Here is a 115343-nt window from a genome sequence, read left to right as displayed (position 1 = left end):
CGTCCGAGAAAGGCTGCGCAAAGGCTTGACCGCCCACCACGACGACCTGCCCGTTCGGCAACACAACGCTGCTGCTGAATGCCCGCGTATAGCTCATCGGAGGCAGCGCGGTGGCAACCGCTGTGCCGGTGCTGATATCGATGAGCGTCGCATTCGACGTCGCATTCGACTGCTCATAACTTGGCGCGCCACCAACTGCGAGAATCTTGCCGATGTCGTACATGACCGCGTTGCCATTCATCGCATCGGTATCGTTCGCGCGCTTGCCGGCATCGGTCACGTTGCCGTTACCCGCCGTGTCGAACCAGTGCATGGCCTGGCTCGGTCCGGCGTGGAAAACCCGTCCATTGGACACCGCGAACAACCACGCGTGATTATCGGCGCGGAATATGCCCGCCGCGTCCTGGGTCAATATGTAGTCGGCGAGTATCGCGCCGTTGATTTGCCAACCCGAACCGGACGTCCATGTTTCGCCGTTTTTGCCGCCCTCGCCGCCATTCCATGAGCCACCAAGCGTGAATACGCTCCCATTGCTCAACGTAACGGTCCCCTGATAGCCGCGTGGGATCTTCATCAGGTTGCTCGACGACCATTGACCTGTCGAAGGCGTGTAGATGCTCGTCTTCGAGCTGCTCGATCCCCCGTTCACCAGCAGGCGGCCGTCCGGCAGATTCGCAATGCCGGGGCAGAACATATCGTGCCCGGTGTTGCTGACCAGCACCTCCTTGTTGGTTCCCGTAGTTGGGTTAAAGACCGCGGTGTAGGTCTTTCCCGGCGTGATTTCCCCGGACGTAAAGTCGAGAAGCATATCCGACGACCACACCAGCACATTGCCGTCGGGAAGATTGGCGGCCGCCGCGGGAACCATCGGCACCCCGACAGGCGCCGACCACTTCGACGGCAATGTCTTCACGTTCAGGCCACTCAACTGCCACGTCTGTAGAGCACTCCCATTGCATACCTGCTGTCGCACTTGCTGACCCCATCCAGTCAGACTCTGCGCCGCCAGACACATGCCGCTGTGCGCAGCGACGATCGCGTAGCCGTTGCCTTGCGGCTTCGCAGTAAACGTCTGGTTCGTCTGACCGTTGCATGCCCACTGGATAATGGCGGCACCAGCATTCAAGCTCTCACCTGTCACGTCCATGCACAGGCCGCTGTTCTGATTTACGAAGTGAAACTGAGATCCGGTGGGTACGGGCCGCCATTGCTGATTTGCACCGCCCGAACAGCCCCAGGAAATGACCGAGGCGCCACCCGTTGTCGATGCAGAGTCAACGTCCGCGCACAGATTCATACCGCTGAGCGTGATCGGACCTACCGTTTGCGCCTCTACGCGGGTCGCAAACGTGGTAAGCGCGAACGCTATAGCGGCGACGCAAAGTGCATTCACGCATCTGCCTGCATAGAGCCAGATGAATCTGACAAACGGAATTGGCGCCATGATCGCTGCTCCAGTTAACGTTGAACTACGCGCGCCCCAATGCGCCCAGCGCATTGCAAATTTCGTCTACACGTGGAAGATCCGCGCTGCGCCAGCGCAACCGCGCGCTTGCATCGAAGCAGTAGATCTGGGTTGCATGATCCGCAATGTTGCCGAGCGGCAAGCGGCTACCTGCAAGTGCCATCCGCACTCCGTCGACGTCTCGCAGTGTCGGAGTCGCAGCAGTCCATGCTGGCCCGGCCTGAAAACGCTTGAGCCACTCATGCAGCGCGGACGGTGAGTCGGAAAGCGGATCGATTCCGATCGAGAGCAATCGAACCGGATAACGTCCACGAGTTTGTTGCAACCGTTGCTGCACCGCGCTGAACAGCGCTCCTTGCAGAGGACATACGGAGCTACATCCGGTATAGATGGTCTGAACTGCTGTCACGCCATCTAGCAGCATGCTGTTCAGCGATCGCTCTGTACCGGTCTGATCGACCAGCCGCGTGTCTTCCAGATGAACTGGCGGAGTGACGAGCCCCGACGTCCCATGCTGGGCGTACGACGACAAAGGCGCCGCCGCGAGTGCAAGCATTGCGGCATCACGCAGGAAGACGCGGCGCGACGATCTTTCAACCGGCGTGGACTCGCCAGGTTCAGCGCGCATGAGAGCTTTCGGATCAAACAAGGCGTCGTCCTTCGCAAAAGCTCACAGAACTGCACACTCGCCTTCGCAAACAGCGTTTGGCGCGGCAGCCGATGAACACGTCGGGTGAGTCGGCGATCGCTACGTTGCTTCGGTTCCGGAGGCGGCGAACCGGTTACGTGTTCGGAGGCAGCGATTAACGTCGACGGCATTCGATCGTATGCGAAGGCGGCGACGACGGTTTGTTTAGTACCCCACACTTCCTGGTGCTTCGTGACGTGAAACTTGTCCACACGCGGCGGCTCGGAACGTGGACCTAATGAAACAATCCGGCAATGCGATGCGTTGCCGTGATCTTTATTGATTCGCGCGCCGCGATGTTATTTTCTCAACCCGCACTGGCGTTGCTTGCGAGGAGCATGCCGGCACCGCGTGCCTGCGAATAACTCGTGCCACAGCTCATTGCACTGTTTCCCGTCACCGACATGGCAGTGCAGCCGTTCAGATTCATGCCCGTCTCGCAACGGCGAACGAGATTGGCCGACACAACACCGCCAACGCGATTTGCCGCCGCAATTCCACTTCCTCCAGGCCCGCTAAAACCCTCGACCACATTACCCACTACCACGGCCCCCGTCGCGCTCGACTCCAGATAGATGCCGTGTTTCGGGCTCTCTTGACCAAGCACGGTATTGCCGTTGATTACTGGGTCTGACACGTCCAGACAATGAATTCCGTGCGCGCCCATGTAGCGCAGGTTATTGCCTAGAATCGACGGCGAATCCTGGTAGAGCGCGAGAATGCCAATTGCACCATCCGCAGCATTACAAAGCACACTGTTATTGGTGACAGCTGTGCCTTGTCCGCGCTCGTGCCATATGAAAGTCAATAGCGGCGAGCCGGCGCGTATCGGGTTGCTCGCAACCAGCGCGGTTTCAGCAACACTCACGACAAAGGTTGCTGACGGCACGCCAGGCCCAGTAATAAGTTGGCCGAGTTGAACCGCAGCATTTGCGGATGTCAGCGTCACACGAGCCGTGCCGTTTGCCGTCGCCCGCTGCTCCACTGAGACCGCGTTATCGGTGTCCGAGCCTATCAAGCAAATTGCGGCTCTCGCGTGACCGCGCGTGAGGTCGACCGTGTTGCCCGATATGACGCACTGCACGGCTCCGCCATACACTGCAATGCCTGCGTGAATTGGGTCCCACGCAGAGCCGGTGCCGTCGGTTGCGGCGCGGTCGAATATCACCGTGTTACCCGTGACCGAGCACGCCAGCGATCGGACGATCGCTATGCCCCACCACTTCGCGCCCTCGCAGGTGTTGCCCGTAATGGTCGAGTTATTGACGTTCTCCGTCACGATGCTGCGTCGGAACGAACCTCGCACGACGTTGCCCACCACCGTGCACATGTTGTCCTGCAGCGGGAAAGAGTCGGCATGGTAGTTCGCCAGCCCTTCCATGTGTATTCCGATGCGGCAGTCCTGACCGGCTCTGGCTGTCACGAGATTGCCGGTGATCGTCGCTGCGCAACCCCAGACCGTGATACCGTCGCCGCGATCCTCGCCATAAGTGGACTTTTGCGTCGGGCCGCCGCCAGCGCCGATACAGTCAATAACCCTGTTATTGGCGATGATGAAGTCGTGGTACTCGCCCGTCGACTCGACCTGAACGCCGTTCTGAAAATAGCGAATGGTCGAGCGCGTCACGGAGCCGAGACTCGCGCGAAACATGATGCCGACGTTGCGTTCGCCGCTATTCGACTGAAGCATGTTCGGGTTCGTGAGATAGACTCCGTCGAATTCACAGCCTTGAGCAGTCACCGTGATCGCCGCTGCATTGGCGATGCCGGCTGTAAATCGCAACTCGCCGCCGCCGACTACACGAATTACCTTCTCAATCCTGAGGGGCTTGGTCACCTTGAACACGTGCCCACCAGGGACATTCACGACTGCGGCGCCGCTGCTAAAGGCCGCTTGTATCGCAGCGCTGTGATCGACGGACGGCGCGCCAGATCGTGCCTCGGCGCGTGCTTCGGGCGACATGAAGTCCAGCACGCTTGCTTCGCCACTGGGCCCGCGTGTATTTGTTGCATTCGACGCAGTTGCCGGTTTAGCCGAAAAGTATCCCGCCACTGCCGCGCCTGCGGTCGTGGTTAACTTCGTCAGGAAGTTGCGCCTCTGTTCGCTCAAAATTTTTCCCGCAGGTTCGAGTACAAATGGTTTGCCGTCGAAAAGACCTCAGCATCTGCCGCGATGCGATGGCGACATCACCCACTGCACCCTACCGATCAATTAACCGGCATTCGTCTGCGGCTTGCCGATACGAGCGAAGTGAAACGTCCTGACCAATATCGACTTCACCGCGCCCAAAGGGAGCCTTCGCCACGCGAGCGGCACTCCGGTCATTTGCGCGGCAAACCATGGCAATGACGAATCGTCTTCGATATCGAATGCGCTCAGACGAAACGGATCACTTTTTTCGTCGTTCCAGCCGACTGCTGTAGTGCGTCCACTCTTGTATCCGGTCGCCTTTAGCATCGCCACTTCGCGCGACCCATATCGGCCATAGGGATATGCGAAGTGTTCGCAGGGTGCCCCGGTAAGCTCTTCAACCTCACGCTTCGATTGCGCGAGTTCCTCGATGCACTCCTGATCGTCGAGGCGTGTGAGCGTCGGGTGAAAACGCGTGTGGGATTGAAAATCCACGTACGGCAGCATCGCTTCTATCTGGTCTTCGCTGAGTCCGCTGACCGGAGCTTCGTCGCTGCGTGCATTTTGCTGAAACCCGTACCGCGCCAACTCTTCGAGCCTTTGCGCGTTGGGAAGCTTGATCAGACGCTTGACGCCCGCATGCTGGGCGCCCGGCGTGAGCCACCAGTGAGTGCGCTCATGTGCCACGATGCTGCTGCAAATATAAATGGTAGGACGAACGCCATGCTTGATGAAAATCGGCAACAGCGCAGCGTTTCCAACATGGCCATCATCGAATGTGAGCGCCGCGCGCCGGCGACCTTTTCCAGGCCTGTTCACTTCGGACATCGGAACAAAGTCGCAATACTGCTTCAAATACGCAAGGTGTGAATCAAGCGTGGTTGGATCGGGATCGTGATAAAGAAGTACCGCAACCCGGTCTCGCCACAGTAGAAAGCGTGTGAGCGCTGGTAAGCCGCTGAGAAGAATGGCGTGCGTAAAAATCGTGCGCATTAGTCGCTTCGGTTTCATGTCGCCTCTTCAGGTCACGAAATACAGCACGGGTTGAGCGCTTCCTTATACCGTTCCCAATAAGGCCCGAACGTGCGGTTAACCACAAAGACGCTGCTTGCCTGCATTTGCCTCTAACGGTTTCACTTTTCGCGAATACCGTCACCGACAAAGTGCATATTCATATCTTATGCACAGTGGTGCTGCGCCTATGCAGCGCAAATGATCCCGCTCAGGTTGTGCGCTCGCGAACATACGCGTCGAAAATGGCACCTCAGACTTTGGCAGTGCTGACTGGTGCGCATCACGCGCTAGTCCACCTTCACACCGTTCTACACGCGACCCGGTTTCATTCAGGCACGATCCGCGTCTGACGAGTCGCAGCATTCCGACAATGTATGAGCCTTGTTTGCCGCCCTCTTCCATCGAAGCGATGGAAAGACTTTCGTCGGCATATTCAGGGGTTCGAACGACGCTCGCAACTCGGGCGGAAAGTAATGGGCCGCGACGCTTGACGCCGATACGCAGACGAATAGCGTGCGGCAACGTAACTTTGCTGGCATCAGCACTCGCACATCCATGTGTGCGGGTGGTCGGTTAAACCTCTTCGATGATGGGCTCCTTATGAACGAGTTTTCTCCAAAGTCGCAGGCTGCCGGCTCCCGCCAGAATGACGTTGATCTGGTCCGTTACCTCGACGTAGTCCTGGCGAACCGGTGGCTCGTTCTGGCAATCGCGAGCATGGTGCTTGCAATGGGCGTGGCCTACAGTCTTCTCGCACCGCCCGTTTACCAGTCCGATATCCTCCTGCAGGTAGAACAGGAGAGCCCCACCAATACCAAGAGTCTGCTTGGCGACGTATCAAGCCTTTTCGACGTCAAAACAGAAACTACCGCTCAGATCGAGGTACTGCGCTCGCGCATGGTGGTAGGAAATGCGGTCGACAATCTCAAACTCTACATAAGCGCGGAGCCGAAGCGCTTTCCACTGATCGGCAATTGGATTGCGCGTTGGAACAAAGGCCTGTCGCAGCCCGGCTTGCTCGGAGCTGGCGGCTATGCGTGGGGCAGCGAATCGATCAACGTAGGGACGTTCGATGTTCCAGAAGATCTCGAAGGCAACGACTTCAAGCTGACCTCGCTCGGCGGAGGCCGCTATGTTGTCGAACAGAAGCAGCTTGACGCGCCGATCTACGGACGTGTCGGCGAGACGATCGTTTCCAACGAGAGCACGGGAAAGATAACGCTGCGCGTGCAGGCACTCAATGCGAATCCCGGCACGGAATTCCTGCTGGTGAGGAACTCGCGACTGAAGACGCTGGAGAACCTGCAAGACAAGCTGTTCATCGTTGAAAAAGGCAAGCAGAGCGGCATTATTGGCGCGTCGCTGACAGGCACCGATCGGCAACTGACCGCGAAGATCCTGAACAACATTGGCGACGAGTACGTTGCGGCAAACATCGCGCGTAAGGCAGCCGAGGCCGAAAAGTCGCTGGCGTTTCTCAGCGATTTACTCCCCCAACTGAAAAGCGAACTTGAAGATTCCGAGCGCAGCTACAACGCGTTGCGGATGAAGCGCGGCACATTCGACATCAGCGAGGAAGGCAAGACCTATCTACGCGAAAGCGTCGAGTTACAGGCTAGTGCACTGGCACTGAAGCAGAAACGCTCCGAACTTACCGCACTTTTCACGAGTGAGCACCCGTCGGTTCGTGCCGTCGATCAGCAGCTTGCCGCCTTGAGCGCTAAAGAGGCCGCTGTTTCGCAGCGAATGACGTCGCTGCCTGAACTGGAACAGGAGTCGTTGCGCCTGATGCGTGACGTGCGCGTTAATAACGATCTCTACGTCGGCATGCTCAACAACATGCAGCAGTTGAAACTCGTGCGGGCAGGCAAAGTCGGCACCGTGCGACTGCTCGACCGATCCGTCGTACCGAAGGAGCCGATCAAGCCTAATAAGCCACTGCTGATCGCGGGTTCCGCAGCACTCGGCCTCGTCCTGGGAATAGTGGTGACCTTCATGCGCCACATACTGCGCGGCGGTGTGACAAATCCTCAGGACATCGAGCAGGAAACTGGTTTGACTGTCTATGCGACCGTGCCGGTTTCGCGCACGCAAGCAGCGCTCGAGCATGAATCGCCAAAACGGAACGAGGGCTTGCTGTTGCTCGCCACGCATTCTCCGGGAGATCCGTCTGTCGAGAGTCTACGCAGTCTGCGCATCGTGCTGCAGCTTTCAATGCTGGAAGCGGGAAACAATCGCGTGCTGCTCACCGGTCCGAGCGAACAGATCGGCAAATCATTTCTGTCCGCCAACCTGGCAGCCGTGATGACCGGATCGGGCAAGCGTGTGCTGCTGATCGACGCTGACTTGCGCAGGGGCCATCTGAACGAGTATTTCAGCAAGGAATCGCAACCAGGGCTCGCGGACGTTCTGACGCAGAGTGCCACGTTAGACGACGCCCTGCAGCGTAACGTAGCGCCCGGACTCGACTTCCTCCCCAACGGTACTACACCGTCCGACCCCGCGGAGCTTCTGATGGGCGATGCAATGTCCTGCCTCCTGGAGTCGGTAGGCGACAGATACGACATGGTGTTGATCGATACTCCGCCCGTCCTCGCGGTATCCGATGCCGCCGTATTGGCGCACCGCTGCGGCACTGTGTTCCTTGCAACACGCTTTGGCACGACGTCGGTCGAAGAAGTACGCGAGTCCGTCAAGCAACTCAGGCATGCGAACGTGGAAGTCAAAGGCGTGATCTTCAACGCCTTCCATCCCGCCGCCTATCGCTACAGCTTGGGTTCGCATGCAGGCCGCAACCGATATCTGTCGTATCAGTACGCGACCGCCTCGGGCGACTCCAAATCCGGCAGTTGACCCGTGCGTGAGCGCATGCCGCGGAAAGCCTATGTGGCCGATGCGGCATAACCGGTACGGCTTTGTCAAACCGAACTCCGAATAGAAGATGATCGTTAATGTAAAGCATTCGGTCGTTAGCATCGCGGGCGTTGTGCTCAGTCAGGCCGCGAACTTCATTGCGGTCATACTGATTGGCAAGTTCTGCGGGCCGAGCGAGCTCGGTTACTTCAGCCAGTTGAATGCGATTGGCCTTTTCGCCGGTTCGGTTCTGGGCTTGCGGCTCGAAGTGGCCTGTATGGCCGCGGATAAAACGCTTGCCGTTCGCGCGCTGGTGAGTTCGAGTTGCGTCGCCATGGCGATCGCACTGCTGCTCGCCGCCGTCGCGGTGGTCAGTGGCGAGCAGAAGTATTTGACCGTAGTGGTGCTGGCGAGCGGTGTATTCCTCCAGCAGGCACTGTCATCTGCACTGGCAAGCGAGCGCAAGTACGTGAGCATCGCCGTGCAACGCGCATTTCCGAATGTCGCTTTTGCAGTGGCATTCGTTGCGCTGATGATGTTGGCCAGACACCCGTGGAGCGGGCCGGATATTTTCGCGGTGTACAGCTTCGTGTTTTTTGCTTCAGCCGCCGTCCCGCTGGCTGGCTATCTTTTCACCTCCCGATCGATGCTTTCGCCGGAGTGCCTGAAGTTCTCCCGGCTGCAACTCGATTACGCCAAATTCTCGCTGCCGACAACGTCGCTCAATTCGGTCGTAATCTATTCAATCGCGATCCTCATGCCACTTGCTTTCGCACCCCACGACGCGGGCGTGTTTGCTCTTGCCTACCGCGTCGGCTATTTCCCTGCGTCTCTCCTGTCGCAGAGCCTCGGCGCGGTGTTCCGACGGGATCTCATCGATTTGGTGGAAAGAGGAACGGATGTGCGCGTCGCAAGGAATCCGGCAACATCGTTCTCACTGGTTCTAATGCCACTGAGCGTGGTGCTTATTGCAGCTGGCTACCTCGGTCTTGCGCTCATCATCAACTTCAAGATGGGAGACCTCTGGCAGCAGTCGATGCACGTTTACATGCTGTTTTCGCCGTACTTCCTGACGATGGCCGTGTTCGGTTCGCTTGCGCAGGTATTTATCGTCTTCAAGCAGCAGAAGTTCGATCTGGTGATTCAACTGATGAGCGCTGTCAGCATATTTATCATTTTCGCCTTCACGAGCGTCTTCAAGCTGGACTTCATGTCGGTTGTTCTGCTTCTCAGCCTATCGGGAACGCTTGTGGCATGCGTCGGCATCTATTATTCGGTGAACGTGGCGAGAGGCGGCATGAGCATCAAGCCGCGGGATTCGGTTGCAATCTAAGGGGGTGAACGTGCGTATTGTCAAAGTACCCGGGCTGATCGGGCGAAGCGCGAGTCCCGGTGTGTCGGCGACAATCTGGCTGCTTCTACTCGCCCTTCTTTGCTTCGTTTCCATCGCCCATGAAACGGTGCTGCCGGCCAAGTTCCTGCTCGACGAGCAAGTTATCCTCGAACGAATGCTGACGGTTAGCCGCTTCGAGGCCTTTGGCGACTCCTTCGACAACCTTGCGTGGACGTTCCGGTCCCTCGGCATTAGCACGCCGGGAATATCGTTGATCGGATTTTTCGCTTCAACAGTCGGACTCGTGCTTGCGATCTGGCGCTCAGGAGTGACGTCGCTAACGTACATGGAATTCCTGCTGGCCTGCTTCTGGCTCTTTGCGCAGACGGTCTACATTGGTATGCCTTCGAAGGAGATCGTTATATCGCTAGCGGTTCTCTTCATCCTGCAGTGCAAGGACTCGCGGTTCATCGTTGTCGTATTCACAGTCTGCGTCGCGCTCATTGCGATCTTCTTTCGCACCTACTGGGCCATCACGTTAGCGCCAGCGCTGTTTCTGTACTTCGGGCCCGCTGTTCTGCGCAGGCCGCCTTTTCTAGCATTGCTGGCTGTCATTCTGTTCGCGTGCGTAGCCGCGAACTTCCGTATGCAATATGGCGAAACGCTGGACTTCGCACGGCAGATGGTCAACGAGTCGAGAGATCCGAGCGAGGTCGGCTCGCTTATCGTGCAGATCATTCCCGGCGGCAATATGGTCTCGGACGTGACCAATGCCATGCTTATTCTGGGCACCTTTCTGCTGCCTTTGCCGCTGGTTCTCTCGGGGGTGGCGACACAGACCATCGGTGGAATATGCACGTTCTTTACTCTCGCCTCGATGTTCTCGCGGTATCAGAAAAGAGGTGCGGTCGCAGCGCCTGCTCGCTTTGAGAAGCTGTGCTTCTGCTTCATCGTCAGCTTTCTTGCAACTCAGGCGATCTTCGAACCCGACTATGGGTCGTTTCTCCGTCACCTGTCGCCGATTTCGCCGCTCTTAATGTATCTGCTGCTTTCATCGCGATTGGAGCGCGAGCCGGACGCGCCTCATGTCGCCACGATCCGGGGCGTCCGCTTCCATTTCGGCCAGCCAGAGCGCAGATGGCTCAGGTCCCACGATGGTCAATGAACGCGCAGCGCGGCGTTCAGGCATCGGTCGATTCCCGATGACGCAATGACGTTATTCCACCGAAGATGTTCGAGACTGGAAGGGTCGTTGGCCGGCACTGTCTCATCCGACAGCTGACCTATTCCTGCAAAGATGTCGGGCCCCGTTACCTTGCAGAGAATGCCGAATGCGGCCGCCGCAGTGAGGTTTGACGGTGAGTCGTTACAAATAATCCTTTTGCCCAACGCTGCATATTCGAGCAGCTTTGTCGGAGTCTGGACGTTATAGGGGCGTGAGTACGGAATCGTCGATATGGCGTACTCGCAGTTCTTTACTACATCGAGAGCATCCCGTTGCGGTAGTTTTCCAGTGAATATCAGGCCAGGCGCTCCTTGATAGGCGTCGGCAATCTCCTTTTCCACGGCACCGACAAGTACCAGGGTTTCGGAACCGCGCCGCGCGGACGCGAAACCTGCAAGAAAATCATCGACGCCCCTCTCACGGGTGATCTCGCCCATATAGCAAAACGTTCCCGTCGGCAGCGCCCCGTTACGCGAGCCCTTGCAGGAGAAGATCCAGTCGGGCACGCCCATGGGCAACAGAATGGTTTCGACGCTGTCGTCGAAATCCATTAGCTTCTGCATGGATTCGTTCTGGAAGATTCTTAGATTCGGACGAGGCTGAAGCAACTTTTTCGCCGCGTCTTTCAGTGTGATATAGCTGCCCACCGACAACGAGCGGTAGTCGTGAATCACGTAGCGCGAGGGCAGTCTCTTTGGGTAGAAGCCCATGATGCACCAAAGCACATAGTTGTGCGGGTCCGCAACTTTCCGGTAGTCAGCCATCGTGCCTGAGTTGACGAAATAGCCGTTCTTTTCGAAATACTCCGTGTACGCGGCCACCTCTGGATAGTTCGCCTTGCCCGTATGCAAAATAAACAGTTTCACTTTTTCCTACCTCCGTTGCTCACACTCGGCACCCACGTCGTCGACGAACTCTTTGCTTGCGAAGGCGTTGCGTCCTACTGGCTAAAGTTTATTTTTTGCGAGATATAGCTATTGATGTTCGATTTCTCGATAACGTTGTCCCACGCGAGCTGCGTGAAATTCGCCCTTTGATTTGGCTTCGCCGTCTCGATGGTGGCGGCGGTCATACCGGTGAAAATGGAGGAGCTGGTGATGATGCTGTTGATGTGCAAATCCTCGCAGCACGCGACGTTCGACGGAGAGTCATTGCACAGAATTTTCTTTCCAAGCGCAGCGTATTCGAGAAGTTTGGTCGGCGTCTGGTAGCAATGCGGACGGTGGTACGGGAAATACGACACCGCAATCGACGACCTTGCAACCAGGCCAAGTGCCTCGCGCTGTGGCAACGCGCCAGCGAACACCAATCCACGCTTACCGGCGTACCGCTCGTAAAGACGTGGCTCTGGCTTGCCGACGAGCAGCAGCGAAGCATCCACCTCGCGGAAGTTCTCAAGAAATGCCTCAATGACGAGATGAAAGCCCCGCTCGAAGCTCATGTCGCCGATATAGCAAAAGTCGGCGATATCCTCGGCATCAGGCGGTTGTTGCGGCACCTCGAAGATCCATTTCGGAACACCCATTGGGAGGATCACCGAGGGCACGTCGTCATTGAACTTCATGATGTTTTGCTGGCGCGTATTCTGGAAGATCCGCAAGTTGGGCCGCGCGTTCAGATATCGCTTTGCGATGTCTTTCAGGCCAGCAGAGCCGCCCACAGAGAGCGACCTGTAGTCGTGAATGACGAAATCCGACGCCAGCTGCTTCGGATAGAAGCCCATGATCGCCCACACGAGAAAATCTGCCTTATCCGCAAGCGCTTTGTAGTCACTCAATGTGCCGGCGACCACATCGACACCGCGTGCGGCGTAGTAGTCCTGATATGCCACGAGTTCGGGGTAATTAGCCCGGCCGGGATGTAGCAAGAAGATTTTGTACACGGTTGGTCCCCGTAAATCGTTGGTGCGTTCAACTAGTCGTTCAGATCGTGCGCCGGAACTACAGTGACTTGTCCGGGTTGGGCTGGATATCGCAAGGGACAATTGAATGGGTGTCCAGTACTTCCTTGACGTGTTTTTCTCCGCTGGACTCATAGGTGTTCAGCCATCTGTGAAAGATGGTGTCCATCGAGAACTTCGCCACCGCGAGTTCTCGTGCGGCCGCACCCATCTGTTCCCTCAGCTTCCGGTCGCCACGGAGCTGCTTCAGGTAACCCGGCATCTCCTCATCCGACCCAACGAACCCCGTGACGCCGTGAACCACCACGTCGCGGTTGCCGACCACGTCGGTCACGACCGCTGGAATGCCAGCTACCTGCGCTTCGATCAGCGCTACAGGCATGCCTTCCCAGCGTGAAGTCTGCACGTAGACGTCGAGCTCAGACATCAACGAAAGCGCGCGCGAACGCGTTAGCCAGCCGCTGCACGTGAGCGCCGACGCCTGACTCGCGTCGGGCAGTTCTTCGCTATTGCCGCCAATCCAGACAAACCTGGTGGTTGCGTCGTGCAACGTGTTCGCGAGAGAGATAAAGAGCTCGTGGTGTTTCTGAAACGACGCACGGCCATTCATTCCGACGACGACATTTTCGTCCTCGCGAGTCTTGCGCAGCGGAATACTGCTGATGTCTACACCGTTCTCTATCAGCGTTGCGTCCTTCACTCGAACCTTCTCTTCAATTTCGCGCAACTCTCCGGGTGAGCACGCAACGACAGTCCCTCCCATCATGTCGGCCATGCGCTCGAACATCAGATACGCCAGCTGCTTCGCGCGAGAGACATCGCGACGTAAAAAAGCAAGGCCGTGCGGCGAGTACAGAACCTTCGCGTTTTGCGTCGCAATTCTGGCGGCCGCTCGCCCCAATACACCGGCCTTCGACGAGTGCAGGTGGATCACGGTCGGATCGCAGCGCCGCATATGTCTGGCGAGTTCCCAAACGCTCGACCAGTCCTTGCGGACATGGACGTCCCTGCACATGGACACGTGCACCAGGTCGACCTTGGGGTGGAACAGTTCGATGAAGTTCTTCGGAGTTTCCGGCCGTGTCGAATAAAGGACCGTGACATGTGCGCCGATTGCCGCTGCGCGGTTGCAAAGCTCCGTGAGCATCGACAGAACGCCTCCTCCGAATGCCTCGGTAACGTGAACGATTCTCATGGGGCTCCCGCGCCAATTAACGATTTGCCAAGTTATCCACCGTGCTCGCCGCCCAGGTACGCGCCAAATTTATCCAATGACCTGGAGCCTGCGTTCGTTTTAAAACGCAAAATGCGAAAATTAATCTGCATAACTTATAAATCATGCGAAGCGTCGTGAAAGCGCCGATTTCACGACGCCGCGTTTATTTCATGCCGACGCCAAACTGCGTTGGAGCCGCAAAACGCGAAGCAAAGCAAAGCAAAGCAAGGGATTGGTACCACTTAACGCGAACACGCAAACTCAGGCTCGCGAATTAGCGCGAGACTTTCAACTTTTTCGGATTCGTGCTTGTCGACAAACAAGCAACCAGGGATGGCTTACTGTTATGGCAAGCAGCGTATTGCGCAAAACGGGATGGAGCACAGCGGGCAAGCAGGTTTGCCTGATTCTTTCGAGTAGCAAACAGTAGAATGCGGAAACCTTGCGTGACGATAAGAGCCTAAAATGTCCCGCTCCGTGCGGAAGGACACATCGCGCGGTAAGTATTGCAAACACCAGTAACAAGTACCGTCAAATAATATTATTACTTTAAGGCGACGTTTCGTTTTATCCTTGGTCCGCGCCTTGCTGGGGAGTACGGTGCCATGGCAATGGGGCGCGCGTTCAGATGACGCCGCGGTCGTTGGATTGATCTAGACAACGGCAGGCCACGGCTAGAACGGCAACGTATGCTTAGGCGAAAAGACAGGCAGACCACGCTGCTGGATGGCCGCCTCGCTCTAACCGTTTCGAGGCAAGCGGGAATAGCTAGCCGCACTGAATGGTTTGCTCATCTCAGCGTCAGGAGGCGACTTACTTATAACAAGGTGCCGCAACCAGGCCGGAAGGTTCTACGCGAAGGTGACGCGTTGACGGCTTGTTTGCCATTTTTCTTGAGTTCGCCTGGCTTAATCTCTGTGGAGTACGGCATTGACGACGATTCCGATGACCCTGAAGATCAAGCGCGCGTTCTCTGTCGCACGGGTGCTATGCATCTTTCTCGCACTCAGCGTGTCCATGCAAGCATTCCAGACAATAGAACGTTTGGCCGGCCGGCGAAGAGCGCGCCGACATAACAAATAGGCTCAGCATCGTCACACCCATGCTGGCGCTGATGTGCTTGCCGGCCTGCCGTCGGTAGAAAGAGACGAGCGTTACATTCAGTACTTTTCGCAGATCGCTGTGATCCCACCAAATGCAGATCGACGCGCCACCATGTTCAATGGCGCGCGTCGAACCTAACTCAGTGCATTTATTTAGGTGTGGTTACTGGCCCGTATAACCGAGTGGGACCGTCGAATTGTTTTTCGCCACCGTCGCGTTATTCGATACGATGTACTGCGGCATTTCAGTAAGTGTCAATGTCACTGCACCGTTGCTATAAGGAAGCGTGCTGACATTGCCGTACCCATCGATCTTCGTCACATTGCCCGACGTGCCCGCATTGTCGACCTGCAACCTATAACTGCTTGAGTAGGTCTGGCTGTACACGCCGTTGCTTGCCGGCCATTGCGCGTTGCTATGCGCCCATGCGGCGGTCACCACTTTGCCGTTGCCGAGTTGCTGGAACGCGTACACAAATGCGCCCGACGGCGTGCCCTTTACGCGACCGAGCGTATTAGTGCCGTCGAGTACGCGGGTCATCGTGGCGAATGCCATTGCCTCCGGTTTTGGCGACAGATTAGTCGCGCCAAATGCACCTTGCGCGTTGTTCAGATCGAAGAACGAGCCGTAGCCCACTTCGCCCGGATAGTCGGGGCCGTAGAACAGTGTGGTGACCTGCGCGCCGCCGCCGAGCACGATGATGTGTGCGCGCACGCCGACTGCCGCGTGAGCGAACAACTGGTTCTGCGACGGCACCGTCGGACCATAACTGAGGCCCGGATCGTAGCTGGTACCCGCTTCGGTGAAAAAGAGCTTCATGTTCGGCTTGCCCGCTTGCATCACCGAACGCAATTGCGTCATCTGGTTGTCGAGCGCGTTGGCCCGGTTCGCCGGGTCCGGGTCGGAGTCCTGCAATTCCGGCGGATGTGCCGGATAAGTGCCGGCGTTCCAGTAACCATGCGTCGACACGGCGTCGATGTAATTCCACAGACCCAGCGCACCGAACTTTTTCAGATATCCGGTCGTGCAGGTGTCGCAATTCGCGGCGAATGGATTACCCGTACCCATCACGATCGCGTTCGGATCTGTCGAGTGAATACCTTCGTATGCGGCCTTGTACATGGCAACGAAATTCGCGTCGCTGTCTGCCCAGCCGAGGCTCGGTTCCCACGTTACCTGATAGTAGTTCTTCTGCTGGTTCGGATAGTTTGCGGCGCGAATTGCGCTCGTATCGGTGCCGACTCTTGCCATGAAGTTCTGGAATTCCGGCATGTTCGACGGCGCGTAATAGCTGTCGTTGAACTGCCCCGTCTTCGAGTCCCACGCAGGCGAACCGTCGAGACGCACAATGCGCATCTGATCGGGATTGGCCTTATAGAACGGATCCAGGTCGTTCACGCTCGGCGTGTAGGTGTTTGGACCGTTGGGTTCCATCGCCGACACTTGCCGATCGTCGATCGTCCACGAGATGCCGAGCGCATGCAGCGCCGCGATATTGCCGTTGAAGCCCTGCATACCGAAGCGGTGCTGGTCCTGATGCGCATAGGCGACGGTTCCGATCGCGGAACTCAGGTCGGGCAATACACCGAACGTTGCGATGCCCATCGGTCGCGTTCCGCTCCTGGGCAGTGTGCCGCCGCCGGAGCGCAACGTAGCAGTCAGTGCGCCGTAGCCGGCCCACGTCGACTGGCATGACAGCGTGTTGGTCTGCACGCCCGAACTCACGGCGAAACTGCCCTGCGTCTTGATTGCGCCATTCGAGTCCGCCACTGACCAGACGACGGTGTCGGCGTTCGGTGCGTTCGTCGTAATGGCGATCTTGAACGCGGCGTTGTTCGGAAACACGCGCAGACCGTCGGTGGTCGGCGTGTCGGCGCTGATCACGCCGTTAGCAGTTCCGCCCGCCGTTTGCGTCGGGTTGCCGCATGAGATGGCGGCGCTCGTAGACGCCGCTGCGGACGAAGACGGCGTAGTGCTTGGTGTCGGTGTCGGTGTCGGTGTCGGTGTTGGCGCGGGAGTGGGCGTTGGTGCAGGCGCAGGCGTTGGTGCAGGCGCAGGTGCAGGCGCGGGTGCAGGCGCAGGTGCAGGCGCAGGTGCGGGCGCGGGCGCAGGTGACGGCGTAGCTGCCGCGGCTCTCATCCAGCACGCCTTGTTGTATCCGAACGCGGGATCGGCCTGCGAAACGGAGCCGACATAACACCCGACGCCGTTACTGAACGTACGGGGACTCGTCAGCATTGTCGACGGTGCATCGGGCGGGACCGCGCCGAACACCACCGAAGCCGTGCCGAGAAACGAGCACTTGCCGTTCTCTTGTGCGCACAGCTTGAATTGTTGACCCGCAACCGTAATCGTACTTGCTTGCGCTTGCGCGCTTTGAGCACCCAGGGATGTCAGCGCCGTCGCCGCCGCGATTCCTACCAACCTCGAATATCTAACCATGTCCCTGTCTTTGTGAAGAGAAGTTATCCCCGAAAAAGTAGGCAGGATCGGCAGAGCCGTCACGCCTTTGTCTTATTGGATGTGAGAGAAAAGGTGTCCCCCGGACGCAATGTGGTCCGTCTTACAGCATCAAACGCGGGACGATGGAAGGCCGGCGCGGCTGTGCCCTATGCGCGCGGTGCGAAACAAAAATCACGGCTGTGCGAACAGCCGCCGTTCCTAACATTCAATGATTAGGATGGCTAACCTACTACTTCAGCCAGATGGCTTTTCATCAACGATCAATCTGTTCGTTGGTGTAACGTGCGCCACATGAATCACAGACTGGCCGCAGAAACGAAGCAAGCGACAAACGCCTTGAGAATCTGCGCCATTAGCGCGGCCCCGCGGCGAATGCTCGGCGCAAAAAGGCCAATAAGAAAAAGTTACTCAGAGCCGGTGTCTAACGAGAACACTGCAGTATTAGTTACTGAGCGTCTCGGCGGGAGAATTATAAACGTTTCAAAACTGCAACCAAGGGGGGCGCGCTTCAATAAGTAGCAATTGAAACCGTACTTGCCCTGAAGAGCCGGTGCATTCCGCGATTGCCCTCTGTACGAAAAGCTCGCCTCCGCATTGCGCGGAAAACGTAAGAGCTCTATTCGTCGGCGGATAAGGCCATAACCGTTGCGTGTAGAATTATTTGATCGCCGTTTTCAGCCGCATCCCTAGAAGCAACTTAGCAATTTTCGAAGAATGCGTGACACAGGTACGCGTATTGCGTAGTGTTTAACCTAGGCTAATGACCATTGCCGACTGTCCTGATTCGACTGCACCATGGCGTTTTCGTGTGTTACGCAACGCACTGATATTACGCACCAGAGTGGTACGCTGAAGAAAGCAGCCTTCGCGGGCAGTGAGCCGCCGCATTGCGGCGACAATCGAGCGACTAGAACGCACCGCGAAGCGCAATTGCCGGCTAACGGCTCAACATCGCTGCGGGAGCCACTGCGATGGGATACAAAACCTATACCTTGATGACCTTACTGGCGGTTAGCAACGCAGCCCAAGCGTGGCAGCCGCTCATCTACCCCATTCGAAGTCAAACCGCGTATCAGCGCAGCGTCGACAGTGCGTTGTGCTACGCGTCTGCGAATAAGGAAACCAAAGTCAACACCGTGCGCGAGGCGCAAATGCCGCCGCCAAAGCCAACGGCAACCAAGACGTCTTCTACTGGCGCACCATCGCGTCCGCCGCTACCGCCGAGCACGTTCTCATCCGCGCCTGCTGGTCCCGCGCTGCCTGATGGCACAGCGCCGGCCGCGTCCAACGCCGCTTCGGCGCCGAAACCCGGTGCCGCCACAGCCAGCAATGGCGCGTCTGCGACTCGTGCGACACCCGCCAGTGGAGTTCCAGTGGCACCCAAAACCGCAGATGCGGGGCACGCTGCATCTGCCGCATTGCCGCCTTCCGCGGCAATCGTGCAGCAGCCCGCCTCTGAGCCAGCGACCACGGCAAGCGCTGCGGGCGCGTCGCAACCGGGCACCGCCGCCCTGCCGCCACTACCGGCGCCTGAGCCACCCATGACCCGCTACTGGGCCGCCTACGGCTCATGCATGCAGGCACGAGGCTATGTCGTTGCGCAGTGAGCCTTCGCCGCAAGCATGCTTGCGGCGTCCATTACGCCGGCTACAGGGAGCGCGCCGCACGCCTCCGGCAACATCGCGGATATAACGACATGAATAGAGACCAAAACTATTATTCGGAATGCGAACAATGTGGCGCACCGCTCGTGAGCCGCGACGTTCCCTGCCCCTCATGTCATGCGCGCAGCGTCCCTGCGTACGCCGCGATGGTGCCCACGCTGACCGTGCGACTCACCGACGCGCGGCCGCCGAAAGCGCGGCGTCTACCGGCGCGAAGAGTCTGGAACCCGACACGTGCGCTCGCCAATCCATACGCTGCGGTGGAAGATGCAGCCATCGTGCAGAGCACCTATCAACGGATGCGCGAGCCGCTGGCTCTGGCCGCCTCCGCTCTGATCGTGGCTTCGGCGGTCTACGTCGGCTTCATACACAACCAGGACAGCGATGCAGACGGCGACCCCATAACGGTGTCGGGTGCGATCAGCAGACCGAAGGGCGCGCCGCCGGTCCTGGCGGTGCAGCGTCCTGAAACTGCTGCGCCTGCGCGCGCGACAGCGGTCACTGCCGCTCCGCGCGTCGACACGGCGCCCAGGTTGCCAGCGGCAACGACCGCGGAGTCAGCCCCGTTCGCGTCGTTGCCCGCACGCCGCACTGCGCCGGCCGCTTCGGCTGCCGCGACCGTGTCCGCTGCGCCGGCCACCGCCGCTATCACGACTGCATCCGCGCAAGCAAAACGCAATCCGGGCGCCGCACCGCCGCTCACCCCGGAAGAAAAAGCGCGCGCCGAACTGGCGCGGCATCTGCGTGCCGCGCGTGCAAGCCTTCAGAACAATAATCTATCTGCGACGAAGGCGCGCGTCGCCACGGCGATCGCGGTACAACCTCAAAGCCGCGACGCCCAGAACCTGCGCGCGGCCGTCAATACACGCGAACAGCAGCGCGACGCATTGTTGAGTCTTGCGCGAGGCTGCGGCCACATCGGCCGGTGGGATTGCGTGTCGCTCAATGCCGGCAGCGCACTCGGTATCGATTCGAGCAGCAAGGAAGCGCGGCATCTGATGACACTTGCGGCACAGGAGTCGGCGCTAGATAGTGCGCGGACGATCGAGCCGGCAACCGACACTGCGCCCGATACACGCGACATCAACTTGCATCATTAAAGCGCGCCCGGCTCGGCGTTTAACGCGCCGACACTGCCGGGCACACTTGTCGCGCGATCGCGCGATATCGCTCAGCCGTGTCTCTAAGCGTGAGCCCTGCAAGCGATCTTTGCACGCGCTTCTCGCTCAACGCCTTTACGATGGCGTCGGCGTAACCGCTCACGTTGTCGGTATCGACCAGTTGCACGCCGGGGAAACCATTGGCGAATGCGAACGCCGGTATCCTGCTCGCGACGATCGGCACGCCCGAAGCCAACGCCTCCAGAAACGCGACGCTGTGCCCTTCCGAACGCGAAGGCATGACGAAAACGTTCGACTCGGAGAGCACGGTCGCCACATCGCTGCGCGGCCCGGCGACCACGACACGCTCTGCGATGCCCAGTTCTGTTGCGAGCGCAACGACCGCGCGCTGATAGTCGGGGTCCTCGACTACACCGTACAGCACGAGCCGTGCGTCGTCGATCTGCTTGAGCACTTCCCCGAAAGCGCGCACCGTGAGCAGCTGATTTTTGACAGACGCGTATCGACCGATCTGAACGATCTGCGGAACACTTGCAGCTCGCTGCGCACCGTCGGTAAATGCAAAGCGGGCAAGATCGACGCCGTTCGGCACCACCGTCATCGACGGATGCACGCCGATTGCCTGGATGTAGTCCGTGACGCCTTGCTGCGATACGCCGATCACGACGCTCGCGCGCCCCGACAGAAGATGTTCGATGCGCCGGAACAACGGGCGCTCGAAATCGTTGGTCGCGGAATGCATGACGTAGACGACAGGCACGCCCAGCGGCAACGCACGCGCGTAGAACGACGGAATAGTCGCATGCGCGAAGATCACGTCTGGGCGGAACCGCCGCACCGCGACGAACAGATTCCACAGTTTGCGTGCCGCGTGGTGCCGTTTCTGTGGAAACCAGCATTGCACGCCGTGCGCCTGCAACTCGCTCGCCAGCGAAGCGAAGTCGTCATGCGCAGGCAGTAGCGACCCCACGCATACCGCCATGCCGCCGGCGCACTGATCGAGCGCGAGGTCTTTCGCGAGCACTTCAGCGCCGGACAAGCGCGGCGCCAGTACGAGATGGAAGACGCGCATCATGCAGTCCTTGCTCTCAAGGTTCTATAAAGCATCCACGCCGCGGCGCAGCCGAGGCCCAGTGTCATCGACCATGCGATACCTGTCACGCCCCACCAGCGAACCCCGAGCGGCGCGCTGATCAGCAGCACCACGACCTGAATCGCCGACGCATGCACAGTCGCTTTGGCATCGCCGATTGCCCGCAAATACGAAACGAGCACCGCAATCAAAGCGCCGATTGCCATGTTGATGACAAGTATTCTGAAGAGCGGCACCGCGGGCAGCCAGGCCGCGCCGAGAATCAGCGAGAACATTGGCTCCGCGATCAGCCGCAGTAACTCGACAAACGCGGCGAGCCCGATCGCGGCCGCCAGCAGATAAACCCTGATGAGGCGCGACGCCGCCTTGGGATCGCGGCGATGATGCGCGGCAAAAGTCGGAAACAGGTATTGCGACATCGCGATCGCCGCATCGGCCAGCAGCATCTGCGCGAGACGCGACGACATCTGATAGCCGCCGAGTTGCGCGGGTCCGAGCAGCTTGCCGACCACCACCTTGTCGAACTGGTTGAGCAGCAGGTTGATCACACTGCTCGCCCAGATCCACCGACTGAAGCCGACATACTGGCCAATGCCGGACCACACCGGGCGCACCGGCGGCCTGGGTGTCATGGTGGCCCACGTCAGCACGCTTTTGAGCGATTCGCCGGCGACGAGGCCGATCAGTACCGAAGCGGCGCCCGCGCCGAAGTAAGCGAGTGCAAGGCCGACCGAACAGTCGACAAACGCCGCGGCCACCTCAACGCCCGCAATATGCTGAAAGCGCCGCTCGCGCTGGACCACGTAATAGGTCGGCGACGCGAGCCCGCGCAACAGCGGCAGCAACGCGGCAAGCTGGATCAGCACGAGCGATCCGTCGAGATGAAACTGACTGCTCAGTAACGGCGCGAGCGCCACCAGTAACAGCGAAATCAATAAGCCACGCGCCGTTAGTGTGGTCCATACCGCGCCGAGCTGCGAGCGCGTCGGTGCGTGCTCGCCTTGAATGACTGCCTGCGCGAGTCCCGTGTCGGATAGCGCCTCGGCAATCGCGACCGCGAGCAAAGCCACGCTCACACTGCCGATCGCCGCCGGCCCGAGCATCCGGCCGATCGCAAGAAATTTGATGGCCACCAGTCCACGCACCGCGAACTGTTGCAATAACACCCATGTCGCCGCGCTCGCGCCGAAACTGCTGGCTATCGAGAGCGCGGGAAGCCTGATCGCCCGCAAGCTGGTTCTCCGTCTAATTGCAGCGCTTTGCAGCGGTTTAACCAGCGTGTCGTGACTCGCTGTGAACGCCGCGGCGCCTGATTGGAATTGGTCCCGCCAGCAAGCTGGCGACGGTTCATGTATCACCGTAAGCAGGACCATACCGCGAGACATTCGCCGTCAACCGCCATCAACCAGGCGGCTTCGGCCCAAGCCTTTGTCTGGTAGTACGTTTACCCACACAACGCGAGAGATAGGTGTTTTTCATGCGGTGGCGAGTGCTACCGTTATTCATCTGACGCCACGGCAGAGCCCGCGGCTCGGGCCATTTCCGCTCGCTGCGGAGAACCCGCTGACGCAATTCGTCCACCCATGCACGCCTATTTTCACTATGCCTACCGACGTGATCGAACCTGACTTTGTCCTGATCGTGGAGCCCAATCTCACCGGCCACCGGTGGCGGTATGCCGAGTGGACGATGCAAGCCTGCGCAGAGGCCGGCTATCCGTGCATTCTCGTCACTGAATGCGCCAACGAAGATCACCGGCTCGCCAAACAGATCACCGCAGCCAACCGCCCCGATCAGCAGATTGCCTTTGTCGATCCGGACGAAAGCCGCACTCACCGTTTGCGCGAGCGCAATCAGTACTGGCGCTTTCACAACTATTTCCAGCGTGCATATCGCATTCTCAGCCGCACTCAGTCGATCCGGCTGGTCGTCGTGCCCTATGCCGATTATTTCTTCAATGGACTGCCGTTTCTCGGGTCGCCGTTCGGCAAGACGCCATGGGTCGGCATTACGATGCGCTCGACGTTTCATCATCACAAGGTCGGCATCAAGGCGCCCGATCGTCCGCTCGTCAACGCCATCAAGGCACAGTTGTTCAAACGCGCGGTTCGCACGCCGGGACTGCGCACGTTGCTGAGCATCGATCCCACCTTGCCGGAATGGGCGGCGCTCAATACGTCGAAAGACAGTGCAAAGGTCGAGTATGTGGCCGACCCTTTCCCGGATGAACGCGCGGAAGATCCTGCACTCGCGCGCGAGCGGCTCGGGCTCGATCCCGCGCAACGCTACCTGCTCGTGTACGGTGCGATTACTGAGCGCAAAGGCATCTACGAACTCGTTCATGCGATGACGCGTCTCGAGAGCGCCCCCACGCTGATCGTTGCAGGCGAACAGGATCCAGGTACGCGGCACTTCATGCGCAATCACGTTCGCAGTCTGACGCCCGCGCCGCTCGTGCTGGATTCGTTTATCTCCATCGACATGGAGCGCGATCTGTTCTCCGCGTGCGACGCGGTATGGCTCGGCTACAAAGGCCATTACGGCATGAGCGGCGTGCTCGTGCAGGCTTACCGATTCGGCAAGCCGGTAATCGCAACAGAAGACGGGCTGATTGGCTGGTTTAGCAGGCGCTGCGAACTGGGACCGATACTGAGCGACCTGAGCTCCGCGTCGATCGGCAAGGCCATTGCCGAAACAATGACTTCGTGGCCGCACGAACATGCAACGGCATCGTCGCGCGACAATCTACTGTCGCGGAATACGCTCGGCGAATTCAAGCAAACCTTGCTGCAACAGATGGCGTGATTTAACCGCCATCCGCATGATGTGCGCCGCCGGTCCCGCCGGCGCACATCATGCGTTTACTCATGACAACTGCCCGCTGGCCACAGGCACTTCCTCGCGCACCGAGCTGCTGCGCTTTTCCGGAAACAACGCGTTGCGCATCAGCAGGAACGGATATTCGATTGCGCGCGTAGTCACATAACCGATCACGATTGCGATGACGAACTGCGCCGTGAGCGCAACGATCCAGATGACGCTGGGCGCGAAGCCAAGCGCGGTGGCCTTGCGAATCACCATGTCGCCGGGAGCGAGCGCGAGAGAGTGCCACAAGTAGATTCCGTACGAATACAGACCCACCCAGGCCACGCCGCGATAAATCCATGTCGTGCGCAGCGACCCCGAGTACTCCAGAACCAGCACGATCAGCGCCGCAAAACCGAGTGCCTGGATCGTGTATCCAATGCTTTCGTCGAGTGCGATGTTGCTCGTCGCCAATACGAGCCATGCACATAGCAGCGCGACGCTCCCGATCAGCAGCCATTTGCGCTTAGCGATCTGGTGATAGATGCCCGGCTTCATCCAGTAGATCGCGGACAGGATCACGCCAATCAGCAAGCTGTCGATGCGGTACTGGGTATAAGCAAACGCCCCTTGCAGATCGCCGCCCGCCACCGCAAAGCAGCGCGCTGTGAGCGTTACCGCACAGATTGCCGACAGTACGCCGATGATCGTCCACGCGCCGAGTCGCAAGCGTGAGAAAAGCAGAAGCAGCGCCGGCAGCACGAGATAAAAATGTTCTTCCACCGCGAGACTCCATGTCTGCGTGATCGAAGTGCCGAGGTAATTCTGCAGATGCGTCATGTTCTGGAAAAGAAATGTATTCCACGGATGCCGGCCGGCCAGCACATGGAAAACAATCAGAACGTAATACGCGGGCCAGATACGGAACATCCGCCGCACGATAAAGCGGCGCGCGTCGACATGACCCGTTTCAGCGTATTGCCGAAGCAGCAGGCCTCCGACGAGAAAGCCGCTCAATGTGAAGAAGAGATTGACGCCCTCTCGTCCAAAGTTCTTGAGTGGATACTCGATAATCTGAAGGAGTACATTGTCGGTATGAACAGCGTGAAAGTGAAAGCCCATCACCGCAATGATTGCGATGCCACGAACGAAGTCCAGTTCGATCGCACGTCCGGCTTTCGCGGGTCCCGTCCCGCCAAATAGCTTCATTTTGTTTTCCCCTTTCCGTTTTTTCGGTCGCATCCCCCGTCTTTGCATCTTCGGTGTCGGCAGGTACAAGCGACCGCCAAGATCAAGGCATTCACCGACAATAACGGAGAGCTTGCGTGCGTCTCGCAGGCATAGCCCTTTCCACTGTCGCCAGAATCCAGGCAGGCGGAGACGAACAGCAATTTGCGATATCCGCAAGCACAAAGTTGCGCTCACAATGACCCGACGCGAGACCGTCCGCTTAGACGACGGCAAACGGCGACGGGGAGGAAAAAAGAATGCGCCATCAGTATGCAGCACCTTGGATATGGATTTTTCTGTTACCGCTTGCGCTGGACTACAAGGCCACCAACGCGACCACGGGCCATTTCGCCCAATTCATATTCGTCGCTCCAGCAGTGGCAGCGGGGCTCGCCCTCCTGCTCATCGCACCGCGCTTTCACGAGCGCTCCCGGCTTCGCACGATCGTCACCACGAGCCTGCTGTTGTGCGTATTCGGTAGTGTCGTTGCGCAACTCATCCAGGATAACGACGGCGGCAACTATTTACGCGTGCTGCTGCCGTTCATGCTTTTCCTGCTCGGCTATCTTGTCGCGTGCAGACCGTGGAGCGAGCAAAGAATCGCGCAGTTTGAAAAAGCGCTCTTCGCGGCGAACGTAGTCAGTCTCGTGTTCACCTTCGTCTATGGTCTCGCGACGAGCGGCGGCCTGGACGACGCGCGCTTTCGCATCATCTCCGTAACTTTGCTCGGACTGCAAGGCGTGCTGCTTCACGAATTCGTGGTCGCCAAACGCTATTCGCCGTTCACCATCGCCGTGTTTGCCGGCACCGTGATTGTCGAACTGCTGAGCGTGACTCGCAGCCTGCTGGTCGGTACGGTGCTTCTGTTCGTGATAGCAATGGCACTGAGCGCGCCGTCGATGCGGCAGATCTGGCGTGCCGTCGCTCGCGGCCTCATGGTTGTCGTGGTGTTGGCAGGCGTGGCGGGTATCGCGGTATTGGCGGTTCCCAATGTCGCGGAGCACTGGACGCAGCGCATTTTCGTGGCGGAAGCAACCATCTCCGGCAAGGATCCGACCACCATCACGCGTCTGGCTGAAATGCGTGACCAGTATGACCAGGTCACCGCCTCGCCGGAAACGCTGCTGTTCGGTGCGGGCTACGGGCACTACTACCGTTATTCGCCGGATTACCTGCCGGACCTTGCAGGCCAGTTCAGCAAGCAGGATTTCTACGCGATCAACGAATGGGCTGCGGGCCACAACTTCTGGGTCTACCAGCTGTTCGCGGGCGGGCTCGTGTTCGGTATCGCGATGCCTCTCGCCACACTCGGCGCGCTCGCGCTCTGTTTCTTCGCCTATCGCTACTGGCGCTCGGTAGTACCCGATGCACCCATGCTGCCGATACTCGGCCGCGCGATCATGCTGTTCGCCGCGTTGCCGGCCACCTCTATTGGCGGCAATCCACTTGGGCCTCGCTTTTCGGGGCTCGTATTCGGCATTGGACTCGGTTTGATGATTGCCACTTACACGCGTTTGCAGCGCGCGCTGCCGGCACGCGCGAATCGCATGAACGCCGCGCGCCGCATGCGGGCCGCCGCCTCGCCTGACCTGCCGCGCCGCATGCAACCAGGCATGGGCCGCACAGATGTTGCCAGTACGCTGGGCATGTCGCAGACGGCACGGCTGCCGCGTTCCAACCGACCGGATATCGCGCGATGAAAATCCTACACGTGCTTGCAAGCGTCGATCCGCGCGCCGGCGGTCCAGTTGAAGGCGTTCGCCGTAGCGGCGTGGCCATGCAGGATGCCGGTCATGAAGTCGAAGTTGCCACCTGCGATGCCCCGGACGACCCATACCTCGCGGCTTTTCCGTTCCCGGTTCATGCGTTCGGTCCCACGACCAACCGCTACAGCTATAGCGCCTATCTCGCGCCGTGGCTCGCGAATCATGGGAAGCACTTCGACGCCGTCGTCGTGCACGGCCTGTGGCAATACCATGGCTTTGCGACATGGAAAGCGCTGCATGACAGCGGCGTGCCGTACTACGTGTACACGCACGGCATGCTGGACCCGTGGTTCAAAGAGGCGTATCCGCTCAAGCATCTGAAGAAGTGGCTTTACTGGCCGTGGGCTGAGTATCGTGTGCTGCGCGACGCGCGCGCTGTGATCTTCACCACCGAAGAAGAACGCACCAGGGCCCGCCAATCGTTCTGGCTCTATCGCGCTCGCGAGCGCATCGTGCCGTTCGGAACAACGGTGCCCAAGGTCGACGCAGCGTCGGTACGTGAAGCGTTTTTGCAGGCAGTACCCAGCGCACGCGGCAAACGCGTCGTGCTGTTTCTCGGCAGAGTGCACGCGAAAAAAGGCTGTGATCTGCTGATCGACGCATTCGCTCGCGTGGCCAAACGTGACGAGAGGCTACATCTCGTGATCGCCGGCCCGGATGAAACCGGCTGGGCCGCGAGTCTGCGCGCTCAGGCGCAGGCTGCCGGGATCGCGCATCGCATGAGCTTGCCGGGTATGCTGCAGGGCGATCTGAAGTGGGGAGCCTTTCACGCAAGCGACGTATTCGCGCTGCCGTCACATCAGGAGAACTTTGGCGTCGCGGTAGCCGAGGCGCTCGGCTGCGGCCTGCCCGCGTTGATCTCCGATAAGGTCAACGTGTGGCGCGAAATCGAAGAAGACGGCGCGGGGCTGATCGGCCCCGACACCGTCGAGGGCACCGAAAACAGCCTGGTTCGCTGGCTGGAACTGGACGACGTTGCTCGTGAAGCGATGCGTGTGCAAGCCGCGCGCACATTCAACGCCCGCTTCAGGATCGAAACCATGGTGAGCGCGTTGACCACCTTGCTTGAAACGAGAGGCGGTCACCACGACGAAGCAGAGAAGGCCACGCTCCCCGCTTTTCGCAAAGCCACTCAGCAGGCTCGCTGACATCCATAAAAAAGGCGGCGCTTATATAAGCGCCGCCTTTTTTAATTCCAGGCGACGCCGCGTTCACCGCGCCGTCGCCTTTTCATTGCACTGCCGGTTCACTGCTCCTTCATCAACGGCGTCAACGTCGAGGCCGCGATCGGCAGCGTCTCTACCGGCGACTGCGCCGGCGTAACACCGCTATTGGCCGCTTCCGCGCGCGTATTGCCGACGATGTTCGGAACGTCGAGCTGCCGGGCCAGGTGGCCGGCGAGCCGCAACGACAACGCGGCGATCGTAATGGTCGGGAAGTTCGCGCCGACAGTCGGGAACACCGAACTGCCGCCAATGTAAAGATTGCTGATGCCGTGTACCTTGCAATCGCGATCGACCACGCCCTCGCGCGGCGAATCATGCATGCGCGTCGTGCCCATGTGATGCCACGTCCCTTCCAGTTTTTGCGGCCAGGCCCTGCCTTCGAGCGGCGCATCGAGCTGGACTTCGGCGACGCGTGCGAGCCGCAGTTCCTTCGCGAGCGCGTCGAACGTTTTGTCGAAGGTACGCTTCACCTGGTCGCCGAGGCGCCAGTCGACCTTCACGCGCGGCATGCCGAACTGATCGCGCTTATCGGCGCTCAGTGTGACGCGGCTATCCGGATCGGGTACTGCCTCGACGATTGCCTGCAGCGTGACGTCGGTGATCAGCGCCGGCCACTGTAGCAGCCGCGTCAAGCCATATCCCACCGTATGCAGAGGATGCGCCGCCATCGTCGCAATGTCCGCCTTCAGGCTGCGCCCCGGCTGGTCCTTGTGCATCAGCGCTTCCTTGCAGCGGATCAGCGCCTCGGAGCCCGCACTGCCTTCGCCGTACCACCGCGAATAAAGCCACACGCGAGAATTGAGCAGTTTTTCGCGCTCCATCATCTCCGGTCTCGGCGCGAACTGAGAAGAGATCTTCGTTCCGTGTGCCGAGACAGCCGGGTTCTGGTAGTGGTACTTGATGTCATACAGCTTGTTGCGCGCAACGCCCGGCAGGAAACGCACTTTCCCCGACATCATGCGCGGGTGATCCATGAAGTAGCGTCCCACCAGATCGTTCGCGTTGCCGAGTCCCGCCGCCTGCACGTTGTTCGAAGCAAGCAGCAGGCGCGCGTTCTCGATTCCGCCCGTGGCCAGCACGAAGATGCGCGCCTTCACGGTCATCCTGCGGCCGCTGAGCGTGCCGACCTGCACTCGGGTGATCGTCGTGCCTTGAGCATCCGCGTCGATGTTCAGAACGTTCGCGTACAGAAACACGCGCACGCGCGTAGAGCGCGCCAGTTCCTCGCGATACACCTTGCCGAAGCGCACCGGAGGGCTGAACTGGGCGACGGTGTCGCGCATATCGCCGGTGCCTAGCGGAATGCGGCGCACGTCCGGGCGGCCGATCTCGCGCTCCCAGTAGGCGGGGTCGAAGGTTTGAGGGCCGAGCTTCAGCAGATCGTGCGTGCGCGCATAGTATGGCGCGAGCTCGTCCAGACCGAACGGCCAGCCGCTATGCGGAATCCAGTCGCGCTTCTCGAAGTCCCACGGATCGAGCGGGCGGCACCAGCCGCCCCAGCAGTTGCTGCTGCCGCCAAGGTAGCGGCTGCGCGAGCCGTCCGCGAACCGGTACGGCAGCCCGGCGTTCTCGCCGCGATAGAGGTCGCGTGTCTCCTCGTCGGGAACGAGGCCGCCGCTTTCAAGCATGCAGGTATCCACGCCAATCCGCGACATTTCACGAGCGAGCGTAATGCCCGCGACCCCTCCCCCGATGATGCAAACCGTCGTTTCAATGACCGTGTTTTGCTCGACATTGCGAGTATCGATGAACATCCGCAGCTCCCGTATTCTTCATAATGTTTGTGGGGCGTCGCTGGCTCGCAAGCGAGCGGCTTGCGAGCAACGCGCCCATATGCCGTGACCGGATGTGCCATTTCTCCGGTTGCCACCACGTCGGTCTCCTCAGCGTATAAACGCTGCGGCTTTACTTCTGTGCTTCAGGTCACGAAAGAAACCTCTTCCGTAAAAAACGGCACGGATTTCCGCCATACACGCCCTCGGCTTCAAGCGAACGATGTACGACCGACAGCGGCGTGACGACTGCCGAGCGGCCGATCGTCACGCCCATTTGCACGACGCATTTCGACGTGATCCACACGCCGTCCTCGATCACAATAGGCGCTACCCGCAGGTCCATCGTCGTGCTCATGTCATGCGAGCCGGCCGTGAGGAACGTCCCTTGAGAGATGCACACATTCGAGCCGATGCGAATCGGTGCCTGGTTGTAGATCCATACGTCGACGCCAAACCAGCACTTGTCACCGACCTCGAGATTCCATGGCGCCTTCACGCGCAATGGATGCACGAAACGGCACCCTGTACCGATCTTTGCACCGAAGAGGCGCAGCAAAGCCACTCGCACGAATGAGAACGGCAGTAGCTTGTTGTTGATCACGCACGCTTCCACGAAGAACCAGATGAGCTCTACGAGCGCACTGCGCCCCGCGCGGTAATTCCCCTTGCCGGCGAGACTCAGGTCGATGACGCGGCGCCCTGCGGCGCCGCTTTCTGCTTGCGGCGCACATGCGAGCCGCGGATCGTCAGCAATGTTGCCCATCATCTTCCTCCATACCTTGCTTTCCTGCGTATATACACAGGGATACTGATTAGTTTGCTGAGAGTGGCATTGGCCGCCAAGGTACGTTCAAACGTGTCGGTCCAGGCAAGCGTTTTGGCGGCTACGTGCATGGATTCTGGCGCACGATATCTTCACCACAACTGTATTAACCCGGGGACCACAATGACCACTTCGCTTCAACGTACTGCCACCTGCATGCTCGTCCTTGCCGCCGCGTGCGCAGGACCCGCGCTCGCCCAGAACGCCGCGCCCGCGCGAGCACCGGCAATGACCGCCACCGCGCCGACCGGCTATGGCGCGCCCCAGCAAGCTCCCATCGATCGCCGCGCCGTGCAGCGCAAGCGGGAGCAGAAGCTGCTCGGCGCGCCCGACGGATACGGCGCCGCCGATGCACGAGGTGGCAACATCGACGACGCACGCCGCGCGGCGTTGATGGACGAGCAACGCATGACTGTTATCGGAGGCGAGCAAGCCGGTCAGCAGGGCGCCGCGGGTAAGCGCAAGGCGCCTGCCGCAGCCAACGGCCAGTTGCGCGTGGCCGACGCGGCCCCCGGCCAACGCGCGGCGGACAAGCTGCTGCCCGAAGGCGCGGCCAAGGCCGCCTACACCGACCCGTACGCAACGGGTAAGCGCTCCGTCTACCGGTCGCCGTGGTGATTGCGCATTCATGAGAAGGCCGCGTGCCGGTTCAGTCCGGCGCGGCATCCTCCGTAGTAGCCGGCTTTGCGTGCGGCACCGCCACCGCTGAAGGCCTTGCGTCGAAATACGTCTTGCTCGCTTTCGCACGCCTTCTTCCTGCCGCGCGGCACAGCATTCCAACGCGTTCTTCAAACGTACTGATCGTCGAATCCGGCGACAGCGTGCTCTCCGCATAGTCACGCCCGGCGCGGCCGAGTGCTGCCCGCCGCTGCGAGTCGTTCGCGAGTGCAGTGATAGCGCCGACCAGCGCCTTCACGTTATCCGGCGGCACAACTACGCCACGCGAATGCACCGCCTCGTGAAGCGCCGTGCCGCGCCGTGCCATCGCAATCGTCGCGCGACCGCTCGCGAGCATGCCGGTCAGCTTCGACGGCATCACCAGATCGGCCGCATCGGCGCGTTGCGGCAGCACGTGAATGTCCGCGAGATTGAGCAATTCGTTCAGGCGCTCCACCGGCTGCAGCGGAAGAAAGATGCAGTTCGGCAACGCGGCGCAGCGCTTGACGAGGTTCTCTCTCGCGGCGCCGCTACCGCAGAACACGAACGTGACGTCGGGGCGAAACGCGAGCGAGGCCGCCGCTTCCGCAAGCGTCTCGATACCCTGCTTCGCGCCCATGTTGCCCGAGTACAGAACGACCTTCTGCTCGTCGGATATGTTGAGCAGGCTTCGATACTCGCTCGGCCGCGACAGCGGGAACACCGCTGACACGTCGACCCAGTTGGGCAGGCACACCACCTTCGAAGGCTCGACGCCCTTTGTCGACGCACGCGCGCTCATTTGCCGCGTGATGGACGACACTGCATCGAAGCGGCGCAATAACTGGCTCTCGATCCAGCGCGCGATCCGCGCGGCACGCGAGCCTTTGAGCAGGCCGAGTTCAAAGGCGGCGTCGACCTCATAGTCCTGAATGTGCAGCCACGCGCTCGCGCGGGCGACCTTAGCGAGCGCGATCGTCGCGGGGGCGCACATCAAGGTCGGTGCGATCAACAGTACTGCATCGGGTCGCCAGAAGGCCTGCAACGCGAGCAACGGCAAAGAGGTTGCCGCGAAGCTGGCCAGATGAATCATCCGCTTCACGCCGCTCGGGCGTGAAGGCACCCATAGCGGCGCGCGCCATACCGTGACACCGTCGCGCTCTTCCCGACGATAGCGCCACGATGTGTACCCCGAGGAAACTCGCCAATCCGGGTAGTAAGGCGGAGCGCATACCACGCGGACGTCATGCCCCCGGCTCGCAAGCAGCGCGGCCATTTCTGCCGTGTACTTGCCAGTCCCCGTGAGTTCGGGCGCGTAATTGAGGCCGTAGATCAGGATCTTCATTGTGCGTGTCTGAACGTGTTTAAGGCTGCTATGCCCGACCTCGCGGCGACGCCGCGACGCCCGTCAATCGCTCAGCATCAGCGCACAGCCCCGGGCAATATTGGCGGCTGCAGAAGGCGGATCGAAACGACGAATTACATCCATGCACCGGTGAGCGGTGCCGCTCGCATCGGCGAAAGCCTCCATCGCCTTCAGGAGCGTGCGCTGCAATCCGGCAACGTCGCCGGCGGTAAACGAATAGCCGCTCACTCCATCGACGACGAGTTCCGGCACGCAGCCGCAGCTTTCGCTGACCACTGCCGGACAACCGTGCGCGAGCGCCTCGTTCACCACGAGGCCCCACGGCTCGCTATAGCTCGGCAACACCATGCACGTCGCGCCGTAGTACTCCCGCGTGAGCGGCTCGTCCTGCAGACTGCCGGCGAAAGTCACCGCACCGGTCAGTTGCAGTTCCGCGACCTTCGCGTGCAATGCGTCGGCCATCGGCCCCGTGCCGACAATGCGCAACTGTGCTGCAGGAATACGCTTGCGCAGGCCGGCGAACGCTTCGATCAGCGTGCCGATGCCCTTCTCTTCCGACAGACGTCCCACGTACAGAAAAACCGGGGGATTGCCGGCGCGCGCGGCGACGCGCTCCACTAACGCGCGTTCCGGAGAAAACGAGCCCGGCAACGCGGCCGCCTGGCACGGCACGAAGATCTTCTCCTGCTTCGCGCCGAGCGACAGCAGATAATCGCGGCTGCGTTCGCCGAACCCGAAATAGCCGTCGCACAGCGAAAAGAACACGCGCTTTGGAATCGACGTAATGAGCTTCTTCGGCCGATCCCGCGCTGTCGAATCGCAAAACACCGCGCGCCGCTTGCCCGTCACGATGCACGCCGCAAGCATCGCCCAATATTCCGGACGATGATAGCCGGGAAGCACGATCAGATCGGACTTGGCCTTCAGCACCTCCCATGTGAGCCGGGCGATCATCTTGATTGTCGGCACGTCTTCGTAGCAGCCGTCGAACAGCTTCTGCATCGGATACCGATGGTACGAATAATCGACATCGGAGAAGCCAATGCGGTCGTGCTCGGTATCGGCGATCTGGACCATCGAATACCGAATTGCTCCGGATGCCGAAATATTATGCAGCGCAGAAAAGACGACACCTTTGTGACGCGACCATACGACGTTGTGGAAGATGGTGACTGATGCAGACATTTTTATGCAGCTCCTCGACAAGGCGTCATTGCATGGCAGCCGTAGTCGCCGACCCGGTATACGATTCGACGAAATCCCGATACGTCGACGCGATTCCCTGCTCGAGTCCGATCGTCGAGCGCCAGCCCATCTTCCCAAGACGCGAGACGTCGAGCAGCTTGCGCGGCGTGCCATCCGGCTTCGACGCATCGAACACCAGTTCGCCTTCGAAACCCACCACCTTGCAAATGCACTCCGCCAGTTCGCGAATCGACAGATCTTCGCCGACGCCCACGTTGAAGAGACCTTCGGTCACGTTGTTTTCAAGCACAAACAACGTGGCCGCTGCCAGATCGTCGACATGCAGGAACTCGCGGCGCGGAGTACCGGAGCCCCACACCGTCAACGTGTCCGCTCCGTTCAGCTTCGCTTCATGCGCCTTGCGCAACAGCGCTGGCAACACGTGACTGCTGTTCAGGTCGTAGTTGTCGTTCGGGCCATACAGATTGGTCGGCATCAACGACACATATTGCGTGTTGTATTCGCAGTTGTACGCCTCGCACAACTTCACGCCCGCGATCTTCGCAATCGCGTACGCGTCGTTGGTGGGCTCGAGCGAGGAGGTCAACAGATATTCCTCGCGAATCGGCTGCGGACACTGCTTCGGATAAATGCACGACGATCCGAAGAAGACAAGCCGTTCCACCTGTGCGCGATACGCCGCGTGAATCACGTTGGTTTCGATCACCAGGTTTTCATAGATGAACTCGCCCGGCCGCGACGCGTTGGCAAGAATGCCGCCCACGCGCGCCGCGGCCAGCAGCACGACATCGATCTTCTCCGCCTGAAAGAAGCGGTTCACGGCTGCCTGATCCGTGAGATCGAGTTCGACGCGCGACCGGGTAATCACGTTGGTATAGCCCGCGGCAGCGAGCCGTCTGACCAGCGCAGAGCCGACCATGCCGCGGTGCCCCGCGACGAAAATGCGTGAATGTTTGTTCATCGCAGTCACTCGTGATGTTCGAGCGCCGTGAAACCGGCGAGCGTGACGAGCGCGTCACGACGTGCAATCTGAAAGTCGGAGCGAACCATCTCCTTGACGAGCGAAGCGAACGACGTGGTCGGCTGCCATCCGAGCTGCGCATGCGCCTTGGACGGATCGCCGAGCAGCGTCTCGACTTCCGCCGGGCGGAAGTAGCGCGGATCGACGCGCACGATCACGTCGCCCGGCGACATTCTGGTTTCGCGCCCTTCCACCTTCTCGACAATGCCGATTTCCTCGACACCTGTGCCCTCGAAACGCACGGTAACGCCCAGTTCGGCGGCAGCGTGCTGAACGAACTGACGCACGCTGTACTGCACACCAGTGGCGATGACATAATCCTCCGGCCGCTCCTGTTGGAGCATGCGCCATTGCATCTCGACGTAGTCGCGCGCATGGCCCCAGTCGCGCAACGCGGAAAGATTGCCGAGATACAGCGTTTTCTGCATGCCGACCGCGATACGTGCAATGGCACGCGTGATCTTGCGCGTCACGAAGGTCTCGCCGCGTACGGGGGATTCGTGATTGAACAGGATCCCGTTGCATGCATAAAGGCCATAGGCTTCGCGATAGTTGACGGTCGTCCAGTACGCGAACATCTTCGCCACCGCATATGGGCTGCGCGGATAGAACGGCGTGGTCTCCGATTGCGGCACCTGCTGGACGAGGCCATACAGTTCCGAAGTTGACGCCTGATAAAAGCGCGTCTTGTTCTGGAGTCCCAGGATGCGGATAGCCTCGAGAATGCGCAGCGTGCCGAGACCGTCCGCGTTAGCCGTGTATTCCGGCTCTTCAAACGATACTGCAACGTGACTTTGCGCCGCCAGGTTGTAAATCTCGTCCGGCTCCACGCGTTGAATCACGCGCAGAATACTGGTGGAATCCGTCAAATCCGCATGATGCAGAAAGAGCCGCTGTTCCGGATCGTGTGGATCGCGATACAGGTGATCGATTCGATCTGTGTTGAATAGCGACGAGCGGCGTTTGATGCCGTGAACTTCGTAATCCTTAGCGAGTAACAGCTCGGCAAGATACGACCCGTCCTGCCCCGTGATCCCCGTGATCAGCGCGACCTTGCGTTTCATGAAGCTTCCCCTTTTGAACTTTTTAGTACTTGTGGCGAGAAAACTCAGCCCCGATTTTCAACCTGTAATACTGTCTTTCAACCCGCGATACTGTCTTTTCAACCCCGATACTGTCTTTTCAACCCGCGATACTGTCGTATCCGTAATAGCCGCCCTGATAACCCGAACCGAGGAATGCTCCTTCCTGCGGCACATCAGTGAGCAATACACCTCTGAGTCCGACGCCTCCATTACGAAGACGCTTGGCGGTCTCCGCAATTTCATTCACCGGATGACGGCCATGGCGCACCACCAGCAGTGTCGTACCCGCATGCTTGCCGATCAGCGTCGAATCGGTCACCGCAAGAACCGGCGGCGTGTCGATGATCACCAGGTCGTAACGCGCCTTCAGTTCTTCGAGCATCGACTCGAAGCGCGAACTCATCAGCAGTTCGGACGGATGCGACGGCAGCGTGCCCTTCGCCAGCACGTCCAGACCCGGCAGCACGTCCCGCTGGATCATCGACGCGAGATCGCCGCCGCTCAGTACATCCGACAAACCGGGTTGATGCGCGATGCCGAAATGCGAGTGCACGTCACCGCGCCGCATATCGCCGTCGATAACCAGCACTCGTTTGTTCGCCGACGCCACCAGTGCCGCCAGATTCACCGACAGGAACGACTTGCCCGCGTCGGGCCGCGAACCCGTGATCATCACCACATTATTCGGTGCGTGGTCGAGTGAAAGCTGCAGCGAGGTACGCAGATTCCGCACGCCTTCGACGGCGATATCTTCCGGTGCCTGCTGCGCGAGAACATGCAAGCCGCGACGACGCAACATGACGTTTTCCTGCAACCGCAACTGCGTCTGGCTGCGCGGCACCACGGCGAACACCGGGACGCCCAGCACCGCTTCGAGCTCGTCAGGACGCTCCACGCCGCCGTACATCGCGCGCTTGAAGAAGGTCAGCATGATGCCGAGCACGAGGCCGCCGCCAAGCGCGATCAGGATTGCGATCACGCGCTTCGGACGGACCGGCTCATCCGGCGCCTCGGCGAAATCGACCACCCGCACGTTGCCCACCTGACCAGCCTTCGCCACGCGCAGTTGTTGCGCGCTATTGAGCAGGTTCGTGTAGAGCTCGGTATTGACATGCACATCGCGCAACAGACGCAACGCGGTCTGCTCCGTGTCTGGCATTACCGATACGCTGCGGTTCATATTGGTCTGCGCGCCTTGCAGTGCTGCGATTTGCGCATCCAGCGATGCAACCGCCGGGTGGTTCGCAGTGAAGCGTTGCGACATCTCCGCACGCTGCGTTTGCAGGTCCAGCAGCTTGGTCTTGTTGTCGACGATCTGCTGGAGCAGCAAGCGGCTCTCTTCGCCAAGATCCACCGTACCGTGCGTATTGCGGAACTTGTTGTAGCGCTGTTCGGCGTCGTCCAGCTCCTTGCGCAAGCCCGGCAATTGCTGATCGAGGAATGCGAGCATGTGCTCGGCTTCCGTCGAACGGCTCGCAACGTCCTGGCGCACAAATTCACGCGCCATGCTGTTGACGATCGCCGCGGTCAACGCGCTGTCGCCGCCTTCGAGACTCGCGCGGATCACGCCGGACTGCAGCGTGGTTTCCTGCACGACGAGCGCTTTCTGCAAACGATCAACCGTGCTCAACGTCGATGCACGCGACAACTCGAACTGCGAGCCCGGCGCGCCGGTCAGCGAATCGACACGCAGGGCGATCGGACCGTCCGCCGTGTCGGTTTCCACCGTTTCGCCAACGTGGCCAGACAGAATCGCAATGCCGTTCTTGTCGCGCAGCACATACGAACGGTCGTTGCCGGCGATCAGCGTGAACGTCGTGTCGTACATCTCTTTCGACGTGTCGAAACGCGACACTGCGATACTTTCATTGCCCCACGCGTAGCCGGACAGATTGACGAACTGCGGCAGTTTGAAGCCCCACTGCCCGTTCACGAGCCCGGCAATCAGGCTGCCGATAACCGGCATATAGCGCGGCGTAGCGGTGATGTCGAGATGCAGTTTCTTAACGGTCTCCTCGGTCACGAGACGCGATTTGAGCAGCTCGATTTCGGCCGCGGTCGACGGCTTCGTATCGAACATCCCCGTGAGCGGCGGCAAGGAGTCCTTGCCGTTCGCGTTGGCATTCGCCGTCTTGTCCTCGACGTGAAACAACACATCCGCTCGATACGTTGGCGGGGCCAGGAAAGCGTACGCGCACCCCAGCGCGAGCGCGATCAGCGTCACCATAGCAATGGTGCGCCAGCCCCGCACGATCGTGCGGAGATAGTCCGACAGATGAAGCTCGTCCGGTCCGGACACGTCGGTGTAGCGGTTTTCGAAATTGATTGCCATTTTGGTCACCCAGCGGAACCCGGCGGTTCTGATTTACGTTATAGGGTCGTTATTTCGCGAGCACGGCACCAGTCACAGCCGCATTGATTGCCGGCAGCAGCAGGTTCAACACACGGTTAAAGCGAACCAGTCCGCCCTGACCGACATACACCACGTCCTTCGGTTGCAGCTCGAACTGGTTGGCGAGAATCATCGAAACCGGCGAGGTTGCGTCGAGGTGATAGACCTGTGGCGAATCGCTCGTCGAGTTGCGGATCACGAACAGTTGCCGCGTGGCGGCTGTGTTCGAATCGAAGCTGCCGCTATCCGAAATGGCTTGCGAAAGCGTCAGCGAACCGTTGCGCATCGGTGTGATCGTCGCAGGCTTGTTCACTTCGCCCATCACATAGACACCGCTGTCTTCGCGCGAAGCCACGCGGATCGCGTCGCCCGGTTGCAGATAGATGTTCGACGGGTTGTGTCCGCGCTTGAGCAGCTCGTCCATGTTCAGCTGATACGTGACGCCATTACGAACCAGCTCGACGCGGCTGCGATCGGCATTCGGGCTGAAGCCACCGCCCTGGTTGATCGCGCTCGTGAGCGACATCGAAATGTCGTTGATCGACTGCGTGCCGGGCGTGCGCACTTCACCGTCTACGTAAATCTGCGCAGCGCGGAAAGACGCTACACGCACGGTCACTTCCGGCTTCTGATAGACCTTGCTCAGGCGGCTATACAGTTCCTTCTGGATCGTGCCGACGTCTTTGCCTGCCACGTGCACCGTGCCCGCGTACGGGAACTGCACATCGCCCTTTTCGTCGATAAGAAAGCCCGATGCCGCGTCGGTCGTCTTGCCGTTCTGCGCCGGCTGGCCCAAAGCTGCCGCGAGTTCCGGGTGATCCCACACGACGATTTGCAGCACGTCGCCGGGGCCCACGCGATAGGGGGTCGGCTTGCCGAAAAGCGCCAGTGTTTCGGGCGGCAATGCGGCAGTGGTTTGCTCGGTGCGCATCTTGCGCACCAGCGACAGATTGATATCGGTAATCGGTATCGTCTGTTGCTGCGCGGGTTCGGTGCTGAAATCGCCACCTGTTTCCTGAAGCATGGCCGGTGTGTCCATCCGCTGACCAGGCGCGGCGGCGCAGCCCGCGAGCAATGCAGCGATGGCGAAAACCGTAAGACTTCCCGTGCGTGTACCAAGCGAGCTCATAACATTTCCTCCTTGCGCGGGAGCGGCGTTCCCCAGATAAGGCGACGCCCCGCGTGCTTTGTTAACAACTAGTAAGCGTTTCGATGCACCAGTCCGGCAACAATCGTCGCGCCGATGATCCGCATGTCGAGTGCGAACGACCAATGCCCCAGGTAGTAGAGGTCATGTTCGACGCGACGTTCCATTTTTTCTATGCGGTCGGTCTCGCCACGAAAGCCGTTGATTTGCGCCCAACCTGTAATGCCCGGCTTGATCCGATAGCGATTGATGTAGCCCGCGACCACTTTCTGATAGAGGTCGTCGTGCTCGAGCGCATGAGGACGCGGTCCAACGACCGACATGTCGCCACGCAATACGTTAAAAAACTGCGGCAGTTCGTCGAGGCTCGTGCGGCGCAGGAACGCACCCACCTTCGTCACGCGCGGATCGTTGCGCGTGGCCTGTTTGACGGTGCCTTTTTCTTCGGTGTGCAGGCGCATCGAACGGAACTTGTAGATGGTGAATACGCGTCCGTCCGCACCCTTGCGCTTCTGCCTGAAAAACACCGGCCCACGCGAAGACAGCTTCACCGCAATGGCGATCGCAACCAGAACCGGAGCAAGGCAAAGGAGCGCGGCGGCCGCGAAGAGGCGGTCGAAGATCTCCTTCTTCAGCATCGAGTTCGCCGAAAGCGGCGACGCAACCAGGTTGATCGCCGGCACGCCGAGAAGGTCGATCACGCCGCTGCCTTCGAAGAGTGCCAGGCTGCGCACGTCGGGCATGAAACGGATGTTCACCAGATCGTCGCGGAACTCGCTGACGAGCGAACAGATCAACGGCTCTTCGGAGAGCGACAACATCAGCCACAACTCGTGAACATCGTTCGTGCGGATGTATTCAGCGAGCGCATCCACACTGTCGAACACCGGCACCCGCGTACTCGTGACCGGCGACTTCTCCGGGCTCGTGTTGTAGACCGCCGTCGCGCGAAAGCCCGTGGTGGGTGCGGATTCGATACGGCGAATGATCGCGTCGCATTGCGAGCCGCTCCCTACTATCGCCACCTGATGCAGATTCATGCCCGCACTGCGTGCTCGCGCAAGCACCGCATGCGTGATGAGCCGGTACGAGATCAGCAAGCCACCTGTTACGGCAGTCCAGTACGAGAACCACAAACGCGACACGAAGTCGATCCGATGCAGCGAATACATGAGCACGAGCGCACTGCCCTGCACGATCAGCCATGCAAGCGACACCTGACCGGCCAGCATCAGCTTCGAGCGGCCGCGCCACGATTCATACACGCCGAACGCGGGAAAGATCGCCAGCGCGAAGGCAGCGGCAAACATCACCAGCGCCCAATAGAAACCAGATTGAGCGAGGTAATCGAAGCGGATCTGCGACGCTACCGCCGCACCCGCCAGCACCAACGCGACATCGAACATTCGCGCGAGCAAATCCTGAAACTTGCGCATTTTGCTTACCTCGTACTGGCCGTTCCTGTTCGCAACCCGTCCGGCCCGCTGCCTATGAGCAACGGCCGTAGTTGTCGTTGAATCGCACGATGTCGTCTTCGCCCAGATAAGTACCCGACTGGATTTCAATAATTTCGAGCGGCACCTTGCCCGGGTTTTCGAGCCGGTGGCGCGTGCCGAGCGGGATGTAAGTCGACTCGTTCTCGCTCAGCAGGAATTGCTCTTCGCCTCGCGTGACGAGCGCCGTGCCGCGCACCACGACCCAATGTTCTGCGCGGTGATGATGCAGCTGGAGCGAAAGCTGTGCGCCGGGCGACACGACGATGCGCTTCACCTGAAAGCGCTCGCCGTGATCGATCGAATCGTAAAAACCCCACGGGCGATGCACCTTGCGATGCGCATCGGCTTCCGGTGCGTGCTGCGCCTTGATGCGCGACACGAGACCCTTGACGTCCTGCACATGCGAGCGGTCCACCACGAGCACCGCGTCGGCGGTTTCGACGACCACGACATTCGTCGTGCCGACGCACGCAACAAGGCGTCCTTCGGAATGCGCGTAGCTCGACACCGCTCCTTCGAACGTCACGCGGCCACGCCCTGCGTTGCCGTTGGCGTCTTTCTCCATCGCGGCCCACACCGCATCCCACGAACCCAGATCCGACCAACCGGCCTCCAGCCTGACGACCACACCCGCCGGCGATGCGCCGTCTGCGTGAGCAGGCTCGGTCGCATTTGCGTCCGGTGTATCGGTCAGGCGCTCCATCACGGCGTAGTCGATCGAATCGGCAGGCGCGCTAAGGAACGCGTCGACGAGCGGCCGGAAATACGCGCCTTCGCTGCGCCCGTCACGGAACGCGCGCTCGCACGCAGCGTGCATCTCGGGCTGGAGGCGCGCGAGGGTGTCGAGCCACACGCTCGCACGCACGATGAAGATGCCGCTATTCCACCAGTACGTTCCCGCGGCAACGTACTTCGCAGCGAGTTCCTCCGCTGGCTTCTCCACGAAGCCGTCGATCGCATGCCCACCGTCGGGCAGCGCGGCACCGATGCGGATATAGCCGAAGCCAGTATCCGGCCGCGTGGGCGGCACGCCCAGCGTCGCGATCGCGCCTCGTTCCGCGTAAAGCGCTGCGCTTTCCAGCGCGGCCTGCAATGCGCCGAGATCCGCGATCGAATGATCGGCCGGCATCACGACGAGAATGCCGTCCTTACCGTCCGCACACGCAAGCGATGCCGCGAGCGTAAGCGCGGGCGCCGTATCGCGACGAGCGGGCTCGACGATCAGGCGCGCCTCGACACCGTTCTCATGCAACTGCTCGGCAATCACGAAGCGGTGCTCTTCTCCGCAAACGATGATGGGCGAAGCGTCGACCTGCCAGTTCGACGGGAATCCGTTCATGCGCCGCGCAGTGGCTTGCAGCAGAGAATCCGAACCCACCACGTCGATAAGCTGCTTCGGATAGTTCTCGCGCGACACCGGCCACAGCCGCGTGCCCGATCCGCCCGCAAGGATGACGGGGACGATGCGCGTGCAACGCGCGCCGGTTGCCTCGCCACTCGCATTGGAAGACGCGCCGTTTTCGGTTCCCTGAGTCAACATATTCGTAATCCTTATGATTCTTCAATAACGCCAGAGCAGACGTGGCGACTGCGTGTATCAGGCGGGCCCGGTTCGCGCCGTCGAGGCTATTGGCCCACCATGCGGCGGCTTTGAATCCGGAACTCCGTAGGCGAAATTCTCATTCGCTTGCGAAACACCTTCGCGAGCCTGTCACCGTTGCCCATGCCGGTGCGTCGCGCGATTTTGTCGACCGGCAGTTCGGACTCGGTCAACAGACTGCACGTCACCGCGAGACGCTCGTGCAGCAGAAAACTGGAGGGCGTAATGCCCATTTCCATCTTGAAGCGGCGCAGGAAGTTGCGCTCGCTCATCGCCGCGAACTGCGCAGCGTCGGCAATCGAAATCGACTGCTGACAGTTTTCCTGCAGCCAGCGCGCCGCCGCGCGGACCTTGTCACCCGGCGTGAGCGCGCCGTCTTCGCTCAGCAGCGGACCGAGGTTCGAGCACGAATCGGCCAGCAAACGCTCCGCAACGGTGCGCGCGGTCGCGGCGCCCAGATCGCGCTTGATCATTGCGAGCGCACTGCGCATGGACTCGAGACGATCGCCTGCGTCGGCGGTCTGCTCGGTCTGGCGCGGCAGTGTCGACGGCTCGCGCAACTCGCTGCCGCCGGTTGCGTCGGGCACATACGCCGCGTCGAGCAGTGCGCGCCCTTCCGCGATCGGCCGGATCATCCCTGTGTTGTGACGCACGCGGCGCAACCAGGCAATCAGGCGTTCGTCCTTCGCAGCGGCCAAGGCACCCTTGCCGCCGGCCACGTACAACGCGTCGAAGCCGCTGTAATGTCTCGCGTCGAGTCCATCCGTCCACACTCGCAGAGCCGACGATGAAGTCACCATGCCGCCGTCTGCCGACAGGAAACACACGTCATAAGAACAGCCGCCGGAGCCCGTGGACGCGAGATCGTTCGCCGCCTGAAACACTTCGGCTACGACGCCGGCGCCTTGCAGCGAGCAGTCGTTGAACATCAATATCGCGATGCGACGCATCCCTTTGTTCGGTGCGTGCACCCAGCGCAGCATTGCTGACTCGAGACTCGCGCAGGTCATAGCTATCCTCACCAGAAAACGGCTTCCTTCACCGTCACGGCCACTACGGGCCGACTCCGAGCAGTGCATCATAGCCACCCTAAATCAAGTATTTAGCCGCCATGACCGATAGTGTTGACATGTTGGCGCATTGACAGGGGTGGCTCGCCGGTGATTTTCGGCAATATTCTGCCGACACCGAATTGCACCGAATTAATTGCCGATTCCGCATATCATTGAATTGGCGTTGTGCGAATGTTAGTGCAAACCAGGAGCGCATTTCGTTCGCCACCGCACACTGGATCACGACTCAAAAAAGGACGGTTACAATCCGATCCGCGCGCGCCGGTCGCTGTTATAAAGCTGTTTTTGCCGGTTTCTGCGCGATGTGCAGATGTTTTCTCCTCCACGCCAGGGCTCGCCGCCCAACTTGCTGCGCAACTTCGCGAGTTCGATGGACACCACGCACTTCAATAGCGCAAAGAAGTGTCTAATATAGGCGCGTTACTGCTCACTTAAATTATTTAATTTGTTCTTATTGGGCGACTTGAATATAAAGATGCCGATTAATGTTTCAGACCTGAAACATCGAAATAACATCGGATAACGGGGCAGCGCAAATGGCGGACCAGAAGCGTAAGGCGCGAGACCGCAAACCGGCGGAAACCGCCACGAAATTGCGGAATTGCACTATGCGCTTTCCGCAACACGCCGAAACGGACGCTACACCGAGGCGGCTCTGACCTGGTGAATTAGCAGTTTGACGACGTTCGCGCGTCCACATACGCCGCGAACCGCACGGGGGGAATCTATGTCGAATCGAAGCAAATACGGCGCAACGCGGAGCTTGAGCGATCCATCCGGAGCGCGCGCTCCAACGCGGCCCGCCGCCCTCTTTTTCGCCGTCGTCACCTTACTGTGGTGCGTCCCGGCTCAATGCAATGCAGCCGCTGCGGCCGCGGCCGCATCCGCAGCGCCAGTCGATGTCAAAACGCCGTCAGGCCAAGGTCTGCGCTGCTCGGCGCCGTCATCGCAGACGCGCGCGGCATCCAACGGCGATCTCATCGAAGCCGACACGCCCAGCGACGGCACACGCCTCTTCGCCGCGTCCAAACCATTCACGCTCGTCATCACCACGCGCGCACCGCAAAACGACACGCTCAACTGGCAGATACGCGACACGTGGAACATTGTGCGTGCAAGTGGGAGCTTCGGCGTCGCGGCGGGCACGACGTCGGCGACGCTAAGTTGCTCATCTACAGTGGCGGGCTACTTTGCCGTGTCGGCCTCGCTCGAACGTGCGCGAGGCCAGCTCGAATCGCGCGGCACACGTCCCGCAGGAATCGCGACCTTCGGCGTACTGCCCGATACCGCGCCGGCCTTGCCCCCGGTGCGGTTTCCCTACGACGACCTGCACCGCTTCGGCGGCCAGGGCACCGCTTATCTCGCGCCCGGCCAGCATTGCTGCGACGGCGACGGCTACCGTCCGGTCTATACCGCGCTCGGCCTGACGTGGGCCAACGACAATCGCAACTGGTATATGGAGGAGCCCGATAAGCCGGGCACCTTCAATCCCGCGACGAAGCAGCTCACGCCGTACTTTCAGCGCGGCGACATCATGCGTCTGATCCAGCTCGACGGCATCCCGAAGTGGGCAAGCCCCACGGGCAAGGAGACTCATAGCTACGCACCTACTTCACTCGCGCAGATGAAGGACTACATGGCAAAGGTCGGCGCGGAATCGAACCGGGTCCGCACCACGTATTTTCCGAAGCAGCGTGACAACTACTATCAGGTGACGTGGGAGCCCGACGCGGATGGCGGATTGCCCTGGCGCGATAGCGACGCAAATTTCGTCGCGATGTACAAGGCAGTGTGGGAAGGCATCCATCAGACAGACCCGCATGCGGTGGTCATGGGGCTCACGTATTCATCGGTGCAGGGCAACGTGACGTGGATGCGCCGTCTGGGTCCGCTAGGCATCGGCCGCTATATGGACGGCATGACCGTTCACGGTTATTACGACATCGGCACCACGCCATCGCATCCGCCGGAGCGTGTCGCCGACACACGCAATGAGGGCACCGTGTCCGGAGCACTGGCTGCTTCGATGCGTGCGCTGCGCCACGAAATGCGTCAATACCTGAAGCCGGGCGCGCCGCTCTTCGTTACCGAAACGGGCATCAGTTACGACATCGGCGAATCGTACGGCAAGAACTATCCAGGCGCGGACGTGCTGTACGCACAAGCCGCGGTTGTCGCCCGCACGCATTTGATCCTGCTCGGCGAGGGCGCCGACATGACCTACGTGTTCTATCTCGCGGACATGCCGGATGCCGCGCCGGGCTACGGCATCTTCTTCGAGCTCGAACACGCGAAAGGCGCATATGGTCCCTCGCGGATCAGCCCAAAACCCGCGGCGCTCGCGGTTGCGGCAATGACACGCATCATCGACGGAACCAATACGCTTGGGCCTTTGAAGGGCCTGCCAGCAGGTGTCCATGCATATGCGTTCAGACGGCTTGGCGGCGGCAAGATCGTGACTGCGCTGTGGACTCACGACAACGGCCGATGGAGCGCGAAAACGGGTTTCAACGCGGGACAAAGCGTCGACTACCGCTTGCGTGTCGACGCACCCGGCACGAGCGGCGAAGTCACTGCGCTCGACATGATGGGCAACGCAACGGCCGTACCGTATCGCGACGGCGTGGCGAACCTGAAACTGTCGCCCGCGCCTCTCTATGTGCTGTCCAGGAACGCCGACGTGTTCAAGGACGCGGTGACTGCGCCGGAAGGCTACGTTGCCCGATAGGGTCCGGACGCATGACGCGATCGGTACGCGACATCGCGCGGCGAAACCGCCGCGATAGCTAGGTAGCGCACAAAAACTCCGCGCCGGTAAAGCTAGCATTCTTATCGACGCGCTGGAGCCGCCCAATGAACGGCGTTGCATGGATCAAGCTGTTACTCGCGGCGGTGGCCGGCGCGTTTGTGCTTGCGGCGGCGGGCACACTCGTGCTCCTGTTGCTGTTCGCCTATGTAGCCGAGAAGCTGACCCGCGACGATGACAGCCGCGGCGATTACTAGCGATCATTAGCCATCCGGGCGCTTGCAACTGAAGAGTCGCGCCGGACATAGCACCTTCGCTTAAGGAACTGAAATGCTGACGGAGATCGACTTTCTCGACGTTGTTCGTCTAACGCCACTCGTCGCGATCGATCTGATCGTGAGGGACGCGGACGGACGAATCCTGATCGGCCATCGCCGGAACCGGCCCGCGCGCGGCACGTGGTTTGTGCCCGGCGGCCGCATTCTGAAAGATGAAACGCTCGACGCCGCGTTCGCGCGCATTGCGGACGCCGAACTAGGTATCGCAAAGCTTGCGCGTTCGTCCGCGCGCTTCGAAGGCGTATTCGAACATCATTACAGCGACAATTTCGCGGCAGAGCCCGGCGTGTCGACTCACTACATCGTGCTCGCCTATGCGCTGTCGCCCGGCAACACGCAGCAGATCGGGCGGCCCGATCAGCACAGCGACTATCTGTGGCTCACGCCCGCCGAGCTGCTCGCTCACCCGGACGTCCACGAAAACACCAAGGCGTACTTCCGCTAGTCGCGCCGATATTGCTGACCGGCGAAGCGCGGGCGTCATGTCGCGCGCAGTGTTATCCCGGCAACGTGGAACGTCAGACCATTGCAGTATGATCGAGCCCACTTTTAACGGCTCGAATCGACATGCGATCAGCAGTAGCCAGTTCTGTTCGGGAATCATGCATTGCGCTTGTCGCGGTGCTCGCAGTGCTCGTGTGCGCCATGTTCCCAGCGACAGCGCGCGCAGCCGCCTGCAAGGCGGGCACACTCGTCACGGTCGTCGCGCATCTCGACGACGATCTGCTGTTTGTCGATCCCGCGATCAGCGAGCGTCTGGATGCCGGATGGTGCATCACTACGGTGCATCTGATCGGCGGCGCAAACGGTGCGAACTTCTCCTACGTGCTCACGCGCGAACGGGCCTCCCGGCTCGCGTATTCGCGCATGGCGGGGGTGCCTGACGCGTGGAGCGAATCGAACGTCGAGATTGCCGGCAAGCTCGTGCATCAAATGGTGTTGAAAGCAAAGCCCCAGGTTCGCCTGCTCGAATTGCGGCTGCCCGGCGGAGGCGTGCGCGGCGGACGCCAGCCGCTCGGCTTGCTGTGGGAGCAGCGCGCAACGCTTTTCTCGTATCCGATGAGTACGGACGGCTCGGGGCGCATGAAATACGACCGCGATACGCTGTCGGCCACATTGAAGGCAATTCTCGCTCAGGCTACGCTGATCTACACGCTTAATCCGGACACCGTACCATTTGTCGAACATCCGGATCACATCGTTGCCGCACGCATTGCGCGTCATGTTGCGCAGTCTCTCGCGAAGAGCGTGCCGATCGTCTATCACGTGACATACCCGACGGGCGGCTGGCCGGCCAATGTTCCCGCGACCGAAGTGCAGCGCAAGCGCGACATTGTCGCGAGCTATTTTTCGATCGACGGAAGCGAGTCGTCGCATGTATTCGGCGAGTTTCAGTGGGACGGCAACTGGATCGCGCGGCGCTATGCATTCGCGGATCGCAGCGATCGCCGCGTGCCGGACTTCCAGGCGCGTCCCATACAGCTATTCAATGTCGCGACGAATCGCTGCGTAACCGCAAGCGGGCCCGGCCGTGCACCCACGCTCGCCGCATGCAATGGATCCGCCGCGCAGCAATGGCGATGGGAGCCGGTACCGGTCTATCCCGGCAACGCGCGCAATGCGGCGCTTGTCAGCGTGGCGACGTCGCAATGCATCGCCGAGCGCGACGGTTATCTGCGCTCGGAAAGCTGCGATCAGTGGGACCTTGCGCAACGCTGGACGCCATGGGACTTCGGCCTCGTCTATACGCCTATGCGCCATTGCCTCGGTGAAAACGACGGCAAGCTGACAATGCGCGGGTGCACCGCGCTCACCACGCGTTACCGTTGGGCCACGACGCAACGCATCCAGGCAAACGATCCCCGGCTTGCCACCGCAATGTACGCAGACGTGACGGGCACGGGAGCACAATCCGCAATCTATGTGCAGCGGCAGCACGATGGTCCCGGCTTTAACGTCTACGCAGCGTCGCTCGAAAAAACCGCGCCCCCGTCGCTCTGGTATGCAGCCGCAGTGCCGTTCGACCCGGACGCCACCGCGGCGAGCTGCTCGGGCGACAAACTGTGCTTCGACAGCGCGCGTTTCCTGCTCGGCGACTTCGACGGCGACGGCAAAACTGACCTGATGGTTGTTACTGCGCGAGAGAACGGCACGGCCTTCTGGCTACTGCGCAGTCTGGGCGATCGTTTCGATGCACCCCGCCTCTGGTTGCAAACGGACGCGGCATTCAAACCCGAATTTGCTCAGCAATACGTGGCTGCGGATTTCACCGGCACGCGTAGAGCCAGTGTGCTCATTGCACAAAAGCGCGCAGACAGCGGCCTTGACTTGTGGATCGCGTCATCTGCCGGCGCTGCAGATCGTGGCACCGCCCCTGTGCTCGTCGCGCAAGCTCGAGGCCTCGCACAGAACGCTGCGTTGCTGCCGTTCGGCAACGCGGGCTCGCGCTCGTCGCTCGTCGCCATGGAGACGGCGCAAGGACGCATGTCGCTCACGGTCATCTCGAACGTCGGGGCGCGGATGAGCATCGGCGAACGCAGAATGTTGCCGGCTAACTTCGTGCCGGGCTTCGTGAAGACGACGGTCGCGTCGTCGCGCGGCGACGATCGCGACACGCTAATGCTGGTCACGCCGCGTGTAAATGGCACCGACGCTGACACGCTGATCGACATCGCCACACTCGACCTCGCTGCATCCGCAGCGACGCCGGTGCACGTAGCTTCGTTGCGCGGCATGTCGTGGTCGGATGTATTCCCTGGCTATGTGCGCGACACGCATGGCGCTGCACTCGTGCTTTATCGCAGAACCGACGCGACGCTCGGCGACTTTTACTTTACTGGCGGCGCACCGGCGCTATCGCGCTATCCGCTGGAGAACGGCTTCGCCCTGGGCGCGCCGCACGATCTCGGCGAGCTACCAGGGCTGTTTTCGGAGACGGTGAGAATAGACCGGCTCGCGCAATAACGCGTGGCGCGCCGGTCCTTAAGCTCAGAATAAACTCAGGGGCAACTCAGGCCGATACCTGCATCGGCTGAGCGAACTTGCGCACGATCGACATGTAGCGGTCCGCGGTGTCGTGCAGCGTATAACCGGCCAGTTGCCGGTGCGCGCGCGGCGTTTCCAATGCCTTGACGAGCGCGTGGGCATAGGCGTCGACGTCCGTCGTGTCGACGAGATTCACGCCGGCCAGATTGCTCGCGAAACCGAATGAAGGAATGCGGTTCGCCACGACCGGAATTCCCGACGCGAGCGCCTCCAGAAATCCTATGCTCTGGGCTTCGAAGCGCGATGGCATCGCGAACACGCGCGAGGAGCGCAGCACCGCGGCAACGTCCGAGCGCGGTCCGCATACGCTGACCTTGCTCTCCAGACCAAGTTGCCTCACGAGCGACACCACTGCGCGGTGATAATCGAGTTCCTCGACCACGCCGCACAGCAGCAAACGCGCTTCGGGTTCGACCTGAAGTACACGCTCGAATGCGCGAACCGTGTCCAGCTGACTCTTTCCTTCTATGTATCGGCCGAGCTGAACGATCTGCTTCGAAGGCACCGCGCTGTCGGGTGCGGGCGAACTGTCGTGTCCGGCGAATAGCGACGCGTCGACGCCATTGGGAATGACCACCATCGAAGGATGCCGGCCGATCTCGCGCATGTAGTCGTCGATATTCTGCTGCGAGACGCCGATGATGGCTCTCGCCCGGCGCGATAGCAGGCGTTCGGCGCGCTTGAGCGCACCGTTTTCGAAGTCGTTGACGCCCGAGTGCATCACCCATGCGATAGGGGTGTGCACTGGCAACAGACGCACGTACAGCGCAGCAAGCGTCGCATGCGCAATGATGAAATCCGGGCGAAACTCGCGCACCACGCGATACAGGTGCAGCAGTTTGCCGATCCTACCGTGCCGCACATCGGGAAAACGGCACATGACACCCGCCGCCGCGAGCTCGGCTCGAATAGCGACGAAGTCGTCCTGCTGCGGCAACAGCGAAGTCATGCAAACTTCGTGTCCGGCACGCTGATGGTGAATCGCAAGACCTTTTACGAGTACTTCTGCCCCGGACAATCGTGGTGCGTGAACCAGTTGAAGAATCCTCACGATTTATCTCTCTGATGACCGCCCATTTTGCAGCGGATAGATGAGTCGGCCCAGCGAACAACGCCACACTGGGCGCTCTCATCCGATAGTTTGTATGTGGCGCACGCCTTTGCAACGCGCGCCCTTTCCGCAACACGCGACCGGCCAATGCACCGGTTCTCGTCGCGAGAAAACGTTACACCCAAGATCCTGCAAGTTTGCGCCAAGTCCAAGACTTCTTCGGCTTCGAAATGAGCGGTATCGCCCACTTGGGCGGTGAATTTCTTCTGGAGACCGAATGGGCCGGCCGATCCATTACACCATTTCGCCAAATGTCTGACGAGCGTTAATGAGCGCTACCGCACATTGGCGAAACGGGCGATGAAAGCGGCGGCATCTGACGGTCTATACGCGAGGCAGGAACCAAAGAAAGACCCTACTTCGAGATGTCCTCCAAGGCGACATCGCGCGTCTTCGGGCCCAGCGTGCCGATAGCGAGCATCACAATTGCCATCGCACCGGATATGAACACGAACACGCCATTTACGCCGAAGCGGCTCAGGCAACCAGCAATCACGAATGCGGAGAACATTGCCGACAGCCGGCTCCACGAATAGACGAAGCCCACTGCGCGTGCCCGGATACTCGTCGGAAAGAGTTCTGCCTGATACGCGTGATAGCTATAGGAAATGATGTTGCCCGCGAGCACGAGACACACGCCGAGGCTGACCAGCAGCACCGTCTCGCGAACCTGGCTAAACAGCAGGCCGCACACCACGTTCACGGCTGCCATGAAGATGATCACCGTCTTGCGCTCGAAACGGTCGGCAATCAGCAAGCCGAGCAACGGTCCGAGCGGCGCCGCCACCGCAATGATGCTTGCGTACATCAGGCTCGTCGTCACCGTAATGCCCTGCTTGATCAGCAGCGTCGGGATCCAGTTGGCGAAGCCGTAGTAGCCCATCGTCTGGAATACATGAAAGATGATGAGCATCAGCGTGCGCTTGCGGTACGGCGGCACCAACAGATCGCGGAATGCTGCGCGGGCCCGAACCGGCTCCGGCAATGCGGGTTCCGGCAGCGCTCGTCCGTATTCGCGTTCGACTCGCGCTTCGAGCCGCGTCATGATCGCGTCCGCTTCGTCGATCCGGCCTTTTTGTGCGAGCCACCGCGGGCTCTCCGGCAAACCGAGCCGGATCCACCACACGACGATCGCGCCCACCACGCCGGTCAACACGACAAGACGCCAGCCGTCCAGACCAAAGAACTGATGAGGCACCAGCAGATACGAGAGAAATGCGACGATCGGCACTGCGCAAAAACCGACTGCCTGCGAGCACGCAGACGCTCGGCCGCGCACGTGCTTGGGCACGAGTTCGGAGATGTACGTGCCGATCGTCACGATCTCCACGCCTATGCCGATGCCCGCGATGAAACGCCACAGATTGAGCCCGAGCGCCGTGTCCTGAAACGCCATGATGACGTTCGCCGCCGTGTACCAAAGCAGCGACCACGTGAAAATTGCGCGGCGCCCGAAGCGGTCGGCGAGAAAGCCACAAGCCGCGGTTCCAATGAAGAGTCCCGCAAACAACGCGGCGATGAAGCTCGCCACGCCGCTCGTGCCGAACAGGCCGTGCGTCGTCGCGGTCAGAATGCCGCTGCGCACGAGCCCTGGCGCGATATAGCCCGAGAACATGAGGTCGTACAGTTCGAAGAAGAGCCCGAGGCTCAACAACATCACCAGCTTCCAGATGGAACGCGTGGCCGGCAAGCGGTCGAGCCGCGCCGAAATGCGCGCGCCGCCCAGCGCTATTTCTTCTGCACGGCTGCCCGCCGATGCACCTGCGCCCGAGGGCAAGCCGAGGGCGCCGGCATCGCCGACCGCTGTCGCATACACCGTCTGATTCGACGACTTCATCGTCTGTCTCCTTGAATGCCGGTCTGCGCCGGATAAGCTTGATTGACTGTGCGCGCTGCGGATCACGCAGCCTCGCGTGGCGCCCGATTCGAGTCGTTGTTCAACAGCGCGATTTGCGCCTCGTCATAACCGAGCTCGCGCAATACCGCCACCGTGTGCTCGCCGATCTTCGCGATGGGCTGACGCGGCTGCAAACGCGCGCCGTCGATCGAAATAGGCAGCAACGGCATGGCGGTTTCGCTGCCGTCGTCTAGCGTGAGGCGAGCAAGGCCGCCGCTTTCTTTCAGGTGCGGGTCGTCGAACAGTTCTTCGGGCTTCGCAATCGACGCGAACGGAATGTGGTCGCGCTCGAACAGCGGCACGAGCGCCGCGCCTTCGAAACGGCTCAAGGTGTCGCCCAACGTTTGCAGCAGCCATGAGCGCGCGAGCACGCGGTCGTTGTTGGTTGCGAGGCGCGGGTCGGCGAGCAGATCGCCGCGGCCGAGAATCGCGCACAATGCGCGCCATTGGCCGTCGCCGGTCGCGGCAATGAACATCTGCTCGTTGTTCGCGAGCGCGAAGACGTCGTAGACGGCCCATGCACTGATGCGCTCCGGCATCGGCGCCGGCGGCACACCGGTCGCGGCGTACTGCTGCATGTGCTGCGCGGACAGCAGCACACAGTTTTCGAAGAGCGCGCTTTGCACTTCCTTGCCGCGCCCGCTCGCATGCCGTTCGTGCAGTGCCGCGAGCACGCCGATCGCGCCGAACATGCCGCCCATGATGTCGTTGACCGAACTGCCCGCGCGCAGCGGGCGGCCCACCGGACCGGTCATATACGCGAGGCCCGCCATCATCTGCACGACTTCGTCGAGCGCGAGGCGGTGTTCATACGGGCCATTGAGAAAGCCCTTATGCGATACGTAGATCAGCTTCGGGTTGCGCTCGCGCAGCGACGCATAGCCGAGACCGAGCGTCGCCATGCGGCCCGGCTTGAAGTTTTCGACGAACACGTCGGCAGTATCGACAAGCTTGTGAAGTGCAGCCAATCCCGCTTCGCTATCCAGATCGAGCGCGACGCTCTTCTTGTTGCGATTAAAGGTGCGGAAAAAACCGGCGCCGGTGCCGAGCAAGCGGCGCGTGCCGTCGCCGCGCGGCGGCTCGACCTTGACGACTTCTGCGCCGAGGTCGCCGAGAATCATCCCGCAGGTCGGGCCCATCACCATATGCGACAACTCGATCACGCGAATGCCGGCAAGCGGCAATGCGCTCTGCTGCGGCGCTTCAGTGGCGGAACTGGCGGTAGCGGAATGGGCGTTCATTGCAGCACCTGTGAGCACGAAGAGGGTAAAGATTCGATCTGTCTCGAAGCGGCGAACTGCGTGGGCAAGCCGGCACGCGCGAGATAACCGTAAAGCGGCTCGCCGGGCAATGCATCGGCGAGCACTGCACGCGACGCGATCAGACGCGTGAGGTCAATGCCGGTTTCATAGCCCATGCTTTCGAGCATGAAGACGAGATCTTCGGTGTTGACGTTGCCGGTCGCGCCAGGCGCGTGCGGGCAACCGCCAAGCCCGGCGAGCGACGCGTCGAATTCGCGAATGCCGTGTTGCAGTCCGACCAACGTGTTGGCGAGCGCAAGGCCGCGCGTGTCGTGCAGATGCAGCGAGCGCAGTTTGTCGCCCGCCACGCCGCGCACGATTTCGATAATTTCGCCGACCTGGCGCGGCGTCGCTTCGCCGGTCGTATCGCCGAGTGCGATCACATCGGCGCCTGCGCGCACCGCGTCGCCTGCAATCGCGGCGATGTCTTCATAGGGCACCGCGCCTTGCAGCGTGCAGCCGAATACAGTCGACAAACCGGCAATGAGCTCCACACGCCGCGTGCCTGCACCCGGCGCGCTGTCGATCGCCTCGCGCATTGCCGCGAACACGTCGATCATTTCGGCCGGCGTCTTGCGCACGTTCGCGAGGCTGTGCGCGGCGCTCACCGAGATCGGTGCGACGATCCGATGCACGCCCGCTTCGAGCGCACGTTGCGCGCCTTTCAGGTTCGGCACGAGTGCGGTCACGATCAGATCGCCATAACCCAGCGCGTGTGCAATGACCTCATCGGCGTCGGCCATTTGCGGCAGCAGTTTCGCCGGCACAAAGGAAGCCACTTCCATGTGCCGCACGCCGGCGGCATAGGCGGCGTCGATCCAGCGGCGTTTGGATTCGGTGGGCATCGTTTGGGCGATGCTTTGCAGACCGTCGCGCATGCCGACCTCGGTCACGACGACGCGCTCCCTGATATCACTCATGTTTTGAATCCTGCGGAAAATGCGGGGAAATGAAGCACGGATCACAGCGTGCCTGCGCGATGCCGCGTCGCAAAGTCTGCGTTGACGAAGCACTCCATCGCCGTTGACGATGGCCGGCGACTCAAGCGGGACGGGCATGCGCCGTCGCAAAGGGGAAACCCTTAAGGGCTTTTCAGAGGATGCGAAGCGCGGACCTGCGCGACCATGCGCGTCGCTTGAATCGCATATTGATGAGCGGTTAAGCCGCCTGGTTCCGCAGCGGACCGGAAGCCGGGACGCTACCTCTGCGCATGCCTCAAACCGTGCGCAGCAAATGCTCCAGCAGATGCGACGCGGCGAGCGTCAACGCGTTGCGGTCGCGCACGCAGATCACGAAGCGCCGCTCGGCCCACGCTTCGCGCAACGGCACGGCGACGATCCCGTATTCGTCGGCGGCATGACGGGGCAGCGCCTCGCCCGGCAGAATGGCTACCGCGAGGCCGGCCTGGATAAAACGATAGGCGGCGTCGAAGGTCGACACGTAGGTGCGATAGTTGAGTTCGCGTCCTTTCTCAGCCGCGATCCGCTGCATCAGCGCATTGACCGACGCATTCGACGAGAGCCCGAGGTGATCGAACGCAAGCGTCTGCTCGAAGCCGATGGCCGCCTCGCCGGCAAGTGGATGGCCACGCGGCACGATTAGCGCGAGGTGATCGGCTCGATACGGCAGCGCGTCGAGACTTCCCATCGGCACTACGTCGCGGCAGATGCCGAGATCGGCCACGCCTTCTTCGAGGCCCCGAACGATTTCCGTGCTCACGCGCTCTTCGACATCCACGCGTATCTGCGGGTTCGCCTTTAGAAATTCGGACAACGCCTCGGGCAAAAACTCGACCATCGACGACACGTTCGCCAGCACGCGAACATGGCCGCGCGCGCCGGCTGCATATTGGCTCAGCTCGGCCTGCATGCGTTCATGGCTGCGCATGATGAGCCGTGCATGCCGCAACAATGCCTCGCCGGCGGCAGTGGCGCGCACACCGCGCTGACTGCGCGAAAGCAGCGCGACGTCGACGAGCGCCTCGAGATCGGCGAGCCGCTTGCTGACCGCAGACGGCGCGATGAACTCGCGTTCCGCGGCGCGCGCGATCGTGCCTTCCTCGCAAACGGCAATGAACAAGCGCAACGTCACCTGATCGATCTGCCACATGCGGGACGGCTCCAAAGTTAGAGTGGGGAAAATTATGCCCGAGTAAAGCGGTGCCCGACCTGATGCCAGGGTATCCACGGTCGATTCATGCGCAGCGCTTGTGCGCCGGCTCTGCTCTTGGACCGCTGGCCGCTTGCTCGCGGCTTGCGCGCTCGCTATGCTGAGCGATGCTCGCGGATGCCGACGCATTATCTAAATGTTTCGCGATGCATGCGGCCCGCCCGGTGACTTATCGCAACCGACCATGACCACTTCACGGAAATAGCCATGTCCATGACCAGCCTCTTCATTACCGCTGCCGGCGTCGGCCTTGCGATTGCCGCGCCGGTCGGGCCCATGGGTATGCTTTGCATCCGCCGCACGCTGACGGGCGGCCCGCGCGCCGGACTCGCGATCGGCCTGGGCATTGCGAGCGGCGACGCGTTCTATGGTCTGATCGCGGCGCTCGGACTCGTCGGCATTTCGCAGTTCATGCTGGCATATGACCGGCCGTTGCATCTGCTTGCCGGATTGTTTTTGCTGTACCTCGGCGTGCGCACGCTGCTGCAAAAGCCCCCGGTCGACGCGGCCAACGGCGAAGCGAACGGGAACGGCAAGCTCGCGCAAGTGGGCCGTGCGGGGGCGCTGCGCGCTTACGCGAGTTCCTTGCTGCTCACGCTGACCAACCCGCAGACGGTCATCATGTTCGCCGCGTTGTTCACGACGCTGGCGCCGCGCGGCGCGTTTTCGTCGACGATTGCGCTTACGACGGTCGGCGGCGTTTTCTGCGGCTCGATCGCGTGGTGGTGCTTTCTGGTGACGGTGGTCTCGCTCGCGCGGCACGCTATCGGCAGCAAATTGCGGCTCGCGATCGACCGGCTCGTCGGGATCATGCTCGCGGCCTTCGGCGTCGTCGAAATTCGTCGCGCGCTGTGAGCGCTGAGCAGCGCGTTAAGCCTCGCGCGGACGGCCCCGGCGCGCGCGTTCCGCGCCGTTCGTACGCTCGCGCGTCAGTTTTGCGACAATAGCGGCTTTCGCTGCGCCGAGCGTTGCCTGATGCCCGATCTGCCGACCTGCGTCGGCGGTGGGGAACACGCGCGCCGCCCGTGCCCTAACTGTCAATCCACGGTCAATCCACCGACCGCCAGCGGTCTCATCAATGGCTCTTCCCCATATCGATTTGCTGTACTCCGCCTCCGGCCTGTTCGTCGGCTTTTTGGTCGGGCTGACGGGCGTTGGCGGCGGCTCGCTGATGACGCCGATCCTGGTCCTCCTGTTCAACGTACACCCGGCGACCGCAGTCGGCACTGACCTTTTGTACGCGGCTGCCACCAAGGCGACCGGAACGCTGGTGCACGGCCTGAAAGGCTCCGTGGACTGGCAGGTGACGCTGCGACTCGCCGCCGGTAGCGTGCCGGCCGCGACGGTCACGCTGGTGCTGTTGCACCGCTACGGGATGGACACGCCGGGCGCGAGCCGACTGATCCAGATCGTGCTTGGGATCGCGCTTCTGGTGACGGCAGTCGCGCTCGTGTTCCGCCCGCAACTCGCGGCGCTGGGCGCGCACCGTCAACGCACGCCCAGCCAGGGACGCACGCTCGGACTCACCATGCTGACGGGCGCGGTGCTCGGTGTGCTCGTATCGCTGACTTCGGTGGGCGCGGGCGCAATCGGCGTGACCGTTTTGCTGCTGCTTTATCCGATGCTGCCGACAACCCGCATCGTCGGCTCCGACATTGCGCATGCGGTACCGCTTACGCTGCTGGCAGGCGCGGGCCATTGGCTGCTCGGTTCGGTCGACTGGTCGATGCTGCTGTCGCTGCTCGTGGGGTCGCTGCCTGGCATCGCGGTGGGCAGCATGCTCTCCGCGCGCGCGCCGGATGCGCTGCTGCGCAATCTGCTCGCGGCGACGCTCACGCTGGTAGGCGTGCGTCTGGTGCTGGCGTGAAGCCGCGAGATGCTGGCGTCAGGCCGGTCTGATTTTCGCCTTGTCTCAGACTGATGACGCAACCCCGATGCCGGGCTCCCGCCGTCGCCGTCACCTGAAAAAGCGGCAGGTCAGATCGGCCTCGAACTGTCTGACCCATTGACCCTGGCGGTCGTAATACGATTGAGCCCAGCCGCCACGTCGCACGGTGACGAGGCGCTCGTGAGCAGCATCGGCGGGATCGGCGCAAATGCTGACGTCGAAATGCGAGGGCGCAAAGCCGTGCCGCGCGCACACCAGTTCGAATGCGGCCCGGTCGGTGATGGGCAGATCGGTATAGCGCAGGAGCGTAGTTTGCATGGCGTTGACTCCGGTTCTTCATGCATACGGTACGCTTGGCGCGGCGTCGCCAATGTGTCATCCCACACATTGGGCGACGGCGCGTGGCTTGCAGTGCAGCGTCTGATGAAACCGTCGTTGCCGCTTTGTCGTCACCCTTTTGCCGCTGCCGTTTCTTCAACGAATTCGCACAAAACAAAAAAGCTCCGGCATGGCTGCCGGAGCTTTTTCGTTCGTGCACATCGAAGTGGTGCGTTGCGTCGGAAAACGCCCGACGCGGCACCGCCACCTCACAAGCCGCGCCCTGTGAGGCGCGCTGATTGCCGCGCCGCTAGCCGCCTGATCAGTGCGCCGTCACAGCGGGCTTACCGATGCGCCCGCTCGCCGCACTTACTGCTGCATCACGTTCAGCTTGTTCGACACCGACGTCACGCCGGCAACACCCTTCGCTGCCTCGCCGGCCGCGTCGATCTGACCTTGATCGGGCACCGAGCCCGTGAGCGTCACGGCGCCGCCGCGGGCGCGCACCGCGATGTTGGACACGTCGATGCCTTGCGTCTTGGCGAGTGCGGCGCGCACCTTGCGACCCAGCTGGCTATTGGCCTTCTTGCTCGCCTTCGCGGTGGCGGCGGGAGCGGCTGTCGTGCCCGTTGCCGTTGCATCGCTTGCCTGAGCATAGACGTTGCATGCCACCACCATTGCCACCACCGAGCCCAGCGTCTTCAGAAAACCGACCGATTTCATATTGCTTCTCTCCTTAGCTTCACATTGGACCGCTTGAATAAGCGGCTTCGTTACGACTACCTGCGGCCATGCCCGAGGCGCGACGAGGCGCGCGGCGAGGCAATAGCCGGCTGTGGCTGCGACACGAGATGCGAGAGGCGAAGGGAGGCCGGCTGCCATGTGCCGCACGCGATGGCGAAGACGCTCATGCGATGCGGTCCGCAGACCGGCAAGCCGCGATATTCGCAGACGCGCCCGGTTCTTGTGTGTCGTGCCGGGTCGCGCCGCGCGAAACGTGTGTTCGCGGCAGCGATGCACAATTTAATCTAGCCGCGCCAGAAGCGCAAAGGGTTTAGTTGTGCTCGATGCGAGGGGGCTGAGTTAAATACGGATGTTTGCAGGCGTTCATATGCTGTTCACGTGCTTCTTATATGTGCTTAACCTGCTGAAGCACTTGTCGCCGCGGCGCTTTTTAATGGCCGCCTGCGCTCTGCTTGCCGGCGAAGCTCTCGCCGGTCACCGAGCCTTCATTGCGCGCTCCTCGCCCCGCGCTCGCCGCTTGGCCGCTACCCGGTAGTCACTTTTTGTTACGGGTTTCTCCGCGCCCTGCCTAGTCGTCCATTCCGCCGCCGCAGCAATCTCAGGTACCATCGGCGCCACGCGCAGCGCCCCATCCAGTTCACTCCGGACCGTAGCCGTCCTGTCATCCGATGAAGCCAGCCACCGGCCGCAAACACCCTACCCACCTCGTTGCCCGTTTCGTCGCGATCTCGTGGCGCGATCTGGCCGTGTCGTTCGGGCCGATCGTGCTGATCGCTGTCGTCGCGATCTGGCTCGCGGTGCGTCTGATCCAGCCCGCGCCGCCCAGCACGCTCACCATTAGCGCCGGTCCGCAAGGCAGCAGCTTCTGGACGGCGGCTCAAAAGTACAAGGAGATTCTCGCGCGCAACCGCATCACGTTGAATGTTCTGCCGTCGGAAGGCTCGCTGCAAAATCTCAAACGGCTGTCAGACCCGAACTCGAACGTCGACGTGGGCTTCGTGCAGGATGGCGTCGCGCCCGGCGCAGCAAGCAACGGCCTGATGTCGCTCGGCAGCGTGTCGTATGTGCCGCTCGCGATCTTCTATCACGGGCCGACGGTCGCGCGGCTTTCCGAATTCAAGGGCCAGCGGCTCGCAGTCGGCGCCGAAGGCAGCGGCACCCGGGAACTGGCGCTCGCGCTCCTGAAGGCCAACGGCATCGAGCCGGGCGGCGCGACCAAACTGCTGCCGCTATCCGGCGAAGACGCGGCGCAGGCCCTCATCTCCGGAAAGGTCGACGCGGCTTTCCTCGCCGGCGATTCCGCGCAACCCGCGGTCATGGGCAAGCTTTACCGCACGCCAAACGTGCAGTTCTACGATTTCACGCAGGCCGACGCATACACCCGCCGCTTTCCGTACCTGACGCAACTCGAATTGCCGATGGGCGCGTTCGATCTCGGTAAGAACCTGCCGTCCGCGCCGATCCATATGGTCGCGCCGACCGCCGAACTGGTGGCGCGCGACTCGCTGCACCCGGCGCTGTCGGACCTGCTGATCGAAGCCGCGCGCGAAGTGCACGGCAGGGCCAACATCATGCAGCGCGCGGGTGAATTCCCTGCCCCGCTGGCCCATGACTTCACGATTAGCGACGACGCCGCGCGCTACTACAAGTCGGGCAAGGGCTTCCTTTACCGTCTGTTGCCGTTCTGGCTCGCGAGCCTTGCCGACCGGCTGCTCGTGGTGGTCGTGCCGCTCGTGGTGCTGCTGATCCCGGCGCTGCGGCTCGTGCCGTCGCTGTATGCATGGCGGGTGAAGTCACGCATCTATCGCTGGTATGGCGCACTGATCGCTATCGAGCGCAGCGCGCTTAGCGACCATTCGCCGGCCGAGCGCGCGTCGCTTCTGCGACGGCTCGACGCGATCGAAGACTCGGTGAATGGTCTGAAGATGCCGCTCGCCTATGCCGATCAGTTCTATGTGCTGCGCGAGCACATCGGTTTCGTGCGGGCAAGGCTCATGCAAAGCCGCGAAGCGCAGCGCGAGATGTCCGAGGAAGAGCCGGACGAAGGCGCCGGCCAGGACTTCGACGCGGTGACCGAAGCCGGCGACGCGGCCGCCGCGCCTGGCGCGCCGGACGAAGCCGCAGAGATCGGCGAGACACGCGCCGACGAGCGCCGCAAACCAGATTGACGGTGCAAGCCGCCGCCGCACCGCGTAAGATCATTACAATTCCGACGATCTGGCAGACGCAACCGCCGATCTGTCGGACAGGCAATCCGGGAGACACATATGACCGTTGGCATCGACGCCGCGCAGCCCCTGTGGTTTTACGATTTCGTCTCGCCGTTCACGTATCTGCTGCTCGAACAACACGACAAATGGCCGGGCTTCGACTTCGCATTCACGCCAGTGGTGCTGAACGACCTGTATCGTCACTGGGGGCAACGGCCGGCTTACAGCGTGCCGGCCAAACGCACCTTCCTGTACCGGCACGCGCTCTTTCGCGCGGAGCAACTCGGCATACCGTACAAGATGCCGCCGGCTCATCCTTTCGACTCCATGAAGCCGCTGCTGCTCGCCACTGCCGCTCAGGCCGACGTGGTCTGTGTGCGCGAAATCTTCCGCTTCATCTGGCGTGAAGGCCGCGATCCGTCGAGCGACGCGGCATTCGCCGAATTGTGCGAACGGGTGGGCATACCGGACGGCCCCGAACTCATCAAGAGCGAAGAAGTGAAGGCGCAGTTGCAGCGCAATACCGCCGACGCCATCGGCCTCGGCGTGTACGGCGTGCCGACCTTCCGGCTGAACGACCAGTTGTTCTGGGGCGAAGATGCGTTGCCGATGGTGTTGTACTGCGCACGCACGCCCAACTGGCTGGAATCGAGCGAAGTGAAGCGGATCAGTGCGCTGCCGTCGGGTTTGCCCAACATCTGAGCGTTCGGTTCGATGCAGTGGAGTGCGTGGGGCGCGCGTGTGGACCGGGCGCTGCTGATGCCGGACATACCGCGCCCGCTATGGCGGCCGCAGTGCAATCGGGCCTAAGGTTATAACCTTTGCGCCACGCATAGACCGCGTGCTGATCGCCTCTCGTGCGGATTCTTGTGACGCCCGCTCGACTTCGCCTCCCTCTTTTCCATGGACGACACCGCCGCCTCCCTCGATATCTGGCTCGTGCGTGTGCTGCGCACGTTGCTGGTCGAGCGCAGCGTCACGCAAACCGCGCTGCGCCTGAACCAGACGCAGCCCGCAATCAGCACTGCGCTGCGTAAGCTTCGAGAGACGCTGAACGACCCCATCCTCGTACGCGGCAAGTCGGGCATGGTGCCGACCGAATATGGCGAGTCGCTGCTTGCATCCGCGCAACGGGTGTTGCGTGAGGTCGATTTCGTGGCCACGCCGCACGGCGACTTCGACCCCGGCCGTTCGCGCCGCACCTTTCGGGTAGCCGCGCCGGATTATCTGAACGACTTCTTCATGCCGACCGTGATCGCGCAGTTCCGCGAGGCGGCGCCGCACGCCCGGCTCGAAATCGATTCGCTGAGCCCGATGCTCGACCACACTGCCTCGCTCGATGCGGGCGAACTCGACCTGGTAATCGGCAACTGGCCGAAGCCCGATCCGCGTTTCGAGCGCAGCGACCTGTTTTCGGACACAGTTGTGTGTCTGATGCGGGCGGATCATCCGTTGGCGCGCGCGCCGCTCACGCGCGACGCGTATCTCGCGGCGCCGCATCTTGCACCGACTCCTTATAGCGGCGCGCGCGGTGGCGCCATCGACATCGGATTTGCGAGAGCGCGCGCCGAGCGGCGCATCGTCGCCACGCTGCCGTACTTCGGCCTCGTACCGCAGACGCTGCTGCAATCCGATCTGATCTTCACGACGACGCGGCGCTTCGCGACGCACTACGCGAGCATTCTGCCGCTCGCGGTTGTCGAGGCGCCCATCCCCTTTCCGCGTATCAAGTGCTATCAGATGTGGCATCCGCAGCCGGATCGCCCGAGCGATCTCGGCTGGCTGCGCGCATTGATGTCACAGGTGTCGGACGGGCTGGTCGCGCAGAAGGTTCGGCGCGCGAAGCAGCCGCGGTAAGGGTCCACCTGAGGGCGAGGCGAACGCGCTAATGGAGCGATGAGGCGTCCATGCGATTGAGACGGTTAACGAGTGATCGGCGGCTGATGTTGTCGTGCGGATGACTTAATCGATCAGGTCGCTTCGGCTAATGGTACTAACGGCGCTAAACGCAGCCAATCCATTTCAGACGTTTGCCGCCACAGGTTGAAGCGCCGCTTGCGTTCCGTTTGCCGTTGCGGGCTGAACCGCGGCTCGCCGCCCGCGAACCTGCAGCAACTCCGCGCATACCGCCACCGCGATCATGGCCGGCGCCTTGTCGACGATACCTGGCACGCCGATCGGACATGTCATCTGCTGCAACCGTTCAAGTTCCACGCCACGCGCGAGCAGGCGCCGCTCGAACTTCACGCGTTTTGTCTTCGAACCGATCATGCCGAAGTAGCTGAAATCGCGTCGCCGCATGATGCGTTCAGCGAGCGAGAAATCGAGCGCATGGTTATGCGTCATCACCAGAAACCAGGCGCCGGGCGGTGCCGTATCGACGATCGCGTCTGGCGTGTCGGTGGCTTCGATCTGCACATTCGCGGGCGTTTCGTCGGGGAACAGTTCATCGCGCTCGTCCACCCACTGAACCACGCACGGCAGGTTGCCGAGCAATTGAATGAGCGCATGACCCACATGGCCCGCGCCGAACAGCACGATGTGCATGGGCGCGGGACGGGACTCGTCGACCTCGCTGCGCCGGCCGATGCGAATCGAAGAACAGTGGTTGATCGCGTTCATCTTCAATCACCTTGCGGCCGACGCGGCAGCCCGCACCGCGCCGATCGCCCTGAGGATTTCCTCGCTCGTGGCAGGTGCATTGAGCGGCGGATTCACCCGATGACCGCCGACTGCCGACACCGCGTCGCGAATCGCAAAGAATACCGAGAACGGCAACAGCAGCGGCGGCTCACCAGTCGCTTTCGAGCGGTGAATGCTGTCCTCTGCATTGCGGTTCTTGAACAGACGCACGTTGAAAACCGGCGGCGTATCGTTGACAGTCGGAATCTTGTACGTGGACGGCGCGTGCGTCATGAGCTTGCCGCCGGCGTTCCACCACAACTCCTCGGTGGTGAGCCAGCCCATGCCCTGAATGAACGCGCCTTCCACCTGGCCGATGTCGAGCGCCGGATTCAGCGACGCGCCTACGTCATGCAGCGCGTCCGCGCGCAGCACGCGCATTTCGCCGGTCAGCGTGTCGATCACCACTTCGGACACGGCCGCGCCATACGAGTAGTAATAGAACGGCCGGCCTTGCAGCTTCGCCTGATCCCAGTAGAGCTTCGGTGTCGCGTAAAAACCATCGGACCACAGCTGGATTCGCGCGAGATAAGCCTTTGCGACGACTTCTTCGAACGGCACCACTGCCTCGCCGACAATCACGCGGTCATGCGCGAAGCGCACGTCGGAAGCATTCACCTCGCCGGCACCAAAACGCTCGGCGGCAAACGCGGCGAGCCGTTCGCGTAGCTGGCGCGCCGCGTCCTGTGCAGCCTTGCCGTTCACATCCGAACCCGTCGAAGCCGCCGTCGCCGAGGTATTCGCGACCTTGCTGGTATCCGTTGCCGTCACGCGAATCCGGTTGAAGCCGACGCCCAGTTCATGTGCGACGACCTGTGCGACTTTCGTGTTCAAGCCCTGGCCCATTTCGGTGCCGCCGTGATTCACGAGCACCGAACCGTCGGTGTAGATATGCACCAGCGCGCCGGCCTGATTGAAGTGCGTGACGTTGAACGCAATGCCGAACTTGACCGGCGTCAGTGCGAGGCCTTTTTTCAGCACCTCGTTGTTGGCGTTGAATTCGTTGATCGCTGCGCGGCGCGCGCGATATTCGCTAGTCGCTTCCAGTTCGTCGATCAGTTCGTGAATCACGTTGTCTTCGACGATCTGGCCATACGGCGTCTGATTACGCTCGGTCTTGCCATACAGATTGCGGCGGCGCACGTCGAGCGAATCCTCGCCGATCGAGCGCGCCACGTTGTCCATGATGTATTCGATCGCAAACGCACCTTGCGGACCGCCGAAGCCGCGAAACGCGGTGTTCGATTGCGTGTTGGTCTTGCCGCAAAAGCCGTCGATGGTCACATCGGACAGCCAGTACGCGTTGTCGAAGTGGCACAGCGCGCGCGTCATCACCGGGCCGGACAGGTCGGCCGAAAAACCGCAGCGCGAGGTCATGTCGACGGCCACGCCTTCGATCACGCCCTTGTCGTCGTAGCCGACTTCATACGTGTAGTGGAAGTCGTGCCGCTTGCCCGTCACCATCATGTCGTCGTCGCGATCCGGGCGAAGCTTGACGGGGCACAGCAGCTTCCACGCGGCGAGCGCTGCGCAGCACGCGAAGAGACCCGACTGCGATTCCTTGCCGCCGAAGCCGCCACCCATTCGGCGACATTCGATCAGCACGTTATGGGACGCAATGCCCAACGCGTGAGCGACAAGATGCTGCATTTCAGTCGGATGCTGCGTTGAGCAATAGACGTGCATGCCGTCGTCGTCCTTCGGCACGGCATACGAAATCTGCCCTTCCAGATAGAACTGCTCCTGGCCGCCGAGCAGCATTTCGCCAGCCTCACGATGCGACGCGCGTGCGATCTTCGTGCCGGCCTCGCCGCGCGCGAGTTTCATCGGCGGCAGCACGTGCTGATTGGCGGCACGCGCCTGCTGCGCGGTCAGGATGGCAGGCAATTCCTCATAGACGATCTCCGCGCGGCGCGCGGCGAGCCGCGCGGTTTCGTGCGACGTCGCGACCACGATGAACACCGGCTGACCGACGTACTGAACGATGCCTTCGGCGAGAATCGGATCGTCGCCGTGGACGATCGGCGCGACGTCGTTGGCGCCGGGAATATCGTCCGCGGTAAAGATAGCGACCACACCGGGCGTCGCGCGCACCTTGTCGAGCGACACCGACACGATTTTCGCGTGTGCTTTGCTCGACAGCCCGAGCGCGGCGTGCAGCGTGCCTGCGACCGTCGGGATGTCGTCGGTATAAGTCGCGCGGCCGCTCACGTGCAGATGCGCCGATTCATGCGGGCGCGACACATGAACCTGCGTGAAGTCGTCGAGCGCCTGAGTGTCCTTCAGGAAGGGTTCAGCATGCTGATTCATTGTTGTGTTCTCCGTATTCTTCGTGCGCTTCAGGCATTTGCCACGACATTGCCGGCGACACCGGCGTCCGCAGTCGAGCACGCCGCAACCACCGCGCGCACATCGAGCGAGCTTTTCGGCAACGGATTGTTGGGGCGCGTTTCGAGCCAGAAGCGATACAGCGTGTTCTTTGCAGCTTCGAGACGGTAATTGCTGGTCGCGCGCATATCGGAAAGCGGTGCGTAGTCATTGCCGAGCGCGAGCATCGCGGCTTGCGCGGTGGATTCATGCCATTCGGCGTCGCGCAGCACGGCTTCTGCGTGCGTTGCGCGCTTCGGCGTCGCTGCCATGCCGCCGAACGCGATGCGCGGCTCGCGAATCAACTCGCCGTCCGCGATAAACGAGAATGCGGCACACACAGCGGAGATGTCCGAGTCGAAGCGCTTCGACAGCTTATAGGTGCGAAATTGCAGCTTTGCACGCGTGCCCGTGCGAGTCGGCACTTTGAGGCCGACGACGAACTCGTGCTCGGCCATATTCTTCTTCTGGTACGCGACGTACAGGTCTTCGAGCGGCATTTCGCGTTCGACGTCGCCACCTCGGACAATCACGCGCGCGCCGAGCGCGATGAGACCGGGCATCGAATCACCGATCGGCGAGCCGTTCGCGATGTTGCCGCCGAGTGTGCCCGCGTTGCGAATGGGTAGCGAAGCGAAGCGTAGCCACATTTCCGTAAGCTCGGGATACTGCTTTGCGATCTCCGCGTAGGCGTTTTCTACCGTCACGCCCGCGCCAATTTCGATCCAGTCGGCACGCGTTTCGAGCTTCTGCAATTCGGCGATCTGTCCAACGTACACGACATTGCCGAGTTCGCGCATCTGCTTGGTGACCCACAGGCCAATGTCGGTGCTGCCCGCGAGAATGCGCGCGGCCGGCTCGGCCTGCTTGATCTGTGCGAGCGCTTCGACCGTGCGCGGCGCGTCGAAGCGCTGGCCGGCGTGCTCGTAATGGAACGTGTCGTCGCGTTGCAGCGTCGCGAGCGCGCCTGCGAGCGCCTCCACATTCACCGGTGCCTTGGGCGCGGGGACTTCGAACATGCGCACGGCCGCATCCACGATCGGACGATAGCCGGTGCAGCGGCACAGATTGCCTGTGAGCGCGTTGCTGATTGCTTCCCGCGAGGGCACCGTCCTGTTTGCGCAGCCATGCTCGTGGCCGTGCTTTTCGTAGAGCGACCACATCGACATGACGAAGCCCGGCGTGCAGAAACCGCACTGCGAGCCGTGGCATTCGACCATCGCCTGCTGTACCGGATGCAGCGAGCCGTCGGGCTGACGCAGATCTTCGACGGTGAAGAGCGCCTTGCCGTCGAGCGTCGGCATGAACTGGATGCAGGCATTGACCGCCTTGAAGTCGACGCCGCCCTTTTCGTTGCGCTCGCCGACCACGACCGTGCACGCGCCGCAATCGCCTTCGGCGCAGCCTTCCTTGGTGCCGGTGCAGTGCGCATCTTCACGCAGATACTGCAGGACCGTGCGGGTGACAGGCGCGTCCTTGAATTCGCGGATCGCGTTGCGATGGTAAAAGCGGATTGGCTCAGTCATGTCTTATCGCTCTCGAATGTTCTTTGTCCAGCAGGGATGGTTCGAAAACTATCACCGTCAATAAATACAACCCATAGCCCGGGTCGCATGCGGGACATATGCGCAATGCGATATCGAGATGGAATTGGCGCGCTATGGGCTTATATTGGGTTGGCTGGTTTTAGATGTTTGTTGGTGCAACGCTTGATTTCAGCCATTTTGTAAGGGCGCGCGGTGAGCATTTCGCCCTTCGCCGAGGGCAAATTGAGCGTCCGACGCCCCACTATCTGGGCTTCGCACCGGCTTACGTCTGACCAATTATTAAGCAAACGCTGCAAGAGAATCGGTTCCATGGGAAAATCACGCCTTCCCGCCGTTTTCAAGTCTGGTTTTCCCCATGTCCACCGACACAGCGACACCCCGCAGCGAATTCGCCACGACCATGCAGATCATTCCGGTCGTCTTTTTCACGTTTCTTTGCTATCTGACGATCGGCATTCCGCTGGCGGTGCTGCCAGGCTACGTGCATGACGACCTCGGCTACAGCGCGGTGCTCGCGGGCGCGGCGATCAGCGTGCAGTATCTGGCGACTCTGGCGTCGCGGCCGCTGGCAGGACGTTCGGCAGACACGTTGGGACCAAAGCGCACGGTGACGATCGGCTTGCTCGGATGCGGCGCGAGCGGCGTTCTTTTGCTGCTGGCGGTTTTGTGCGGACGCTGGCCCGTGCTGAGCCTTGGCCTGCTCGTGTGCAGCCGGCTCGTGCTCGGATTCGGCGAGAGTCTGTGCGGCACCGGCGCCATTCTGTGGGGGATCGGCCGAGTGGGCACGAGCAACAACGCGCGAGTGATCTCGTGGAACGGCATCGCCACGTATGGCGCACTGGCGGTCGGCGCGCCGCTCGGCGTTGCGATCGAGCGGACGGTCGGATTTGCGGCGCTCGGCATTCTAGTGATTCTGCTGGCGGCGCTCGGCTTCTACCTCGCGCGGCCGATGGCATCCGTGCCAATCGTGCACGGCGAACGGATGTCGTACCGAAGCGTGTTCACGCGCGTCCTGCCGCACGGCATCGGCCTCGCGCTCGGCTCGGCCGGTTTTGGATCGATTGCGACGTTCATCACATTGTTCTATGCGGCGAAGCAGTGGCCGAACGCGGCGTTGTCGCTGACGGTGTTCGGCACGCTGTTCATCGGCGCGCGGCTGCTGTTCGCCAACACGATCAAGACCTACGGAGGTTTCCGGGTCGCGATTGTTTCGTTTTCGTTTGAATGTGTCGGCTTGCTGATGCTGTGGCTTGCGCCTGAGCCGCATATTGCGCTCGTAGGGGCGGCGTTGACCGGATTCGGGTTTGCGTTGGTATTTCCGGCGCTCGGCGTCGAGGCAGTCGGACTCGTACCGCCCGCGAGCCGAGGTGCGGCGTTGTCGGCCTACTCGGTGTTTCTGGATCTGTCGCTGGGAATTACGGGGCCGTTGGCGGGGTATATTGCCGGCGAGTTTGGATATGGGTCAGTGTTTCTGTTTGCAGCAATTGCCGCTGCAGCGGCTGTGGGGCTTTCCAGTTTTCTTTATCTTCGGGATGTGAAGGTTGGGAAGATGCCTGCGGCGCTTTGAGGGCTTTTCGGCTCAACGCACCAACTCACACTTGAGTTCCGTGGCTCCGGGCAGGCAGCGGTGTAATCAGGACCAGCGCCGTGGAACGCCTGGCCTTGGTGAGCAGGTAGTCGTACGTTCAGCTGGTACTCGTGGGAACGCTCGGCCTCGAGTCGCCCCAAGTTGCGTTTGTCGAGCGGCTAAAGCGATCATCGTTGCGACAGGCTGGAAATCAATCGGCAACCACATGTCGCACGATGTCCATGATGAGCAACAGGAAGGCTGTCGTCCATCATCGACTCATCACCCGCAACAATTAGGTTCGGTCTAATTTCCGGATGCCGCGGGCAGAAGACTTCGTCGCCCATACGGGCGACCGGACGACCATCGAAGATCATCGTTGGTGCTGGGAACAGCTACATCCGGAGGTACGCGCGTGGCGTTCAACTTCGGCGGGCGCAAAGCGATATTCAACATTGTGCGGGCGGGCAGCGTTGCCAATCCACTGACGAGCGATGTGCTGAAGACGTTCCACTGTCCGAGTTCCATGTCGGCGTTCAGTTTGACCGACAGTGGTCCGCCGTCAAGACTACCTCCGGCAGGCGGACTTTCGAGCGTGTCGCATTAGCGGAGTGGTTCCCAGCCCTCTACTTCCCTTCCGACAATCCCCGCTCCAACGCCGCGACCCCGGCGGGCAAATCGACCTTCACCCCGAGATCGACCATCGTCCGGCCCAGCGCGTGCAGAGTGCGAAACAGATTGTGCTCGCGGCATTGCTCGCCCATTTGCCCGATCCGGACAATCGGCAATCCGAACGACCCCGAAATTTCGACCTGATGCTGCCGCGAAATATGCGCGCATACGTCACCTGGACTCAGCCCCGCGGGCACTTCGATGCCCACCACCGAATTCAGCCGGCAAGCGACCGGCGCATATAGCTGCAAGCCGAGCGCGGTCACGCCTTCCTGCAACGCCACCGAACACTTGAGGTGCCGCGCAAAACGCTTTTCAAGCGTCTCCGCGCACACGAGCCGCAGTGCCTCATGTAAAGCCAGCACGCCCGACACGGGCGCCGTGTAGTGATATCCCGCGTTATGCCAGAAGTTCTCGGCGAGCGACGCGTCGAGACACCAGTGCGCATTCGGCGCGGTACGTCCTTTCACGCGCTCCCAGGCTGCATCGGAAAACGCAATCAGCGAGACTCCCGGAATAGACGACAAGCCCTTCTGCCCGCCCGTGATCACCGCGTCGATACCCCACGCGTCCATGGCGAGCGGCATGGTGCTCAATGTGCACACCGCGTCGACGATCACCAGCGCGCCTGCCGCCTTCGCCAATGCGGCGATGTCCTTCAGCTGGCAATTCCAGACCGTATTCGAAGTCTCGCCCTGCACCACCGTGACGATCTCCGGTCGCTCACGGCGGATTGCCTCGGCGATCTCGTCGAGACTCGCCACCGTGCGGTCGGCCACTTCCAGTTCCGTCACTCGCGCGCCGACGCGGCGGCCCATCTCCGCCATGCGCCCGCTGAAAAAGCCGTTTTTGATGCTCAGCACGCGCGTACCTTCCCACGCGAGATTCGAGATTGCCATTTCCATCGCGGCCGAACCGGGTCCCGCCACGCCCAGCACCCATTTCGAATTGGTCTGGAACACGTAGCGCGCCATCGTCTTCACCTGACCGATCACCTTCACCATGGTTGCGCCCAAATGGTTGATGACGATCGTATTGGCCTTGGCGACCGCTGCGGGAATCGGTACGGGGCCGGCGCCCATCATCAGTAACGGCTCTTCGGGAAGAATGGCGTCGAGCGATTCGACAACCGGACACGGCACAGCAGTAGACGCAACGTTAGATGATGAAGTCGGCATGATCGGTACTTGAAGGAAAGCGCAAAGATGGAATGCACAGGAGCCAACGGCCTCGCCAGCTATGACACTGGCGAGGCCGTCGTCCGATCATTCACCGATCCGAGCAATTGCGCAAGTTTTTTGACCGTGCTTTACCGGCGGGCGCCGCAAACGCGCGTAGGCGACGCGCCTGGCCGCACCGCGGCAAAACCTCACTTCACCTTGGTCTTATCGAGCTTCTTGCCGGTTTCCGCATTGAAACGCTCGACGTATTCTTCGATCAGCCGCCGCACCGCGCGTCCGATCTGCCGGTAGTCCGACTCGTTGAGGTTGGCCAGCGACACACGCCCCGACGCATGCTGCGTGCCGAAGCCGAGCCCCGGCAACAGCACCACCCGAGCCTCGCGCGCGAGCCGGAACAGCAATTCGGTAGGCTGCGTGCTCTTCAACTGCCAATCGACGAACTCGCGCCCGAACATCCGTTCGCCAAGGTACTCGGCGTCGAGAATCGTGTAGTAGTCGACCTGGTTCGGGTCGCTGTCGTCGAATGCAATGCCGACCTCCTCATAAAGCGCCTGCTTGCGCTTGCGGATCAGGCGCTTCAGCGCGTTCTTGTATGCGTCGGGCGTATCCATCAGCGAGAACAGCGAGAACAACACCATCTGCACCTGCTGCGGCGTCGACAGCCCCGCCGTGTGATTCAGCGCGACGGTGCGGCTGTCGGCCACCAGACGGTCGATGAATTTAAGCTTTTCAGGCTCTGTGGTGATCGACTCATAACGTTCGTGCAACTGCTTCTTCACGTCTTTCGGCAGTTCCGAAATCAGCCTGTCGAGCACGTTGTCGCGATGCGTCGCAATGGTTCCGAGACGCCAGCCGGTCGCACCGAAATATTTGGAGTACGAGTACACGAGAATCGTGTTCTTCGGCGCAAGCGCGAACAGCGACACGAAATCGTCGGCGAATGTTCCGTACACGTCGTCGGTGAGCAGAATCAGATCGGGCCGTTCCTTGACGATGTCGGCAATGTACTGCAGGCTCTCGTCGTCCATTTTCACCGAAGGCGGATTGCTCGGATTCACGAGAAAGAAGGCCTTCACTTTCGGATCGCGCAGCTTGTCGAGTTCTTCTTTGGTGTACTGCCAGCCATTCTCAACACCGGCGTTCAGATTCACCACATTCAACTGGTAGTCGTTCAGCCGCGGAATCTCGATGTACGGTGTGAAGATCGGCATGCCGAGCGCGATGGTGTCCCCCGGCTTGATCAGGTGATTCTCGCGCATCGTGTTGAAGATGTACGTCATGGCCGCCGTGCCGCCCTCCACCGCGAACACGTCGAATTCGCCGACGAACGGATGCCGGCCGATCATCTCCCGGCGCAGATATTGTCCGACGATAACTTCGGATAGCTTGAGCATCCGGTCGGGCACCGGATAGTTCGATCCGAGAATCCCCTCGCACATTTCATAAAGGAAGTCGCCGGCGGAAAGCCCCAGCTGATCGCGCACGTACGATACCGCGCCGCGCAAGAAGTCGATCCCCGCGACGCCTTTGTTTTCGCGCAGGAACAGGTCAAAGCGCTCTTCGAGGCCTTCGCGCCGCGGAAATCCGCCGACGCCTTCAGGCATATAAGCGAACGAGCGCTCCGACTCGCGCATGGCGAAGAGCCCGAGCTGCCAGAAGCCGTGGCGCGGTATCGTTGCGAGAAAATTCGGGTTGCCCCGACCGGCGTTCAGCATCGACGCATTGGCTGGCCGCTCGACTGCGCCCCCGCCCGCAGCCTTGATGAGTTCGTCCTTCAGCTCGAACGGGCTGAGCGCGGCAAGACCCGGCTGTGCCATGTCGCCATGTTTCTTGTCGTCCTTCTCTTTTGCCATGATGTGTTCTCCTGAGCCAGATGAAAGACGCCGCCGGGCATTGATTAGCGCGATGCCGCGGCCGGCGCGAAGAGATCGATACAACGCGTTTGCTACACGAGTCCCACCACGAGCGGGCCGAGCAACGTCAACGCGACGTTCGCGATTGCATAGGTAATGGCGAACGGCACGGTCGGCACCGCGCTTTCCGCCTTGTCCAGCACGCCGCCAAAAGCCGGATTCGCACTACGTGAGCCCGACAGCGCACCTGCCAGAATGGCCGCGTTGTTGTAGCGAAGCACGTAGCGGCCGAACAGCATCGTGAGCAGAAGCGGGAACAGCGTGACGAACACGCCGAGCAGGAAGATCGTCATGCCGCTTTGCTTGACCGTGACCACGGCCTGCAGGCCGGAATTCAGACCGACCACGGCGACGAAGGCCGCGAGCCCGAAGTCCTTCAGCAGTTGCGAGGCTGCCGTGGGCATCACGCCGTACATGGGATGCTTGCCGCGCATCCAGCCGAACAGCAGGCCGGCGAGCAGACAGCCGCCGCCTGAACCGAGCGTGAGCGGAATTCCACCCACGTTGATAACGATGAGCCCGATCAGCAAGCCGAGTACGAGACCGACGCCCATGTAGATGAAATCGGTCTTGTTGCTGTACGGCAGTTCGTAACCCGCGGCTTCCACGGCGCGCTTGGTGTCTTTCGGCGAGCCATAAAACGTCAGCACGTCGCCATGTTCCAGATGGGTCTCCGGCAGCAGCGGCAGCGGCTGCCCGGCGCGCGTCACGCCTTGCAGATAGACGCCATGGCGCATGTCGCGATCCACCATTTCCCGCGCGGCCGCAATCGTCGTGTGGTTCATGCCTTTGCGGGTGAACACGCCTTCGCGCGTTTGCATGACGACGCCGACATCGCCAATGTCTGCAACTTCGCTGCCGTTCGAGCCGAACTCGACGACGGCTTCGCGACGGCCCACGACGAGCACGACATCGTCGTGATCCAATACCAGGTCGGGCGTAGGGTCGAGCGTATGGCCGCCTCGCTTGACGCGCTCGATTGTCAGCATGTCGCGATGCAGCGTCTCGACCTGCTTCACCGTCTTGCCCGCGCTGACGTCGATCCGGTACGCGCGCCCTACCAGTTCCGGCAACGCCAGAAGTTGTCCCGGCCCGCGAGCCGGCGCGCCCGCGGTGAGCTCGCGTTCTGCTTCGATGGAGGCATCGCGCAGACTCTGCCCCGTGAACTTCGGCAAGATATTCACGCATACGATGATCGCGCCGAGCGAGCCGAACACGTACGTCACCGCATAGGCGATCGCAACGTCGGATTGCAGCGATTGCACCTCGTCGGCCGGCAGCCCGAGGCGCGCGATCGCGTCGCCCGCAGTGCCGATGATCGCCGACTGCGTCAGCGCGCCGCCAGCGAGCCCGGCGGCGAGCCCCTTGTTCAGGTGGAACAGCTTTGCGCAGACCACCACAGTGATCAGCGCCGTGACCGCGAGGAAAACTGCCATCGCAATTTCGCGCAGCGTCTTGCGGTTCAGCGAATTGAAGAAACCCGGACCGGAGTCGTAGCCGACCGCGTAGATGAATACGGCGAACATCACCGACTTCACGCCGTTGTCGATCGTCACGCCTGCCTGACTGATCACCACCGCCGCCAGCAGCGATCCGCCGACGCCGCCCAGCTGGAACTTGCCGAAGTTGATCTGGCCAATGAAGTAGCCAGCCGCGAGCGACAAAAACAGCGCGATCTCAGGTGATTTCTGGAATATGTGATGTAGCCAGTCCATCATGTCCTCGCTGAATAGTTTGTGATGCTAATTACCCGACACTGCCCGCCGCGGGTGTTCGACCCCCGCGCGGTGAATCCGACCGGCTAGCTGAGCTTGCCGGCCAGGCCGACCACGACCGGTCCCATCAACGGCAGAAAGATGTTGGAAAGCGCGTAGGTGATTGTGTAGCCGATCACCGGCGTGGAGTTGCCGGTCACACCGACGAGCGCGCTTATTGCCGGCGTGCTGCACTGCTGACCGGCGATGGCGCCAAGCAGCATCGGCGTTTCGAGCTTGAGGAACATGCGGCCAATCCACAACGACAGCAGCCCCGGCACGAGCACCATCAGAATGCCGGCTACGGGCAGCGCGAGGCCGTATTCGCGCACCAGCTTGATGGCGTCCGGTCCCGCCGACAATCCCACCGCGGCAATGAAAGTGGCGAGCCCGAAGTCCTTGAGAATCTGCGCGGCCGCCGGAGGCAGCGAGCCGACGAGCGGATGGCGCGAGCGGATCCAGCCGAACAGCAGCCCGGACAGCAAACAGCCGCCGCCGGTGCCCAATGCGAGCGACACGCCGCCGATGCGCCCGCCCAGGTGGGCAATCGCCATGCCGACCAGCACGCCGAGGCCCAGATAGACGAAGTCGGTCTTCTGCGTTGCGACGAGCACATAGCCGAGACGCCGCGCGCCGCGCTCGACATCGGCCTTGGCGCCGACCAGCGTCAGCACGTCGCCGCGATTCAGTTCGGTGCCGGGCAACGCGGGTATCGTCGTCTCCAGCCGCGTGACGGCCGCGATGTAGACGCCACGCGCCTCGTCCGGCGGTGCCCGCTCACGCATCTGGGCAACCGTGAGACCGTGCGCGTCGCGCCGTGTCAACACGACGTCGAGTTTCTCGGCGAGCACCTGGCCGAAGCCGGCGCCGTCGACTTCATCGCCGAGATCCGGCGCCGCGGCGACGATCGCTTCGCGGCGGCCCGCGACGAGCACAATGTCGCCCGAGGCCAGCGCGAGGTGCGGATCTACCGGCACATTCGCGCCGTTGCGCCGCACCTGCTCGATGGTGAGATTGAAGCCGTGCTGCTGTTCGATGGTGAGAACTGTTGCACCATGCGCCGCGCCGATGCGAAAAACGCGGCCGACCAGCGCCGGTGCGGCGGCATGCTGGCCCTCGCCCAACGCTCCGTCGCCGCCGAGCTTGCGCCACACGCGCGCCGCCTCCTCGCGCAGATCGATGCGCAACAGCAAAGGTGCAAACTGGCTCGTAAAGAGGACGATAGTGATCAGCCCGAACAGGTAACTCACGCTGTACGCGGTCACGATGTTGGCTTGCAGACGCAGCGTCTGCGCTTCGTCGAAGCCGAGCCTGGCAATCGCCTCGGAGGCCGTGCCGATCACGGCCGACTCCGTCGCCGCGCCGGCCAGCAGACCAGCCGCAGTGCCGGCATCGAGCCGCATGACGGTCACCGCGATCATGATCAGCACGAGCACCGACACGATCTCGACCACTGACAGCAGCCCATAGCGCCACCCCCGACCGATATTGGCGAAGAACTGCGGCCCACCGGTGAAGCCCAGCGCAAAGATGAACAATGCGAAGGCGATGTTCTTCAGATCGGGCGCGAGGCGCGCGCCTGTCTGGCCAAGTAACAACGCAACGATCAATGTGCCGCAAACACCGCCCAGCTGGATAGGACCAATACGGAAAGAGCCAATCAAATAGCCGATTGCGAGGCTCGTGAACAGAGCGATCTCCGGTTGAGTCCTCAGCAATTCACCGATCATGTTGAATAGCCGATTTTTGAAATTATTCGCAAATTGCTAAGTATCTACGTAAGAGAAATTAAGCTTGTTGCCGTGGTCGATAGTGGACTTAAATCAGCTATCCCACGGAAAAGATGGAATGGCGTCATATGGCGCAAAGATAGCGCGCAGCAAATCACGAATGCCGCGCTAACTACTGCGTCATTAAACGGAAAACATTGCTGACCGGACTTCGCTTGATGCGCCCGGCAGGGTGAAGCGCCGCAAATGCGGTTTGCACGAAATGCCTTTACTCATGAATGGAGCGGTGATTCACGAGCTTTTTTAAATTATGAAAGTTTAGTATCCCTGTCAATGCTATTTTTTTGCCATGAACACTTGACTTCACAGAGCGCGGACCTAAACAAACTCCATCCGCATTCGCTTTAGCGCATTGCTTATTGCGATAGCTCCCTTATACTCATTCGCTCCAGGCAGACTTGACTCGTCGGCATTAGCCGGGAATTCGCGAGCGCCGCGAAACGTTCATGGGGATACGCGATGCGCATCATTCTCTTCAGCAGCCGCCAATACGACATCGAAACTTTCACTGGAGCGAACAGCCGCCATGGCTATGAGCTGCATTTCCAGGAATCGCATCTGGACAGCGAAACTGCTGTTCTGGCGCAGGGCTACGAGGTGGTGTGCCCGTTCGTCAACGACCGGGTCGACGCGGCCGTGCTGGAGCGGCTATATGCAGGCGGCACGCGGATGATTGCCTTACGGTCCGCCGGCTTCAACCACGTGGACCTCGCAACGGCCGAACGTCTCGGCATCGCGGTCGCCCGGGTGCCTGCCTATTCGCCGCACGCGGTGGCCGAGCACGCAGTGGGCCTGATCCTCGCGCTGAACCGGCGCATTCCGCGCGCCGTCGCCCGTACACGGGAAGGCGATTTCTCGCTGCATGGACTGCTCGGTTTCGATTTACACGGCAAGACGGTGGGAGTGATAGGCACCGGCATGATTGGCCGCGTGTTCGGCCGCATCATGGCGGGCTTCGGCATGCGTGTTCTCGCGCACGATCCCGGCACGCCCGCGAGCGACCTGCTCGCGCTCGGCGCGCGCTATGTCGCGCTCGACACGCTTCTGGCGGAATCAGACATCGTGAGTTTGCACTGTCCGTTGGTGCCGTCGACCTACCATCTGATCGACGCCGCCGCGCTGGCCAAAATGAAGCGCGGCGCGATGCTGATCAACACGGGGCGCGGCGGACTCGTCGAAAGCAATGCGCTGGTCGGTGCCTTGAAGGACGGCCAGCTTGGCCATCTGGGGCTCGACGTCTACGAGGAAGAAGGCGGACTCTTCTTCGAAGACCATTCGAATCTCCCGCTGCAAGACGACGTGCTCGCGCGTCTGCTGATGTTCCCGAACGTCATCGTGACCGCGCACCAGGCGTTTTTCACACGCGAGGCGATGAACGAGATCGCGCAGACTACGCTCGATAACGTCGCCGCCTGGCAAACGGGTGTGCCTCGCAACGCGGTCCCTGCAACGAGCGCAGCGGGCACAGCAGGCTAGACGCCGCCGACCTTCAGCGAAACGGGGCGGATCGCGGTGCGGGCGTCGTCCGGTGCGCCGCACATCTCACGCAGCAAGGCCGCCTCGCGCTCGTGCACTTCCACCGGAAACCAGCGTGCGCCGGCGTCGGCAAGATAACGCGCGCGATGCTGGCCATTGCGAAACGCCACCACACCCTCGCGCTCGAAACCGAACCAACCCAGTAGACCCGGCGCGCGGCGCGTGCAAATCGTCACGTAGGGCATCTGCGGAATACGAGGATTGTCCGGATCGAGAAATTCGCGAATGCCGCGCACCTTGCCCGCATGCCATTCGGCGATAGGCTTCAGAACGTAGTCGGTGTTGTCGCGATCGGCGCAGGCGAGCAGTTTGCGCACGTCGACCAGCACGACCTGATGCCGGGTGCCGTCGGCGACGAACACGCGTTTCAGGCGCACATGGTCGTACCATGAATGTTGATGCAGCGGCACGATCCAGACCGTCTCAGCGCAGGCCGGCGCAGTTCCGGACGATGAATTGATTAGAGGCAAAGGCAGGCTCGAAGAGCCGGCGAAGATTCGCCAGCGCGTTAAGAGAGCGCTAACGCTACGAGTCGATTGTGAAAGAAGCATGTCAAGCCACGGTATTAACTGCTCTGCATGAGTGCCGACGAGCGCGGCACAAACGCCCGAACTGACGGGCGAACGCGGACCTTCAAGGACACAACGATGAAAGACACCCTGAATTTCAATCGATATGTGCGCATAGAGGCTAACCAGGATAACGGCGTAGCAACGGTCGTGCTTGAGCGCCCCGAGCGCCGAAATGCCGTCGACCGCGCTGTCGCCGACGCTTTGAGCGCCGCGTTCCAATGCTTCGAGGCGGAACCGGCGTGGCGCGCCGCAGTGCTGTTCGGGGCGGGCGGCACCTTTTGCGCGGGCGCGGATCTGAGCGCGCTGGCCAACGAAAACCTCCGCAACGAAATACACGCAGACGGCAGCGGACCTGGGCCAATGGGACCGACGCGCACGAGCTTCACGAAGCCGGTCATCGCGGCCATCGCGGGATATGCGGTGGCGGGCGGCCTGGAACTGGGTGCGATGTGCGACCTGCGTGTCGCGGAGGACGATGCGGTGCTCGGCGTGTTCTGCCGGCGCGTCGGCATTCCGTTGATCGACGGCGGCACGATCCGCTTGCCGCGGCTGATCGGCATGTCGCGCGCGCTCGATCTGATTCTGACGGGACGTGCGGTGAGCGCCCAGGAAGCGCTCGGTTTCGGCCTCGTCAACCGTGTGGTTGCAAGGGGCGAGGCGCGCGTCGCGGCAGAGCAACTGGCCGCGGATCTCGCAGCATTCCCGCAGGCGGCGCTGCTAGCGGACCGCCGCTCGGTGCTCGAAAACAGCATGCTCGGCGACCTGGCGGAGGCGCTCCAGCGCGAAGGCGCCGGCGGATATCGGGCTGTATTCGACGAAGGCATCGCCGGTGCCGCGCGTTTTGCAAAAGGCGCTGGACGTCACGGCGAGACGCCTGACTCGCACGAAGGAAGCAGCTAGCCGGGCGCTGAAAAGGAGCAACCGTAGCTGTCGGCACCACGGGTCGCACACACTCAAGCGCCGTGACGTCGCGCGGTGTTCAGCGAAAAACAACGTTCGCATCGGCGCTCAGCACTATCGTTTTGACTTAGGTAGAATCCCTGAATGTTTTGCATCCCCCTCGGCGCATGCGCTCTCGTCCCGAAAACGCGCGCCGGCCGCGCGACGCTTCGCGCCGCGCCGATCCACAGTCTGCTGCCATGCCTTTGCCCCTGCTTGCTCTCGCCGTTGCCGCCTTTGGCATAGGCACCACCGAATTTGTCATCATGGGGCTGTTGCCCAACGTCGCCCGCGACCTGTCTGTCTCGATCCCGGCAGCGGGCATGCTGGTCTCGGCATACGCGCTTGGCGTGACCATCGGCGCGCCGATCGTGGCAATCGCGGTCGCCAACATGCCGCGCAAGAAAGCGCTGATGAGCCTGATCGGCGTATTCATCGTCGGCAATCTGCTGTGCGCGTTGGCGCCGGGCTATGCGGTGTTGATGGCCGCGCGGATCGTCACGGCGTTCTGCCATGGCGCGTTCTTCGGCATCGGCTCGGTGGTCGCCGCGGGTCTCGTCGCGCCGAACCGCCGCGCGCAGGCCATCGCGCTAATGTTCACCGGCCTCACGCTCGCGAATGTGCTCGGCGTGCCGCTCGGTACCGCGCTCGGCCAGGCTGTCGGCTGGCGCGCGACCTTCTGGGCCGTGACGGCCATCGGCATTGCCGCAGCTGCCGCGCTCGCCGTGTGTCTGCCGGCGCAGATCGAGATGCAGAAGGCGAGCCTCGTGCGCGAATTCAGCGTGCTGAAAAATCCGCAGGTGTTGATGGTGCTCGGCATCAGCGTGCTCGCTTCAGCGAGCCTCTTCTCCACTTTCACGTACATCACGCCGATTCTCGAAGACGTGACCGGCTTCACGCCGCACGCCGTCACACTCGTGCTGCTGCTGTTCGGGCTCGGCCTGACGGTCGGCAGCACGCTTGGCGGCAAGCTCGCCGACTGGCGCCTGATGCCGTCGCTGGTCGCCTTTCTGCTCGCCATCGTCGTGATTCTCGCGGTCTTTGCCGGCACCATGCATGCCGAAGTTCCGGCAATGATCACCGTTTTCGTTTGGGGTGTTCTGGCATTTGCAATCGTGCCGCCATTGCAGATGCTGATCGTCAATCGCGCGAGCGACGCGCCGAATCTTGCGTCGACGTTGAACCAGGGCGCGTTCAACCTCGGCAACGCAACCGGCGCATGGCTCGGCGGCATGGCGATCGGCGCGGGCGCGCCGTTGACCACGCTGCCGTGGGTCGGCGTCGCGACCTCGATCGGGGCGCTCGTGCTCACGCTGTGGTCGGTGTCCATCGACCGGCGCACGCAGCGGATGGCGGTGGTGGGTTGACAGCCGCCTGCGCGGGCTCGCACCGGTTCATGCCGCCGCGCTTCGCGCGAGCGCGGGCGTTTCTTCCTCAGGCCTTCGCCGGCAGAATCTCGCCGACGCACGTTCCAAAGCCCACGCGATAACCGTCCGCCTGGCACCAACCCGAGAGCGTCAACTCGTCGCCGTCTTCGATAAAGCTGCGCGTGCCGCCCTCTTTCAATTCCAGCGGCTTCTTGCCGTTCCACGTGAGTTCGAGCAGGCTGCCGTACGAGTCTTCCGTCGGCCCGCTGATCGTGCCCGAGCCCATCAGGTCGCCCACCCGCGTGTTGCAACCCCCCACCGTGTGATGCGCGAGTTGCTGAGCCATCGTCCAGTACATGTACTTGAAGTTGGTTCGCGCAATGGTCGTGGCCTGTTTCGCGCCTTGCGGCCGTAGCTTTACTTCCAGCGCTATGTCGAATGCATGCTCGCCGTCGTGCCGCAGATACGCAAGCGGCTGCGGCTCCTGCACGGGCTGTGCGACGCGGAACGCGTCGAGCGCATCCAGCGTGACGATCCACGGCGAAATGGTGGTCGTGAATGATTTTGAATTGAACGGGCCGAGCGGCACGTATTCCCATTGCTGGATGTCGCGCGCACTCCAGTCGTTCAACAGCACCATGCCGAAGATATGCGCTTCGGCATCGGTACAGGCGATCGGCTCGCCCAATGCGTTGCCGCCGCCGATCACGAAGCCGGTCTCCAGCTCGATGTCCAGCTTACGGCAGGCGCCGAACACGGGACGCTCCTGATCGGGCAGCTTCAATTGACCGTTCGGCCGGCGCACCGGCGTGCCGCTCACCACGACCGACGACGCGCGTCCGTTGTAGCCAATCGGCATCTCGGACCAGTTCGGCAGCAGCGCATCCTTCGGATTGCGGAACATGGAGCCGACATTCGTTGCGTGCTCCTTCGACGAATAGAAATCCGTGTAGCCCGGAATTTGCACGGGCAGATGTAGCCGCGCGTCGGCCTGACGCACCAGCGCCTTCGCTCGCAACGCCGCGTCGTCACGCAAAGTCGCGGTGTCGCGCGAAAGCAGATTACTCAACTGGATGCGCACGCTGCGCCATGCGTCGCGGCCAAGCGCGATGAACTCGTTCAAGGTATCGCGCGCGAAAACGCCTGCCTTTGAGGGCACCGTGAGCAAGCCCGCCGCCTCCAGCGCCGCCAGATCGACGATCTCATCGCCGATTGCAACGCCCACGCGCGGCGCGTCGTCTTTGCTGTCGCTGAAAATGCCGAACGGCAAGTTCTGAATCGAAAAATCGTTGCTCGGTTCGTTGGCCGACTGCACCCAACTTTTGCGCGACGGATCGAGCGTCGCCTGAAGATCGCTCAATGCGCTCATCGTTGCTCCGGGTTGAAGTGTTTCTTAAGACCTTGCCAGCACTCGTAGTAGTGCGCCTGAAGTTGCGCGGTTTCGAGCGCAAAACGGGTCGGCTTGATCAGCGTCCTGGTTTCGAACATGAACGCCATGGTGTCGCCAACCTTGACCGGCTTCGACGTATCGCTGTGCGAAGCTTTCTCGAATGTATCCGCGTCCGGGCCGTGACCGGACATGCAGTTATGCAGGCTCGCGCCGCCCGGCACGAAGCCCTCGGCCTTCGCGTCGTAGACGCCGTGCACAAGCCCCATGAATTCGCTCGCGACATTGCGATGAAACCATGGGGGGCGGAACGTGTCTTCGGCGGCGAGCCAGCGCGGCGGAAAAATCACGAAGTCGAGTGAATCCACGCCCGGCGTGTCGGTTTGCGATTGCAACACCAGAAAGATCGACGGGTCCGGATGGTCGAAGCTAATCGAGCCGATGGTGTTGAAGCGCCGCAAGTCGTATTTATACGGCGCGTAATTGCCGTGCCACGCGACCACGTCGAGCGGCGAATGTCCGATGTCCGCGCGCCACAGGTTGCCGTTCATCTTCGCGACGAGTTCGAAGTCGCCTTCGCGGTCCTCGTAAGCCGCATGCGGCGTGAGGAAGTCGCGCGGATTGGCAAGGCCGTTCGAGCCGATTGGCCCGAGGTCCGGCAAGCGAAGCAACGCGCCGAAGTTTTCGCAGATGTAGCCGCGCGCCGTGCCGTCCGGCAAGCTCACCGCGAAGCGCACGCCGCGCGGAATCACCGCGATCTCGAACGGCCCCACTTCGAGCCGGCCGAGTTCCGTCGCGATATCGAGGCGCCCTTCCTGCGGCACGATCAGCAACTCGCCGTCGGCACTGTAGAAGAAACGGTCCGTCATCGAGCGGTTCGCCGCGTACAGGTGAATCGCGCAGCCGCTCATCGATTCGGCGGCGCCGTTGCCCGCCATCGTGACCCAGCCGTCGACGAAATCCGTCGGCTCGCCTGGCATCGGCAATGCGTCCCAGCGCAGCTGATTCGGCGGCGTCGGCGGCACTTCGGCGAAATTCGCGACGAGCCGCTCCGAAGGCAGCGGCGTGAACGGCTTATGCACTGCCGCGGGACGAATGCGGTACAGCCAGGTGCGCCGATTGTGCCCGCGCGGTGCGGTGAAAGCGGTGCCGGACAACTGCTCGGCATACAAACCATAAGCCGCGCGCTGTGGCGAATTGCGCCCTTCAGGCAGCGCGCCCGGTAAAGCCTCGGTCGCAAATTCGTTGCCGAAGCCCGACTGATAGCCGGGTTCGATCTCGAGCCGCGACCTGACGGTATTCGGCTGACGTGTTGAGGTATCCATGCAAGATTCTCCGTTGACCCTAGACATCACTTCACGCGGTTTGCGGTTCGGACGGGCGACTGCGTTGCCGCGTCGCCGCGGCGAGCGCGATCACCAGCAACGCGGAACACAGCACCGGCACCGCGGCCGCATGGAACAGCGATTCGTTCGACCAGTTCAGCGCGATCAGTTGACCGCCGACCAGCGGCCCGATCACCGAGCCGATACGCCCGATTCCGAGGCTCCAGCCGATGCCCGTCGATCGTAGTGTGGTCGGATAAAAGTGGCCCGCGAGCGCGTTCACGGCCGGCTGCCCGCCGACTACACAGAAGCCGCCCGCAAACACGACGATGAGCAGCCACGGCAAAGCATGCGCCACGCTGCCGATGGTGCCGACAGCGAGTGCCGCGCCCGCGAAGCACACGAACAGCACGCGCACGAAACCAAAGCGTTCGATGAACCAGCCGAGCAGCAACGTGCCGACCACGCCGCCCGTCTGCAACACCGTGCCGACGATCACCGCCGTGCCCGGCGAATAGCCTGCATCGCGCATGACGGTCGGCAGCCAGTTCGACAGAAAGTACAGATCGATCAGGTTCATGAAGCTGATCGCCCACAGAATCAAGGTGACCGGAGCACGCCCCGCGCGGAACAACTCAGCGACCGGCGCACCGGCATTGCCCTTCTCGCGCACGACGACGCGCGTGTTCGCATCGATCGGCAGGCTGGGATTGAACTTCGCGAGCCAGCGCAACGCGCGCTCGCTGCGGCCCTTCAGTACGAGAAATTGCAACGACTCGGGCAGCGCGACGAGCATGGCGACCGCCAGCACCAGCGGCACCGCGCCGCCGACCCAGAACACCGCGCGCCAGCCGTAGGCCGGAATCAGCGCAGCGCTGATGAAGCCGCCCAGCGCCGCGCCCAACGTGAAGCCGCACGACACCAGCATCATGTGCTTGACGCGATGGGCGGGCGTCGAAAATTCGCCCACCAGCGCCATTGCGTTCGGCATGATGCAACCGAGGCCGAGGCCCGTGATGAAGCGCAGCGCGATCAATGCGGGAATCGTCGAGACAAACGGCGTCGCCAGCATCGACAGCGCAAAGAAAAACGTTGCACCGATCAGCACCGGACGCCGACCAATGCGGTCCGCCAGCACCGACAACCCCAATGCCCCGAGCAGCATGCCGAACAGGCTTGCGCTGAATACCGGGCCGAGCGCCGCCTTCGACACATGCCATTCGCCGATCACGCTCGGCGCGACGTAACCCATGGCCTGCGCGTCGAAGCCGTCGATCACGAGGCAGAGTCCGCACAGCGCGAGCAGCAAGAACTGGAATGCCGGGTGATGCGTCTCGCCGAGCACCCGCTCGACTTCGATCACGTTGGGGGCGGCGGATGCCGGCTTGGCGCTCATGGGAATTGTCTCCACGTGTAATGGTTGGAATGTCGGCGGCTGCGGGCCAATGCGAATTGCACGAAACGGCGCGAGTAGGCTCTCGCCAGTCACGCGACAATTTACGCATGGTAAAACGAATTACGTTAAGTGAAATTAACGTATACCCTGGAAGCGGGACAACAAACGCGCGGCGTCGCCGCCAGGCAAGGGCTGGCGGATATCGTTAGCAGCATTTTGTTCATGTGCGCGCGATGCGGACTGCTACCATCGAAGCATGCGGCGCATGAGCTCTGTCTGGAGTTTCGAGCGAACGCACCACTCACCTGACCCATTCGCCTAAATGATTCCGCCGACCATTCCCAGCCTCGTTGCCCGCGCCTCTGAGCATCCGTTCCTCGGCACACATCTGGCGATGGGACATGGCACGCACGGCGAGATTGCGCTCGCCCGGTTCCACGACCTCGAGCTCACGAGCGCCTACGAACCGATCTTCGACATCAGCGTGCATGCGCTGGCGCAATCGATGTCGTCGGACGTCGAAAACGTCGACCGTTTCGGCGATGAGTTGGGCTTCCAGGCTGTCACGCAACGGCTCGACGCCGCGCCGTTCGATATGTTCGACGCGTTCGACCGCATCGCCGACGACCAGGAAGTCGTCGCGCTCGACCGCATGTCGCGCGCGCTTCACTCAGTCAATTTCTTCGGCGCACAACGGCACGGCCTGCTATTCCTGCGCGTACACGAGCGGCTTCTGAAGAGCGTGAAATACGATCATGGGCGGCACTTTTCGAGCGTGCTCACGTCGTTCGGGTTGAACCCGTCGAGGATAGTGATCGAACTGCCGGCAGCCGCGGTCGCGCATAAGACGTTTCTCGGCTATTTGACCAAGAGCTATCAGCACTACGGCTTCAAGGTGGCGGGCAACCTGTCCAACGCGGGGCAAATTCTGTCGGTGTCGGACACCGCTCGGCTGGACTTCATCAAGATGGATGCGGCGACCGCGTTGCGCGACGCGACGGTCAAGCCGTTAGTGGGATACGCGAGCCGGCTGGGGATTCCGCTGATCTTCAATCGCGTGATGGACGAACCGCAATTCGAAGCGTTGCAGCAATACGATGTGCGCTTCGTGCAAGGGCCACTGTTCAATGCGCATTATCACGACCGCGCGGCTTGATTTGCGGGTTGGCTTGATCCGCTCGGGGCGGTCCGCCTGGCTTGATCCGGTTGATGCGGATGATGCGGTCGATGCGCTTGATGCGCTTGATGCACGCCACTCGGCTCGAACGCGAATCCTCAACCAGCGTCGCCGAGGCGCCGCGCAAGCGCCTTCAGCCGCGGCGCAACCTTCTCCCGAAACACGTCTTCTCCCATCGACGAAGCCGGCCCGCTGCAACTGAGCACAAGCCAGCGCCCTTCGCGCGGCTCGCGAAACGGCACGGCAACCGCGTTGACGTCGTCGTGCCAGGCGCGGAACGAATAGCAGCAACGCTCCTTTTCGAACGCGGCGATTTCCTTCACAGCGTCGGCCACCAGCGCCGCACCGCCCTTCCCCGCCGCTTTCCTGAGTTCCGCAAGCAACGCGGCGCGCACGTCGACAGGTTGCACAGCGAGATATGCGCGACCCATGGAACTCGTCAGCATCGACAGTTTCGAGCCGGGCGCGAGGCCGAGCGTGAGCGCGGTTTCGCTGCGTATCGTGTCGAGGTAGATCATGTCAAGGCCGTCACGGCAGCCAAGCGAAACAGCCGCGCCTACCTCGCGCGCAAACCCGCGCATGTGCGGGCGGGCGAGTTCGAGCGTGTCGGTGCCCGAGAGCAGCGCAAACCCGAGCGACAGCACGCCGGCATCGAGCGCGTACTTTCCCAACGCCTCATCAAGCCGAAGATAGCCGAGCACGGTCAGCGTGTAGGCGAGACGGTTCACAGTCGCCTTGGGCAAACCGGTGCGTTCGACGAAGTCGCGATTGCCGAGCATCGTTTCGCCCGGCTTGAATGCCCGCAGCAAATCGAGCCCGCGTGCGAGGGCGACAACGAATTTGCGCTCGTCGAGCGGATCGGACAAAGTGGATGCGGGCGTCATCGGGTGATACACTCAGTCGTGGTTTGCAAAACATTGTTCTGCATAGCGGAACTCTAGTCAAGCTTGAATCAAGCAAAGAATGAGGAGATACGTCATGGCCGAGGCCGCGCAGTTTCACTGGGAAGACCCGCTGTTGCTGGATCAGCAGCTCACCGAAGACGAACGCATGGTGCGCGACGCCGCCGCGGCGTATGCGCAGGACAAGTTGCAGCCGCGCGTGCTGGAAGCGTTCCGTCACGAGAAGACCGACATCGAAATCTTCCGCGAAATGGGCGAACTGGGCCTGCTCGGTCCGACCATTCCCGAGCAATACGGCGGTCCCGGGCTGAACTACGTGGCGTATGGCTTGATCGCGCGTGAAGTGGAGCGCGTCGACTCCGGCTACCGGTCAATGATGTCGGTCCAGTCTTCACTGGTCATGGTGCCGATCTACGAGTTCGGCTCCGAGGCACAGAAGCAGAAATACCTGCCGAAGCTCGCCACCGGCGAATGGATCGGCTGCTTCGGACTGACCGAGCCTAATCACGGCTCCGACCCGGGCAGCATGGTGACGCGCGCAAAGAAGGTCGACGGCGGCTATTCGCTGTCGGGCTCGAAAATGTGGATCACCAACTCGCCGATCGCCGACGTTTTCGTGGTGTGGGCCAAGCTCGAGGAAAACGGCAAGGACGCGATTCGCGGCTTCATCCTCGAGAAGGGTTGGAAGGGACTCTCAGCGCCGACCATCCATAGCAAGGTGGGCCTGCGCGCGTCGATCACCGGCGAGATCGTGCTCGACGAAGTGTTCGTACCGGAAGAAAACCGCTTCCCGGAAGTGAGCGGCCTGCGCGGTCCGTTCACGTGTCTGAACTCCGCCCGCTACGGCATTGCGTGGGGCGCCTTGGGCGCCGCGGAATCCTGCTGGCACACCGCGCGTCAGTACGTGCTCGACCGTAAGCAGTTCGGCCGGCCGCTCGCGGCAAACCAGTTGATCCAGAAAAAACTTGCCGATATGCAGACGGAGATCACGCTCGGCCTGCAAGGCGTGCTGCGCCTCGGTCGTATGAAGGATGAAGGCACGGCGGCCGTCGAGATCACGTCGATCATGAAACGCAATTCATGCGGCAAGGCACTCGACATTGCGCGGCTCGCGCGGGACATGCTGGGCGGGAACGGCATCTCCGACGAGTTCGGCATCGCGCGGCATCTGGTGAATCTCGAAGTGGTCAACACGTACGAAGGCACGCACGACATTCACGCGCTGATTCTCGGACGCGCGCAAACGGGCATCCAGGCGTTTTTCTAAAGCCTTTCCGACGGCAAGCTGAGGTTTGTCGCAGCGCGGTTTGCTCCTGCGTCAAAAGTAAAAGGCCGGTTCGCGATGAACCGGCCTTTTGTCCGTGTATGGCGCGACTTTCGGCTTCTGGCTTTCTGCTTTCGACTTTCTGCCTTCGAATGCCTCTGGCCTTGCGCCGAGACCGCGCTTACTTGTTCGGCTGCGGCGTCATGCGCAGATACGGACGCAGCGCCTTGTAGCCTTTCGGGAATTTCTGTTTGATCACCTCTTCGTCCTTCAGCGACGGCACGATCACGACGTCGTCGCCCTGCTTCCAGTTGCCGGGCGTTGCAACCGAGTGGCTGTCGGTGAGCTGAAGCGAATCGATTACGCGCAGCACTTCGTCGAAGTTGCGCCCCGTGCTTGCCGGGTAGGTAATGATCAGACGCACCTTCTTCTTCGGATCGATGATGAACAGCGAGCGAACCGTGAGCGTTTCATTGGCGTTCGGGTGAATCATGTCGTACAACTCGGACACTTTGCGGTCGCCATCGGCCAGAATTGGAAACCCGACGTTGGCGGCCTGCGTCTCGTTGATGTCCTTGATCCACTCCTTGTGCGACTCGGCGCTGTCGACCGACAACGCAATGGTCTTCACGTTGCGCTTCTCGAATTCCTCGGCGAGCTTGGCAGTCAGGCCGAGTTCCGTGGTGCAGACCGGCGTAAAGTCGGCCGGGTGCGAGAACAGCACGCCCCAGCTGTCGCCGAGCCATTCATGAAACTTGATGCGGCCGATACTGGATTCCTGCTCGAAATCCGGTGCGGTATCGCCAAGACGTAGACTCATGTGCATCTCCTTAAGTATTCGGACACCAGCGCGAGCATTTCCCGCAGCGCTTGGCAAAGATAAAGCATACGGCAACGACCGTACATGACGAACGAACATCGGCTCACTACTTTATGCCTTTTTGTAATTTTCGCCGATTTAGTGGAAACTTTGCGGGACAGATCAACTCAATCATGCACTAACATCATCTGTGAGAGTCATGCAGATGTTGTCCGGAAGTGTTTAGCCTCGCCGGGAACGGTTCGTGCGTTCGGCTCCGCAGACCGGGCAGTGCGCTCGCCAGCCGCCGTTTCTTTGGTTAGGATTCACGCGTGGCGTGAGAACGAAAAGGGGAGCTGTCAATGTCGGAAGTCAACAAGGAGAGATTGATGTCGGATATCAAAACCGTCCTCGCGGACGCGGAAGACCTGCTGAAACAGGCCGCAAGCGCAACGGGCGAGCGCGCTTCGGAACTGCGCGAAACGGCGCTGTCCCGTCTGAAGCAAGCCCGGGAAAAAGCTGCCGACGTGCAAGTCGTCGTGGTCGAGAAAGGCAAGAAGGCTGCTCGCGCAACCGACGACTACGTTCACGAGCACCCGTGGGCATCCATCGGCATTGCTGCGGGCGCCGGCGTGTTGCTGGGTCTGCTGATCAACCGCAAGTAACACCATTGCCCGTTGCCGGACGAACTAAGTCCGGCTTGCCAGCGAATCAAGCGGACCGGCGCATGTCCGGCCGGTCCGCTTATCTTGGCGCGCACGTTTGCACGCGCCGCTTAGGCCACCACGCGCAACGCCCACAGCCATGACGACCGACACACATTCGCAGCGCGAACTACATAGCCCGTTACGCCGCATCATCAGTTCGGTGTCTGCCATTCTGCAAACACGCCTTGAACTGGTCGGCATTGAACTGGCTGAGGAAAAAGACCGCCTTCTGGGCGTGCTCTTTCTTGGCCTTGCGGCGATGATGCTGACCACCATGGCCCTGATCGCTCTTACCGCGCTGGTCGCCATCGCGTTCTGGGACACATACCGGTGGCAGGCGCTTGCCGGCATCACACTGGTTTATGCGATTGCAGGACTGGTCTGCGCGCTAAAAGCGCGCAGTGGTCTGCGTGATGCACCAATGGTCTTCGAGTCCACCATCGCCGAATTCGAAAAAGACCGCGACGTATTTCGTAGACCGTAGCACCGCGAGCGCACGGAGCGCGCGACGTTTTTGTCGATTGGCAAGTTCGTGAACCGGTTGTTCAGCGTATGTGAAGCGCACCGGTTGCACCGACTCTTTTCATGCCGTTCTTTGCGCCGCTCGTTGTGCCGTTCCGTGCGCTGTTCCTAGCCCTCCATAATGCCGATACGCCATGAGCCAGAGCCATTCAAGTTCCGCATTCCGCAACAAGCGCCAGCCGGCGAGAGACCTTAGCGCGCCGCACTTGCGCGCGCTACGCAAGGAATTGCTGCTCGTGCGCGCGGACGTCGAGCGCATGGAATTGGCCCAGGCGACGATCGAATTGCGCGAAGCCGTCACACACTTCAGTTGGCTCAAGTTCATCGTGCCGGGTTTCGGCGGATTGCGCATGGGCACCGGCTCTAAGGCGAACTTCCTGAACGCCGGGACCATTGGCGCTCTTCTCAAACAGTATCCGCTGGTCAGCTCGATCGCCTCGCTCGTCCTCGCGAAGCCGCTGCGCGCGACCGTTGCTGCTGGCGCAAAGCCCGCGCTGAAATGGGGTGGCCTCGCGCTTGCCGCGTGGGAAGCGTACCGCGTGTGGCAGCAGATCAAAGGGGAGTCGCGTGCATCGTATGGTTCGGACGGTTCGGGCGACGAAAGGTGACGTGCCGGGTTGTTGGCTAATTACTTGAGCGTCCAGTGGTTGCCTGCACTCCTGTCCTTCAACGAACGCACTGCGGCGTGTGCCAACTTCGAGGCGCTTGCTAGCCAGCGCCCCAACACTGCCCGGTGGGCGGTGCCGACCCGTTCGCGACATTCTTGTTAGTTCGCATCCCTGTTGCGTCGAGCGTGAAGACGCCACACGCGTCATCGCGCATCGGCCCCGATTCGTCCGGGGCCGCTTCAATTAAATAACCGCCGTTAGCATCGTCCGCCGGCAGTACATGCAGCCGGTAGACAGCCGTGCCGAATTGCGGAGCCTGATCGAGGCCCGGCGGCAACGCGGCAATGCTGTCACTTGCTGCACCTTCGACGAACTGCGCCGCCCGAAACAGCGCCGATGCCGCGTCGACCCGGTGCGTTCGCACGACGTGGGTGCGATACGACGGCACGGCAAAGACGGCCAGCACCGCGACTATCGCGAGAGTGATAATCAGCTCGAGCAAGGTAAATGCGGATACGTGCGCCCTTGTCATCCATGCCTCACTAAAATGGCCGCGCGGCGACGCGCCGCCAATGGCGTTCGATCCTGTCGCCATCGATAACAAGTTCCATTTGCAGCCATACCTGCGAGTCCTTGTTCATGCCATACCCGCGCGATGTCAGCAGGTACGCGCGCGCGTCGGGGCGAGCCGGCAGACTCCATCCTTCGACCATGCATTGCGGCGCGCGCAGTGTTCCGGGCCACTGAGCGACGAGTGTCGCGGCTGCGGCCTCGAACGTAGCTTCGACTTTCCACTGCGTCGGCTCGCGGGCGACTGGCGGCGATGCCAATGCGCCAATGCCCGTGCCTGCGACGACGCTGCGGGCACACAAGGTCAATGCCGAGTCGGCAGCATGGAATGCCTGCAAGTAGTCGCGCACATTGACGGCGCTACGCGCGGCCGCGACCGATGCTTCGAACCAGGCCGCCGATGTCGCCAACAGCATCGCCGAAATCAGCAAAACGATGGGCAGCACGGCGCCGCGGCAACGCGTGCGATGCGCGTCGTGACGTGGGCGCGAAGCACGGCGCCTCGTGCTAGCACGCGCCACCTGCAGCGCCAATTGCTGCGAGCAGCCGCACAACGCATGAGCGACGCAGCGGCACGCCGTTCTGCCGGGTGTGTCAGTCACGAAACAGCCTCCACGTAGTTGCGCAGCGCGATCCGACGCCAGAACGCTTGCCGCGGACGCAGGTCGCTCGCAATGCTGCTGACGCCATCGCAATCCGCATAGCGCGAGCGCTGCCCTTGGGGCGCGCCCCGCACGAGCACACACAGATCGACCGCGACAACGCTCGCCCACTGGTCGGGCATTACCGCCGACGCGTCGATTGCATTCACCGCGCCGGCCAGCCAATACCTGATGCGCAGCCGCTCGACGCCTTCGACCAGCGGTTGCGCAGAGCCTGTCTTGCCATTGCCTTCGCAATAGAGCTCCGGCTCGCCGGTCGAGCCGCTCGCCTCGGCGTAGAAGCGATTGACCACCGGCACGCCGCGCTCGCCAAGCGTAGCGCTGCTACTGGTCACGGCTTGCCCGAGACAGTCCGTTGTTTGTCCCGTGGATGACGGCCACGTCGACACGCTATCGCCGACATATCGCACCGCGACGCCGTCTGATTTACCAGGCAATGTCTCGCAGGTCAGACGGCTGTCATCCGTGCCGGCGGGGTGACCGCCCGAACAGCCGAACAATGGCGCCGGTGCGCGGTATTGCGAAGCGTCTGCCGGCACGAACCCTCCCATTTGCAACTGCTGCCCGACAACGGTCAGCGCTGTCCAACCGGCCTCGCGGATTCGCAGCCCGTTGCTCGCGTGCTCAAAGGCTGCGCGCTGCGTCGTATAGAGCGACACCGTTCCCGCGGTCACCACGAGCCCCAGCGCGACGGCAATAACAAACTCGACCAACGTATGACCGCACGCACGATGCAAGCGCGACATCATTTGACGAACGCCAGTGCGATGCACGAGAAGCCCACGGGCGCGCTCACTCCGCCACACGGCTCGGGCTTGTCGATCACGTCGTTTGTGCGCGGCAAGTTCTGCGAAGCCGACCATGTCGCGCGAGCCGCCGACACGCCACCTGTCGCGACGACCGACGCGTCGCCGCGCGGCAACACTGTTGCCGCGCGCGAGTTCCACCACGCGAGCGCCGCCTCGTTGCCTGACGGCGCAGACATCGCCTCAGCCACCGAATCGGCTATCCACGCCGCCTGTTCCCGCATCGACATTGCCCGGGCCTCGCGCGCTGTCCACAACTGCCCGGCGATCAAACCGAGTGCCGTGACCGCGAGCACTGCGACGGCCAGCATCACTTCGATCAACGAGGTGCCGCCGCACTTGCTGCGGCAACGTTCCGATGGTGCTTGCGCCAAAGACGGTTCGATGAGCCGCCTCATGACGCCGCCCCGCACGCACCTTCTGCAATCCGCGTCCGACCACCCGCAGCAATGCGAATGCAGCGCCGCCACTTATCGCCCTGAGTCGCTTTCGATGGCGCACGCGGCGCAATGTCGAAACTGCGGAAAGTGCCGATCAACTGACCCGCGGGCGGCGTGAACGTCAGATTTGTCTGCGTACCCACAATGCTCACCGATGGGAGCGAGGGATGGGCGCGCAGCAACGTAAGAGTGCCGCCTCGATCCGCCAGTACCGCCCAGCCGCAAGACCAGTCGGTCGGGCCCGTGCCGCACGGTTGCCCGGCGGCCAGGCAGTGCCTCGCCGCATCTGTCCGGCATACGGTCACGCGAGCGCCGCGACGCAAAGCCTCGCTGCGCGCATAGCCGAGCGTCGACATGAGCGCCTTTGCGCGGGCATCGACCTGATCCCGCACCTGCCACGCTACGAACGATGGAGTCGCCATCAACACGACCACCGCCAGCAGCGCGACCACGACCAGCGTTTCGACAAGCGTAAATCCGCCGCACGGCGGCGGAGCGATTGCATGCTGTTTCATTTGCATCCCTGAATATTTCAAAGAATGCGGCCAATCTAGCGGTTCGAGGACGGCTCAACAATCGGCCGAATGGCCAGGTGGCATTCAGACGCTATTGCGCGCAAGAATTCACGCGACGAACGATGAGGGAGCGGGAAATGCAGAGACTCGAAGCGACGCGGCACAACACGAATAGTCGGACGCGACGCGAGGGACGTGGGGGCTCAGCGCTTGCGCGACGGCTTGGGAGGAGAGGAAGCGTGGCGGAACTCTTCGATCACGTCTTCAAATTCAGAGACGTCTTCAAAGCGCCGGTAAACTGAGGCGAAACGAACGTAGGCAATGGTGTCGAGCGCGCGCAACTCGTTCATTACGAGTTCGCCGAGGCGCTCGCTGCGCACCTCGCGCTCGCCGCTGCCGAGCAGTTGGTACTCGATCCGGGCGACGGCCGCGTCGATCGCGTCTGCTGCAACCGGGCGCTTGCGCAGCGCCAGTTGCATGCTCGCGACAATCTTGCGGCGATCGAATTCGGTACGGCTGCCGTCTTTCTTGACGACCGACGGCAACGCCAGCTCGACCCGCTCATACGTCGTAAAACGTTTGTCGCAGGCCGGGCAGCGGCGGCGCCGGCGAATCGTCGCGCCGTCTTCGGAGACACGCGAGTCGACAACCTGCGTATCGGCGTGACGGCAGAAAGGGCAATGCATGGCGGCTTAGCCGTAGACCGGGAAACGCTGCGTCAACTCGGCGACCTGGCCGCGCACGCGGTCGATGGTGGCCGTGTCTTCCGGGTTGTCCAGCACGTCGGCGATCAGGTTACCCACCTGCTCTGCTTCCTTGGTGCCGAAGCCGCGTGTGGTCATGGCCGGCGAGCCCAGACGAATACCGCTCGTCACAAACGGCTTTTCCGGGTCGTTCGGAATCGCGTTCTTGTTGACCGTGATGTGAGCGGCGCCGAGCGCGGCTTCCGCAGCCTTGCCGGTAATCTTCTTCGCGCGCAGATCGACCAGCATCACGTGGCTTTCAGTACGGCCCGACACGATGCGCAGACCGCGCTTGACGAGCGTCTCGGCCAGCACGCGGGCATTCTCAACGACTTGTTGCTGGTAAGCCTTGAATTCCGGCGACAGCGCTTCCTTGAACGCAACCGCCTTGCCGGCGATCACGTGCATCAGCGGGCCGCCCTGAATGCCCGGGAAGATTGCCGAGTTGATCTGCTTCTCGTATTCGGCCTTCATCAGGATCACCCCGCCGCGCGGGCCACGCAGGCTCTTGTGCGTGGTGGTGGTGACGAAGTCTGCATGCGGCACCGGGTTCGGATACACGCCCGCAGCGATCAGACCCGCGTAGTGCGCCATGTCGACCATGAAGTACGCGCCGACCGACTTCGCAATTTTCGACAGACGTTCGAAGTCGATGCGCAGCGCGAACGCGGACGCACCGGCAACGATCAGCTTCGGCTTGTGTTCCTGGGCCAGCTTCTCGGCAGCGTCGTAGTCGATGTCTTCGGCTTCGTTCAGGCCGTAGCTCACGACGTTGAACCACTTGCCCGACATGTTGACGGGCGAGCCGTGAGTCAGGTGGCCGCCGTGCGCGAGGCTCATGCCCATGATCGTGTCGCCCGGCTTGAGCATGGCGAAGAACACGCCCTGGTTAGCCTGCGAGCCCGAGTTCGGTTGCACGTTGGCAGCCTCGGCGCCGAACAGCTGCTTCACGCGGTCGATCGCGAGCTGCTCCGCCACGTCGACGTATTCGCACCCGCCGTAGTAGCGCTTGCCCGGGTACCCTTCGGCGTACTTGTTCGTGAGTTGCGAGCCTTGTGCAGCCATCACAGCCGGGCTCGTGTAGTTTTCCGACGCGATCAGTTCGATATGCTCTTCCTGACGACGGTTTTCCTGTTCGATCACCTTCCAGAGTTCAGGGTCGACGTTGGCGATGGTGCTTTGGGCTCTGTCAAACATACGGATTCCGTTGAGTGTGTTCAGGTTGACCGGATCGTGCGCCGAATCTTGCGTAGAGGGTACGCGGCGCTGCTGGCGGCTGGGCCAGCCCTGACGTGGCGAGAGGAGAGTCGCCGCACACGCGAGGCAGGACAGCCACCGTCAGCGCAGATTGATGCGCGCGGATCACGGCTGCCCAGGCGAACGGCAAAACGGCACCCTGCGCTTCACGGTGGGTTTTTCCACCTTGAACCCGATTGGTTGGATCGGTTCTATCGCCAGTCACGCAGGGATGAGCGCGTTAGTTTATTGGAAGAGGATCGAATAGGCAACCAGGTTTCCCCCGTCGCGCAAGGCACCGGCACGACGGCACCCGAGGGCGCGAAACACAGCGCACAGCCGTCCCGCGAAGGCCCGCCAGGAAGCGTGCGCGGACGTCTTGCGGCGCAATCCATCCGGCTCGCCTATCCTTGCCGCAGCGCCGCATTGGAAGTAGGCTTGGGGCCTTTGTCTTCTACCGACCAGGGAACTGTAATGATCGTGTTCGTCACCGGTGCGTCCGCAGGATTCGGCGCCGCCATCGCTCGTGCCTTCGTCAAGGGCGGCCATCGCGTCGTCGCCACGGCCCGCCGCAAAGACCGTCTGGATGCGCTCGCCGCCGAACTCGGCGACGCCCTCCTGCCCTATGAACTGGACGTGCGCGATCGCGCGGCGGTGGAAGCGGTCCCAGCAGCGTTGCCGGCCGACTTCGCCGCGATCGACGTGCTCGTGAACAACGCCGGCCTTGCACTGGGCGTCGAGCCGGCGCAGAAAGCGAGCCTCGACGAATGGCAGACGATGATCGAAACGAACTGCACCGGCCTCGTTCAGGTCACGCACGCGCTGCTGCCCGGCATGGTCGAGCGCAACCGCGGCCATATCTTCAACCTCGGCTCGGTAGCGGGCCGCTGGCCTTATGCGGGCGGCAACGTCTACGGCGCCACCAAGGCGTTCGTGCGCCAGTTCAGCCTGAACCTGCGCGCGGACCTCGCGGGCACGTCGCTTCGCGTGACGGACATCGAACCCGGTCTGTGCGGCGGCACCGAATTTTCGAACGTACGCTTTCGGGGCGACGACGAAAAGGCCGGCAAGGTCTACGAAAACGTCCAGCCGCTGACGGCCGAAGATATCGCCGATTCGATCTACTGGATCGCCACTCGCCCGGCACACGTCAACATCAACACGATCGAACTGATGCCGGTGGCGCAATCGTTCGCGGGTTTGTCCGTTCATCGGGGCTAAACGCCCGCCAGACGGCGCGCACATCTTGAAACAGACCTCGCAGTGTGCGATCCGGTAAAATGCGCCGCATGAATATGACGACCAGCCAGCCAGGCACGGAAATCGGCCATTCGTGGGGCATCCGCGTGTACTACGAAGATACCGACGCCGGCGGCATCGTGTTTTACGCGAATTACCTGAAGTTCTTTGAACGGGCGCGCACCGAATGGCTGCGCGCGTGCGGCATCGACCAGAACCGGCTCGCCGATGAAACGGGCGCGATCTTCATCGTCCGCAGCACCGCGGTCGACTATCGGGCGCCCGCGCGTCTCGACGACGTCGTCAAGGTGGTGAGCCGGATCGAGCGGCTCGGCAGAGCTTCCGTCGACTTCGCGCAAGAAGCGTGGCGCGACGGCACGTTGCTTGCTACCGGCTCGATCCGGGTCGGTTGCGTCGAGCGTACAGCACTGCGCCCCGCCGCGATTCCGCCGCAGGTTCTGGCAGCTTTGCGGCGCGGACCAGGCGTGCGCGACAGCGGCGTGTCAACGAACGCATGCTGACTCTCGTTGTTACGGGGCCAGTGAACTCGCATCGACCAAGCAGCACAAAAGCATGGTTCGGCTTGCAGTACCGCCGATGCTTCCGTTTTGCTCACGGAAAGCTTCGCGTGGCCTTGCAAAGCCGGACGCCCCTTTCGGGACGATAAAACGAACCTTTATGAACACTACACAAGATCTGTCGATCGTTTCTCTCGTACTCAACGCGAGCCTGCTGGCGCAGGCCGTCATGGCGCTCCTGCTGTTGCTGTCACTGCTCTCGTGGACTTTCATCTTCCGCAAGTGGTTTGCGATCCGTCGCGCCCGCGCGCAGACTGAGCGTTTCGAACGCGATTTCTGGTCGGGCGGCGACCTGCAGGCGCTGTATCAGAGCGCCGCCAATAACCGCCACACCATCGGCGCGCTCGAGCGGATTTTCGAGTCGGGCATGCGCGAATTCCTAAAAGGCAAGGAAAAACGCCTGAACGACCCGGGCGCGATTCTCGACGGCGCGCGCCGTGCAATGCGTGCGGCGTTCCAGCGTGAAATGGACGTGCTCGAAGCGAACCTCGCGTTTCTGGCGTCGGTCGGTTCGGTCAGCCCGTATATCGGTTTGTTCGGTACGGTGTGGGGGATCATGAATGCGTTCCGCGGACTCGCCAACGTGCAGCAGGCCACGCTTGCGAACGTGGCGCCGGGCATCGCCGAAGCGCTGACCGCAACTGCGATCGGCCTGTTCGCCGCGATCCCGGCCGTGGTCGCATACAACCGCTACGCGCACGACATCGACCGTCTGGCGATCCGCTTCGAGACCTTTATCGAAGAGTTCTCGAACATCTTGCAGCGCCAGGCGCACTGAGGAGTCCACGATGGCAGGCTCTCGCTCCTCCAGCATGCGCGGCGGCCGCTCGCGCCGCGCGATGTCCGACATCAACGTCGTGCCGTATATCGACGTGATGCTCGTGCTGCTCGTCATCTTCATGGTGACCGCGCCGCTCGTCGCGCCGTCCATCGTCAATCTGCCGACTGTCGGCGGCGCAGCGCCGCAACAGCAAACGCCGCCTGTGATCGTCAATATTCGCGCGGACGGCAACATGAGCGTCAAATACAAGGACGACTCGGGCGCGCAGCAGCAGGAGGACATGACGAAAGCGGGCCTCAACGGCTTTATCGCCGATCGCGCGCAGTCGCATCCCGATCAGCCCGTCGTGATCGCCGCCGACAAGACCGTGAAGTATGAAGCCGTGATGAACGTGATGTCCGAGCTGAAGGCACGGGGCGTCAAACGCGTTGGATTGCTCGTCAAATCGCAATGATCCGTAAGAACACCGACTATCCGCTCCAGCCACCGCGTGAACGCGGCACCGGGCGCGCCTTTGCGTTCGCGCTGGTGATGCATGCGCTGCTCGGGTTCTTCCTCTATCACGGCATTCAGTGGCAGAACAGCACGCCCGAAGGCGCCGAAGCGGAACTGTGGACCGAAGTGCCGGACACCGCGATCCCGCGCGTGGCGCCGCCGCCGCCCGCACCTGTGGTCCCTGCTCCGCCGGTGGCGGACGAACAGGCCGAAATCGCGCTGCAGGAGAAGAAACGCAAGCAACAGGAAGCGGCTCGTCAGGCGCAACTTGCGGAGCAGCAACGTCAGGAAAAGCTGCAGGCTCAGCAGGAAGCCGAGGCGAAGCGTCAGCAACAGTTGGCCGAACAGGCGGCGCAACTGGCTGCCCAGAAAGCGGCGGCCGCGAAGCAGAAGCAACAACAGCAGCAGGCGGAAAAGCTGAAGCAACAGCAGTTGGCCGAGCAGCAGAAGCAGCAGCAGTTGAAGGAACAGCAGCAGGAACAGCAAAAGCAGGCTGAGGCCGAAGCGCAGAAAAAGGCGGACGCGCAGAAGGCGGCGAAGGCGAAAGCACAAGCCGCACAAGCCGAAGCAGCGGCACAAGCGAAGAAGGTCGACGCGGAACGCCGCGCTCGGCTCGCGCAAATGCAGGGCATGGCCGGGCCTCCGGGCTCGACTGGCAATGGCCTCGGCAAGAGCGGCACGGGCAGCGGCTCGGGTGGTAATGCGGCATCGCCGGGTTACGCTGACAAGGTGCGTCGCGTGGTGCGGCCGAACATTTCGTGGGGCGGTGAGACGGAGGGTCTCGAGACGGTGATCGCCGTTCGTTGTTCACCAACAGGCACCCTGTTGAGCGCAACGATCGCTCACAGCAGCGGCAATTCCGCGTGGGACGACGCGGCGTTGCGAGCCGTTCAGCGCTCGGACCCAATGCCTCAGGACATCGACGGCAAGACACCGGCGAGCTTCAGAATTACGTTGCGACCGGCAGGTTGATGAAAGCCTGACAGTACCTTGACAGCAGACCCTGCGCCCCGCCCGGCGCGGCGTGCTCGGGAACGAATTAGCTCTTTTCCGGTCTGTCTGCTGTCGCGAAGCTTTAGTAAAACCGTTTTTTGGGGAATCCATACAGCATGAGTTTGATGACCAAGCTAGGCCTGCGGACACTTGTAGCGTCGTGCCTGATCGCCGTCGGCGGCGCCGCGAACGCACAACTCAACGTCCTCGTGACGGGCGTCGGGTCCACCCAGTTCCCGATCGCAACGGCGAACTTCGCCAACGAAGCGAGCTCGCCGCAACAGGTCAGCACCATCGTGCGTCAGGACCTGCAACGCAGCGGCAAATTCACCAATATCGACGCAGGCTCGACGCCGGTTCCCGAAACGGCCTCGGTCGACCTCGGCAGCTGGAAGGCCAAAGGCGCGAATGCATTCGTAGCCGGCAGCGTGAACCGCCTGCCGAACGGCCAGTACGAAGTGCGCTTCAAGCTGTACGACACGGTCAAGGGCGAGAGCCTCGGCGGTCTCGTGCTGGTCAGCCCCGAAAGCGGCCTCCGCATGAGCGCGCACAAGGTGGCCGACTACATATACGCGAAGCTGATGGGCGGCCGCGGCGTGTTCGCGACGCGGCTGTCGTATGTCATCAAGACCGGCAACCGTTATCAGTTGCAGATCTCGGATTCGGACGGTCAGGACGCGCACATTGCGTTGTCGAGCCCGGAGCCGATCATCTCGCCAGCATGGTCGCCCGATGGCACCAAGGTGGCTTACGTATCGTTCGAAAAGAAGAAACCGATCGTCTATATCCACGATCTGCCTACGGGTCGGCGTATTGTCGTTTCGGACCAGAAAGGCAATAACAGCGCGCCGGCATGGTCGCCGGACGGGCGCACGCTTGCCGTGGCGCTCTCGCGCACGGGCAACACGCAAATCTTCGCCGTCAATGCGGACGGCACTGGCATGCGCCGTCTCACGCAAGGCAGCTCGATCGACACGGAGCCGACTTTCTCGCCAGACGGCCAGACGATCTATTTCACGAGCGACCGCGGCGGTCAACCGCAGATCTACAAGATGTCGGCGCAGGGTGAAAGCGCCGGCGCGGCACAACGGGTCACGTTCACCGGCAGCTACAACACCAGTCCGCGCGTGAGCCCGGACGGCAAGCAACTCGCGTATATTTCGCGCGTCGGCGGCGGCTTCAAGCTGTATATCCAGGACCTGCAAGGCGGAACGGCCACGGGCCTGACGGACACGACACATGACGAATCGCCGAGCTTTGCGGCGAACGGTCAGTACATTCTTTACGCCACTCAGGTGAACGGCCGTGGCGTATTGGCTGCGGTTTCGACCGACGGTCGCACCCGGCAGGTCCTGTCAGTGCAGGGCGGCAGCGTACGTGAGCCGTCCTGGGGCCCTTTCATGCAATAACGTTGATGCAATAACACAAGGAGAGTAAAAAATGATGTCTAAACTTCGCTTCGCATTCGCAGTCCTCATGGTCGGTGCACTGGCCGCATGTCATTCGGGCGTCAAGCTCGACGAAAACGCAAACAAGGGCGGCGCCGTCTCGACGCAACCGAACCCGAACGATGTCGCGCAAGTGAACGTCGACCCGCTGAACGATCCGAACAGCCCGCTCGCAAAGCGCAGCATTTACTTCGACTTCGACAGCTATTCGGTGAAGGACGACTACCAGTCGCTGCTGCAACAACACGCGCAGTATCTGAAGAGCCATCCGCAACGCCACGTGCTGATCCAGGGCAACACCGACGAGCGTGGCACGAGCGAGTACAACCTGGCACTCGGCCAGAAGCGTGCTGAAGCAGTGCGTCGTTCGCTGTCGCTGATGGGCGTGACCGACTCGCAAATGGAAGCCGTGAGCCTCGGCAAGGAAAAGCCGCAAGCTACCGGTCATGACGAATCGTCGTGGGCACAGAACCGCCGCGCCGATCTCGTGTACCAACAGTAAGTAACAGGTGATGAGCCGAATGACGCATCGTTTCTCCTGGCTGCGATTTGCCGCAGCGGCCTGCGTCGCGGGCACGGTCTTTATGGCTGTGCCCGCGCACGCCGGTATCTTCGACGACGATCAGGCCCGGCAGGCCATTCTCGATCTTCGGTCGAAGACTGACAGCCTGTCGAGCCAGTTGTCGGCAGCACAGCGCACGATCCTCGATCAGTCCAACCGTCTCGACCAGATGAATCAACAGGTTGCGACGCTGCGCGGGCAGAACGAGGACATGGCCAATCAGCTCGCCACGCTGCAAAAACAGCAGAAGGACTACTACACCGATCTGGACACGCGCCTGAAGAAATTCGAGCCGCAGCAGCAAACGGTGGATGGCGTTCAGGGCGAGGTGCAGCCGGGCGAAACGGAGTCGTTCAATGCGGCCTCACAGCAGTTCCGCAACGGCGACTTCAAGAATGCGGCGGCGTCGTTCCGCAGCTTCATCTCCAAGTATCCGAACAGCCCCTATCAGCCGACCGCGCAGTACTGGCTCGGCAACGCGCTGTATGCGTTGCGCGATTACAAGGGCTCGACGGCGACCTGGCAGGGTGTGGTGAAGAATTATCCGCAGCATCCGCGAGCGCCCGAAGCATTGATGGCAATCGCGAACAATCAGCTCGAGCAAGGTCAGAAGGCCGCGGCCAAGAAGACGCTCGAGCAGATCGTCGCGCAATACGGCGGCTCGGACGTCGCGCAGTCGGCGCAAAGCAAGCTGTCGCAGATCAAGTAGTCGTAGTCGTGTCGAGCAGTTCGCAGTAACGCGCAGTGTCCGTGAGCGCCAAAAATGATGGTCACGCGCGCCTCTCGCTGAAAAGCCCGGGTCTTCACGCCCCGGGCTTTTCACTATCTGAACTGCACTAACGTGTATATCGGATTGCTCGGAACGGGTTGACAGTCCTCCGGGGCTATCGCTATAATTTCGCTTCTCTTTTGGGTCGTTAGCTCAGCTGGTAGAGCAGCGGACTTTTAATCCGTTGGTCACAGGTTCGAATCCCGTACGGCCTACCAAAAGATTCGGGGGCTTACACGCGTCAGCGTCGTAAGCCCTTTTCTTTTTTCGTCGCTGCTTTCTTTGGAGCGCGCGCTCCCCTGGTCTCTTAGCAACACTCTTCTCTCCAAGAAGAAGTAGCGCAAACCACACGGCGAAGTCCAAAGCAAAAAACAGCACACAACTCGCCGCGATTTCTCGTTACGCCCCTGACTTTTCTCACGCGATACATCGCACATTCCGACAACGCTACGGACTGCGAACGTGAGCATTTATTGAGACATAAAGACGTGCAATGATCGCCGCCGTCTGTCAATCCGCCGAGAACCGACGGACGCAGACGCTCTCGCAACACCGCAACCTGCGGCGCTTTCATTCCATCGATATGACCAATTTTCTGTTCGATCTCGCTTCGAATCTTGCGTTGCTGGCGATCGTGCTTGTCGCGTGCAATGGGTGTAATCGCCTGATACCCGGAGCAGCGATAGACGGCTCTCGCGTGTTTTCCGCGCTGGCGCTCACCGCAATGCTGCTGGATGCAGCCCTCACTTTCCTTGTCTTTGCCGACTCTCGCACACGTTACGGCCAGTTCAGCACGCCGACCGCGTTCTTCGTACGCAGCGCCGCATATGCGCTCGCAATCGTTGCGGCAGTTGCGTGGCGCAGTTTTGGTCGCCGAAACCGCCCCGCCAGATCGACGTTAGGCAAGACGTTGGTCATTCCGACATCGCCCTACTCCGACTCTCACCTGCCGATGTAAAACGCGTCGTGCGAGCGCGAGGCGCGGCGGGAACGGTCCTTGCGCAGCCTCGCGCCTTCACCTATAACTTTCCAAGACCAGGCAGCATCCGGTTGGATTCAGCCACCTAGGCACCCGCCTGCAGCATCGCGTCACGTCGTAATCAGTCAAAGCAAGTTCACCGATTGGGGAACATCTTGGATTTCGAAACCGTACGCGTTTTCATGATGACCCGCGGCATCGACCTCGGCGTCAAAGTGCTCGGTGCGATCGTCTTGTGGATCGTCGGCCGCTGGGTCATTGGACTGATTACCCGCTTGCTGCGTGCGGTGCTAACGCGTAACAGCCGCGTCGACCCGACACTCGCGCATTACCTCGGCTCGATTCTCGGCGCGCTATTGAACCTGCTTCTGATCCTCGCGATCTTGCAGGTATTCGGCGTGCAAACCACTTCGTTCGCGGCGCTGCTCGCCGGGCTCGGCCTCGCGATCGGCACGGCGTGGGGCGGACTGCTCGCGCATTTCGCGGCCGGCATCTTCATGCAGGTGTTGAGGCCGTTCAAGGTCGGCGACTTCGTGACCGCGGGCGGCGTCACGGGCACCGTCTCCGAACTCGGTTTGTTCGGCACGACTATCGTTACGCCAGATAACGTGACGACAATCATCGGCAACAACAAGATTTTCTCCGACACGATTTCCAATTACAGCGTGCTGCCGGTGCGGCGGGTCGAACTGACAGCGAAGATCGCGAACGGCGTCGACCCGACGGACGCGATGAACCGGCTGAAGGCTGCCATCGCCGAAATACCGAACGTTGCGGAAAGCCCCGCGCCCGATGTCGAAGTGCTGAGCTTCACGCCCGAAGGACCGCTGCTTTGCGTGCGACCCTACGCACACAATGAGCATTACTGGCAGGTGTACTTCGACACCAACCGCGCGATCATCCAGACATTCCGCGAGGCCGGTTACCCAACGCCCGAAACCCCGCTCGCGCCGCGTGCAGTGACGTGAACGCGCAGGCAGGCGTGTGGCCGCACACGCAAAAAAAACGGCGTCGCAATTTACGCGACGCCGTTTGCTCATGCAAGTAGGTCAGCGGACTAAGTGCCCGCGCCAGCGTTAGCCAGGCTTCGACGCACTCTTGCGCATCATCTTCCAGAGCGCGCCGAGCACGACCGGCACAATCGCAGCGCCAATCCCGACGAGCACGATCACATTCAGATATTGGCGGATAAACGGAATATTGCCGAAGAAATAGCCGAGCAGAACAAGCAGCAATACCCAGAACAGCGCGCCGGCGACATTGAACAGCTGAAACCGGCTAACCGTCATCTCCGAAGCACCCGCGACAAACGGCGCAAACGTCCGCACAACCGGAATGAAACGCGCAAGCACGATGGTCTTGCCGCCATGCCTCTCGTAGAAGTCATGTGTTTTCTGCAGCGCGCGCCGGTCGAGAAAACGCTCGAGCAGTGGAATACGCGAATTGAAAACCTTCGGCCCGATCGCTCGCCCGATCATATAGTTGACGGTATTGCCCGTGGTCGCCGCGACGAACAGCAACAGGATCAATAAACCGAGATTCATCTGTCCAGACGCGCAGAAAGCCCCGCCGATAAACAGCAACGAATCGCCCGGAAGAAACGGTAGAACCACGAGCCCCGTTTCGCAGAACACGATCAGGAACAGCACCGCATAGACCCAGGCGCCGTACACGTGGATGAATTCTCCCAGGAACTTGTCGATGTGCAGCACAAGATTGGCTAGATGTAGCAGCGTGTCCAAAAAGCGTCCTTTATGAGGCAAGAGTGAACGTGGTGTGAGGGTCGGCAGCAGACCCGCGGGATAATGGCGAGCGCTCGCTCGCCGCCCGAATTGACCGCGTCATGATACAGAAAGTGCCCGGGCGAACCTCGAAAATCTCCGGCGTGTTTCCGCCATTCGAGGGCCGCCGCGCTGAATCGCTATAATTTCGCCATGTCCGAATTTTCCGAAACGCCTGTCGACGCCACGGCCGCCGCCGCTACACCGGCTGTGCGCCCGCTGCGGGCAATCCTGCCGCTGCCCGATCAGCTCATCAGCCAGATTGCCGCCGGCGAAGTGGTCGAGCGGCCCGCATCGGTGGTGAAGGAGTTGCTTGAAAACGCGCTCGACGCGGGCGCGCAGACGCTTCGCATCATGCTGGACGAGGGCGGCGTCAAACGTATTTCGATCACCGACGACGGCTGCGGCATTCCCGAGAACGAACTTGCACTCGCGTTGATGCGCCACGCGACCAGCAAAATCCGCTCGCTCGCCGAGCTCGAGGCCGTCGCGACGCTCGGGTTTCGCGGCGAGGCGCTGGCCTCGATCGCGTCGGTCGCGCAGATGACCATCACGAGCCGCACTGCCGACGCGCCGCATGCAGTGCGCGTCGATGCACAAACCGGCGTGCTGAGCCCGGCTGCGGGCACGCAAGGCACCACCATCGAAGTGCGCGAGCTGTACTTCAACACGCCCGCGCGCCGCAAATTCCTGAAAAGCGAACAGACCGAACTCGGCCATTGTCTTGAACAGATCCGTCGTGCCGCGCTGGCGCGACCGGACGTCGCCATTTCGGTCCTGCACAACGGCAAGGCCGTCGAGCATTGGAACGCCAGCGAACCGCCCGCGCGAGTCGCGAAGATACTGGGCGAAACTTTCGCGACGGCTCATCTGCCGCTCGATGAATCCGCCGGTCCGCTCGCCGTCTACGGTTGCGCGGGTTTGCCGACCGCAAGCCGCGGACGCTCCGATCAGCAGTACTTCTTCGTCAATGGCCGTTTCGTGCGCGACAAGCTGCTGACGCACGCGGTGCGCGCCGCTTATGAAGACGTGCTGCATGGCGACCGTTATCCGTCGTATGTGCTGTTTCTCGATTTGCCGCCCGAAGCGGTCGACGTGAACGTGCATCCGTCGAAAATCGAAGTCCGGTTCCGCGATTCACGCTCGATTCATCAGTTCGTTTTCCACGCGGTCCAGCGTGCGCTGGCGCGCCATGCGGGCGCGTCGCCGGAGACGACCGCAGGCGGACACGCGGCGCATCTGCAAGCGTCGGCGGACGGAGCGGTTTCGTTCGGAACGTCGCCAGGCAGTGCCGGTGTTGCCGGATTTGGCGGTTCCGCTGCGGGAAGCTTTGTCGGCGGCTTGAGTTCCAACGGCACGCCTGGATCGACGGGTAGCGGCTTCAGCGCGTCGCAAGCGGGCAATACGTGGATGCGCCAGTCGCGCATGACCCAGGGCACGCTGCCGGTCGCCCAACCGCTCGCATTCTATGACGCGTTGTTCGGCCGCAAGGACGCCAGCGCAGGCACTGCGCAAGGCGCCACGCTCTTCGAAGCACGCGATTCCGCCGCCGAAGGTCCGTCGCCCTATAACGCGTCGGCGCCCTATGCGCCGCCCGCATTCAATCCCGCCGACGACCAGCCGCTCGGCTTCGCGCTCGGCCAGATTCACGGCATCTACGTGCTTGCGCAGAACGCGCATGGACTCGTGATCGTCGATATGCACGCGGCGCACGAGCGCATCCTTTACGAGCAGTTCAAGAACGCGCTCGCCGACCGCACGATCGCGGTGCAGCCGTTGCTGATTCCGCAGACGATGCAGGCGGACCCTGTCGAAATCGGCACAGTGGAAGAAGAGCGCGACACGCTCGACGCACTTGGCTTCGACCTGGCGGTTCTGTCGCCGACTACCCTCGCCATCCGCGCGGTGCCGGCGCTGCTGAAAGACGCAGACCTTCAGGCATTGGCGCGCGCGGTGCTGGCCGATCTGCATGCTTACGGCGGCTCGCGTGTCCTGACCGAGCGTCAGCACGAACTGCTCGGCACGCTCGCCTGCCATCACGCGGTGCGCGCGAACCGGCGTCTCACGCTGGACGAAATGAACGCGCTGCTGCGTCAGATGGAAGCGACGGAGCGCGCCGACCAGTGCAACCACGGGCGTCCCACGTGGTATCAGTTGACGCTCTCCGACCTCGACCGCCTCTTCATGCGCGGACAGTGACGGTGCGCTTCTTGAGGCTCGATTGCCAAGCGCCGGCACGCTCATGAACGCACGCACCGCCACGCCCATTCCGTGCCTGCTCGGCCCGACTGCGTCGGGCAAGACCGCGGCTGCATTGGCTCTCGCCGCGCGGCGGCCGGTCGAAATCATCAGCGTCGATTCGGCGCTCGTGTATCGCGAGATGGACATCGGCACCGCAAAGCCGACCGCCGATGAGCGCGCGGTAGCGCCGCATCATCTGATCGACATTGTCGATCCCGCCGACGCCTACTCCGCCGCGGAATTTCGCGCCGACGCACTCCGGCTGACCGCAGAGATCGTTGCGCGCGGCCGGCTGCCGCTGCTGGTCGGCGGGACAATGCTGTACTACAAAGCGCTGACTCAAGGGCTCAACGACTTGCCCGCAGCCGACGCGAATGTCCGCGCGCAACTCGACGCGGACGCCGCACGCGATGGCTGGCCCGCGCTGCATGCACGTTTGGCTACCGTTGATCCGGCGACTGCCGCGCGCCTTGCGCCCAACGATTCGCAGCGAATCCAGCGCGCACTCGAAGTCTTCTTGCTAACGGGTCAAGCGATGTCCGCATTGCTGGCCGCGCCCGCTCGCATCGACGACGCCGCGGCGCAGTGGCGCTTCGCGCCGATCGCACTCGAACCGTCGGACCGAAGCGTGCTGCACGCGCGCATCGAGCAGCGTTTCGATGCCATGCTGGCGAACGGCTTTGTCGATGAAGTGGTGAAGCTGCGCGAACGCGGAGATTTATCGCCCGAGATGCCGTCGATGCGTTGCGTCGGCTACCGGCAGGTCTGGGAATATCTCGATGGAACCGTCGACTACCCGACCATGCGCGACAAAGGCGTGTTCGCGACGCGGCAATTGTGCAAACGGCAACTCACATGGCTGCGCAGCATGAACGAGCGGGTGGTGGTGGACTGTTGCGACCCAAACGCGAGCGCGCGGGTGATTGATTTGATCGAAGCGCTGGTTTCGCAGCCTGTTTGATGCGCTTTGGTGAAGTACGCCAAAGTGCTGCGCTTTCGAGCAAACTAGATGGCGAGCACGCTGGGGAACTACGAGACCTCAGAAAACCTTGAAACTGCGAGCCTGCGCGGCATTTAGTATTCACGCCGCGCAGGCTGCCAATCTTTACACCACTACCGTCTGTGCTTCACCCGGCGCGCTCTCGCGAATCGTGCCGATCTTCCAGACCTGCTCGCCGGCTGCGGACAACAGACCGATTGCAGCGTCCGCGTCAGCAGCCGAGACGACCACCGCCATCCCGATACCGCAGTTGAATACGCGATGCATTTCCGCATCCGCCACGCCGCCGTGCTTTTGCAGCCACGAGAAGAGCGGCGGCAGCGGCCAGCCGCGATGATCCAGCTCGGCTGTCAGGCCTTCGCGCAGAACCCGCGGAATATTTTCGACCAACCCGCCACCGGTGATGTGCGCCATGCCCTTCACCGCGATTTGCTGCATCAGCGAGAGAAGCGGCTTAACGTAAATGTGCGTGGGCGCCATCAAAGCGTCGGCTAGCGAACGGCCGTCGAAATCCGCATTCAGATCGGGCTGCGCGCGCTCGATGATCTTGCGCACCAGCGAAAAACCGTTCGAATGAATGCCGCTCGAAGCGAGGCCCAGCACCACGTCGCCGGGAGCGATGGTGCTGCCGTCGATAATCTTGCTCTTTTCCACCGCACCGACCGCGAAGCCCGCGAGATCGTATTCGCCGTCCGGATACATGCCCGGCATTTCAGCCGTTTCGCCGCCGATCAAGGCACAGCCCGCCAGTTCGCAGCCGTAGGCGATACCCTTGACGACCGTTGCCGCCGTGTTCACGTCCAGCTTGCCGCAGGCAAAGTAGTCGAGGAAAAACAGCGGCTCGGCGCCTTGCACGAGAATGTCGTTCACGCTCATGGCGACCAGATCCTGGCCGACGGTGTCGTGCTTCTTCAACTCGAACGCGAGGCGCAGCTTCGTGCCAACGCCGTCTGTGCCCGATACCAGCACCGGTTCCTTGTACCTCTTCGGCACTTCGAACAGCGCGCCGAATCCGCCAATGCCGCCCAGCACGCCGTCGCGCATCGTCTTTTTGGCAAAGGGCTTGATCGCGTCGACAAGGGCGTCGCCCGCGTCGATGTCCACGCCGGCGTCGCGGTACGACAGACCTTGGGCCGAACCGGTTGAATTCGGGGCGGATTTCGGTTGATTCATGGGGGAGAGCTCGAAGGTCGGTAAAATGCGATTTTACCCGATGCCGATCCAGAGTAGGCGCTTCAGCGCTTACTCCGGTCCCATACAGAGTTGCCGGCCGGCTGGATTTCGAATCATCCGTTCCGGCGACACCAGGGAAACAACTTTGCAACAGAACTCCTCGATACTGACTCCGGTCCAGCGCCGCGCTTTCATCTGGCTAGCCATCGCGCTCGGCGTGGGCATTCTGCTGTGGCTCTTGAGCCCCGTCCTCACGCCGTTTCTGCTCGGCGCGATTCTCGCGTACATTCTGCAGCCGGGCGTCGCGTGGATGGTGCGCCGGCGTGTGCCGCGCGCGATCGCTGCCTTGCTGATGATGCTGCTTTTCACGTTGCTGGTGACAATGCTCGCGCTGCTAGTCTTCGCCGTCATTCAGAAGGAAGGCCCGCAGCTGCGGCAGCAGGTGCCGCAACTGTTCGCCCATGTGAATGCGTGGCTGCAGCCCAAGCTCGCCATGCTGGGGCTCGCCGATTCGCTGGATTTCGCAAGCGTACGCGATCTCGTGATGGGCCAGTTGGAAGGCAGCGCGCAGACCGTCGCGCGTTATGCGTGGACTTCGATCGTGACGAGCGGCAACGTCATGATGACCGTGATCGGCAATCTCGTGCTGGTGCCGCTCGTGCTGTTCTATCTGCTGTACGACTGGAACCGCATGCTGTTGCGCGTACAGGGTGTGGTGCCGCGCCGCTGGCTCGACAAGACGCTGCAACTCGCTCGCGACATGGATCAGATGCTGTCGCAATATCTGCGCGGCCAGTTGCTCGTGATGGGCGTGCTCGCGGCGTTCTATGCGGTGGCGCTCAGCATCGCCCGCTTCGAGATCGCGCTGCCGGTGGGCATCTTCACCGGGCTCGCAGTGTTCATCCCGTACATTGGCTTTGCGACCGGGCTCGCGCTGGCGCTTCTTGCGGCATTGCTGCAGTTCGGCAACTGGTACGGCTTCGGTGCGGTGGCTGTGATCTACGGCGTCGGTCAGATCGTGGAGAGCTTTTTCCTGACGCCGCGCCTCGTCGGCGAGCGGATCGGGCTGCACCCGCTCGCGGTCATTTTCGCGTTGCTCGCGTTCGGGCAACTGTTCGGCTTTTTCGGCGTGCTCCTTGCGTTGCCCGTGAGTGCGATTTTGTCCGTGGCGGTGCGCGAATTGCGGCAAAGCTATCTGGAAAGCACCCTGTACAACAATTGACCTTCTGCTCCAGTGACCCGGCTCGCCAGGACCATCGGCAGCCTCAGCCCTACTTTCGGCATCAACCTACTGTGCTTCGTCAACTGACGCTCGATCTCGGCACTCCGCCGCCATCGACATTCGATAATTTTTTCGCTGGCGCAAACGCCGAGCTGGTGACGCGCCTGCGTGAACTCGACGGCGCGCTCGCGGCCGGGCCTGTCGCCGATCGCACCTTCTATATCTGGGGCGAAGCGGGCAGCGGCCGCACTCACCTGTTGCAAGCGCTCGTGCACGAAGCGCCGCCGGGCCACGCGCGCTTCGCGGGTCCGCAAAGCAGCCTTGCCGCGTTCAGTTTCGATCCGCGCGTGGCGCTGTATGCCATTGACGATTGCGACGGTCTGTCGGCCGCGCAGCAGATCGCCGTGTTCAATCTCTTCAACGAAGTGCGCGCGCATCCGACGAGCGCGCTCGTCGCCACCGGCAACGCGGCGCCGATCGGCATGACGGTGCGCGAGGACCTGCGCACGCGGCTCGGCTGGGGACTCGTTTTCCACCTCGCGCCGCTGCCCGACGAAGGCAAGGCAGCGGTGCTCAAGCACGCGGCTCGCGAGCGCGGCATCATGCTGGCCGACGACGTGCCGGCCTATCTGCTCACGCATTTTCGTCGCGACATGCCAAGCCTGATGGCGCTTCTTGACGCACTCGACCGTTTTTCGCTCGAACAGAAGCGGGCGGTTACGTTGCCGCTTTTGCGCACGATGCTGGCTTCGCCGGGCGCGGACGGGCCCGCCGCGCCGTCCGCCGCTTCAAGTAAAATAGATCCCCATGGCTAATCTCGCACTCTTCGACCTCGATCACACGCTCATTCCCACCGACAGCGACCACGAATGGGGCCGCTTCATGGTGAAACACGGTATGGTCGACGGCGAAAATTTCGCTCGTGAAAACGACCGCTTCTATGCCGACTACAAAGCCGGCAAGCTGGACATTCACGCCTATCTGATCGCCATGCTCACGCCGCTCGCGAAATACACGCGCGCGCAACTCGCGGACTTTCACGCGCAGTACATGCACGAAGTGATCACGCCGGCCATCCTCCCGGCGGCCGTCGAACTGGTCAAGCGGCACCGCGAAGCCGGCGACCTGTGCTGCGTGGTCACGGCGACCAACGAATTCATCACCCGTCCCATCGTGAGCGCGTTCGGCGTCGACACGCTGATCGCCTGCGAAGCGGAAACCGTCGACGGCCAGCCGCATTCGGCCTACACCGGCCGCCCTACCGGCACGCCGAGCTACAAGGAAGGCAAGATCGTGCGCACCGAGGCATGGCTTGCATCGCTCGGCAAAAGCTGGAGCGACTTCGAGCGCAGCTACTTCTACAGCGATTCGCACAACGACATTCCGCTGCTCGAAAAAGTCACCGATCCGATCGCAACGAATCCCGACGATACATTGCGCGCCCATGCGCAGGCCAAAGGCTGGCGCATCCTCGAACTCTTTCAACCCACGTGATCAAAAAACTCATCCGTAAGCTATTCGGCCAGGACACAGCGTCCGCCGACGACACCGTGCCGGCTGAAGCCGACTCAGACGAACCCGGCAGCGCACCGGAACGCAATGCGGCAGGCGCCGCGGGAACCGGCCGCGCGCGCCGCAAACCGGCTCGCAATGGCGCGCCCGCAAAGACAGTGCGCGACCCGGACGTGCCGGTCATCATTCCGCACGACGTACACGGCATCGACCCCACGCTGATCTCGCGCAACGCGATTCGCGTGACCGAAGGCCTGCAACAGGCGGGGCACCGGGCGTTTATCGTCGGCGGTGCGGTGCGCGACCTGCTGCTCGGCATCAAGCCGAAAGACTTCGACGTGGCGACCGACGCCACGCCCGAACAGGTGCAGAAGCTGTTCCGCCGCGCGCGCATCATCGGCCGCAGGTTTCAGATCGTGCATGTGCAGTTCGGCCAGGAAATCATCGAAACCTCAACGTTCCGCGCGCTGGTCGATCCGCCCGCCGCTGACGCCGCGCCGCCGCGGCGCCTGAAGCGCGACGAGCTCGACCGCCGCACCCACGCGGTCGACGCAAGCGGGCGCGTATTGCGCGACAACGTGTGGGGCGAGCAGCACGAAGACGCCACGCGCCGCGACTTCACGATTAACGCGATGTACTACGATCCCGCCACCGAAACGGTGCTGGACTACCACAACGGCATGGCGGACGTGCGCGCGCGTCTGCTGCGCATGATCGGCGACCCGGCCACGCGATATCGCGAAGATCCTGTACGCATGCTGCGCGTGGTGCGTTTTGCGGCAAAGCTCGACTTCGAGATCGAAGACGCGACCCGCGCGCCGATCGCCGAAATGGCCGACCTGATCAACAACGTGCCGGCCGCGCGTCTATTCGACGAGATGCTGAAGCTCATGCTGTCCGGCCACGCGCTCGCCTGCCTGAAGCGCCTGCGCCAGGAAGGCCTGCATCATGGTTTGCTGCCCCTGCTCGACGTCGTGCTCGAGCAGCCCACCGGCGAAAAATTCATCACGCTCGCGCTCACCAACACGGACGCACGCGTGCGCGCCGGCAAGCCGGTATCGCCCGGCTTCCTGTTCGCCACGCTGCTCTGGCACGACGTGCAGCAGCGCTGGCAGAAGTTTGAAGCGAACGGTGAATATGCGGTGCCGGCGTTGCATCGTGCGATGGACGAAGTCCTCGACATGCAGACGGAAAAACTCGCTATCCACAAGCGCTTCTCGTCCGACATGCGCGAGATCTGGGGCCTGCAGCTGCGCCTCGAAAAGCGCTCGGGAAGAAGCGCGCTGAAGCTGCTGGAACACCAAAGATTTAGAGCGGGGTATGATTTCCTCCTGTTGCGCTGCGAATCGGGCGAACTCGATGAGTCGGTCGGAGCGTGGTGGACGGAGTTCATTGAAGGAGACATCGCGGCGCGTGAAACATTGCTTACGCAAGGCGGGAAGGACCGAAGCCCCAGAAAACGACGGAGACGCAGCAGTGGCGCGAGAAACCGCAAATCGGGCGACGGAATGGAGGGCGGCACGCCAGCCGAACGCACAGACGCCGAAGCGGGCCATGAAGGCCCGCACGAAGACTGACGCAGCGTTCGCTGAAGCCGTCGAACGATAGTTGCAGGAAGTTATGCCATGACGGTTGCTTATCTCGGCCTCGGCGCGAATCTCGGGGACGCGCGCCAGACCCTGAAAGACGCAGTGGTGTGCCTCGCACAACAGCACACCATCACCGTGCTCGCCAAGTCGAGCCTGTATCGCACGGCCCCGATCGACGCGGGCGGTGACGACTATTTCAACTGCGTCGTCAAGATCGACACAACGCTCCCCGTGCGGCATCTGCTCGCGCTGTGCCACAAGATCGAGCATCAGTTCGGCCGGGAGCGGCCCTTTCGCAATGCACCGCGAACGCTCGATCTCGACATCCTGCTTTTCGGCGATCAATCGATC

Annotated in this window: 97 protein-coding genes, 1 tRNA gene, 1 pseudogene and 1 riboswitch (2 of these 100 cut by a window edge); of the genes and pseudogenes, 47 read left to right on the top strand and 52 right to left on the bottom strand. The window is 61.7% G+C overall.

Translation table 11 applies throughout. From position 1 onward, the window contains the following. The 4 genes from J2W46_RS13305 to J2W46_RS13290 form a co-directional block, all read right to left on the bottom strand. On the bottom strand, positions 1-1444 hold the 5' portion of the coding sequence (locus J2W46_RS13305; RefSeq protein ID WP_310354306.1) for an RICIN domain-containing protein. 515 nt of this gene lie to the left of the window's left edge; 1444 of the gene's 1959 nt are visible here — the first part of the coding sequence; its start codon is at positions 1442-1444; its stop codon lies off the left edge, out of view. Positions 1445-1469: 25 nt separating this feature from the next. Beyond that, positions 1470-2093 (bottom strand): SCO family protein, encoded by a 624-nt coding sequence (locus J2W46_RS13300; RefSeq protein WP_310354304.1) that lies wholly within the window; start codon positions 2091-2093, stop codon positions 1470-1472. Between the two features lie 367 nt (positions 2094-2460). After that, positions 2461-4020 (bottom strand): right-handed parallel beta-helix repeat-containing protein, encoded by a 1560-nt coding sequence (locus tag J2W46_RS13295; protein WP_310354303.1) that lies wholly within the window; start codon positions 4018-4020, stop codon positions 2461-2463. A 345-nt stretch (positions 4021-4365) separates the two neighbouring features. After that, positions 4366-5277: a polysaccharide deacetylase family protein gene (locus J2W46_RS13290; RefSeq protein ID WP_310354692.1), complete on the bottom strand. Its 912-nt coding sequence runs from the start codon at positions 5275-5277 to the stop codon at positions 4366-4368. Between the two features lie 621 nt (positions 5278-5898). Here J2W46_RS13290 and J2W46_RS13285 point away from each other — a divergent pair. The 3 genes from J2W46_RS13285 (at position 5899) to J2W46_RS13275 (ending at position 10649) form a co-directional block, all read left to right on the top strand. Beyond that, entirely contained in the window at positions 5899-8151 is a 2253-nt protein-coding gene (locus tag J2W46_RS13285) for a polysaccharide biosynthesis tyrosine autokinase (protein WP_310354301.1), read from the top strand. Positions 8152-8485: 334 nt separating this feature from the next. After that, positions 8486-9484, top strand: coding sequence for a polysaccharide biosynthesis protein (locus J2W46_RS13280; protein ID WP_310354299.1), 999 nt, complete (start codon positions 8486-8488; stop codon positions 9482-9484). Between the two features lie 10 nt (positions 9485-9494). Continuing rightward, positions 9495-10649, top strand: coding sequence for a hypothetical protein (locus tag J2W46_RS13275; protein ID WP_310354297.1), 1155 nt, complete (start codon positions 9495-9497; stop codon positions 10647-10649). Here J2W46_RS13275 and J2W46_RS13270 read toward each other — a convergent pair. The 4 genes from J2W46_RS13270 to J2W46_RS13255 form a co-directional block, all read right to left on the bottom strand. Continuing rightward, on the bottom strand, positions 10643-11575 hold the full coding sequence (locus tag J2W46_RS13270) for a glycosyltransferase (RefSeq protein WP_310354295.1): 933 nt from the start codon (positions 11573-11575) through the stop codon (positions 10643-10645). The two genes, J2W46_RS13275 and J2W46_RS13270, sit on opposite strands and share 7 nt — an antisense overlap. Before the next feature lie 74 nt (positions 11576-11649). Next, positions 11650-12591, bottom strand: coding sequence for a glycosyltransferase (locus J2W46_RS13265; RefSeq protein WP_088173034.1), 942 nt, complete (start codon positions 12589-12591; stop codon positions 11650-11652). A 58-nt stretch (positions 12592-12649) separates the two neighbouring features. After that, positions 12650-13804, bottom strand: coding sequence for a glycosyltransferase (locus J2W46_RS13260; protein WP_310354293.1), 1155 nt, complete (start codon positions 13802-13804; stop codon positions 12650-12652). A 1287-nt stretch (positions 13805-15091) separates the two neighbouring features. Then, complete coding sequence (locus J2W46_RS13255) at positions 15092-16813, bottom strand: glycoside hydrolase family protein (protein WP_310354292.1); 1722 nt, start codon at positions 16811-16813, stop codon at positions 15092-15094. Positions 16814-16905: 92 nt separating this feature from the next. Between J2W46_RS13255 and J2W46_RS13250 the strand changes: the two genes are divergently transcribed. From J2W46_RS13250 to J2W46_RS13240, 3 genes are all read left to right on the top strand, one after another. Continuing rightward, positions 16906-17052, top strand: a complete 147-nt coding sequence (locus J2W46_RS13250; protein ID WP_310354290.1) for a hypothetical protein — start codon at positions 16906-16908, stop codon at positions 17050-17052. 1311 nt (positions 17053-18363) lie between these two features. Then, positions 18364-18999, top strand: coding sequence for a hypothetical protein (locus J2W46_RS13245; protein ID WP_310354288.1), 636 nt, complete (start codon positions 18364-18366; stop codon positions 18997-18999). 89 nt (positions 19000-19088) lie between these two features. Beyond that, entirely contained in the window at positions 19089-20156 is a 1068-nt protein-coding gene (locus tag J2W46_RS13240; protein ID WP_310354286.1) for a hypothetical protein, read from the top strand. A 19-nt stretch (positions 20157-20175) separates the two neighbouring features. Here J2W46_RS13240 and J2W46_RS13235 read toward each other — a convergent pair whose 3' ends face one another. After that, complete coding sequence (locus J2W46_RS13235; RefSeq protein ID WP_204521184.1) at positions 20176-21249, bottom strand: glycosyltransferase family 4 protein; 1074 nt, start codon at positions 21247-21249, stop codon at positions 20176-20178. Next, positions 21249-22502 carry an oligosaccharide flippase family protein gene (locus tag J2W46_RS13230; protein WP_310354284.1) on the bottom strand — a complete coding sequence of 418 codons (1254 nt, stop codon included), beginning with the start codon at positions 22500-22502 and terminating at the stop codon, positions 21249-21251. The genes J2W46_RS13235 and J2W46_RS13230 overlap by 1 nt, the downstream gene beginning before the upstream one ends. Positions 22503-22872: 370 nt before the next feature. Between J2W46_RS13230 and J2W46_RS13225 the strand changes: the two genes are divergently transcribed. Continuing rightward, complete coding sequence (locus J2W46_RS13225; RefSeq protein WP_204521183.1) at positions 22873-24075, top strand: glycosyltransferase; 1203 nt, start codon at positions 22873-22875, stop codon at positions 24073-24075. Between the two features lie 60 nt (positions 24076-24135). On the opposite strand, the gene J2W46_RS13220 is transcribed toward J2W46_RS13225, so the two are convergent. Beyond that, positions 24136-25284, bottom strand: a complete 1149-nt coding sequence (locus J2W46_RS13220; RefSeq protein WP_020069793.1) for an acyltransferase family protein — start codon at positions 25282-25284, stop codon at positions 24136-24138. Between the two features lie 278 nt (positions 25285-25562). Between J2W46_RS13220 and J2W46_RS13215 the strand changes: the two genes are divergently transcribed. Together J2W46_RS13215 and J2W46_RS13210 are read left to right on the top strand one after the other, a co-directional pair. Beyond that, positions 25563-27005 carry a hypothetical protein gene (locus J2W46_RS13215; RefSeq protein ID WP_310354282.1) on the top strand — a complete coding sequence of 481 codons (1443 nt, stop codon included), beginning with the start codon at positions 25563-25565 and terminating at the stop codon, positions 27003-27005. Beyond that, positions 27002-28219 carry a glycosyltransferase gene (locus J2W46_RS13210; RefSeq protein ID WP_310354280.1) on the top strand — a complete coding sequence of 406 codons (1218 nt, stop codon included), beginning with the start codon at positions 27002-27004 and terminating at the stop codon, positions 28217-28219. The genes J2W46_RS13215 and J2W46_RS13210 overlap by 4 nt, the downstream gene beginning before the upstream one ends. Before the next feature lie 98 nt (positions 28220-28317). Here J2W46_RS13210 and J2W46_RS13205 read toward each other — a convergent pair whose 3' ends face one another. Beyond that, entirely contained in the window at positions 28318-30051 is a 1734-nt protein-coding gene (locus J2W46_RS13205; RefSeq protein ID WP_204520316.1) for an FAD-dependent oxidoreductase, read from the bottom strand. A 169-nt stretch (positions 30052-30220) separates the two neighbouring features. Further along, positions 30221-30835, bottom strand: coding sequence for a DapH/DapD/GlmU-related protein (locus J2W46_RS13200; RefSeq protein ID WP_310065725.1), 615 nt, complete (start codon positions 30833-30835; stop codon positions 30221-30223). Positions 30836-31018: 183 nt separating this feature from the next. Here J2W46_RS13200 and J2W46_RS13195 point away from each other — a divergent pair, with 183 nt between their 5' ends. Then, positions 31019-31513, top strand: a complete 495-nt coding sequence (locus J2W46_RS13195) for a hypothetical protein (protein ID WP_088173044.1) — start codon at positions 31019-31021, stop codon at positions 31511-31513. 31 nt (positions 31514-31544) lie between these two features. Here J2W46_RS13195 and J2W46_RS13190 read toward each other — a convergent pair whose 3' ends face one another. The 9 genes from J2W46_RS13190 to J2W46_RS13150 form a co-directional block, all read right to left on the bottom strand. Beyond that, positions 31545-32876: a glycosyltransferase WbuB gene (locus J2W46_RS13190; RefSeq protein WP_087751510.1), complete on the bottom strand. Its 1332-nt coding sequence runs from the start codon at positions 32874-32876 to the stop codon at positions 31545-31547. Between the two features lie 63 nt (positions 32877-32939). Beyond that, positions 32940-34082 carry a glycosyltransferase family 4 protein gene (locus J2W46_RS13185; RefSeq protein ID WP_310354277.1) on the bottom strand — a complete coding sequence of 381 codons (1143 nt, stop codon included), beginning with the start codon at positions 34080-34082 and terminating at the stop codon, positions 32940-32942. A 25-nt stretch (positions 34083-34107) separates the two neighbouring features. Then, on the bottom strand, positions 34108-35064 hold the full coding sequence (locus tag J2W46_RS13180; protein WP_088173046.1) for a GDP-L-fucose synthase family protein: 957 nt from the start codon (positions 35062-35064) through the stop codon (positions 34108-34110). Between the two features lie 5 nt (positions 35065-35069). Then, positions 35070-36188, bottom strand: a complete 1119-nt coding sequence (gmd, locus tag J2W46_RS13175; protein ID WP_087751513.1) for a GDP-mannose 4,6-dehydratase — start codon at positions 36186-36188, stop codon at positions 35070-35072. Positions 36189-36306: 118 nt separating this feature from the next. Further along, positions 36307-38541, bottom strand: coding sequence for a polysaccharide biosynthesis tyrosine autokinase (locus J2W46_RS13170; protein WP_310354275.1), 2235 nt, complete (start codon positions 38539-38541; stop codon positions 36307-36309). 49 nt (positions 38542-38590) lie between these two features. After that, positions 38591-39730: a polysaccharide biosynthesis/export family protein gene (locus tag J2W46_RS13165; RefSeq protein ID WP_204520313.1), complete on the bottom strand. Its 1140-nt coding sequence runs from the start codon at positions 39728-39730 to the stop codon at positions 38591-38593. Positions 39731-39798: 68 nt separating this feature from the next. Beyond that, on the bottom strand, positions 39799-41184 hold the full coding sequence (locus J2W46_RS13160) for an undecaprenyl-phosphate glucose phosphotransferase (protein ID WP_310354273.1): 1386 nt from the start codon (positions 41182-41184) through the stop codon (positions 39799-39801). A 52-nt stretch (positions 41185-41236) separates the two neighbouring features. Next, positions 41237-42784, bottom strand: a complete 1548-nt coding sequence (locus J2W46_RS13155) for a mannose-1-phosphate guanylyltransferase/mannose-6-phosphate isomerase (RefSeq protein ID WP_020069780.1) — start codon at positions 42782-42784, stop codon at positions 41237-41239. A gap of 86 nt (positions 42785-42870) precedes the next feature. After that, on the bottom strand, positions 42871-43854 hold the full coding sequence (locus J2W46_RS13150; RefSeq protein ID WP_310354271.1) for a helix-turn-helix domain-containing protein: 984 nt from the start codon (positions 43852-43854) through the stop codon (positions 42871-42873). A gap of 790 nt (positions 43855-44644) precedes the next feature. On the opposite strand from J2W46_RS13150, the gene J2W46_RS13145 reads away from it, so the two are divergent. From J2W46_RS13145 to J2W46_RS13130, 4 genes are all read left to right on the top strand, one after another. Beyond that, positions 44645-46645 carry a hypothetical protein gene (locus J2W46_RS13145; RefSeq protein ID WP_310354270.1) on the top strand — a complete coding sequence of 667 codons (2001 nt, stop codon included), beginning with the start codon at positions 44645-44647 and terminating at the stop codon, positions 46643-46645. 125 nt (positions 46646-46770) lie between these two features. Beyond that, positions 46771-46920, top strand: a complete 150-nt coding sequence (locus J2W46_RS13140) for a hypothetical protein (protein ID WP_310354268.1) — start codon at positions 46771-46773, stop codon at positions 46918-46920. Positions 46921-46993: 73 nt separating this feature from the next. Continuing rightward, positions 46994-47446, top strand: a complete 453-nt coding sequence (locus J2W46_RS13135; RefSeq protein WP_027777968.1) for a GDP-mannose mannosyl hydrolase — start codon at positions 46994-46996, stop codon at positions 47444-47446. Between the two features lie 122 nt (positions 47447-47568). Beyond that, positions 47569-49965: an RICIN domain-containing protein gene (locus J2W46_RS13130; RefSeq protein ID WP_310354267.1), complete on the top strand. Its 2397-nt coding sequence runs from the start codon at positions 47569-47571 to the stop codon at positions 49963-49965. A gap of 46 nt (positions 49966-50011) precedes the next feature. Here J2W46_RS13130 and J2W46_RS13125 read toward each other — a convergent pair whose 3' ends face one another. From J2W46_RS13125 to J2W46_RS13105, 5 genes are all read right to left on the bottom strand, one after another. Next, positions 50012-51097, bottom strand: coding sequence for a glycosyltransferase family 4 protein (locus J2W46_RS13125; RefSeq protein WP_027804908.1), 1086 nt, complete (start codon positions 51095-51097; stop codon positions 50012-50014). Between the two features lie 415 nt (positions 51098-51512). Continuing rightward, positions 51513-52994: an MFS transporter gene (locus J2W46_RS13120; RefSeq protein WP_020069773.1), complete on the bottom strand. Its 1482-nt coding sequence runs from the start codon at positions 52992-52994 to the stop codon at positions 51513-51515. Between the two features lie 62 nt (positions 52995-53056). Next, positions 53057-54295: a CaiB/BaiF CoA transferase family protein gene (locus tag J2W46_RS13115; protein ID WP_310354265.1), complete on the bottom strand. Its 1239-nt coding sequence runs from the start codon at positions 54293-54295 to the stop codon at positions 53057-53059. Continuing rightward, positions 54292-55275, bottom strand: a complete 984-nt coding sequence (locus J2W46_RS13110) for a hydroxymethylglutaryl-CoA lyase (protein WP_131317726.1) — start codon at positions 55273-55275, stop codon at positions 54292-54294. Before J2W46_RS13110 ends, J2W46_RS13115 begins: the two co-directional genes overlap by 4 nt. 295 nt (positions 55276-55570) lie before the next feature. Next, positions 55571-56464, bottom strand: coding sequence for a LysR substrate-binding domain-containing protein (locus J2W46_RS13105; protein WP_204520303.1), 894 nt, complete (start codon positions 56462-56464; stop codon positions 55571-55573). Between the two features lie 267 nt (positions 56465-56731). Here J2W46_RS13105 and J2W46_RS13100 point away from each other — a divergent pair, with 267 nt between their 5' ends. Both J2W46_RS13100 and J2W46_RS13095 read left to right on the top strand, forming a co-directional pair. Next, a complete protein-coding gene (locus J2W46_RS13100; RefSeq protein WP_088173058.1) occupies positions 56732-57379 on the top strand; it encodes a LysE family translocator in 648 nt (215 codons plus the stop codon). Between the two features lie 223 nt (positions 57380-57602). After that, positions 57603-58391, top strand: coding sequence for a sulfite exporter TauE/SafE family protein (locus tag J2W46_RS13095; RefSeq protein WP_087751523.1), 789 nt, complete (start codon positions 57603-57605; stop codon positions 58389-58391). Between the two features lie 90 nt (positions 58392-58481). On the opposite strand, the gene J2W46_RS13090 is transcribed toward J2W46_RS13095, so the two are convergent. After that, on the bottom strand, positions 58482-58730 hold the full coding sequence (locus tag J2W46_RS13090) for a hypothetical protein (RefSeq protein WP_020069766.1): 249 nt from the start codon (positions 58728-58730) through the stop codon (positions 58482-58484). A gap of 369 nt (positions 58731-59099) precedes the next feature. Then, complete coding sequence (locus J2W46_RS13085) at positions 59100-59453, bottom strand: BON domain-containing protein (protein WP_020069765.1); 354 nt, start codon at positions 59451-59453, stop codon at positions 59100-59102. A 689-nt stretch (positions 59454-60142) separates the two neighbouring features. Here J2W46_RS13085 and J2W46_RS13080 point away from each other — a divergent pair. The 3 genes from J2W46_RS13080 to J2W46_RS13070 all read left to right on the top strand — a co-directional run bounded on the left by J2W46_RS13080 (position 60143) and on the right by J2W46_RS13070 (position 63541). Next, positions 60143-61642 carry a TAXI family TRAP transporter solute-binding subunit gene (locus J2W46_RS13080; protein ID WP_310354261.1) on the top strand — a complete coding sequence of 500 codons (1500 nt, stop codon included), beginning with the start codon at positions 60143-60145 and terminating at the stop codon, positions 61640-61642. A gap of 99 nt (positions 61643-61741) precedes the next feature. Continuing rightward, positions 61742-62386, top strand: a complete 645-nt coding sequence (locus J2W46_RS13075; RefSeq protein ID WP_020069762.1) for a 2-hydroxychromene-2-carboxylate isomerase — start codon at positions 61742-61744, stop codon at positions 62384-62386. A gap of 201 nt (positions 62387-62587) precedes the next feature. Next, positions 62588-63541 (top strand): LysR substrate-binding domain-containing protein, encoded by a 954-nt coding sequence (locus J2W46_RS13070; RefSeq protein ID WP_087751526.1) that lies wholly within the window; start codon positions 62588-62590, stop codon positions 63539-63541. Positions 63542-63706: 165 nt separating this feature from the next. Here J2W46_RS13070 and xdhC read toward each other — a convergent pair whose 3' ends face one another. Genes xdhC through xdhA form a run of 3 tightly spaced genes read right to left on the bottom strand, consistent with a single transcriptional unit; the run spans position 63707 to position 68259 of the window. Next, a complete protein-coding gene (gene xdhC, locus J2W46_RS13065; protein ID WP_310354260.1) occupies positions 63707-64306 on the bottom strand; it encodes a xanthine dehydrogenase accessory protein XdhC in 600 nt (199 codons plus the stop codon). A gap of 6 nt (positions 64307-64312) precedes the next feature. After that, the gene (gene xdhB, locus J2W46_RS13060) at positions 64313-66676 is read right to left on the bottom strand and encodes a xanthine dehydrogenase molybdopterin binding subunit (protein ID WP_310354258.1); all 2364 of its coding nucleotides are present in this window, start codon (positions 66674-66676) and stop codon (positions 64313-64315) included. A gap of 29 nt (positions 66677-66705) precedes the next feature. After that, complete coding sequence (xdhA, locus tag J2W46_RS13055; protein WP_310354256.1) at positions 66706-68259, bottom strand: xanthine dehydrogenase small subunit; 1554 nt, start codon at positions 68257-68259, stop codon at positions 66706-66708. A gap of 376 nt (positions 68260-68635) precedes the next feature. On the opposite strand from xdhA, the gene J2W46_RS13050 reads away from it, so the two are divergent. Then, positions 68636-69847, top strand: a complete 1212-nt coding sequence (locus tag J2W46_RS13050; RefSeq protein ID WP_310354254.1) for an MFS transporter — start codon at positions 68636-68638, stop codon at positions 69845-69847. Positions 69848-70035: 188 nt separating this feature from the next. Here J2W46_RS13050 and J2W46_RS13045 read toward each other — a convergent pair whose 3' ends face one another. Then, the gene (locus J2W46_RS13045; protein WP_131317737.1) at positions 70036-70224 is read right to left on the bottom strand and encodes a PAAR domain-containing protein; all 189 of its coding nucleotides are present in this window, start codon (positions 70222-70224) and stop codon (positions 70036-70038) included. 5 nt (positions 70225-70229) lie between these two features. Here J2W46_RS13045 and J2W46_RS34350 point away from each other — a divergent pair. Then, positions 70230-70454: pseudogene (locus J2W46_RS34350) on the top strand (hypothetical protein); the annotation flags it as partial. A gap of 19 nt (positions 70455-70473) precedes the next feature. Here the strand turns inward: J2W46_RS34350 and J2W46_RS13040 are convergent. From J2W46_RS13040 to aspT (J2W46_RS13025), 4 genes are all read right to left on the bottom strand, one after another. After that, entirely contained in the window at positions 70474-71697 is a 1224-nt protein-coding gene (locus J2W46_RS13040; protein WP_310354252.1) for a pyridoxal-phosphate-dependent aminotransferase family protein, read from the bottom strand. Positions 71698-71888: 191 nt separating this feature from the next. Next, on the bottom strand, positions 71889-73553 hold the full coding sequence (locus J2W46_RS13035; protein WP_020069754.1) for a bifunctional aspartate transaminase/aspartate 4-decarboxylase: 1665 nt from the start codon (positions 73551-73553) through the stop codon (positions 71889-71891). A 92-nt stretch (positions 73554-73645) separates the two neighbouring features. Then, positions 73646-75328 (bottom strand): aspartate-alanine antiporter, encoded by a 1683-nt coding sequence (aspT, locus tag J2W46_RS13030; protein ID WP_310354690.1) that lies wholly within the window; start codon positions 75326-75328, stop codon positions 73646-73648. 86 nt (positions 75329-75414) lie between these two features. Beyond that, positions 75415-77097, bottom strand: a complete 1683-nt coding sequence (aspT, locus tag J2W46_RS13025; protein ID WP_310354250.1) for an aspartate-alanine antiporter — start codon at positions 77095-77097, stop codon at positions 75415-75417. Positions 77098-77616: 519 nt separating this feature from the next. Between aspT (J2W46_RS13025) and J2W46_RS13020 the strand changes: the two genes are divergently transcribed. Then, positions 77617-78633, top strand: coding sequence for a 2-hydroxyacid dehydrogenase (locus J2W46_RS13020; protein WP_310354248.1), 1017 nt, complete (start codon positions 77617-77619; stop codon positions 78631-78633). Here J2W46_RS13020 and J2W46_RS13015 read toward each other — a convergent pair. After that, a complete protein-coding gene (locus tag J2W46_RS13015; protein ID WP_204520282.1) occupies positions 78630-79244 on the bottom strand; it encodes a plasmid fertility inhibition factor family protein in 615 nt (204 codons plus the stop codon). The genes J2W46_RS13020 and J2W46_RS13015 overlap by 4 nt on opposite strands. Positions 79245-79340: 96 nt before the next feature. Here J2W46_RS13015 and J2W46_RS13010 point away from each other — a divergent pair, with 96 nt between their 5' ends. Further along, positions 79341-80165, top strand: a complete 825-nt coding sequence (locus J2W46_RS13010) for a crotonase/enoyl-CoA hydratase family protein (RefSeq protein WP_310354246.1) — start codon at positions 79341-79343, stop codon at positions 80163-80165. A gap of 239 nt (positions 80166-80404) precedes the next feature. Further along, positions 80405-81571, top strand: a complete 1167-nt coding sequence (locus J2W46_RS13005) for an MFS transporter (RefSeq protein WP_310354244.1) — start codon at positions 80405-80407, stop codon at positions 81569-81571. A 67-nt stretch (positions 81572-81638) separates the two neighbouring features. Here J2W46_RS13005 and fahA read toward each other — a convergent pair whose 3' ends face one another. From fahA to J2W46_RS12990, 3 genes are read right to left on the bottom strand one after another with little or no spacing between them, the layout of a single operon-like run. Beyond that, entirely contained in the window at positions 81639-82940 is a 1302-nt protein-coding gene (gene fahA / locus J2W46_RS13000) for a fumarylacetoacetase (protein WP_310354242.1), read from the bottom strand. Further along, the gene (gene hmgA / locus J2W46_RS12995; RefSeq protein WP_310354240.1) at positions 82937-84283 is read right to left on the bottom strand and encodes a homogentisate 1,2-dioxygenase; all 1347 of its coding nucleotides are present in this window, start codon (positions 84281-84283) and stop codon (positions 82937-82939) included. Before hmgA ends, fahA begins: the two co-directional genes overlap by 4 nt. A gap of 31 nt (positions 84284-84314) precedes the next feature. Continuing rightward, the gene (locus tag J2W46_RS12990; RefSeq protein WP_310354238.1) at positions 84315-85679 is read right to left on the bottom strand and encodes an MFS transporter; all 1365 of its coding nucleotides are present in this window, start codon (positions 85677-85679) and stop codon (positions 84315-84317) included. Between the two features lie 322 nt (positions 85680-86001). Between J2W46_RS12990 and J2W46_RS12985 the strand changes: the two genes are divergently transcribed. Then, entirely contained in the window at positions 86002-86835 is an 834-nt protein-coding gene (locus J2W46_RS12985) for an EAL domain-containing protein (RefSeq protein ID WP_310354236.1), read from the top strand. 119 nt (positions 86836-86954) lie between these two features. Here the strand turns inward: J2W46_RS12985 and J2W46_RS12980 are convergent, their stop codons facing one another. Beyond that, positions 86955-87740: an IclR family transcriptional regulator gene (locus tag J2W46_RS12980; RefSeq protein ID WP_131317749.1), complete on the bottom strand. Its 786-nt coding sequence runs from the start codon at positions 87738-87740 to the stop codon at positions 86955-86957. Positions 87741-87834: 94 nt separating this feature from the next. On the opposite strand from J2W46_RS12980, the gene J2W46_RS12975 reads away from it, so the two are divergent. Beyond that, on the top strand, positions 87835-89025 hold the full coding sequence (locus J2W46_RS12975) for an acyl-CoA dehydrogenase (protein WP_006047845.1): 1191 nt from the start codon (positions 87835-87837) through the stop codon (positions 89023-89025). A 178-nt stretch (positions 89026-89203) separates the two neighbouring features. Here J2W46_RS12975 and J2W46_RS12970 read toward each other — a convergent pair whose 3' ends face one another. Continuing rightward, positions 89204-89842 (bottom strand): peroxiredoxin, encoded by a 639-nt coding sequence (locus J2W46_RS12970; RefSeq protein WP_020069742.1) that lies wholly within the window; start codon positions 89840-89842, stop codon positions 89204-89206. A 341-nt stretch (positions 89843-90183) separates the two neighbouring features. On the opposite strand from J2W46_RS12970, the gene J2W46_RS12965 reads away from it, so the two are divergent. From J2W46_RS12965 to J2W46_RS12955, 3 genes are all read left to right on the top strand, one after another. Further along, positions 90184-90486 (top strand): DUF883 family protein, encoded by a 303-nt coding sequence (locus J2W46_RS12965; RefSeq protein WP_006047848.1) that lies wholly within the window; start codon positions 90184-90186, stop codon positions 90484-90486. Between the two features lie 139 nt (positions 90487-90625). Next, on the top strand, positions 90626-91012 hold the full coding sequence (locus J2W46_RS12960; protein ID WP_310354230.1) for a phage holin family protein: 387 nt from the start codon (positions 90626-90628) through the stop codon (positions 91010-91012). Between the two features lie 172 nt (positions 91013-91184). After that, positions 91185-91658, top strand: coding sequence for a DUF3318 domain-containing protein (locus J2W46_RS12955; RefSeq protein WP_310354228.1), 474 nt, complete (start codon positions 91185-91187; stop codon positions 91656-91658). A gap of 100 nt (positions 91659-91758) precedes the next feature. On the opposite strand, the gene J2W46_RS12950 is transcribed toward J2W46_RS12955, so the two are convergent. The 7 genes from J2W46_RS12950 to glyA all read right to left on the bottom strand — a co-directional run bounded on the left by J2W46_RS12950 (position 91759) and on the right by glyA (position 96591). Next, the gene (locus tag J2W46_RS12950) at positions 91759-92190 is read right to left on the bottom strand and encodes a type IV pilin protein (protein ID WP_310354224.1); all 432 of its coding nucleotides are present in this window, start codon (positions 92188-92190) and stop codon (positions 91759-91761) included. 10 nt (positions 92191-92200) lie between these two features. Next, positions 92201-92830 carry a pilus assembly PilX family protein gene (locus tag J2W46_RS12945; RefSeq protein WP_374726829.1) on the bottom strand — a complete coding sequence of 210 codons (630 nt, stop codon included), beginning with the start codon at positions 92828-92830 and terminating at the stop codon, positions 92201-92203. Next, on the bottom strand, positions 92827-93639 hold the full coding sequence (locus tag J2W46_RS12940; RefSeq protein ID WP_310354222.1) for a PilW family protein: 813 nt from the start codon (positions 93637-93639) through the stop codon (positions 92827-92829). The genes J2W46_RS12945 and J2W46_RS12940 overlap by 4 nt, the downstream gene beginning before the upstream one ends. Beyond that, complete coding sequence (locus J2W46_RS12935; RefSeq protein WP_374726828.1) at positions 93636-94070, bottom strand: type IV pilus modification PilV family protein; 435 nt, start codon at positions 94068-94070, stop codon at positions 93636-93638. The genes J2W46_RS12940 and J2W46_RS12935 overlap by 4 nt, the downstream gene beginning before the upstream one ends. 20 nt (positions 94071-94090) lie before the next feature. Beyond that, complete coding sequence (locus tag J2W46_RS12930; RefSeq protein WP_310354220.1) at positions 94091-94651, bottom strand: GspH/FimT family pseudopilin; 561 nt, start codon at positions 94649-94651, stop codon at positions 94091-94093. 203 nt (positions 94652-94854) lie between these two features. Further along, on the bottom strand, positions 94855-95337 hold the full coding sequence (gene nrdR / locus J2W46_RS12925; RefSeq protein WP_020069733.1) for a transcriptional regulator NrdR: 483 nt from the start codon (positions 95335-95337) through the stop codon (positions 94855-94857). Between the two features lie 6 nt (positions 95338-95343). Next, positions 95344-96591 (bottom strand): serine hydroxymethyltransferase, encoded by a 1248-nt coding sequence (gene glyA, locus J2W46_RS12920; protein WP_204520272.1) that lies wholly within the window; start codon positions 96589-96591, stop codon positions 95344-95346. 166 nt (positions 96592-96757) lie between these two features. Further along, a riboswitch (ZMP/ZTP riboswitch) is annotated at positions 96758-96866 on the bottom strand. Between the two features lie 238 nt (positions 96867-97104). On the opposite strand from glyA, the gene ydfG reads away from it, so the two are divergent. From ydfG to J2W46_RS12865, 11 genes are all read left to right on the top strand, one after another. Continuing rightward, positions 97105-97851 carry a bifunctional NADP-dependent 3-hydroxy acid dehydrogenase/3-hydroxypropionate dehydrogenase YdfG gene (gene ydfG, locus J2W46_RS12915; protein ID WP_288824428.1) on the top strand — a complete coding sequence of 249 codons (747 nt, stop codon included), beginning with the start codon at positions 97105-97107 and terminating at the stop codon, positions 97849-97851. A 59-nt stretch (positions 97852-97910) separates the two neighbouring features. Further along, positions 97911-98390, top strand: coding sequence for a tol-pal system-associated acyl-CoA thioesterase (ybgC, locus tag J2W46_RS12910; protein WP_310354217.1), 480 nt, complete (start codon positions 97911-97913; stop codon positions 98388-98390). 157 nt (positions 98391-98547) lie between these two features. After that, on the top strand, positions 98548-99225 hold the full coding sequence (gene tolQ / locus J2W46_RS12905) for a protein TolQ (RefSeq protein ID WP_006047860.1): 678 nt from the start codon (positions 98548-98550) through the stop codon (positions 99223-99225). 10 nt (positions 99226-99235) lie between these two features. Next, on the top strand, positions 99236-99682 hold the full coding sequence (tolR, locus tag J2W46_RS12900; protein WP_025601528.1) for a protein TolR: 447 nt from the start codon (positions 99236-99238) through the stop codon (positions 99680-99682). Then, complete coding sequence (gene tolA, locus J2W46_RS12895; protein ID WP_110402695.1) at positions 99679-100695, top strand: cell envelope integrity protein TolA; 1017 nt, start codon at positions 99679-99681, stop codon at positions 100693-100695. The genes tolR and tolA overlap by 4 nt, the downstream gene beginning before the upstream one ends. Positions 100696-100832: 137 nt before the next feature. Next, positions 100833-102125, top strand: coding sequence for a Tol-Pal system beta propeller repeat protein TolB (gene tolB / locus J2W46_RS12890; protein ID WP_027777927.1), 1293 nt, complete (start codon positions 100833-100835; stop codon positions 102123-102125). Between the two features lie 31 nt (positions 102126-102156). Then, positions 102157-102666: a peptidoglycan-associated lipoprotein Pal gene (gene pal, locus J2W46_RS12885; protein ID WP_013338115.1), complete on the top strand. Its 510-nt coding sequence runs from the start codon at positions 102157-102159 to the stop codon at positions 102664-102666. Positions 102667-102685: 19 nt separating this feature from the next. Next, a complete protein-coding gene (gene ybgF / locus J2W46_RS12880) occupies positions 102686-103435 on the top strand; it encodes a tol-pal system protein YbgF (protein WP_027777926.1) in 750 nt (249 codons plus the stop codon). Positions 103436-103637: 202 nt separating this feature from the next. Continuing rightward, positions 103638-103713 (top strand) — tRNA-Lys (locus tag J2W46_RS12875). Between the two features lie 365 nt (positions 103714-104078). Then, positions 104079-104453 carry a hypothetical protein gene (locus tag J2W46_RS12870; protein WP_310354684.1) on the top strand — a complete coding sequence of 125 codons (375 nt, stop codon included), beginning with the start codon at positions 104079-104081 and terminating at the stop codon, positions 104451-104453. Positions 104454-104629: 176 nt separating this feature from the next. Next, the gene (locus J2W46_RS12865; protein ID WP_088173299.1) at positions 104630-105442 is read left to right on the top strand and encodes a mechanosensitive ion channel family protein; all 813 of its coding nucleotides are present in this window, start codon (positions 104630-104632) and stop codon (positions 105440-105442) included. Between the two features lie 108 nt (positions 105443-105550). Here the strand turns inward: J2W46_RS12865 and J2W46_RS12860 are convergent, their stop codons facing one another. Beyond that, positions 105551-106216: a DedA family protein gene (locus J2W46_RS12860; protein WP_310354212.1), complete on the bottom strand. Its 666-nt coding sequence runs from the start codon at positions 106214-106216 to the stop codon at positions 105551-105553. 192 nt (positions 106217-106408) lie between these two features. On the opposite strand from J2W46_RS12860, the gene mutL reads away from it, so the two are divergent. Together mutL and miaA are read left to right on the top strand one after the other, a co-directional pair. Further along, the gene (mutL, locus tag J2W46_RS12855; protein WP_310354210.1) at positions 106409-108454 is read left to right on the top strand and encodes a DNA mismatch repair endonuclease MutL; all 2046 of its coding nucleotides are present in this window, start codon (positions 106409-106411) and stop codon (positions 108452-108454) included. 43 nt (positions 108455-108497) lie between these two features. Then, complete coding sequence (gene miaA / locus J2W46_RS12850; RefSeq protein WP_310354209.1) at positions 108498-109457, top strand: tRNA (adenosine(37)-N6)-dimethylallyltransferase MiaA; 960 nt, start codon at positions 108498-108500, stop codon at positions 109455-109457. A gap of 144 nt (positions 109458-109601) precedes the next feature. On the opposite strand, the gene purM is transcribed toward miaA, so the two are convergent. Beyond that, entirely contained in the window at positions 109602-110669 is a 1068-nt protein-coding gene (gene purM / locus J2W46_RS12845; protein WP_310354207.1) for a phosphoribosylformylglycinamidine cyclo-ligase, read from the bottom strand. 145 nt (positions 110670-110814) lie between these two features. Here purM and J2W46_RS12840 point away from each other — a divergent pair, with 145 nt between their 5' ends. From J2W46_RS12840 to folK, 5 genes are all read left to right on the top strand, one after another. After that, positions 110815-111891, top strand: a complete 1077-nt coding sequence (locus tag J2W46_RS12840) for an AI-2E family transporter (protein ID WP_020069719.1) — start codon at positions 110815-110817, stop codon at positions 111889-111891. A 71-nt stretch (positions 111892-111962) separates the two neighbouring features. Continuing rightward, complete coding sequence (hda, locus tag J2W46_RS12835) at positions 111963-112706, top strand: DnaA regulatory inactivator Hda (RefSeq protein ID WP_310354205.1); 744 nt, start codon at positions 111963-111965, stop codon at positions 112704-112706. Beyond that, positions 112699-113385, top strand: coding sequence for a histidinol-phosphatase (locus tag J2W46_RS12830; RefSeq protein ID WP_310354203.1), 687 nt, complete (start codon positions 112699-112701; stop codon positions 113383-113385). The genes hda and J2W46_RS12830 overlap by 8 nt, the downstream gene beginning before the upstream one ends. Next, positions 113382-114980 carry a polynucleotide adenylyltransferase PcnB gene (pcnB, locus tag J2W46_RS12825; RefSeq protein WP_310354201.1) on the top strand — a complete coding sequence of 533 codons (1599 nt, stop codon included), beginning with the start codon at positions 113382-113384 and terminating at the stop codon, positions 114978-114980. The genes J2W46_RS12830 and pcnB overlap by 4 nt, the downstream gene beginning before the upstream one ends. 48 nt (positions 114981-115028) lie before the next feature. Then, positions 115029-115343: the 5' portion of a 2-amino-4-hydroxy-6-hydroxymethyldihydropteridine diphosphokinase gene (gene folK, locus J2W46_RS12820; RefSeq protein WP_020069715.1), read on the top strand. The gene runs 219 nt beyond the window's last position; the window shows 315 of its 534 coding nt (coding positions 1-315); it begins with the start codon at positions 115029-115031; its stop codon lies off the right edge, out of view.

It is taken from the genome of Paraburkholderia strydomiana (genome assembly GCF_031456815.1).
Classification (GTDB): domain Bacteria; phylum Pseudomonadota; class Gammaproteobacteria; order Burkholderiales; family Burkholderiaceae; genus Paraburkholderia; species Paraburkholderia caledonica.
Note: the sequence above shows the minus strand (reverse complement) of the source record. Positions and strands in the feature narration are given on the sequence as shown.

Excerpts from the sequence above, each read along its gene's own strand:
- J2W46_RS13300 (WP_310354304.1), bottom strand. The coding sequence starts at position 2,093 with ATGCGCGCTGAACCTGGCGAGTCCACGCCGGTTGAAAGATCGTCGCGC.
- J2W46_RS13290 (WP_310354692.1), bottom strand. The coding sequence starts at position 5,277 with ATGCGCACGATTTTTACGCACGCCATTCTTCTCAGCGGCTTACCAGCG.
- J2W46_RS13285 (WP_310354301.1), top strand. The coding sequence starts at position 5,899 with ATGAACGAGTTTTCTCCAAAGTCGCAGGCTGCCGGCTCCCGCCAGAAT.
- J2W46_RS13280 (WP_310354299.1), top strand. The coding sequence starts at position 8,486 with ATGGCGATCGCACTGCTGCTCGCCGCCGTCGCGGTGGTCAGTGGCGAG.
- J2W46_RS13260 (WP_310354293.1), bottom strand. The coding sequence starts at position 13,804 with ATGAGAATCGTTCACGTTACCGAGGCATTCGGAGGAGGCGTTCTGTCG.
- J2W46_RS13245 (WP_310354288.1), top strand. The coding sequence starts at position 18,364 with ATGGGATACAAAACCTATACCTTGATGACCTTACTGGCGGTTAGCAAC.
- J2W46_RS13240 (WP_310354286.1), top strand. The coding sequence starts at position 19,089 with ATGAATAGAGACCAAAACTATTATTCGGAATGCGAACAATGTGGCGCA.
- J2W46_RS13235 (WP_204521184.1), bottom strand. The coding sequence starts at position 21,249 with ATGCGCGTCTTCCATCTCGTACTGGCGCCGCGCTTGTCCGGCGCTGAA.
- J2W46_RS13225 (WP_204521183.1), top strand. The coding sequence starts at position 22,873 with ATGCCTACCGACGTGATCGAACCTGACTTTGTCCTGATCGTGGAGCCC.
- J2W46_RS13220 (WP_020069793.1), bottom strand. The coding sequence starts at position 25,284 with ATGAAGCTATTTGGCGGGACGGGACCCGCGAAAGCCGGACGTGCGATC.
- J2W46_RS13215 (WP_310354282.1), top strand. The coding sequence starts at position 25,563 with ATGCGCCATCAGTATGCAGCACCTTGGATATGGATTTTTCTGTTACCG.
- J2W46_RS13210 (WP_310354280.1), top strand. The coding sequence starts at position 27,002 with ATGAAAATCCTACACGTGCTTGCAAGCGTCGATCCGCGCGCCGGCGGT.
- J2W46_RS13205 (WP_204520316.1), bottom strand. The coding sequence starts at position 30,051 with ATGTTCATCGATACTCGCAATGTCGAGCAAAACACGGTCATTGAAACG.
- J2W46_RS13200 (WP_310065725.1), bottom strand. The coding sequence starts at position 30,835 with ATGGGCAACATTGCTGACGATCCGCGGCTCGCATGTGCGCCGCAAGCA.
- J2W46_RS13195 (WP_088173044.1), top strand. The coding sequence starts at position 31,019 with ATGACCACTTCGCTTCAACGTACTGCCACCTGCATGCTCGTCCTTGCC.
- J2W46_RS13190 (WP_087751510.1), bottom strand. The coding sequence starts at position 32,876 with ATGAAGATCCTGATCTACGGCCTCAATTACGCGCCCGAACTCACGGGG.
- J2W46_RS13185 (WP_310354277.1), bottom strand. The coding sequence starts at position 34,082 with ATGTCTGCATCAGTCACCATCTTCCACAACGTCGTATGGTCGCGTCAC.
- J2W46_RS13180 (WP_088173046.1), bottom strand. The coding sequence starts at position 35,064 with ATGAACAAACATTCACGCATTTTCGTCGCGGGGCACCGCGGCATGGTC.
- gmd (WP_087751513.1), bottom strand. The coding sequence starts at position 36,188 with ATGAAACGCAAGGTCGCGCTGATCACGGGGATCACGGGGCAGGACGGG.
- J2W46_RS13170 (WP_310354275.1), bottom strand. The coding sequence starts at position 38,541 with ATGGCAATCAATTTCGAAAACCGCTACACCGACGTGTCCGGACCGGAC.
- J2W46_RS13165 (WP_204520313.1), bottom strand. The coding sequence starts at position 39,730 with ATGAGCTCGCTTGGTACACGCACGGGAAGTCTTACGGTTTTCGCCATC.
- J2W46_RS13160 (WP_310354273.1), bottom strand. The coding sequence starts at position 41,184 with ATGCGCAAGTTTCAGGATTTGCTCGCGCGAATGTTCGATGTCGCGTTG.
- J2W46_RS13155 (WP_020069780.1), bottom strand. The coding sequence starts at position 42,784 with ATGTTGACTCAGGGAACCGAAAACGGCGCGTCTTCCAATGCGAGTGGC.
- J2W46_RS13150 (WP_310354271.1), bottom strand. The coding sequence starts at position 43,854 with ATGACCTGCGCGAGTCTCGAGTCAGCAATGCTGCGCTGGGTGCACGCA.
- J2W46_RS13145 (WP_310354270.1), top strand. The coding sequence starts at position 44,645 with ATGTCGAATCGAAGCAAATACGGCGCAACGCGGAGCTTGAGCGATCCA.
- J2W46_RS13140 (WP_310354268.1), top strand. The coding sequence starts at position 46,771 with ATGAACGGCGTTGCATGGATCAAGCTGTTACTCGCGGCGGTGGCCGGC.
- J2W46_RS13135 (WP_027777968.1), top strand. The coding sequence starts at position 46,994 with ATGCTGACGGAGATCGACTTTCTCGACGTTGTTCGTCTAACGCCACTC.
- J2W46_RS13130 (WP_310354267.1), top strand. The coding sequence starts at position 47,569 with ATGCGATCAGCAGTAGCCAGTTCTGTTCGGGAATCATGCATTGCGCTT.
- J2W46_RS13120 (WP_020069773.1), bottom strand. The coding sequence starts at position 52,994 with ATGAAGTCGTCGAATCAGACGGTGTATGCGACAGCGGTCGGCGATGCC.
- J2W46_RS13115 (WP_310354265.1), bottom strand. The coding sequence starts at position 54,295 with ATGAACGCCCATTCCGCTACCGCCAGTTCCGCCACTGAAGCGCCGCAG.
- J2W46_RS13110 (WP_131317726.1), bottom strand. The coding sequence starts at position 55,275 with ATGAGTGATATCAGGGAGCGCGTCGTCGTGACCGAGGTCGGCATGCGC.
- J2W46_RS13105 (WP_204520303.1), bottom strand. The coding sequence starts at position 56,464 with ATGTGGCAGATCGATCAGGTGACGTTGCGCTTGTTCATTGCCGTTTGC.
- J2W46_RS13100 (WP_088173058.1), top strand. The coding sequence starts at position 56,732 with ATGTCCATGACCAGCCTCTTCATTACCGCTGCCGGCGTCGGCCTTGCG.
- J2W46_RS13095 (WP_087751523.1), top strand. The coding sequence starts at position 57,603 with ATGGCTCTTCCCCATATCGATTTGCTGTACTCCGCCTCCGGCCTGTTC.
- J2W46_RS13090 (WP_020069766.1), bottom strand. The coding sequence starts at position 58,730 with ATGCAAACTACGCTCCTGCGCTATACCGATCTGCCCATCACCGACCGG.
- J2W46_RS13085 (WP_020069765.1), bottom strand. The coding sequence starts at position 59,453 with ATGAAATCGGTCGGTTTTCTGAAGACGCTGGGCTCGGTGGTGGCAATG.
- J2W46_RS13080 (WP_310354261.1), top strand. The coding sequence starts at position 60,143 with ATGAAGCCAGCCACCGGCCGCAAACACCCTACCCACCTCGTTGCCCGT.
- J2W46_RS13075 (WP_020069762.1), top strand. The coding sequence starts at position 61,742 with ATGACCGTTGGCATCGACGCCGCGCAGCCCCTGTGGTTTTACGATTTC.
- J2W46_RS13070 (WP_087751526.1), top strand. The coding sequence starts at position 62,588 with ATGGACGACACCGCCGCCTCCCTCGATATCTGGCTCGTGCGTGTGCTG.
- xdhC (WP_310354260.1), bottom strand. The coding sequence starts at position 64,306 with ATGAACGCGATCAACCACTGTTCTTCGATTCGCATCGGCCGGCGCAGC.
- xdhB (WP_310354258.1), bottom strand. The coding sequence starts at position 66,676 with ATGAATCAGCATGCTGAACCCTTCCTGAAGGACACTCAGGCGCTCGAC.
- xdhA (WP_310354256.1), bottom strand. The coding sequence starts at position 68,259 with ATGACTGAGCCAATCCGCTTTTACCATCGCAACGCGATCCGCGAATTC.
- J2W46_RS13050 (WP_310354254.1), top strand. The coding sequence starts at position 68,636 with ATGTCCACCGACACAGCGACACCCCGCAGCGAATTCGCCACGACCATG.
- J2W46_RS13045 (WP_131317737.1), bottom strand. The coding sequence starts at position 70,224 with ATGATCTTCGATGGTCGTCCGGTCGCCCGTATGGGCGACGAAGTCTTC.
- J2W46_RS13040 (WP_310354252.1), bottom strand. The coding sequence starts at position 71,697 with ATGCCGACTTCATCATCTAACGTTGCGTCTACTGCTGTGCCGTGTCCG.
- J2W46_RS13035 (WP_020069754.1), bottom strand. The coding sequence starts at position 73,553 with ATGGCAAAAGAGAAGGACGACAAGAAACATGGCGACATGGCACAGCCG.
- aspT (WP_310354690.1), bottom strand. The coding sequence starts at position 75,328 with ATGGACTGGCTACATCACATATTCCAGAAATCACCTGAGATCGCGCTG.
- aspT (WP_310354250.1), bottom strand. The coding sequence starts at position 77,097 with ATGATCGGTGAATTGCTGAGGACTCAACCGGAGATCGCTCTGTTCACG.
- J2W46_RS13020 (WP_310354248.1), top strand. The coding sequence starts at position 77,617 with ATGCGCATCATTCTCTTCAGCAGCCGCCAATACGACATCGAAACTTTC.
- J2W46_RS13015 (WP_204520282.1), bottom strand. The coding sequence starts at position 79,244 with ATGCTTCTTTCACAATCGACTCGTAGCGTTAGCGCTCTCTTAACGCGC.
- J2W46_RS13010 (WP_310354246.1), top strand. The coding sequence starts at position 79,341 with ATGAAAGACACCCTGAATTTCAATCGATATGTGCGCATAGAGGCTAAC.
- J2W46_RS13005 (WP_310354244.1), top strand. The coding sequence starts at position 80,405 with ATGCCTTTGCCCCTGCTTGCTCTCGCCGTTGCCGCCTTTGGCATAGGC.
- fahA (WP_310354242.1), bottom strand. The coding sequence starts at position 82,940 with ATGAGCGCATTGAGCGATCTTCAGGCGACGCTCGATCCGTCGCGCAAA.
- hmgA (WP_310354240.1), bottom strand. The coding sequence starts at position 84,283 with ATGGATACCTCAACACGTCAGCCGAATACCGTCAGGTCGCGGCTCGAG.
- J2W46_RS12990 (WP_310354238.1), bottom strand. The coding sequence starts at position 85,679 with ATGAGCGCCAAGCCGGCATCCGCCGCCCCCAACGTGATCGAAGTCGAG.
- J2W46_RS12985 (WP_310354236.1), top strand. The coding sequence starts at position 86,002 with ATGATTCCGCCGACCATTCCCAGCCTCGTTGCCCGCGCCTCTGAGCAT.
- J2W46_RS12980 (WP_131317749.1), bottom strand. The coding sequence starts at position 87,740 with ATGACGCCCGCATCCACTTTGTCCGATCCGCTCGACGAGCGCAAATTC.
- J2W46_RS12975 (WP_006047845.1), top strand. The coding sequence starts at position 87,835 with ATGGCCGAGGCCGCGCAGTTTCACTGGGAAGACCCGCTGTTGCTGGAT.
- J2W46_RS12970 (WP_020069742.1), bottom strand. The coding sequence starts at position 89,842 with ATGAGTCTACGTCTTGGCGATACCGCACCGGATTTCGAGCAGGAATCC.
- J2W46_RS12965 (WP_006047848.1), top strand. The coding sequence starts at position 90,184 with ATGTCGGAAGTCAACAAGGAGAGATTGATGTCGGATATCAAAACCGTC.
- J2W46_RS12960 (WP_310354230.1), top strand. The coding sequence starts at position 90,626 with ATGACGACCGACACACATTCGCAGCGCGAACTACATAGCCCGTTACGC.
- J2W46_RS12955 (WP_310354228.1), top strand. The coding sequence starts at position 91,185 with ATGAGCCAGAGCCATTCAAGTTCCGCATTCCGCAACAAGCGCCAGCCG.
- J2W46_RS12950 (WP_310354224.1), bottom strand. The coding sequence starts at position 92,190 with ATGACAAGGGCGCACGTATCCGCATTTACCTTGCTCGAGCTGATTATC.
- J2W46_RS12940 (WP_310354222.1), bottom strand. The coding sequence starts at position 93,639 with ATGATGTCGCGCTTGCATCGTGCGTGCGGTCATACGTTGGTCGAGTTT.
- J2W46_RS12930 (WP_310354220.1), bottom strand. The coding sequence starts at position 94,651 with ATGAAACAGCATGCAATCGCTCCGCCGCCGTGCGGCGGATTTACGCTT.
- nrdR (WP_020069733.1), bottom strand. The coding sequence starts at position 95,337 with ATGCATTGCCCTTTCTGCCGTCACGCCGATACGCAGGTTGTCGACTCG.
- glyA (WP_204520272.1), bottom strand. The coding sequence starts at position 96,591 with ATGTTTGACAGAGCCCAAAGCACCATCGCCAACGTCGACCCTGAACTC.
- ydfG (WP_288824428.1), top strand. The coding sequence starts at position 97,105 with ATGATCGTGTTCGTCACCGGTGCGTCCGCAGGATTCGGCGCCGCCATC.
- ybgC (WP_310354217.1), top strand. The coding sequence starts at position 97,911 with ATGCGCCGCATGAATATGACGACCAGCCAGCCAGGCACGGAAATCGGC.
- tolQ (WP_006047860.1), top strand. The coding sequence starts at position 98,548 with ATGAACACTACACAAGATCTGTCGATCGTTTCTCTCGTACTCAACGCG.
- tolR (WP_025601528.1), top strand. The coding sequence starts at position 99,236 with ATGGCAGGCTCTCGCTCCTCCAGCATGCGCGGCGGCCGCTCGCGCCGC.
- tolA (WP_110402695.1), top strand. The coding sequence starts at position 99,679 with ATGATCCGTAAGAACACCGACTATCCGCTCCAGCCACCGCGTGAACGC.
- tolB (WP_027777927.1), top strand. The coding sequence starts at position 100,833 with ATGAGTTTGATGACCAAGCTAGGCCTGCGGACACTTGTAGCGTCGTGC.
- pal (WP_013338115.1), top strand. The coding sequence starts at position 102,157 with ATGATGTCTAAACTTCGCTTCGCATTCGCAGTCCTCATGGTCGGTGCA.
- ybgF (WP_027777926.1), top strand. The coding sequence starts at position 102,686 with ATGACGCATCGTTTCTCCTGGCTGCGATTTGCCGCAGCGGCCTGCGTC.
- J2W46_RS12870 (WP_310354684.1), top strand. The coding sequence starts at position 104,079 with ATGACCAATTTTCTGTTCGATCTCGCTTCGAATCTTGCGTTGCTGGCG.
- mutL (WP_310354210.1), top strand. The coding sequence starts at position 106,409 with ATGTCCGAATTTTCCGAAACGCCTGTCGACGCCACGGCCGCCGCCGCT.
- miaA (WP_310354209.1), top strand. The coding sequence starts at position 108,498 with ATGAACGCACGCACCGCCACGCCCATTCCGTGCCTGCTCGGCCCGACT.
- purM (WP_310354207.1), bottom strand. The coding sequence starts at position 110,669 with ATGAATCAACCGAAATCCGCCCCGAATTCAACCGGTTCGGCCCAAGGT.
- J2W46_RS12830 (WP_310354203.1), top strand. The coding sequence starts at position 112,699 with ATGGCTAATCTCGCACTCTTCGACCTCGATCACACGCTCATTCCCACC.